Origin of the sequence: Psychroserpens sp. (assembly GCF_036960315.1) — a bacterium.
In the GTDB taxonomy this organism is placed as follows: domain Bacteria; phylum Bacteroidota; class Bacteroidia; order Flavobacteriales; family Flavobacteriaceae; genus Psychroserpens.
This window is the reverse complement of record NZ_JBALVR010000008.1, coordinates 1-101249: the sequence shown is the minus strand read 5'-3', so window position 1 is coordinate 101249 and position 101249 is coordinate 1. Positions and strand designations below refer to the sequence as shown.

The window sequence follows — 101249 nt, the reverse complement described above, 5'->3', positions numbered from 1 at the left end:
AATGTCCAAGTTCTAGTAATTATTGATTCGTTTGCACAAGTACCATCAGCTGTAGCATCAGTAAATGTTGCTTCAAGTCCTGCATTAGAACAAATATCAGTTTCATCAGTTACATCTCCAGTCAGAGATAAATCTAAAGCATCTTGATCACATTCGATAGAAATATCCGAAGGAACAGTAAATGTTGGAGGTGTAGTATCTACGATTGTTAATGTTACTTCCATAGTTGCTGAGTTGCCACATTCATCTGAAATGGTATAAACAACGGAAATTGCACCACTCAACCCACATGATTCAACGAAATTGGTATAGTCATAATTAGAAGTCACAGTTACGGCTAAATCCTCAGCACAAGCTTGAAGAGCTGCTATATTGGTATCATTCCAATCGTTAGCAAAAGTTTCATTTTCATCTCCAACACATTCAATTGTAGTGGCTTCAACGTTACAATTTGATAAATCTGGAATCGTTTCATCACCAAAAGTTAGAATGGCAGTAAGTACAGTTGAATTACCACAATCATCAGTGATCGTATAATTGACGCTTATTGTTCCACAAGGACCACAAGTTGTATTTAAGTTATTAAAGTCATAATCAGAAGTCACTTGACCAGTGAAATCTATATCACAAGAATCTACAGCACAAGTTTCAAGTGCAGCAATATTTGCAGCATTCCAAGCATCGGCCAATAATTCGTTATCTGTATCAGAACATTCTAATACTGTATTTTCTATGGTACAATTAGAAAGGTCTGGAGCAACCGTATCTTCAAGCGTTAATGTTACATTAAGTGTTGACGCATTACCACAATCATCAATAATTGTATAGATGACGGCGATTGTACCACCTAGACCACAAGTTGAAGTCAAATTAGTATATAAATAATCAGAAGTCACTTGACCGTTAAAGTCCGTGTCACAAGTATCAGCAGCACAAGATTCAAGTGCAACGATGTTAGCCGCATTCCAATCGCTAGCTATTTTCTCGTTATCATCACCAGAACATTCGATAGACTGGTCTGTTATAGAACAGTTATCCAAGTTAGGAGGTGTTGTGTCTTCAAGCGTTAATGTTGCACTTAATGTAGTCGCATTGCCACAATCATCAGTAATTGTATAGATAACAGCGATTGTACCACCTTGCCCACAAGTAGATGCTAAATTTGTAAATGTGTAATCAGATGTAACCGTTACACCAAGATCATCAGCACAAGATTCAAGCGCAGCGATGTTAGCTGTATTCCAATCGTTAGCTAATTGTTCGTTATCATCACCAGAACATTCGATAGATTGATCTGTTACAGAACAATTAGATAAATCAGGAATAGTTCCATCATCAAATGTTAATGTAGCAAGTACAGTTGTATCATTACCACAATCATCAGTGATTGTATATGTTACGTTTAATGTTCCACAAGGACCACAAGTTGTATTTAAGTTATTGAAATTATAATCTGACGTTACTGAAAGGTCAGCGTCACAAGCATCAGTTGCACAAGCTTCAAGTGCAGCAATATTTGCAGCATCCCAAGCATCGGCTAATGATTCGTTATCTGTATCAGAACATTCTAATGTTGTATTTCCTACTGAACATGCAGTTACATCTGGAGCAATAGTATCAACCACCGAGATAGTTTGAGTATCTGAACTTATGTTACCACAATCATCAGTAGCAGTCCAAGTTCTAGTAATTGTTTCGGTATTTCCACAAGCAGCAATAGACGTATCAGCAAAAGTTACAGTTGCATTTCCGCAGGTATCAGTAGCTGTCGCATTACCAGTATCAGCTGGATCAGTACTTTCTGTACATTGAACAGTTGCATCTGCAGGAACTGTTAACGTTGGCGCAGTAGTATCTATTACAGAAATAGTTTGTGTATCTGAACTTATGTTACCACAATCATCAGTAGCAGTCCAAGTTCTAGTAATTGTTTCGGTATTTCCACAAGCAGCAATAGACGTATCAGCAAAAGTTACAGTTGCATTTCCACAAATATCAGTGGCTGTTGCATTACCAGTATTAGCTGGATCCATACTTTCTGTACATTGAACAGTTACATCTGAAGGAATATTAAGTGTAGGAACACCTTTGTCATCAACTATAATTGTTTGTATATCAGTAGCTACATTTCCGCAGTCGTCAGTAGCAGTCCATGTTCTAGTAATCGTTTCGGTGTTTCCACATCCTGCAACAGATGTATCTGTATGATTCACAGTTACATTTCCACAGGAATCTGTAGCGGTAGCTGTTCCGGTATTTGACGGATTAGTATCCTCACCACATTCTATAGTTTTATTTGTCGGAATAGTTAGTGTTGGCGCAGCAGTATCTACTACACTAATAGTTTGAGTATCTGAACTTATGTTACCACAATCATCAGTAGCGGTCCAAGTTCTAGTAATTGTTTCAGTATTTCCACAAGCAGCAATAGACGTATCAGCAAATGTTACAGTTGCATTTCCGCAATTATCAGTGGCTGTTGCATTACCAGTATTAGTTGGATCAGTGCTATCTCCACATTCTATAGTTATATCACCAGGAGTTGTTAAAGTTGGGACACCAGAATCAGTTACAGTGATTACTTGCACATCTGAAATTGAATTACCGCACTCATCTATAGCCGTCCAGGTTCTTGTTATTGTCTTTGTATTACTACAGTTATCAACAACAGAATCAGAAAAAGATACAGTTGATGTTCCACAAATATCACTGGCAGTAGCATTTCCTGTATTAGATGGGTCTGTACTCTCTGCACATTCTAAATCCTTATCAGAAGGAAGTGTTAAGTTTGGAGGTGTGCTATCATCAATTGTTATATTTTGTATATCAGAAACAGTGTTACCACACTCGTCCGTAACAGAGAATGTTCTTTGCACTGTTAGTGGGCATGACCCTGAACTCACATCAATATATGTAATTGAGTCAATACCTTGATCATCTGAAGCAGTTCCATTTCCACCTAAAGCGTTTTGTAAGTCAATTAAACTTATTGCTCTTTCCGTTATACTATACTGAAAATCACTTATTGCATTTGTTCCACACCCTTCTATAATATAATCGTCAGGAGCAATAATACTTGGAACTGCATTATCAAGAACAGTTAGTATTACTACAATTGGAGTAGGGTCAGTACAACCATTACTATCTTTAACATAAACGGTATATGTTCCAGCTGGTAAATTATTAAAAACCCCTGTTGTATTATCAAAATTAATATTGTCCAAGCTAAAGCTGTAAGGCGCTATTCCTCCACTTGCAATTATAATAAAACTTCCATCAGAAGAACTTGCACAATTTGAGTCTAAGTGACTATCTATATCTTCAACTGAATCAACATTAACAACATTAACACTAAAATCACATGTTAATACTATTGGGTCACCGAATTCTGGTGTATATGTAGCTGTATATGTCACTGTAGTTTCCCCTGGTATAAATAAATCCCCTGGATTATGTGAAGATGTCACAGCAAAGTTGATTCCACCAGCACAATTTGCCTCAATTAATGTTGCATTATAGTACAGCCTATCTATTTCTATCTTATCTCCACCATTAGCGTCAGAGCTATCAAAATTAAATTTTAATTTATAAGAACCATTTGGCACTGAGCTTGGAATTGTTATCGTTTGTTGGCCATCAGTTGTTATTCCACTAACGGTATCCGAATATACTATTGAATTATCATCAGCATGTAAAACCTCTAGGGTCCAATTTACTGTTGCTGTTACATCTATCAATTCAATATTAATTGGAGTGCCACTGTCATTATTAAAATACTGTAGTGGTGTAATTAAGTATGAATCTTCGTACCTAGTCCCGACGGAACCAGAGGATTGAAACAACCTTAAATTATCTGTTCCAACACGCTGTGCATAATTGAAATCCCAACAATCAGTACCAAATGAACTTTCTGGTAAATCAAATTCCATAAAAAACGAATAATCGTCACCATCAATTGAAGTACAGCATTCATAAGCAAATGATGGAGGTATCCATTCAATATTTGCGCCAGCATCTGAATCGGCACAAGCAATTTCAACAACAGGAGGGCAGTTGAAAATTTGGATTTCACAAGCCTGTAACTCAGGTTCTATTAGTAAAACATTAATAAATGTTGACGTTGACTGACACAAATTAGAATCTGTTACGACTAATGTATATGCTCCTGCATACAAATCGGAAATATCCTCAGTTGTAGCAGAGAATAAGTCTGGACCTGACCAATTATAGGTGTAAGGTGGGATACCACCATTTACAGTCGCATTTATGCTACCTGTATTTTCGCCAAAACACAATATATTATTTTGATTAATATCAATCACTAATGGTGTATATGGAACTCCAACGGTTATTACTTGAACGTATTCTGAAATTGTTACGCCACAGGCATCTGTGAATGTCCATGTATTCGTATAAGTACCTGTACCAGGATTAGCGTTATCTTCATCAAAAGAACCAGATACCTTAGTGAGCACAAAGTCACATTTATCTGTGTCTGGCTCTAAACTTTGTGCAGCATTCAAAGCTGCTGTATCTGCACAATCGATAGCTCTATCTAAATCGCCTGGTGTATTTACCCAAGCAACTACTGGTTGACTTATTTCTATTATTAGAGGTAGTTTGTCTCCAATGTTACAATCGTCAAGTGCAGCAGAACTTAAAGTACTTTGACTATTCGGATTTTGAATACCATTATAACTTGCTGTGAATTGAAGATCAAATGTTAAATCACAATTATCTTCTAGAAAATAACATTCATCTTCAATAACGAGATCAAAATTAACAATTAGTTCTGGATCTCCAACATCAGTATAGCCATCCTCAACGAAAAATTCAAGTAATCTAGTCCCTGTATCAAAATTATAAGTAACACCTGTTGGCAGATTCACCATGTTTACAGCTGCAACTTGCGGAGGTAATGTGGATGATACTACTAAATTCACAGCATTATCATTTCCCTTATTGACCACGTTAAAGTTAAAACCTAACGCAGATCCAGGAGATGTAGGTGTTGAACCAGTATCCATAGTAATTTCGATCGGATCTAAATCTGGTGCCCATACATCAACAGAAAGTCCTATAAGAAATAAACCGTAAGTTTCCTGATTAGATGCGAGTCTTAGGGTCGCAGACGTTTGGTTATTTCCAATTAAACTATTCCCTGTATTATTAAGATTGAAAACAGCTGCGTCAAAGCCAAGTGTATTTTGACTAGCCGGATTTCTATCAAGAAAGTCAGCATTATCAATTGTAATTCTACTATTAAAAAAATTATTGCTCGATCGTTGTGGTGCTGTTATTGGTACAAAGTTACCACTGGTATTTCTTATTTGTAATTGATCTCCACTTAAATCTTGATCACCTTCAAGAGCTCCTATAAGTACAGTAGTGTTAACATTTCCAGTTGAAACAGTTTGAAACCCTCCAAATGTGATATCAAAATCATTTATAGAACTAGTCACATTTGCATAACCATCAAAAAGACTTACGTTTTTAGATGGTAATTTTGGACTTTCATATACAAAAACGATTTGCCATCCACCAGAAGTACCAATATTTCCTCCACCATGACCAGTTAAGGATCCAGTTTTAGCTTCTACGTTAGCAACTTGATAAGTTCCATATGGGCTCCCTAATCCAGAGACTAAGTTTGTAATGTCTTTAAAGCATATGTAAGGATCATTATTAATATGAAAATTTCGACCTCTATAAATGACATCATCAGCCGTGAATGTTGAATACTCAGTTTGCCCTGGCAACATCAACATAATGTCATTATAGTTCCAGTTAGGCTGGTTTTCAGAAGCTGGATCATTAGTTGGTTCTCTATCGGCAGCTGCCCAATAGATATATGCTCTATATGTGTTAAGACATGCTAGTTGCGGTTCAGGGTTTGAATAATTTGCACTACTTGAATTAAACGTATCATCAATATTATCATTATTGGCATCATATAAGCCATCAATGTCAACATAAACATTATCATTAAAATTATGGTTACCTGAGTTTCCATTATAATTTTGAGTTGCAGTTCTTGACAACATATTGTTGGCAATCATCGTGTAATCTCCATTTAGAGTTTGATTAAATCTAGGAGTAAATGCATCTAGAACCTGAGCATTAACAAAGCACCCTACCAAGATAATTAGAACTAGGCAGGCTTTTTTTATGGTATTATGATTATTAGCAGTTTTCATAAGTAACAGTTTGTTAATAAATTAGTCAAAGACTAATTAAAATTTTTGGGATCTGGGATTTGGGACTTTATAACGAGTGTATTACTAATATTGTCATCATTACTCGAAAGAACTTTAATTTCTGTGCAATTCCATTTACCTAAAGGGGTATCGTCATTGCGAGAAATCTTAATATAGAAATCAATTGTACTATTGGCTTTAATAGTTCCAGATTTAAAACCTTTTATTTTTTGACTATTTAGAACTTGTCTTTTCAGTACCACTTGTTTTGATTGCTCAATATTGTTGCAATTCTTATCATTGGTAACAATGGTAAATTCTTCTGAGCTATTTGAATGATTAACTATCTCGATTAAATACAGATGTTCAGTGGCTGTATTAGGCAAATCCGACTGTTTTTTAATCTTGAGCTCTAGCGCTTGCTGTCCATAAGAACATAGAGCTACTAGACAAACTAGCATTACAATAGTAATTTTTTTCATAGTATAATGTTTAACTATAATCTCGCTATGCGATATTTTTAAATAAATTGGCTGATTTGTGCTTGTAGGCCTTTATCAGATTTCAAATTTTTATTGAGGGAAGAACATTGCTTAACAATGTTTGGTAAATGGATATATTAATATATTTTTGATTTGGGTCATTAAAACATTAATTTAACTTAACAAATGAACTGATTACTAATACCTTTGACAAATTTAAATGATGAAAAGACGAAAATACTCGTTAAAACGGAATTATGCAACATTTTATCGATGAAATTTGCATTTAATCGAACAATAATGAAAACACTTATACTAATAAGACACGCAAAATCATCATGGGAACATGATGTCAGTGATAGACAAAGACCATTAAAAAAACGTGGTATCAATGATGCTAAGTTAGTTTCTAACGCATTTATAAATAAAGAGTGCGTTCCAGATTTTGTGTTTTCTAGCCCTGCAAATCGAGCCTTATCAACATGTAAGATTTTTATTAAGAATCTTAAAATTGACAATGAAAAACTAAAAATAATAGAAGATTTATATGATTTTGGTGGAGAAAGTGTAATCCATTTCATGAAAAACATTAGTGAAAATTATAAAAATGTTATGATTTTTGGTCATAATCATGCTTTAACATCTATTTGCAATATATTTGGTGACAAATTGATTGACAACCTACCTACAAGTGGTTTGGTTGTTATAGATTTTGATGTGAATTCTTGGTCAGATATCAATACTGGCAATACAAGACTTATGATTTTCCCTAGAGATTTAAAGTAATGACAAAAGACAAAAATAGTTATATAAATAGAGAGTTAAGCTGGCTTCAATTTAATGAACGTGTATTACAAGAAGCTGCAGATGAAAGTGTTCCATTGATAGAGCGCTTCCGTTTTTTAGGAATATTCTCAAACAATTTAGATGAGTTTTTTAAAGTTCGATATGCTACTGTAAAACGTATTGATGAAGCTGGAAAAGGAGGAAAGAGCGAATTAGGTATAAAAGCTTCCGAATTACTAGACATAATAACGCAAATCGTTATAAAACAGCAAAGTAAGAGTTTAGATATTTTGAGTAATATTCAAAATAAACTAGAAAACGAGAATATTTATTTCATCAATGAAACTGATGTCGATGATGAACAACACGCATTTATAAAGAACTATTTTATTCAGCAAGTAAGTCCTGCTCTGGTTATCATAATCTTAAATGATTCTGTAGACCTTCCACTTTTAAAGGATAGTGCGGCATATTTGGCTGTTAAGATGGAATTAATTAACGAGAAAAAACAATATGCGCTCATTGAGATTCCGAAATCAATTGATCGCTTTGTTGTCCTGCCTTCCAAAGGTGATAAGAGTTATATAATGATTCTAGATGATCTGCTTCGCTATTGTTTAGATGACATTTTTAATATTTTTAGTTATAACAGTATTACTGCTAATATGATTAAAATCACTAGAGATGGTGAGTTAGATTTTGATAGTGATTTGAGTAAAAGTTTTATTAAGAAGATTTCAGATAGTGTAAAAGACCGTGAACTTGGTGATCCTTTACGTTTTGTTTATGATAAAACTATAGATGAAGAAACACTGGAATATTTGATGAGTAAAATGGGAATAGACTCAAAAGATAGCGTTATTCCTGGAGGGAGATATCATAATAGGCGTGATTATATGGGCTTTCCAAGCCTTGGACGCCAGGATTTATTGTATAAAAAAATAAAGCCCTTGCTAGTTAAAGGCTTAAATTTGGAGAGTAGTATTTTTAATACCATTTCAAAGAAGGATTATTTACTTCATACACCTTATCAAACCTTCTCTTATGTTGTTAAGTTTTTACGTGAAGCTGCTTTAGATCCGCAGGTGAAAACCATAAAAATCACAATATATAGACTTGCGCAGATTTCTCATATTGCTAGTTCTTTAATTAATGCTGCAAAAAACGGAAAAAAAGTAACTGTAGTTATAGAGTTAAGAGCTCGTTTTGATGAACAAGCAAATATTAATTATGCTGAGCAAATGCAAAATGAAGGTGTTAATTTGTTATTTGGAGTCACTGGCTTAAAAGTACATAGCAAAATTTGTGTTATCGAGCGTGAAGAAAGCGACTCATTAAAGCGTTACGGATTTATAAGTACAGGTAACTTTAATGAATCTACTGCTAGGATTTATACCGATTTTACCTTATTTACTGCTAATCAGAAACTACTCAAGGATGTTAACAAAGTATTTAGTTTCTTTCATACCAATTATAGAATCCATAGGTATAAACATATCATTACGTCGCCTCATTATACACAATCAAAATTATTCGCGCTTATTGATACAGAAATTGAAAACGTAAAAAAAGGAAGTCCCGCCTTTATTAAACTGAAATTGAATAGTATTTCAAGTTATAAGATGATTGACAAGCTTTATGAAGCCAGTCGCGCAGGTGTTAAAATTCAAATGATCGTAAGAGGTATTTGTTGTTTGGTTCCTGGAGTAAAAGGTATGAGTGAAAACATCGAAGTCATAAGTATAATTGATAAATTCTTAGAGCATACAAGATTGTATGTCTTTTGTAATGATAATAAGCCTAAGGTCTATATTTCCTCTGCAGACTGGATGACACGTAATATTGAAAATAGAGTTGAGGTGAGTTGTCCAATATATCAGGATGATATTAAACAGGAATTGCTGGATATTTTCGATATTTGTTGGAGTGATAATGTTAAGGCTAGAGTTATTGATGATTCAAAAAGCAATAATTATCGAAAAAATAACAATCCGAAAGTAAGAGCACAATTTGCACTTTATGACTATTTCAAAGAAAAACTGAATTCTTAGTATGCTGACTATAAAAAAATACGCAGCAATAGATATTGGTTCCAATGCTGTAAGACTTTTAATTTCTAATATAATTGAACAAAAGGATCAACCTGCGAAGTTTAAAAAAAGCTCACTGGTTCGTGTGCCTATTCGCCTTGGAGCTGATGTGTTTTTGAATGGGGGAATTTCCGAAGAAAACACAAAGCGCATGTTAGATACCATGACAGCCTTTAATTTGCTTATGAAATCACATAAAGTGATCGCTTATAAAGCTTGTGCAACTTCTGCGATGAGAGAAGCTGATAATGGAAAGGAGTTGGTTGAGCTTATTTCTAAAAAAGCACAAATAGATATTGATATTATTGATGGCGAAGAGGAAGCTGCCATTATTGCTGCAACCGATTTACAATCCTATATAAAGGAAGATAAAACCTATTTGTATGTTGATGTTGGAGGTGGAAGCACCGAATTTTCTGTGATTCACCTCGGTGAAACAGTGGCATCAAAATCGTTTAAGATTGGTACAGTACGTTTGTTAAACGACATTGTGAAAAAAGAAACCTGGATAGAATTAGAAACTTGGATAAAAGCAAACACAAGAGGATACGACAAAATGGACTTAATAGGTTCTGGTGGAAACATCAATAAGATATTTAAAGTATCAGGTAAAGCCTTAGGTAAACCACTGACATACTTTTATTTAATATCCTATTATAATAAATTGCAGCAATACTCATACGAAGAGCGTATTACAGAACTTGAACTCAATCAAGATAGAGCAGATGTTATTATCCCTGCCACACGAATTTACCTTTCTGCTATGAAATGGAGTGGAGCAAAAGATATCTATGTGCCTAAAATCGGGTTGTCGGATGGTATCATAAAAAGTGTGTATTACAACACGGTGTCAAGTGTAAACCTCTAATAATTAGTCAGATTAAGCGTGTTTTTAGGCATATTGACTAATATTTACTTTGTATTTTTAAATTTCATCCTATATTAGCCATCTCAAATATTTGCTATATACTAGCTTAATTTTGATGAATATTTAATAATAACTAGAGAACCCAATTAAAAATATTTATACAAATGAAATCAATACTACTTACTTTATTACTATTTACATTTACAACTTTATCTTTTTCACAAGAGGTGAGTTATGGTGTAAGAGGAGGTGTCAATATATCAAACTTAGATTTTGACCCAGATCCAACTTTTACTAATCAACATAGAAACGGATTTGCTTTTGGCGGATTTGTAGATTATGGGATTACCGAGAGTTTTTCAGCGTATGTTGAACTTCAATACTCTGGTGAAGGTGCTAAAGCAGACGAAATTAGAGCAGATTATCTCCAAATGCCAATTTTAGCTCGTTTTTCTTTAGGCGATAAATTCACCTTAGGTGTAGGACCAATGCTAAGTTTAAAAACTTGGAAAAACCAAGATGCATTTTCAACTTTTGCATTCTCGGGAGTTGGCGGAATCGAGTATATGATTAATGACGAATTATTTGTAGACGCTCGTTTACACTATGGTTTTGGTAATATTCTAAATGAGGATACTGCTGGAAATCTTGAAGCACAAAACACGACATTACAATTCGGATTCGGAATTAGAATCTAACCCAATACGATTTAAAATATAAAAGCCCTGACATATACTGTTAGGGCTTTTTTTATGTGTTCTTCGGAAATTTTATTTCTTTATAAATTTCACTGTTTCAAAACGATTCGTATCATTAGAAACCTTCAAGAAATACAATCCGGAAGCTAAAGACTTCACATCAATACTATTGGAGTTCAAATGGCCATCAAGTATCAATTTCCCAGTGATTTCAAAAATCCGATAGTTCGATTCTGATAAATTTTCTTCAGTTGAAAAACTCAGTACATCTGCAACTGGGTTTTCAGATAATGAAATTTTAGAAGAACTAAATTCATTGTCATCTACAGATAAGGCTTGTCTGCCATAAAATGCTTGATTACTATTAGAGAGATTAGTTACAACTAGTGTTGCATCATTTCCAGTACCAGTAATTTCATAGTGTAATTCTGTCGTTCCATCATTACCTGTATTTAGAACTTGTGAAAAATAAAAATTTTCGAATACATTTTCTTCTTGAGTATCACAATCGACAAGTGATGTCCCAAAAGTTCCTGATGTGAAACTTTGTTGCGGATTAAAATAATAAGCACTAGAAAAACCATTACATGCGCCCATTCCTTGAATTAACGGACTAACCGAATTAGGTGTTATTTCAAATGATATAGTAGGTATGGTGTCGACTGGATTGTTTATTTGATTAGAATCGATGACTAAGTAATGCAGCAACCATTCACCTAGAATATTTGCAGGAAGCGGCTGGCTTCCAAAAGTTAACACTTCACCAACAGTATTTGTTAATACAAGTGTCTCACCATCGTCTTGCAGCTCATAACTAAATACGGCATCGACTTCAGTGCTAATCACTGAAAGATACGTAGGTTCATATAGGTTGTCGTTACATACAAGTAAGGTTTGATTAAATAGATAGATCCAAAATTCATTTTCATTTGAAGAATAGATGTTATGAGTAGCATCAAAATTGTTACAGCCACCAGAACCAGTAACTCCCATTCCAAAACTACTATTACTTAAAGGAGATATCGTTAAACTAGGAGACTCAATTAGAGAAGGGTATGCGATACCATTTACTGTTTCTGTACTGTAGGAGTACCAGGTTTTAAATATTGTCGTAGTAGCTTCTTGTCTTCCGTACACCGCTAAATCGCCATTAGGGTTTGTTATAGTTAATACTTGATCTTCACCAGAACCAACAATCGTGTAATTAAATGGAAGTGGCAAGAGTTCACCAGGTAAATATGTAGGAGTAATAACATCTCTGTATTTATAATAATATTTCCCATAGGCATCTCCACCACATGAATTTGAATCGATAAGTTCTAAAATCGAAAGCGTATTTTCATCAATTACTGAATAGTGTCCACTATAAAAACCACAAGCAATTCCTCCGTCGTAATTAAAGTAGTCATTGACAATTTCAGATTCTAAAGGAATATTTGAAAAGCTAATACTCATTGATACGTAACTATCATGTTGTATGCCAGCAGTTGTAATTGAATGAACATACCATTCTCCATTAATGTCATTTTGACAAAAAGATAAATTAAAACAAAGAATAGCAATGAGTAGCCAAACGTATTTCATGTGGTTAAGCACTTAATTTAGAGATAAATATAGCGAATTTAACCGTGAATCGTTTGGCTCTTACTTAGGTTTTTCATGATGTCTGCTTCATAATCTAAAAGCGCTTGCCATTTCTCATCAACGTCTTTGCGTTCACCATATTGTCGAGCAAATCCTAAAAACATGGTATAGTGATTAGCTTCACTCACCATTAGTTTTCTATAAAACTCTGCTAATTCTTGGTCTTTTAACTCTTCTGAAAGTAATCTAAAACGCTCACAGCTTCTGGCTTCAATCAATGCAGCATATAATAAGCGATGTACTAACTGTGTGGTTCTACTGCCACCTTTTGGAAAGAATTTCAATAATTGCAGAACGTAATCATCTTTTCTGTCACGACCCAAAACCCATCCATTTTCTATGATTTTGTCATGTACCATTTTGAAATGACTGATTTCTTCTTTAACGAGAGCCGTCATTTCTTGAACCAAATCTGTGTATTCTGGGAAGCTTACAATGAGTGAAATCGCTGTACTGGTTGCTTTTTGCTCACAATACGCATGATCTGTGAGAATATCCTCAATATTCTTTTCTACAATATTTACCCAACGCGGATCGGTTGGTAATTTTAGTCCTAACATCATTAACTATGGTCTTCAATTAGTGTTAAATGCTCATTTCCGTATTGGTCAATTTGCATTTCATAAAGTTTAAAGGAATCATTCTTCGGATTGATAAATGAAATGCCAAACGATAGCTGTTTTGCAGTAGAATTGTCTTGGTTTACCCAGACGTGTTCTAAGGTCGCATTTTGCCAAAAACCGGAATTTGAAAATGCTTTAAATGTTGCTACAGAAATCTGCTTATCGTATATAATTTTATCTGAAACAGCTACAATAATATCAGAGGTAAAAACCCGATGATACGCTGCTGTTTTTTTAGTGCCTTCAACAGATTCATTGATAAGAATTCCAGAATCCATAAGTGCGTAATTTTTCACGCTCACCTTAAAGGTACTGGCGATTATAGAATCCGTTTTAATTTCTGTGTAATATTCGGGGTAATAGGATTTTAAGACTATTGACTTCTGGTTTTTGTTGAACTCTGAAATAGCCTGTTCTAAACGTTCTTTTTTGCTAGTTCGTTTGTCACATGACATGAAAATGATGAGCAGTATACATGGAATAATATAGCGTAGTATTTTCATGAAAATTATTTTAAATATCTAATCCAAAGGTCTTCCTAAGTACTTCGATATTTGGGTTTTTTTCTTTCAGTTTTTCATACTTATCTTGGGCAGTAAAAACATACTTTTTTGAAATTTCTTCGTTAACTTTTATGTCGAGTTTTAAATCAAAATTCTGAAGTTTTTTTCGAACAAATTCCATCAATGGATATTGAGCGCGTTCCAATTCAATCTTTAAAGTTTCATTTGGAAATTCTAATTGAATAGCTATACCATTTAGTTTTGGCTTGTCCATTTCTAAAATGGAGGCCATAATTTTCTCTCCTTTTTTGTGAAGGTGAGCGATATATGCATTCCAAGTTTTATGAAATTCTTCTTCGGTAAATGCTTCTGTAGGCAAATCGTCAACATCAATAACGACTTCCATTTGTTTGATTTGATGATCCTTTTTTGCTTTAATGCTTTTGAGAGAAAGACCTGATGTGCGTCGATCTTTCTTCAAGTCAATAATTGGCCGAGGTGGTTCAGCTAAAATAGGTTGATCTATAATAGTTTCTTTACTATTCTCTGTGGGTTGTTTGATTTTGGCTTCAACAGTTTCTGTAATTTCCTTTTTCTTCGGAATATCAACAGGAATTGGCGTAATGCCTTTGGTTTTGAAGTAAGATGCTGGAATTATGTAATGTCTGCTATTTTTTTTTTCTCCATCAAAAGTGATAGAGGCAAGCTGCATAAGGCATAATTCAACGAGTAAGCGTTGATTTTTACTACTCTTATACTTTAGGTCTGTGTCGTTGGCTAACCCAATGCCTTTAATAAGGAAATCATGAGGTGATTTTTTAGATTGTTCTAAATACTTAGCCTTGGTGTCATCTCCAACTTCGAGAAGCTCTATTGTTTTTTCGTTTTTAGAAACTAATAGATCTCTAAAGTGAGATGCTAAACCTGTAATGTAATGATGACCATCAAAACCTTTAGATAGCGTCGCATTAAACTGAAGTAGGAGTTCCGGAATTTTATTTTCCAAAATCAAGTCAGTACTAGTGAAATATGTTTCGTAATCCAGTACATTCAGATTTTCGGTTACGGCTTGTCGTGTGAGCTCTTTTCCTGAGAAACTTACCACACGATCAAAAATTGAAAGCGCGTCACGCATGGCACCATCTGCTTTTTGAGCGATAATGTGTAAGGCATCATCTTCAGCATTGATGCTTTGTTCTTTGGCTATATATTTTAAATATTCTTTAGCATCTTTAACCGAAATCCGCTTAAAATCAAAAATTTGACAACGTGATAATATCGTTGGAATGATTTTATGCTTTTCTGTTGTTGCAAGAATAAATATGCAATGTTTTGGTGGTTCTTCTAAGGTTTTTAAAAATGCATTAAAAGCGGCTTGAGATAGCATGTGTACCTCATCAATGATGTAAACTTTGTATTTCCCGACTTGAGGAGGTATACGAACCTGATCTGTTAAACTTCTAATATCATCAACAGAGTTATTTGATGCAGCATCTAATTCGAAGATATTAAAAGCAAAATCCTCGTCTTCGGTTTCGCTACCATCACTATTAATCATTTTCGCTAAAATACGTGCGCATGTTGTTTTTCCAACACCTCTCGGGCCGGTAAATAAAAGGGCTTGAGCTAAATGATTATTTTCAATAGCATTCAGTAAAGTATTCGTAATAGCTTGCTGACCAACAACATCATTGAAGGTTTGTGGTCTATATTTGCGAGCTGATACTACGAAAGGTTCCATCGAAAAAACTTAGATAACAAAGTTAAAAATTCATTATAAAAATAGGAATTATGGGACTCGAAATTAAAAGGAGTTATTAACAATTAATCGTACTTTTGCCAGCAAGTAGATCGCCTTATCGCTGTTCCGATTTATCGGAATGGAGGAAAGTCCGAACACCATAGTGCAATCATAGTGGTTAACAGCCATCCATCGCGAGGTGAGGAAAAGTGCAACAGAAAGAATGTACAGGTCATGCTGTAGTGAAACCAGGTAAACTCTATGTGGTGCAATGTCATGTAAACTAGTGCTTGAGCGTACACGCGCGATGCTAGAGGGTAGGCAGCTAAAGTTTGCTGGTAACAGTAAACGTAGATAAATGATAAGGATACTAACATGATTTATCATTGTTAGTATACAGGATTCGGCTTATAGATTTACTTAAAAACAAAAAACCATCTAGAAATAGATGGTTTTTAATTTGAAAAACAGAACTAGATTAATCTTGTTTTGGTGGTGTAATTTCGTATCCTAGTTCTTCAATAACAGATAAATTATCGAAATAAATTCTACTTGTATCTATTTTACTATCAGCTACAAGAGCTGTAAATTGATAATTTAATTAGTTAGAAGAAGGTGTGTAACTTAAATCTGGTCTAACATCTGCTTCAACCTGATCATATCTAGTTGTTAGTTTAATTACATTAAAAAATATTTCGCCTTTTTCATCACCAAAGATCTTGTCATTTTCTTGGCCTCCCATTGCAATTTCTACATCATCTTTACCAGAGATTGAAACCATGAAATAACTTTCTTCACTCCCAAATCCGCTATGATAGACATCATAACCATTTTTTATTCCTTTTGCTTCAAATAATTCTTTAACCTTTGACATTGCTTCTCGCATAGCTTTACCATTTTTTGGTGCATAATAAAGAAAATGATATTCTCTATGATTTTTACCATCCGTACTATAACCATCTGGTCTGTAAGATAAATTTGTATTATAATGTACTACAGCATTACTATGGGAGTCATAACATTGATTCATGTCGTCAAAAAGTTTGCTTGCTTCAGCTTCTCCCATTTTTTCAAATAGGCCAGCCATTGAGTTTTTGTCTAAGTCTGCCATGTTTTTAATAGGAGATACATATACGTATCTTCCGTCTTCAACACTAATGGCTGTCCAACTAGTTCCTGTAATAGCGTGCTTTACAAGGTTGTCTTTTAAGCTTTTTGCCAATTGTTCATATTGAGGCACCATTTCAAATTTCACATTGTCTGTGTGAACAGAGAACATGGTTGGTGCATCTTGAGCATTTACAAAATTTATTGCAAATACGACTGTAATAAGGAACAGTAATCCTCTTTTTAAAGTTTTCATAAAAATTGATTTAAGTTAATATGTTGATTGCATTAATAGCCTTATGCTTACCATATTAAAAAAAAGGGTAGTACTGTAAATCTGAGGGTAATCTGTGTAGGTTATTGTATGAGTCTAAACTCAGATGAAAGGAAGTGTAAGTTAGTTAAAAAAAATTATTAGGAATTTTACTACAAATAGATACTGGTATACCAATTCATTTTAGAGTATTTTCACAAAATCAAGTTGGTCTACTTGAAAAAGCTAAACATATTACCACCATAACTTTTAGAGTGGGAGTAATGTTCTAGGTGAGATAAATCAGTATGCTTTGAATGTTCAACAATCAGTAATCCTTCATTTTCCAATAATTCATTCTGAAATATTAGTTGTGGAATTTTAGCAAATGTTTCCGAAGGAAAGTCATAAGGCGGATCGGCAAAAATGATGGTATGTTTCTGCTGCGTTTTTTCTAAGAATTTAAATACATCACTTTTGATCGTGGAAATATTCATTTCAAAACTATCGGCGGTTTCATTAATAAATTTAATGCATCCATAATTCTCATCTACAGCAGTAATTTCTTCGGTACCTCGTGAAGCAAACTCATAACTTATATTACCTGTACCAGCAAATAAATCCAAAACCGAAATGTCCTCAAAATAATATTGATTATTTAAGATATTAAATAAAGATTCCTTTGCCATATCCGTTGTTGGTCTAACCGGAAGTTTTTTCGGAGCAGTAATTCGACGACCTTTAAATTGACCTGATATGATGCGCATTAGTTGAAACTATTTAAAATTATAAAATCGCTGTGATTCGCTTTTTTCTTTATTGTATCTTTAAATTTGAAATTGGTAAGAGGTTCTTCAAAAGTAACAAATCTGATGTATTTGTACAGTATTTCAAATAATTCATCATCTTTTTCTATACGACCAGTTAAAACTGTTTTTATGGTTTCTGGATTAGTTTTAAGTTGCTCAACTGTAAATAGAATATAATAGATGAAATCTTCCTTAGTTGTATATTCGAAAGTGTTATAGAAGACTAATTGTCCATCATTAATAGATACAATTTCAAATGTAGAAGTGTTTACATTTATGTACATCTTTTCCTCTTTGTCTTTAGAAGATAATTGTAATAAGGTATCTATAAGAATCGTAGATGAGTGCTTATAATCAAAACTACCGAAGGTGTCAAAGACATGATTATTGATATTTACCAATGGCACATACACATTCATGCAATTGCCAGAGACTATTGTATCGTAGCTTAGATAATCGGTTTTTAAGATTTTGGCATTAAACTTTAGATAGTCGGCCAGATTATTTTCATCAAATAAATCTTTGGGCACAAGACACGATAATTCATTTTGGTAAATGCATACTACCGAATCAAACGACTGTTCAAAGTCTGAATTAGAATCAATAGCTGTTTTTACCTCATTGAGCAATTCAAACGGTGTTGCTTTTTTATCGAGCTGAATGGTATTGAGTAACTCAATAGTATTAGTAGTACGATTTAGAATGCAAAAAGAAAGTCCACTCAAACTAATTTGAATGGACAGTGCTTTTATACTATTATGTTTCACTTTAGTGTTTACTTAAGTTTCCAGGCCAGTTTCCACCAGTTTCAGCTTCTTCCATTGAACCAACTTTTAATTTTGGTCCACGAACGCCATCAACAGACATCACTTCCTTTTCTTTATTAACCAAGTTTTTATCTTGGTCATGTAATATCACATCTTTATCAACCCATGCTTCAAAAACTGAAATACCACTGTCATCTAACTTACCAGCTTTTAACTGAAATTTAGCTCCTGCCGGACCAATACCTTCAGGAAGATTCATTATAGTTTTGTAGCGCGTGTCTGCACCAAAAAGAGAATCCCTAACAGGAACAAATCCTAAAGTATCAATTATAACGATATCTCTTGTTGTTTCAACACCACCAAAACGAGCTGTTAAATCTGCATCAATGACCGTAGAATCTTTACGTTGTGTAATTGTGAATTTTGCTGTATCAATAAACTTTATTAAATCATCAAAGTTTCCAGCAAATTCTTTATTAACAGTTCTATGAGCTAATTGCGCATCTCTAATGTCTTTCAATTTAGTGATTACTATTTTGTAGCGATCTTCTCTAAGTTTATTAAACTGCATTTCACCATAAACAGACATGAACGTTATATATCCTAAAAAGACAATAAGAGCCCATAATAATATGTTTAAAATTGGCTTAGCCTTTTTAGGCACAAATTTATCAATCAACCAAACGATACCAATTGTAAGTAAAATAAGACCTACAATAACAAGGAGTACTTTTAACATAGTTAGTTTTTTTATATTGTTTTTATGGAGTTACGCAAATCTACAATTTTTTTTTGTTCGCTAAAACATTGTAGACAAAAATCAATAACCGGTGAAAGATATAAAATTACTTTCAAATTCTATAACAAAATTTGTCTTCTAAAGACATAAAAAAATTAATGTATTAAATCTTATCTTGCGTTTCTAATTACTTTTTTAACCTTATTAATGACGCCATCTGACTTTTATAAATTGCTCATCTCAAAATTTCCGTTTGCCCCAACGATCAAGCAACTTGTTGCTTTAGAGCAATTAGCGCAATTTGTTTACGATGATTCACCAAATGCATTATACCTTCTTAAAGGGTTTGCTGGGACGGGTAAGACAAGTATTATTGGGACTCTGGTTTCTAATTTAGGGGAAACAAAAAAAAGTGCGGTTTTGATGGCGCCAACTGGTCGAGCGGCTAAAGTAATTTCAAATTACTCCAAGAAAGAGGCGTTCACCATTCATAAAAAGATATATTTTCCGAAGAAAGATAGCGGAGGAGGTGTCAAGTTTGTGATGCAACCTAATAAACATCGTAACACCATTTTTATCGTTGATGAAGCTTCAATGATACCAGATACTCCCGCCGATTCTAAGAATTTTGAAAGTACATCCTTATTAGATGACTTGATGACTTACGTGTATTCTGGTCATAAGTGCAAGCTTTTATTAATTGGAGACCAAGCACAATTGCCTCCCGTGAAATCTGATTTTTCACCAGCTCTAAATTCTGAAAAACTCGATTTAAACTATAATAAGAATGTCATCTCTATTGAACTTGATGAAGTCGTTAGGCAAAATCAAGATTCTGGAATATTGAGTAATGCCACACGAATACGAGATGTTTTGGAAAATGAATTTTATGAATCTTTTAAATTTAATCTCAATGGATTTACAGATATTATAAGATTGATTGATGGTTACGAAATTATGGACGCTATTAATGATTCCTATAGTGAGCATGGAAATGAAGAGACAGCTATAATCGTAAGAAGTAATAAACGTGCTAATCTTTATAACCAACAAATTAGAAATCGTATTTTATTTAATGAAAATGAATTAACTGTTGGTGATTTTTTAATGGTTGTTAAGAATAATTATTTTTGGGTTAAGCCAACATCAGAAGCTGGATTTATTGCCAATGGTGACATTATCCAAGTGTTGGAAATTTTTTCTATTACGACGCTTTATGATTTTCGTTTTGCTGAAGTAAAAGTTCAAATGGTAGATTATCCTAAAATGCAACCCTTCGAAACGGTTTTAATTTTAGATACTATTGAAGCAGAAACACCTTCGCTGACTTATGAGGATAGCAACAGATTGTATCAAGAAGTTCAAAAGGATTATGAAGATGAAACTTCTAAGTATAAAAAGTTTTTAAAGATTAAAGGTAATAAGCACTTTAATGCTTTACAGGTCAAATTTTCTTATGCGATTACTTGCCATAAATCACAAGGCGGACAATGGAATACCATTTTTGTTGAACAGCCTTATTTGCCTAACGGAGTTGACAGGGATTATATGCGTTGGCTGTATACTGCTGCAACAAGAGCTAAAGAAAAATTGTATCTTATTGGTTTTAGGGATGAGTTTTTTGAAGACGAATAAATACATCATAAAATGACAATAGAAACAATCATAAGTATATGTCTTGGAATAGGCTTATCGGCATCGGTAGGTTTTCGTGTATTCGTTCCACTTTTTGCTTTAAGCTTAGCTGCTTATTTTAACCTTTGGGAGCTCAATGACTCTTGGCAATGGATCGGCAGTTTAACTGCTGTTATAACGCTTGGAGTTGCAACGGTAATAGAGATTTTCGCCTATTATATTCCTTATGTTGATAATGTCTTAGATGCTATTGCAATTCCGTTGGCTACAATTGCTGGTATTGCAGTTATGGTTTCTACGGTTGCCGATTTAAGTCCAGTGTTTACTTGGGCTTTAGCCATAATTGCTGGAGGAGGAACAGCTGCTGCTGTTGCAGGAGGCTCTGGAGCTACACGATTAGCGTCTACAGCTACTACAGGAGGAATTGCTAACCCTTTAGTGTCAACAGTAGAAACAGGAACTTCAGTCGTCATGTCAATCGTTTCATTGTTTATACCTGTTTTGGCATTTATTTTGGTGCTTATCATTTTGTATCTCATTTTTCGTGTTTATAAAAAGATTAGGGGTAAACACTCTTAATTTCTATTAAAAGTTTTATTTTTGATACTCTAGCAATTTTCACCAAATGAAGATAATATCAATGATTCCTGCACGTTATAGTGCGTCCCGTTTCCCAGGGAAACTTATGCAAAACCTTGCAGGGAAATCCGTTATTTTGAGAACGTATGAAGCCACAGTAGCGACGAAGCTATTTGATGATGTCTACGTGGTTACAGATAGCACCATTATTTTCGATGAAATTACTTCCAATGGTGGAAAAGCCATAATGAGTAAAATGGAACATGAGTCTGGCAGTGATCGTATTGCAGAAGCTGTTGAAAACCTTGATGTCGATATTGTTGTTAATGTTCAAGGTGATGAACCTTTTACAGAACGTGAAAGCCTAGAAAAAGTATTGGAAGTGTTTAAGGATGATCACGATAAAACGATCGATCTAGCATCACTCATGGTTGAAATTCATGATTGGGATGAAATTAGTAATCCTAATACAGTTAAGGTCATTGTAGACCAAAACAACTTTGCCTTGTATTTTTCTAGAAGTCCGATACCATTCCCTAGAGATAAAGGTCCAGGCACACGGTATTTTAAACACAAAGGGATTTATGCCTTCAGAAAAGAAGCCTTGTTGGATTTTTATAAACTTCCAATGCAATTTATTGAAGCTACTGAAAAGATTGAGTGTATCAGATATTTAGAATACGGAAAGCGTATTAAAATGGTAGAGACAACTGTAGAAGGTGTAGAAATTGATACACCTGAAGATTTGGAACGTGCTAAAAAACTTTGGAAATAATTTGAATACAGATTACCAACATATAAAAGTCATTGGTTTTGATGCAGACGACACGCTATGGGTTAACGAAACCTATTTTCGTGATGCTGAGTTAGAATTTGCCAAATTATTGGCACCATATGAAACAGCCAATAAAATAGATCAGGAACTATTTAAAAAGGAAACAGAAAATTTGCCTTTATATGGTTATGGAATCAAAGGTTTTGTGTTATCAATGGTCGAAATGGCTATCGAAATCTCAAATGGGTCGGTTTCAAATGAAACGATTACTAAGATATTGAATATTGGTAAGGATATGCTAAATAAGCCTGTTGAACTGCTAGATAGCGTTGAAGATACCTTAAAGGGTTTGTCAAAGACCTATCGATTAATCTTGGTAACTAAAGGTGATTTACTAGATCAAGAACGGAAATTGGAGAACTCTAATTTAACGTCTTACTTTCATCATATAGAAGTGCTGAGCGATAAGAAAGAAGTAAATTATTCTAGATTATTAGATCATCTAGATATCAATCCATCTGAGTTTTTAATGGTTGGAAATTCTTTAAAATCTGATATTTTACCATTAGTAAATATTGGAGCAGAAGCGATACATGTTCCTTTTCATACCACTTGGTTGCATGAGCAGGTCAATGAAAATGAATCAAAACAAAAGGAATATAAGACGATAACCAGTTTATCTGACTTAAAAGCAATATTGAATTAGTGGAAGTTATTAATACAAATACATGGAAGCGTAAGCAGCATTATGATCATTTTAGAACTTTAAAAGATCCGTTTTTTGCTGTAACCATTCCATTTGATGTCACAAAAGCATACCAATTTGCTAAGAGTAACCAAGTGTCTTTCTTCGGAAAGTATTTGCACGATTGTATGAAAGCGATTAATGCTATAGATGAACTAAAGATTAGAATTGTTGAGAACGAGGTGATTCGGTATGATATCATACATGCTTCGGCAACATTGATGCGATCTGATAAAACTTTCGGGTTTTCATATATCGAATTTAATGAAGATTTGAAACAGTTTTTAGCCAATATAGATGCAGAGAAAAGCAGAATTGAAACCACGGGAGCATTGTTTCCGTTGCGAAATGATTTAGAATGCATTCATTGTTCAGCAATGCCATGGTTAGATTTTTCTGGACACAAAGAACCAGTTTCTGGAAATTTAGAGTCAGTTCCTAAGCTTGCATTTAGTAAAATGGTTCAAAAAGAAGACAAGCGTATTATAATGAATGTTGCTATAAATGTCAATCATGCATTGGTTGATGGCTATCACATTGGATTATTTTCCGAAAAATTTCAACATTATTTAAATAAGTAAAGATAAATCCAACTATGTTTTTATTTTTGTTACACGAAGACGAATAAATGAGTTATAAAAATTATCCAATGGTGTCCAGAATTGTATTTGGACGAGGCAGTTTTAATCAGTTAGGTGACATTTTGGCACCTAAGCGATTAAATAGAAAAGCACCATTTATATTTTTGGTTGACGATGTTTTTAAAGGTAATTCTGGGTTGACCTCAAGAATACCAATTGCTTACGACGACCAACTTTTGTATGTTTCTGCAGATAATGAACCAAAAACAGATCAAGTTGATGAATTGGTTGAACAGATTATTTTAAACCATAAAGATCGACCTTCTGGTATTATTGGTATAGGAGGAGGAACTATTCTTGACCTAGCCAAAGCGGTAGCAATAATGCTTGCTAATGAGGGCGAAGCTAAAGATTATCAAGGCTGGGACTTAGTGAAAAACCCTGCGATTTATCATGTAGGCATTCCAACAATTTCGGGTACTGGAGCAGAAGTGTCCAGAACGACGGTTCTTACAGGCCCAGAAAAAAAACTTGGAATTAATTCTGATTACACACCTTTTGACCAAGTTATTTTAGATCCAGAACTGACTAAAGGCGTTCCTGAAGATCAATGGTTTTATACTGGTATGGATTGCTATATTCATTGTATTGAATCACTTAACGGAACATTCTTAAATGCATTTAGTCAGAGCTACGGAGAGAAAGCTTACGAACTCTGTAAAGATATTTTCATGAATGGTTCACTTTCCGAAGAAGAAGCACAAGACAAATTGATGATGGCTTCTTGGCATGGTGGAATGAGCATTGCTTACTCTCAAGTTGGTGTTGCGCATGCGATGAGTTACGGACTATCATATCTCCTCGGAACAAAGCATGGTATTGGTAATTGTATCGTTTTTGATCATCTTGAAGAGTTTTATCCAGATGGTGTAAAGCTTTTTAAAACTATGAAAAAGAAGCATAACATCCATTTGCCTCAAGGTATTTGTGCGCATCTACATGACGATGAGTTAGATATAATGATTGACGTAGCCTTGGGCTTGGAACCATTATGGGAAAATGCCATTGGTAAAAACTGGAAACAAGTCATTACAAGAAGTAAACTAAAAACGCTCTATCAAAAAATGTAATATGCGATGGCTAGCTCGATTTATCTACTTTAAAATTTTGGGATGGAAAGTCACTGGAAACACGACTTTTTCAAAAGACTCTATAAAAAAGGCAGTTATTATTGCTGTTCCTCACACGAGTTGGCATGATTTTTTTATAGGTATACTCCTCCGTAAAGTGTCTAATGTGAAAACTAATTTTGTTGGAAAAAAAGAATTGTTCAAATGGCCCTTTGGTTACTATTTTAGGGCAGTTGGAGGGGCAGCTTTAGACAGAACATCTGGTCAAAACAAAGTTGAAGCTATAGCAAACCTATTTGAAGACAAAGATGAATTTAGATTAACTTTAGCTCCAGAAGGTACTCGGAAAAAAGTAAAAGAATGGAAGACAGGTTTCTATTATATTGCGAAAACAGCAAAAGTGCCAATTATCATGTTTACTTTAGATTTTAAAAATAAACAGAATCATATTTCTGAACCTTTTTACCCAACAGATAATTCAGAAGCCGATTTTGAATATATGAAATCATTTTACAAAGGTGTTATAGGTAAAAATCCTGAGAATTCTTAGTATTCATATTATTTATGACTCCATGAACTTTCATCATCTTTATTATTTGGAGATAATCCTAAAGTTTCATTATCATAATTCACACCTAATCCTAACACCGTTCTATTTGCATAATTGAAATAAGCAACTACTTGGTTGATCTCTAAAATTTCGCCATCAGTGACACCTAAGTCTCTTAATTTTTTGATGTTGTCTTCTGTAATACTGTTCGCTTTTAACGTCAAGTTTTTTGTGTAATCAATGATGTTTAGCTCTTTTTCATTTAGAATTTTATCCAATGAATCATTTTCTATATGAAATTTCAAAATATTTGCTTTTTCCGAATCGTTTAAAAAACGCTTCATCCCTTCAAAATGATGCTTGTAACAATAGTCGCAATCATTGATGAAACTTGTATATGTGCCTAAAAATTCTAAAAACCAATTAGGATATGTGTTATTGGAATGATGCAATGTGTTTTTATAAATACTCATATGACCTACAAGTGTATGAGGACGTAAACTATGTATGCTTAATACATTGTCAATTTGATTATTTGGTCCTTTAATTTTATCGTATATCGATTTTAATTTACCTGTTGCTTGATTAAATGGAATGACTTTTATCCAGCTCATAATATTTACTTTTAAGTTTTATCTTTTTATCTGTACACAAATTTTAAAACGCTCCAATCTTAATCTTCTGCTACAACTTTCACGCCGACCACTTCATCTAATTCTTTTAGTGCTTTGCAGAATTCATGGATAAAATTTACCGATTTCTTTTTTAAGCCTGATAACTCTGTGATCCCTTTTGGTAAAAATTCAAACAAACTAAAATAATGTTTTAGAGTATTATAAAATAGAACTGTATAGTCCTGAGTTCATCTAAAAATATTTATCACAAAATGACGATTTTGGCACGCATTTTGAACTATTAAAGGTGTAGTGAGTACTGAAACATAAAGTAAACTATTCGTCCCTAAAAAGAAACAGTATTGACTATTACAAAAGCTACTTGAGACCATCTCAAGTAGCTTTTTGTGTTATAAGGTTTCTTCTGATTTTGTTAAGAGGTAGTTTGTCTGCTTATTTAGTTTTTTCTTAAAGAATCCGGTTCCTCCTAGCAATAGGCCTTTAAAACCAAGGGCTTGTTTTGCCCAGTGATGCAGATTGAAATCATCTGTGTGTTTGCTAATTTTACCATCTTTAAATTCAAAATGCGCAGCAATTTTATTATGTACTTTTCGTCCAGTTTTACTAAATGTATAAAAGGCTTCCCATTTTGCATCCCCAGAGTTTTCATTGGCCTGGATGTCATAAAAAACCACTTTAAAATCTTTGTCTTTTTGTGATCTGCATAACATGCGCCACATATTTTTTACACGTTCTCCTTTTAACACACCAAATGCGGGGTCTTCAAAAACGATATCATCGTGATAGCAGGAGGCCATGGCTTCGGCATCCAATTCGTTAAAGGCTTTGTAAAATTTCCCTAAAAGATCATCCATTTTTTAAAGTTAGTGAATATTCTTCTATAAAACTGTAAAGTATAATAGGCGTAAGTAGAGTTGTAGTGATAAAATTGATTGGAAGATTGCTATGTAAAAGACAAAAGACCATCATTGCTGATGGTCTTTTATTTTAAGTTAGATATGTAATTAATACATACTCTTAATCTTCCTTAATTTTTGTTCCAAAATAGATAAGCCATTTTTCTGTGCTTCAATATTTTTTATCACATCTCTAACCAAAGGATTACTTTCATCTACGTTAGAGAAAAACTGCATGTTATTTTCTAGTTGATTAATCTCTCCTTTTATTTCGGTAATTTTCTTTCTAATAAAATTCTGTTCGTTATCTAATAACCTTGTGTCATTTGGTTGTGATAAGCTTTCTAGTTTGTTTTCAAACTTGATCATTTCTAATTTAGCCTTATCCATATCAAGCTTATCAAATAGAACGTCTAAGGCTTTATTGAATTTCCCATCGATATAACGTTTATTAGATGGTACATGGCCAACGGCTTTCCATGCCGCGATCTTTTCTTTAATCACTTGAATGTCCTTTTCAGGCTCTCCAGATAGTGTCAATGCTTTGACTTCTTCTAACATAGAAGATTTTTGCTCGTAAGCTACCATCAACTCTTTATTAGCTTCGTTACGTTCTGCGTGAAGTCTATCAAAATAGGCATTACAAGCACCTTTAAATTGTTTCCAAATTTTATCGCTATCTTTTCTAGGGACATGACCAATATTTTTCCAATCGTTTTGGATTTTCTTCATCAAAGCTGTCGTCGCTGTTAAATCTTCATTGTCCTTGTTATCAAGTGCAATTTGAATTAAAGCTTTCTTTTTATCCAGATTATCGAATTGGTCTTTTTTGAGGTTTTTATAGAATGCGTTTTTGCTTCTATTAAAATTTCTTACTGCTCCTTTAAATTTTGCCCAAGTAGCTTCATTTACTTTCTGAGGAACTCTACCTGCATTGAAAAATTCCTCTCTTAGAGTTTCAATGGTTTTAATTTTATTTTGCCATGATTGGTGCGAACTAGAAGTGTCTGCAGCAATGTCTTCAATTTTAATTATAATTTCCTCTTTGCGCTCTAAGTTTTTCTCACGCCCTTTGTCAAGACTTACATAGTAAGCTTGGCGCTTGTCATGTATTGTTTTTGTGGCATTGCTAAAACGCTCCCAAATTACTTCTCTGTGTTCTCTTGCAACTGGACCTAAATCTTCCTTCCACAGTTTATGCAATACTTGTAACTCTCTAAACGAACGATTTATATTATCATCTTTTGCCAATTCTTCAGCACGTTCGATGATTTTTGTCTTTTGGTCAAGATTATGCTTAAAATCCATATCGCGTAAATCACGATTGAGATGTAAATAATCGTAGAAAATTTCAACTTGATGATGATAAGAATTCCAAGCGTTATTATAACGATCTCTAGGAATTGGTCCTGCATATCGCCATTGTTCTTGTAAATCCTTAAAATGCTTATAAGTTGTGTTTATGTTCTCTTCTGCATTGATAAGACCTTTTATATCTTCAATAATTTGAATGCGTTTCTCTAGATTACCTTTCAAATTATTTTCACGCTCTTTATAGTAGGCGCTTAAATTATTTCGGTAAGTTTTATATGCACTATTGAATTGTTTTTTGACAGGAGACGAGTAGTAAAAATCTATCTCGCTTCCACCTTCGCTTAAAAACTCTTCCTTTTTCTCTTCAAGTATGGCGTCAAATTTTGAGTTAAACTCAGATTTGATTTCATCAACTTGTGATTTTATATTTTGAATTTTATGATTCTCTAAAAGCTGTTCTAACTCAATAGTTAGTTGCTCCATAGACATTGCATGGTAGTCTTTTGTCTCTAATTCGTGACGCTCAACATTGGTTTCGTCTTCTGCATCTTCGGCATTAGATTCTTCAATTTCTTCAACGTGGGCATCAGCTTTTTTAGTAGATTCTTCAATTGTATCAGTTATGTCGGCTGTTGCTTCAATTGTCTCTTCTTGAATTTCTTCGGAAACAGATTCAGTTTCTTCTGCAGTTTCTTTAACGTTCTCTTGAGTTTCAGCTACTTCTTCAATAACTTTTTCAACGTTCTCTTCAGTTTTTGTTGCTCCTTCAGTAGTTTCAACTGTTTCTTCTTGAATTTCTTCAGAAACTGATTGAGTTTCTTCTACAGTTTCTTCAGTAACTTGCTCAACGTTCTCTTCAACTTCAGATGTTTCTTCAGTAGTTTCAACTGTTTCTTCTTGAGTTTTTTCGGAAACTGATAGAGTCTCTTCTACAGCTTCTTCAGTAACCTCCACAACGTTCTCTTCAACTTCGGATGCTTCTATAACCTCAGTAGCTTCAGGTGCTTTTTGAGTGCTTTCAGTTGCCTCTTCAGAAATTGATTCCGATGATGTGTTTATTTCATCAAGAGTTTGAGGTATTTCATTAGTTTTTAATTCGGTGTTTCCATCTGCTTCTGGCAGGTTTTCCTTCTTAGACATTTTCCAATGTTTTTGTGTTAGGGCGCTAATATACTAACAAGCGACTGATTTACAAAGAAGATATGTTATTTAGAAACTCTAAAAGGTTGAATTCCATATTTTCCAAGCCTTTTCTGCTTGAAAGACTAACATTTGATACCCATTAGTGGTTAGTGCTCCTCGTTGTTTGCCAAGTTGTAAAAACTTGGTTTCCTCTGGGTTATAGATTAAGTCATAGAGTAGGTGCTGGCTTGAGATGCCTTCATATGGAATATCTGGATAAACATTGATATTTGGATGCGTGCCTACTGGCGTGCAATTGATAATAACAGTATACTCTTTTATATCGTCTATTGTCAGACTTTCATATGTGAATTTCACACCATTCTTTAAACTTCTCGAGACATAATCAAACTCTATTTTTAACTTTTTTAGCGTGTAAGCTATGGCTTTAGAAGCGCCACCTGTCCCCAAAACTAAAGCTTTTTTGTGATGCTTTTTAAGTAAGGGTTTGATTGTTTTTTTAAATCCGTAGTAATCCGTATTGTAACCTTTTAATTTTCCGCCAAATGAAACAGTTATGGTATTTACGGCACCTATTATTTTTGCTTTTTTATCCAGTTTATCTAGATACGGAATAATTTGCTCCTTGTAAGGGATAGTCACATTAAAACCAACAATATCAATATTATTTTCTACTAATGGTTTGAATTCTGTAATATCTTCCATATCAAAATTCTCATAGGTAAAAGGACGTTTTTCAGATTTAAATTTCTTAGTGAAATACTCTTTTGAAAACGAGTAAGAAATATTTTTTCCAATTAATCCAAGTCTAATCATGAGATTTTTTTTGTACGTTGACCATACCATTCTAAAGCGAGTACGATTAATATTCCGAAGATAATATATGCAATAGCAATATAAGTTTCAGTTTGCAATTCTGGTAAAAAACGTTCGTAGTTTGAAACTATTTTTTCTCCTCTTGAATCCAATAAAAAACTTCCATCATCTTGTATTTGGTATAGGGTTTCCTTCCATGGCCAAACAACACCTAATGATCCAACAATAAAGCCAATTATAGAGGCTGTCGTGATACTTTTATAATGCTTTAACACATAGCTTAAAAGATGAGAAAACGTTACTAAGCCCGCAAAAGAGCCTAATGTAAACATCCCTAGTACCTTTAAAAGTCTCATGCGAATTTCATTATGTATAAAACTAAAATCGCCTGAAAAAACCTCGGAAAATGTATCGTATAATGCATTTACTGAATCTACTAATAACAGGACGTAATTACCAAGTATAATGAGAATGAATGAACCAGAAAACCCTGGGAGCGTCATTCCGGAAACACTTATGATTCCACAGAAAAATACAAAAATCAAATTGTCATTTTCCTTTGCTGGATCGAGGAAACTAATGGCTATACCAAGAGAAATACCTATAGCAAGTGAAAGAATGCTTTTATAGTTCCAGTCTTTAAAATCCTTGTTGATATAATAAATGGAACCGATGATCATTCCGAAGAACAAACTCCAAACATACAACTCAAAATTTTGAAGAAAATAGTCTAGAATTTTGGAAACACTAAAGTAACTTACAATCATTCCCAAGAACAGCAAGCTTAAAAACTTCCCATTAATATATCTGTAAAAACTTTTAAAGCGACCATTAACAAGTAGTTTTAAGGCGGTTTTATTGATACGTTGTAAGGAATAAATAAACTCTTCGTAAAAGCCGGCAACGAATGCAACAACACCTCCAGAAACACCAGGGACTTTGTTAGCTGCTCCCATGGCAAGACCTTTAATAAGCAAAAATATGCGGTCTTTAAGAGTTCTTGTGCTTTCCATTAGGCTTCAGGCTTTTTGTTTCCGAAATATTCAAGAATTAAAATGGTTGCAAACCCAACGCCTACTACCGCTATGGCAGTTATAATTTGTGGATCACCAATATAAGCGTTAGGTAGAATACTTTTATCTAAAACGGTGACTTCAATCCCTTCAGAATTGATTCGTGTTTTTAGGATTTCTTTCCAAGGCCAAATCTTATTTAGCGATCCAATCATAAATCCGGTTAGTATCGCCAATATTAGATTCTTTTGGTGTTTGAACATCCAATTTAATAGTTTAGAAAAGACTTTTAAACCTATTACTGCTCCAATACCAAGTAGAAAAAACTTGAGTAAGGCATCTTTGAATAAATCAAAATTTCCTGTTGTTAATCCTTCTATGAGGTTATTTACAGTATTAATTGCTGTTTCATAAGCGCCGAGAATCAATAAAATAAATGCTCCAGAAACTCCAGGTAAAATCATAGCGATAATAGCTATAAATCCACAAAACAAAAGATACATTGAGCTATCTGTAGAAGCAAATGGTTCTGCTAGCGTAATAAAATAAGACACTATTGATGTTATAATTATCGCCAAAATAATTTTTGGCGACCAATTTTTAATTTGCTTAGCGATATATAAAACACTCGCTAAAACCAATCCGAAGAAAAATGACCACAATAAAATGGGTTCATTATGTAATAGATGTTTTATAAGTTTTGCTAATGATAAAATACTAATGGCTATTCCTGAGAATAAGGCCAATAGAAAAGTACCGTTTATAGAATTCCAAGCCGTTTTAAAACCTTCTTTCTTCCATGTTTTGAACACGCCAAAGTTTAAATTATCTATGCTTTCAATAAGTTCTTCGTAAATACCAGAAATAAACGCGATTGTACCGCCAGACACACCAGGGACAACATCAGCGGCTCCCATAGCAATTCCTTTTAGTATGATGAAAAAGTAGTCTTTAAAACGTCTGTGCATGTTAATTTTAATAGCTAGCGTAAAGGTATGAAAAGGTATGTGTAATTTTTAACAAAAGAAAAGAATTAATGCACTACTTTTTAGACTCTAAAAGGATTTTTTGAATAGAAGGTTTTTGCAGAACTACTGGAAATAGTTCTTCAAGAATAAACTCATATTCACTATTGAGTAATAATGCATTTTTGAGATGATAATGTCCTTTACTACTTTCGTTTAGCGTAAAATGTAAACCAGCCAAACGGAATTCAATTTCTGCAGTTTCCGGGTGAAATTCAGCAGCTTGAATTAAATTTAAAACAGAAGCTTCATACTCTCCAAGCGCAATAAGAATGTCTGCTCTAGATAACCAGGTTTGTAACTCGTAATTTCCTAAATCCAATGTCTTTTTATAGCCACGCTCAGATTCTTCAAGAAAATTAAGTCTATGATTAATTTGAGCATATAATTTCCAATAGATTACATTTTCAGCATCGATATTAATAGCTTTATTGATATAGAATAAGGCTTTTTGATAGTTCCTCTTTTTATTATAAAATTTCGTGATGGCTATCCAACCTTTATCTAGTAGTGGATCTTCATGTACTGTTTTATAGAAATACTGAACAGCCAAATCGTCTTCACCTAATTTTTCATGACAATAGCCTATTCTCAATAGTGCAAAAGATGTAGGTTCCTCTAAAGCTAGAGTTATTTTATAATTTTCTATGGCTTCTTGATAATGCTTTTTCTTTTCTAATACTTTTCCTTTTTCTAGATAGGCTCCAACAAAACTGTCGTCTGAAATTATAGCAAAGTCGAAAGCTGCTAAGGCTTTATCATAATCCTTTATTGTGAAATACTGACGACCTAATTGGTGCCATGCAACTTCGCAATACGGGTTTTGATCTAAATAGTAGTTGAGGAATGTTATCGCATCTTCATTTTCATTTAAATAGTCATAACAGTAAATGGCATTGTACAAAGCTGAATAATCTTCTAAATCGATTTCAAGGCATCTCTTGAAGTAAATTTTAGCGTTTTCAAATTGATCTAGAAATAGATATTCCATGCCAATCAACGCATATAAATCACTAAGACCTTCATCATCACTAGATAAATCTAAAGCAATTAATAAAGTATTTACAGCCTTTTCATGCATATCTTGTTTAGACAATACATTGGCTTTCTGAATAAATATTTCTTCATTAGTTGGTTCTAGAGTATGAATTTCATCTAATAGCTTATCTGCTTCTTCAAACTTATTTTCTAAAATAAAAAGTTCAGTTTGAAATAATTTTAAGTTAATAGAAGTTGGGTGTTGATCAAGCCCTAATTTGACAGCTTTCTTTGCCAAGGCAATCTTGCCAATTTCGAGATAATGGTGGATGATGTTTTCAAATTCTGCAGAATCAAAAAACAAAACACTATTGGTCTTGAGCATTGACTCGAATTTTGTAAGCGATATTTTGTTGTTCTCTCCAGGTAGACCAAACTCCATAAGCAAGTTGCGTTATTGTTTAATAAAAGTACTCTTATCGATTAAAAATTTTGAATTTCAAGTTTAATGTTTTCAACAAAATAATTAACAGTTAGAGCAAAGATTAAGATGACTGCGCTTTAAGTTTTATAAATCAGTCATTTAATAGATTAGGTAAGTAGCATAAACTATGCCGAAATAGAATCTAAAACTCGAATAATGATGTGACAACCTTTAATGATTTCATCATTTGAAATGGTCAAAGGTGGCGTAATCCTGATGGCTTTTGGTTCAAAAAGCAACCAAAATAGAATTAATCCTTCATCCTGACATCTTAAAACCACTTCATTTGTCACTTCAGCAGAAGGTGTCATGACAGCTAACATTAATCCGCGTCCTCGAATTTCAGTAATCAAAGAATGTTGCAAAAGTTTACGAATCAATTGCTCTTTTGCTAAGGTTTGAGCGATTAAACCGCTTTCTGTTATTTCTTGTACAGTAGCCAATGCAGCAGCTGCAATTACTGGATGGCCACCAAAAGTTGTTATGTGACCTAGCTTAGGATGGTCTTGAAACAGGTCCATATATTCAGTAGAAGATGTAAATGCACCAATTGGCATTCCGCCACCTAAACCTTTTCCTGTGACCAAAATATCTGGTATGCAGTTGTAAAGTTCAAAACCAAAGAGTTGTCCTGTACGACCGAATCCTGATTGTATTTCATCCAGAATCAATAGTGCACCAACCTTATCACATTGTTCACGAACTTTTTCAAGATATCCATCTTTTGGTTCAATAAATCCAGCGCCTCCTTGAATGGTTTCCAGTATTACAGCAGCGGTATGAGTTGTGATTTGTGATAATTCTTCCGGAGCATTAAAATTGATAAACTTTACATCTGGAATTAAAGGTCTAAATGCACGTTTACGTTCTTCATAGCCCATTACACTCATAGAGCCCATTGTATTGCCATGGTAGGCATTATTTGCAGCAATAATTTCACTTCGTCCAGTAACACGTCGTGCTAGTTTGAGTGCACCTTCAATAGCTTCGGTGCCTGAGTTAGTGAGATACGTTTTTTCTAAGCTCTTTGGAAGGTGAGTCGCTAATAGTTTTGCTAATTCTACTGCGGGTTGTTGGATATATTCACCATAAACCATCACATGTAAATAGCGATCCAATTGCGCTTTAATGGCATTAACAACTCTTGGATGTTTATGTCCTAAACTACATGCTGAAACTCCTGCAACAAAGTCTAAATGCGCTTTTTGATTTTCGTCATAAATATAAGAACCTTCAGCATGTGAAATTCTCATAGCTAAGGGATGAGGAGTTGTTTGTGCTTGATATTTGAAGAAATCTTCGGTCATCAATTATCCTTTTTATTCACTAAAGGTATGTTTTGTTTTAGTGGTTTTTTCTTCTTTAAAGGTGTTGCTTTTTTAATAAGTCTTCTGCCAGCTTTATTGACTTCATCTTTATCCTTTTTGCCAGCCTCTTCTACGCGCTTCAATAAGCCTTCGTCAATAAATTCTTCATCTTCGACATAAGGTTCTAAACCTTTTATCTTCGGAAGAACTAAAGGCGGATCATCTTTAAATAAATCTTCAACGCTTTGAGGTTTTTCTTCACCTCTCCAGTCAAATCCTCGAAACTTTCTAGCATTCTTCGGAAATTGTGATTCTGGAAATATATCACCATCAACCTGATTAATTAGAGTGACAATCTTATAGGATCCATCAAACTGAAGATTGATATTTCCCGATTTTGATTTATTGATACCAAACAAGCTATCCTTATCATCCCTAGAATAGAAAATGATTTCAGCATTTTTGATGATGTCTACATTGTAAAGTTCATTATCCTTAAATAAACCGATTAATCTCTGACCCTTAATTTGATTAAAGCCATCGCCGAGCGAGTCTTTACTTATGATAAAGGCATTATTAAAAACTTTTAAGGAATCTAATTCTTCTTTTTCGACATTAGAAATAAGATGAATGGAATCTCCTGTCATTTGATTGCCAAGATTCCAGATTACAGGTCGACGACTAACCGAATAAGTGTCTCCAGTAGCAAATCGCTTGAGATTTATAAATTGCGTTAAACCTGATTTATGGTCGGCATGAATAGAATCTGCTTTTCCACTCATATCACTTTTATACATCTTGGCATTATAATAGGCTCTGGTAGTACGATGCTCAGGTTTTCCAGTAACCATCAAAGTATCTGCATGAATGTATAATGAATCATTTTCTTGAATCGTAATCGCTAAAGCTCGTTTGGTAATAAACACAGAATCTTTGGCTCTAAAAACTTCAGCATAATGACCTTTAACAATGCTTTTATTTATTGTATCAGTTACTTTTATATTATTGGTAGCCGAAACGAAACTTCTATTCCTATCAAAATAAATACTATCGCCTTCGACTTCTCGATTATCATAGTCTACCTTAGAATTCTTTACGAAGTAACCTAAATCTTTTTTGGTATCATAAAAACCGCGTTCAGTATACACTTTACTAGTTTCACCAATAATGGTTGATGGCCCATACATATAAGCATGTCCAGTTTCAGAATAAAAATCAAGTTGATTGGTTTCTAAGGTATATTCAGGATTAACTAGCACCACATCTTTTAGGAATCGGTATTTGCTTTCTTCCATATAGAAACGACCTATCTGACTGGTAATTGTTCCTGAAGAGTCTCGAACTACTTTTCCCTTATTTTCATAATAGGCTTGCTGTTTGGTTCTATCAAAATAAAGCGTATCTGTTGTTAATGTCGATTGTGGTTCTGTTAAAACAACATCACCAGCAGCAAAAGCTAGTTGGGTAATACCACTATACTCAACATACTTAGATGTCATATTAATGGTATCGCCTTGTTTCACTCGAACATTACTAAAGGCTTCAATAAAATCTTCATCCTGATAGTAAATAGCCTTATCACACCACATGTCAACACCTTCATGAACGATGTGAATTTGACCTTGATCACTACGCACAAAAGTAGTAACGTTATCACCTTTAAGCGTATCTCTAACAGTAAAACCAGAATATTCTATAAAGATTCGTTTTGGTTGTTGCGAATAAGCGAGTAGTGTTGAAAAACAACAGACAATAATGAGAAAATATCTAAAACTTAGATTCAAGGTTATATGTTTTGCTCCAAAAATAACTATTATCTCTTCGGAATAGTATCCCTTAACAGATTTTTAATACCTATCTATTGATGGTCTGTGTTCTATCCGGACCTACTGAAACAATAGTAATTGGAATCTCTAATTCTTTTTCAAGAAATTCGATATAGTCATTTAATTCTGAAGGAAACTCAGAGACATTTCGCATTTTGGTTAAATCTTCTTTCCAACCTTTAAAGTCTGTATAAATAGGAGAGACGTTCTCTTCTTCAATATTAAATGGTAAGTGTGTGATAGTTTCACCTTTGTATTTATATGCAGTACATATTTTTAAGGTTTTAAAACCAGAAAGCACATCGCCTTTCATCATACTTAATTGGGTCACACCATTAACTTGACATGCATATTTTAATGCCACAAGATCTAACCATCCGCAACGTCTTGGTCTTCCAGTAACGGCACCAAACTCACGACCAATGCGAGCCATTTCTGCTCCTGTATCATCAAACAACTCGGTAGGAAATGGACCAGAACCAACCCGTGTAGTATACGCCTTGAAAATCCCAAAGACTTCACCAATTTTATTAGGCGCTACTCCTAAACCTGTGCAAGCTCCAGAAGCAGTAGTATTAGAAGATGTTACAAAAGGATACGTTCCGAAGTCGATATCTAATAATGAACCTTGTGCACCTTCAGCTAGAATAGGCTTACCGTTTTTTAAAGCTTGGTTTAAATACTCTTCACTATCTATAAATTGTAGTCCTTTTAGACGTTCAACAGCAGAAAAGAATTCCTCTTCCATTTCTTTTAAATCATACTGAATATCTACATTGTAGAATCCAATCATTGCTTCATGTTTATTCGCTAAAGCTCTGTATTTGTCTTTCCAATTGTCAAGTTCTAAATCACCAATCCTAATTCCGTTACGACCAGTTTTATCCATGTATGTTGGTCCAATACCCTTAAGTGTAGAACCAATTTTTGCTTTCCCTTTAGATATTTCTGAAGCAGCATCCAATAAACGATGTGTTGGAAGAATAACATGCGCTTTTCTAGAAATTATCAAATTTGATTTATAATCTAAATTAAATTGATCTAGTCCATCTAATTCTTGTACAAAAACTACAGGATCTATGACCACACCATTTCCGATGACGTTTATGGATTCCTTGTGAAAGATCCCTGAAGGAATAGTACGCAGCACATGTTTAATTCCGTCAAATTCTAGAGTATGACCAGCATTTGGTCCACCTTGAAAACGCGCAATAATGTTGTAGTTGGAGGTGAGTACATCAACAATTTTTCCTTTGCCTTCGTCGCCCCATTGTAGTCCTAGTAGTAAATCTACTGCCATTGTATGAAATTAGTTAGTTGGTTTATTTTTTGTTCCGTAGAAATAAAGAGAATGATTAGAAATAGTGATATCAAAAACTTCTTCGATGGTCTTTTTTATTGTTTGAATTCTGGGGTCACAAAATTCGATAACTTCGCCAGTATCAGTCATAATCACATGATCATGTTGCTTGTCGAAGTATGATTTTTCATAATGTGCTTGATTTTGACCAAATTGGTGTTTTCTCACCAAGGCACATTCCATTAAGATTTCAATAGTATTGTAGAGCGTCGCACGACTCACGCGATAGTTTTTATTTTTCATTTTGATATATAAAGACTCAATATCAAAATGTTCTTCGCTATCGTAAATCTCTTGCAGAATAGCATAGCGCTCAGGTGTTTTTCTGTGACCTTTATCTTCCAAAAACTTTGTAAAAACGTTTTTTACAATCTCTTGGTTAGTCTGTTCTGTTTTTTTACTCATAATCAAGGCACAAATTTACATAATTTATTTTGTATTAGACTCTCGTCACCTTATCTATTCCATTAATTTTTTTAAGATTGTTTATAAGCTTTTTAAGTATGGTATTATTGGGCACAACTACATTGATTTTGCCGGTAAATACGCCATCATCGGATTCAAAACTGATGCTTTTCATATTCACAAGCATATTAGAAGAAATCACTTGTGTAATATTATTTACTAAGCCTAAATTGTCAATTCCAGAAAGTTTGATTTGAGTTGCAAAATCTTGTTGCGTAGAATCAATCCATTTCGCTTGCATGATACGATAAGCATAATTGGATTGCATACTCAGAGCATTTGGACAATTCTTTTTATGGACTTTAATACCATCATTAATGGTTAAAAATCCAAATACGGAATCTCCAGGAATAGGGTTACAGCATGACGATAATTTATAATCTAATTTTTCTTCTTCTTTTCCAAAGACAAGCTGATCATATTTTGACGTGATCTCATCTTTATCAATGTCTGGTGCAACCGTTGGTTTACGAATTTTATTTTTGATGTAACTCATAAACACATTGCTCCTTGAGGATGCATAATCCTTGAGCATGGGGTTGTCTATGGTACCAATACCAATGCGATAAAACAAATCAAGGCTTGTTTTTAGCTTGAAATGGTGGACCATTTCGTTCACCGATTTCTCATCAAGCGGGATTTTGAGTTGTTTGAGTTTACGTCTCAATATTTCTTTTCCTTCTTCGGCGACACCCTTTTTATCTTCTTTAAGCGAAGATTTAATTTTACTACGTGCTCTAGCTGTGGTCGCATAATCTAGCCAGTTTCGATTTGGTTTTATCGTTTCTGATGTTAATATTTCAACTTGATCACCACTACTAAGTTCATGACTTAAGGGCACTAGTCTACCGTTAACTTTGGCGCCTCTGGTTTTCATTCCAACTTCAGTGTGAATGCTAAACGCAAAGTCTAATGGCGTCGCACCTTTTGGTAAGGACTTTAAATCACCCTTAGGTGAGAATACAAATATTTCTTTTGAATACAGGTTCAGTTTAAACTGCTCGACAAAATCCACAGCATTACTTTCGTTGCTCTCTAGGGCTTCTTGCAATTTATTAATCCATGAATCTAAAGCATCTTCGGTATTTCCTTCTTTATATTTATAGTGTGCTGCGTAACCTTTTTCGGCAATTTCATTCATACGTTCACTACGTACTTGAACTTCAACCCACTTGTTTTTTGGTCCCATAACCGTAATATGAAGGGCTTCATATCCAGTAGATTTAGGCGATGAAATCCAATCACGTAAGCGTGTTGGGTTAGGCGTAAAATGATCGGTGACTATAGAATAAATTTTCCAAGCGAGGAATTTTTCGTTTTTTATATCGGATTTGTAGATAATTCGAACCGCAAATTTATCGTAGACTTCATTAAAATCGACCCCTTGTTTTACGATTTTTTTTCTGATGGAATAAATCGATTTTGGTCGACCTTTAATTTCGTAGTTCAATCCTTCTTTATCCAAAGAATCTACAATCACTTTCGAGAAAGCTTTTATATACTTGTCTTGCTCTGTCTTACTTTCTTCTTGCTTTTCAAGGATATCGTTATAGACTTCAGGTTCGGTATATTTTAGTCCTAAATCTTCAAGTTCGGTTTTGATGTTATACAACCCTATTCTGTGTGCTAAAGGTGCATAAATGTATAAGGTTTCCGAAGCTATTTTTTCTTGCTTATCAGGACGCATAGAGTCCATGGTTTGCATGTTGTGAAGTCTGTCGGCTATTTTAATAATAATCACCCGTACATCATCATTGAGCGTCAATAACATCTTACGGAAATTCTCTGCTTGCGTTGAGACATCTGTCTCCTTGCTTAAGGACGAGATTTTGGTTAGACCATCTACAATACGTGAGACGGTTTCACCGAAGAGCCGTTCGATATCGTCTTTAGTATAATCTGGATTATCTTCTACGACATCATGAAGTAGAGCCGCCGCAATACTAGTTGCATCCATACCAATCTCGCTAGCGACAATTTTTGCCACAGCAATAGGATGGAAGATGTACGCTTCTCCAGATTTTCTACGCTGATCTTTATGCGCGTCTAAAGCCACCTCAAACGCTTGTCTGATGAGTTTTTTATCTTCTTTAGTAAGTGTTTGATAACTTACTTTTAGAAGCTCTTTGTAGGCTTTCGCAATTTCTGCATTTTCTTTTTCGATGGCTTCTTCAGTCATAGAACTAAAGTATGAATAAGATATTTATGTGCAATGGGTTTTTTGTATTTTGTTTGGAAAAGAAAATGAAATTATTTTTGGTGGTTAGCTAACGGTTTTGGGTATGGTATGGTAGTGTTGAGACTTCGAAGCAGAACCCCTTCGCTTCAAGAATCACCAACCTTTCAAGTACTACTTAACCGGCACTGTGTATAGCTTTTGCTGGATGCAGTTATTACGACTTCCTTTCATTGTATAGATGAACTAAAGACATTATAAAAAGGTTGTTTTTAATAAGAACCATAGAGAGGAGAGCGTCTTATAGTTAAATTTAATCTGAGCTAGCTCTGAACATCTCCAATCATTACATCAACACCACCAGTTGCGAAGTTTGGAATATCGTTTACGGTAGCTTGTCCTTCAGGAGAGCCCATTTGCTTTTGCAATTCTTCGATTGAATCAAAATACAATTCGGCCATTCTGTATTGTGAGGGCTTACCTCCATCAGGTGTTCCAATGAATTTTGTGAGTTCAACTCGGCTTACACCTTTTATTTTAGATGCAATAGGAAGGTGTGTTTCAGAATAGTAGGCCTCAAAAGCAGCAGAATCTGCTGGATGACCATACAATGCGATTAATTTTACCATAATTATATAATTTAAATTTTTAGTTTTTCAAATTTACTTCTCACTTAAGTAAAGCCAACTCGAACGCTTGGTTGATGAGTTTTTTTTTCTTTAGTAAGTGTTCGATAACTTACTTTTAGGAGCTTTTTGTCAGCCTTTTGTAATATCGGTACTTTCGGTTTCTATGTTTCTTAAGCCATAGAACTAAGGTACCAATAAGATATTAAATGAGCAATGGGTTTTTTGGCTTTGTTTTTTGGTTTTTTTATCCGTTTTGAGCAAGTTGTTTATGTTATTCCCTTCGCCTTTCAGTTTATTTAATTCCGTTTTTAAATCTGAAAGGGATTTCCCAAGTAGACCAAGAAACAGCAATGAACTATTTAGTTTGTTGGCAGTAGTTCTTATTTTATAACTTTTTTGAATTGTTCTATTAACAAAGGAAAACCTTTTTCCAGCCAAAATTTACCATGAACGGCACCACTTGACATTCCGATAAATTAATATTTTGTACACCATAGGTTTGACCAGAAATTAGTTTTTTACCAGTTACTTTCTCAAAAGTGGGGTAATGGAATTCTTTGAATTCTTTTTCAGTCTTCACATTGGCTACTTCATAAGTAGCTTTTTGTTCTTGTGTTAAAGTCAACATATTCGTTTAGAATTAGTTGCGCTGTTTAAATATCTAGTTTAGCAAATGCAAACCGAATAGATAATCCGCGAGGGTTTTCGTAAGAGGGATAGAACTAGCAATAAATTATATAAGGTGTACTATGCCGTCTTTTTCTTTTTCCAGTCCTTTTGTAGATAGTCCAAAGCTTCTATTAATGCCTCTTTAGATGGTTTCGGATTGAATCCTAATTCTTCCTTTGATTTTGTGATATCATAATCTTGTTTTAAGCCATAAAACATATCTAAGTAATGTCTTTGCAATTGTGGTTCTTTTCCTGATAATTTACTTGCAAACTCCATTAAAGCTGCTACAGAATACAATAAGCATTTGGGTGCTTTTTTTGGTATTTTTAATTTTAATTCAGGAAATTCTTCAGATGCTATTTTTACACTTTCTTGCATTGAAGTATGTTGTTCGTTTGCTAAAATGTAACGTTCTCCGTTTTTACCTTTCTGCATAGCGTTGTAAGATCCTAGGGCTACATCTTTAACATCTACCCAATTTAATGTGACATTTGTATCTACTGGAATTTCTCCATTTAAAATTTGATAAACAAGGTTATTGGAATAACTTAGTTTATAAGCTTCACTACCAATCATGGCTGAAGGTAATATTACTACAGTTCTGATTCCATATTTTTTTCCTAACTCCAAAGCGAGTTTGTCTGAATCATTTTTAGAATTATAATACCAGTTTCTCCTGTCTTTATTATAGCCATTATCAACATTTGCTGGCAATTTTGTAAAGTCCAAAGATGCTACTGAACTTACGTATACAATATTTTTAATACCACATTCCTTTGCGATATCAAACACATTTTGAGTCCCTTGTACATTGTTGTCATAGATTTCAGTTTTAGGGTCTTTAGCCCACATACTAAAGTTTGCACCTACTGCATATAGATTGGTGATGCCTTTAAATGCTTTTTTAAGGGATTCTCTATCGGTAATATCTGCTTGCTCGATTTCACAATCTAATCCTTTAAAAGGTTCTTTTTTATTTACGTTTCTTACCGTTGCTCTTACCTTTTTGTTTTCAGAAAGTAATAATCTAACCAAGTTATTACCTAAATGTCCGTTTGCACCTGTTACTAATGAAATTTCGTTGCTCATAATTATATTTTTTGTTTGAGCAAAGGTCAACAGTAATTAAAGATTTAAAAATAACATTTGTTAGAAAGTGATTTGTTTGCGAATACGACTTAAAGATTGAGGTTCCATTCCTAGAAAAGAAGCGATATTCTCTACAGAAACATTTAAAGCTAATTTTGGATTTTGTTTTAAAAATTTCAGATAACGCTCTTTAGCAGTCAAAACCTGAAAATCTTTAACACGTTCTAACTTGCCACTTAAGTGCTCGTTGGTTACATTCTTTACAAAATCACTCCAATAATTAGTGGTTTCTTGTAAAATTTCAAAGTCTATTTTTGAAATTTTCACAAGTTCACAATCAGTAATGGTTTCGTAATAGTCAGAGGAGGCGGTTTCGCTCATAAAGCTATCTAAAGATGTGAAAAAATTCTGTTCAGATACTAAATGCTGAACGACCAATTTACCATCTATGTTTTGATATCCTTTTACAATTCCTTTGCTTAAAAAATACACGTATCGCTCAACATTTCCAGCCTTTAAAAGGCTTGTATTTGATGGAACATTAATTGAAACAAAATGTTTCTCTATTAGCCTAATTTCATCGGAGGTCAGAGAAATTCTTGATTTAATATAATGCAATAAGTTTTTCATTTGTTTTATTTAATGGCATACGTGTTCGTGTATGATTTGTGCGACTTAGAATCCGAAGGATTTTTAGTTGTAGTAAATCAGTTTATTAAAGATATAAATTTAAATTGAAGTAGGAGTGAAGTATTAATTATACAGGTTGTTAGCTACTGTATTTTTTTTCAAACGGATTCGATTGTTAATCGTTTTTCAATTTACTATAAACTTCTAAATCAGTGAATATGTTTTCAGATAGTAATTCTCCGTCACGTTCAATTCCCTCGAATTTAAACCCAAGTCTTTTGGGAACGTTTGCGCTTGATTTATTCTCTACTGCACATTTTATTTGTATCCTGTTAAACCCTTGTTTTTTGAACGCAAAATCACAAAGTTCCTTCACTGATTTTGTAACAATTCCCTGTTTCTGAAATTTTTCAGACAGCCAATATCCAATTTCTGTTATTCTGTTTATTTTGTCAGAGTCTTTTAATCCAATCAACCCAACAAATTCATTCTGTTTCCTAATTGTAAAAGTGTATTCAAATTTATCTTCGGGTGCATTCACTACCGAGTTAACAAAATTCTCAGTGTCCTTGAGTTCTTGAGTAAATGCCACAAAAGGTAACCATTTTTTTAAATATTCTCGCTGACTACTAATTGCGTTAAAAATATCAATAGCATCTGATAATTTTAATTGCCTTAACTCTAAATTTGAATCTATTTTAATTGTCATCTACTTCACTTTTTTGCGTATTGTAGCTAATGTTTGTCTATGATTAGTTGTGTTGGCTAGTTGCTACCTTAATAAAAGAAAACGAACTATTGGAAAACCCATATGATTTTCCAAATAGAACTGAATCAGGAATTGACTATAGATGTTGGTGTGAGTAGCTCTTTATTCGCTAATCAATTTCTGTTATTAAATCCTCTCTGCTTTTTCTAACTTTTTTGAGATTTACTAACCAGTCTTTTTCAGACTCTCTATATCCTAAGGGAAGCATAACGCAGCTTCGCAATCCCTTTTCTCCTAAACCTAATATTTCATCCAATGCTGCTGGATCAAAACCTTCTAGCGGAGTGCTGTCAACCTCTTCAAATGCCGCAGCAGCTATTGCTTGTGAAAAGGCAATATAGGCTTGTTTAGCTGCATGGTTAAAATTTTCTTCAGCATCTTTTTGGGGATAACTGCTTAATAACATTTGGCGATAGTTTTCCCAACCTTCGTTTTTAAATCCTCTAATAGTATTTGTCAAATCAAACTGTTTGTTAATTCGATCGGCTGTGTAGGTGTCCCAAGCAGCAAATACTAATAAATGGGAACAATCTGTTATGACAGATTGGTTCCAAGCTATCGGTTTAATAGTTTCTTTTAATTCTTGATTAGTAATTACAAAGACTTCAAAGGGTTGTAACCCACTTGAAGTTGGAGCAAGCGATATAGCTTCAATAATATTTTCAATTTTTTCTTGAGGTACTTTTTGACCATTCATGGCCTTTGTAGCATAACGCCAATTTAGTTTATCTAATAATTCCATATTTATTTTTTGGTTTGTATTGATGTTTTTTAAATACTCACAATGTGTTTGTATATGATTTGTGCAGATTTAGACGAAGTAAGATTCAGCTACATATCTTATGCTGGTTCAAAGTTATAAATTTATTTTGTACTTCATGCATCGTTGTGAAGGATGCAAACTATTATATGAATTCAGTTAAGCTACGGTCACTATAAAATTTAAAAGAATAAAAAAGAGCCGCAATTGCGGCTCTTTAAACATTAAAACTATGATCTCAATTAATTGCGAGTTTTTTCTCTAGCCATAATCAATTTATAATTTGCTTTATAAGTTTCTTGTGTCTTTTTAATTATCTCAGATTGGTATGCTTTATCTGTGAAAACTTTCTTGAGAGCTGGATACTTGTTGTAATCAATACCATTTGCTGTATACTGCTCTTTAAGGTAAATTATTGCATCTTCCATAACCTCATCGCTCAATTCAGCTGGCATATTTTCAGCCATAATTTCGGCTCGTGTTTTTTGAGCTTTTACTGGTGCCTTCGGAATATACTCCGTCCCTGTTTCTAAAGCTATTAATCGAGCTTCCAGATCTGTTAATCTCAGCTCTTGTTGTTCTACAACATTTGCAACATCATTAGAATTAAGACCAATTGCCATATTAATTGTTGAGATAACACCTTCAGAATAACTAGAAGACCAAGCTACGCCAACTATGTTTGCAAGTTGATTAGTTTTAATTTCTTTAGGAGAGATGGCAATACCTGTACCATCATTTAAACCTGAAGGCAAGATGTAATCACCTTCAATAACAAAACCCCTAACTCTAACCGGTATTTGACCCATGAAGGCCACTTTTTCATAATTTCCTTCTTGTCCTTCTTCTGGCATATTACCTAACATGGCCGGTTTTGTAGAAATGACCATAAACTGTCTCGCGTCTTTTGTGTATTTGGAGATTTTACCTCCATAAACACCCACTATTTCACCAGCAACTATTTTTTCACTAGGATTTTGACGCTCCAACCATTCCGCATAATCAGCAGACCCTGATTGATAAGTTACTCCATAATTTGCATCTACATGAACATAGAAGTCTGCCAAATTGATTGTGGTTAAAACTAAGTCTGCTGCAGCCATTGCAACACATGGAACACATACAGTTGCAACTGCTACCACTCCAACACCAGGCATTGGAATAAAAGCTAAGGCAACATCTGCTGCGGCCTTTACCTCTTCTGCAATTACCAAACCTTCTTGCCATTGATATTCTGAACTTGCACGAAGTTCTGCTTGTGTTTCTCCTTCTATACGCCCAACGGCTGAACCAGAACTGTTAAAAAATGTAATGAAATTGTTATCATTATTTGGAGTACTTGCATTCAATTTAATTGCCACACCTTGTGCACTTCCTTCAACTCTTAATGGGTAAGCTCCATAAGAAGTTTGTCCACCAGCAACATTAGTATTAATTGTAACCTGCCCATTGGCGGCAAGTGTACTACTTAAAGTTGTTGCTGCTGTAACATTTAATGTACCAGTTAAATTTGTTGAACTCGAGTTATTAACTCTAAACGCACTATTTAAATCTGTTTCTCCATCTACATTCAGTGTTCCTGTTAAATCAGTAGCACTTGCATTATTGACTCTTAATTCACTATTTAAATCTGTTTCTCCATCTACATTCAAGAGTCCAGTTAAATTTGTAGCACTGGCATTATTAACTCTTAATGCACTATTTAAATCTGTTTCTCCATCTACATTCAAGAGTCCAGTTAAATTTGTTGCACTAGCATTATTAACTCTTAATGCACTATTTAAATCTGTTTCTCCATCTACATTTAATATATCATCTAGATCAGTAGCTTTATTAACATTCAAAGTTCCGGTTAGCAACGTAGAGCTCATGTTTCTAACAGTAAAATTTCCATGATTTATTGTTTCACCTCTAGGACTAAATCCTTCATCGAAATTTAAAACCACATCTCTTCCAACAAAAAGATCCTTATTTATGCGCGTACTATCTCCTTGTACTTCTAAATTTCCACCCATTGTGAATTTCCCAGGTCCCGTTATAATTCGACCATCGGCTGTAATTCTTAAACGTTCAATATTATTTGTTACCACTACAAGGTCTGTAGAATCTGTTGTCCCTAATTTATCTATGAGAGCATCTGAATTTAAATTACCAAACAGCGACCAGGTTTGCGATGGTACTCCAATCTTATTTTTTACTCCATTATCTAATTTTGACGCAGTTGCAGCATGAAACGCATAAGGAACGGCTAACAATTTAGTGCTACTCAACGTTTTAAAATCGCCTTCATCCGTTTTAATGGCGATTTCCATCCATATATCTTCGGTACTCCAAGGGATTTTATTAAACTCACCTTTAGATACTTCTCCTTGCCCAATTGTTAGTGAAAAAAGGCCTAACATGTTAGTTGTAGTGTCATGTAATTCGATATAATGCACTGCTTTAGAAGCATCATTGCTTTGAAGAGAAATCATCATTGATATTGGCTTTTCTTTAATTAAGTCGCCATCAGAAGTTCTTGCTATTGCTTGGTATTTCATTCCTTGAGGAATAGTCTGTGCAATAATTGTAGGTATTGAAAATATAGAAATGAGGACAAAAATTAATATGATTTTAAATTTTTCCATTTTGGTTTGGTTTGATTAGTATTTATTATTTTTTTAGAACTCTATAAAGTTCTAATTTGCTAGTGCTTGTGTCAAATATGCTAAGCATATAAATTCCTGAAGCTAAGTTCTTAGTTTCTAAAACATAATTACCCGGTTTAACTGTCATGATTTCCGGATCGAGTGATCGTCCGTTTAAGTCAAACAATTCAATTTCTAAAGAAACATCATTAGTGGTTTTTATGTTTAAATAAGCTTCAAAAGGATTCGGAAATATTGAAACCTGAAACTTGATTTTTTCATCAAAACTTGATGTCCTGAAAATTAATTCTGGTTGTAAAAAACCTTGTGTATATACCATGTCCTTTTGGATGATAGTTTCAACAAATGGGTCTCCTAAGGTCCATTCTAAAGTCATGGACTCCATTTTTTCAACGTTTCCTTGAGATATCAGTACAGTTTTTGACAACTGCTGAGAAAAAAGAAAGACTGGAAACGTGAGATAAAAAATTAATACGGTTGTTTTTTTAATCATAATCGTACTGTTTTAATTAATAACTAATTTGTTTCCATAAGTAACTAGAACATAGAATAAGTAGATTGGGTTGTCTATAAGAAAGACGCTAATACTAAGTAAGAAATGAAGAAAGAAAACACTTACTCTTTTAACAAAAACGAAGTTAGACATTATAAATGGATATACCACTATGCAGAATTTAATTATTTGCATATCCATATAGTCCTTGAAGGGGAATTTATTTATGAAAGCAACCAATACCAAAACATTCAGGTATGTGACGTATGTAATTGAAAATGAAATCGATAGATGTTATCCTGAGACAGTTTAACACCTCTATCTCTCTTTTACATTGTGATGATAGCCATTAGGCAAGCTCATGAAAAAATGGTGAATACTAATACCTTTTGCGGCTTATTCAACTTGAGCTTCCGTAATTTCTGTATGATTCAAAGTGATCGAATACACTAGTACCAACATTATGTCATTTGAGTTCGATAAGGATGGCCTAATAAAGCATATTCGAGGGTGTCATGGTCTATCGTTTACCCAACAGGTTAAGTAATTTGGAAATGTGTTAAAAGCTGATTGTTTAGGCAACAACGCTATAGCATTCCTAACTCATGTGAAGTAGTCTCACTTTTCTTTTTTCTCACAAAGCAATTTGGTATAATGTGTTTGTGTATGTCAGGTTATTTAAGGTTAGCGAAGTAAATCATTTTTCAGTCACTAATCAATATGTAGCTCTACGCAGATTTTGAACACGTTCCAACAAGGTAGGATGCGAATAATGCGCTAACACATAAGAGCTATGAGGCGTTAGATTACTCAAACTGTTTTTAGATAGCTTCTTGAGTGACGTGACTAAAGGCTCTGCCTTGTATGTGTCTTTGGCATAATCATCAGCTTGGTACTCGAACTTTCGTGAAAAGTAATTCATCACCAAACCTGTTACTTCCGAAATAGGCGAGTATAGAAGTCCGAACGCTATCAAGCCCACATGAAAACTTGGGATCTCAACTCCTAAAGCATTTGACAACAGAGGATTTGAAATAAATATTGATAAGATGTATAAAGTCAAACCAGTCAATAGTATGGAGGCAACCAAATTAAAAATGATGTGCTTCTTTTTATAATGACCAACTTCATGAGCAAGTACAGCGACAATTTCTTCATCATCGAGTTCTTTAACCAAAGTATCATAAAGGGTGACACGTTTTTCGCTACCAAAGCCAGAGAAATAAGCATTAGCTTTTGTACTTCGTTTAGAGCCATCGATAATAAATATTTTATCGAGGTTAAAGCCTACGGATTTTGCGTATTCTGAAATTTTATCACGCAAACTTCCGTCTTCTAAAGGGGTTTGTTTATTAAATAATGGCACGATGAGTTTGGAGTAGAACATATTCATAAATAGGGTGAATAGTGATACTATTCCCCAAGTATAGAGCCAAAATAAGTCCTGCGTTTGTTCATAAAACCAAATAATGAGCGCTAAAATGCCACCTCCAACAATGGCCATCATGAGTAGGCCTTTTATTTTATCTAATAGGAATGTCTTTTTTGTGGTTTTATTGAATCCGAATTTCTCTTCAATGACGAAGGTTTTATAATAACTAAATGGTGTTGAGATGAGATCACTTCCTAGCATAATGATTCCGAAGAACAGCAAAGCCACAATAATTGAGCTATCACTATAGTTTCGGGCAATGCTATCTACATATTCAAAGCCGTCAAACCACAAAAACCCAAGCGTTAATGCAATTGAGAATAACGAACTCCAAATTCCAAATTTATAGTTGGTTTTTTTATAGGCTTGAGACTTTTTGTATTCGGCTTCGTCATACACATCATTTAATTCTGATGGTATAGGGTCGTCATAATGTTTGGCATTAAGAGCATCGAGTATTTTATCAATGATAAAGTTGAGGATGATAATCGAAATAATGATATAGAATAGTGCAGTTGAAGTCATATATTATTTAAAATTACGCTGTCTTTTCGCTTCAAAAATAAGAATTCCAGCGGCAACAGAAACATTCATGCTATCAATTTCTCCTTGCATAGGAATTATGACGTTTTGAGTGGAATGATTTAACCACTCATTACTTAGTCCAATTGCCTCAGTGCCAACAACAATGGCAGTTGGTTTAGTAAAGTCTTGGGTATGATAATCTACAGAAGCTTGCAAAGCTGCACAATAAATCGCCACATTATTTTGTTTTAAAAACGCGATGATTTCAGAAGTTTCTCCAACTGCAACCTGATTCGTAAATATACAACCTACACTCGAGCGAATTATGTTTGGATTATATAAATCTCCTTTTGGATTAGCTATAATAACAGCATCTACATTTGCAGCATCTGCTGTACGAAGTAATGCGCCTATATTGCCAGGTTTTTCAGGAGCTTCTGCTATTAGAATTAGTGGGTTTTCTTTCAGAAATTTTAAACCTTCAATCGCATGTGATTTACTTTTTACAATAGCGATAATGCCTTCAGTGGTATCGCGATAGGCTAACTTTTGAAAGACATCTTTTGAAATCTGGATGCGTTCAATTTCTGAAGTATTAAGTGCATTGAGATCACCTTCAGAGCATAATTCAGGATAGAATAGTAGTGTCTCAATACTGTAATTTGCTTTGATCGCTAAAGACAATTCACGCTGACCTTCAATAATAAAGAGACCAGATTTTCGTCGTTCACGAGATTTTTCTTTTAAAACAAGAATCTGTTTAACCAATTGATTTTGTGTGCTTGTAATCTCTTTATGGTGCATTATTTGAATTATTCGATTTATAGTATTGTCGACAAATTTACACTTTTAAACACTAAATCCTTAATGCGAAAGTTGTCATAGCATTCGAAATGTTCCCAAATCCAGCAAAGGATAAGGTCATAATGGAAATGAATGCTTCTAACTTCGGAAATGTAATAGCAACAGTTATTGACATTCAAGGCAAGTTAATCTTAGAAAAACAAATTTCCGAAGGGAATCGAATGCATCTAGATGTTTCTGAATTACAAAACGGAATGTATTTCGTGAAAGTGCACACTAAGGATAGAAGTTTAGTCAAGAAACTCATTATAGAATAGTCCCAATGTATACGATTGAAATGAGCTTAAGATTCTTTTTGAGACTTTTTTTGTAAACTATTCTCACTATCTTCGTCTTAGCACAACAACCAATATAACCATCATATGAATCTTAAAAGTTTAGGATTAATCGCACTAATTGTTTTAGCATCTTGTAAAGACAATAAAACTGCAGAAACAGTGGTGTCTGTGGATTACTCCGAAAAGGAATTGGATGTCACAACGAGTATTTATCCGGAAAATGTTGCTAGCATTTTTGCTGCTCATGGCGGATTGGATACTTGGAGAAGTATGCAAACACTAAAATTCACAATGCCTAGAGCATCTGGTGATGAAACTACAACTACAGATTTGCACAATCGCTATTCTCTAATTGAAATGACAAATCACACGATTGGTTATGATGGTGAAAATGTTTGGTTAAATAGTAAAGAAGATGAGGCGTATAAGGGGAATGCGAAATTCTATTATAACTTAATGTTCTATTTTTATGCCATGCCATTTATCTTAGCTGATGACGGCATTGTTTATCAAGATGTAGACCCATTACTATTTGAAGGGATAAAATATCCTGGAATTAAAATTTCATATGAAAGTGGAGTAGGAGAATCACCTGATGATGAATACATATTATATTACGATTCTAAAACTAATGAAATGGTTTGGTTAGGATATACAGTGACATATTTCTCTAAACAAAAAGAGAAGGAGTTTCACTTTATTAAATACACAGATTGGCAAAAAATAAATGGATTAAAACTTCCAAAACGTTTGACTTGGTATGAGTATAAAGATAATAAGCCAACGACAAAACGAAACGATCTTGACTTTACTAATGTTCTTATAACCGATAGTAAGAATGATGCCTCTACATTCACAAAACCAAAAGGTGCTGAGGTTATAAACTAAAATTGAAATAGTATTATAAAAAAAGACCTGTCAAAGTTTACATTTTGACAGGTCTTTTTTATTAGTTTGAGACAAATTAATCTTGGCTCTTATATTTTTCAGAATAACGTTTCCATAATTTGGTTTGATGCGTTTCTAAACTTATAGCACGACCATCAATAAATGCATGAGTTAAAATGTTAGTTCTCATATCTAAAGCATCACCTTCACTAATAAATAGGGTAGCATTTTTGCCAACTTCTATGGTGCCTAATTGGTCATCAATTCCTAGTATTTTAGCAATGTTAGACGTGATTAGTTTTAATGCATCTTCTTTGTTCATTCCTTGCCCCACAACTTGACCAGCATAAAATGGTAAATTACGTGTTTGAAAATTTGAATTGTGCCCATGAATTCCAACCAAAACTCCAGCATCAGCTAATAATTTTGGATTTTTATATGGTAAGTCATAATCTTGATCTTCATTTGCAGGTGTTGAATGTGTACGATTTATTAATACTGGAATATTGTTGTTTTTTAGCATAGATGCTACTAAATGCGCTTGATAACCGCCAACAACTACCATATTTATACCATTAGACTTTGCAAAGTTTACGGCATCAGTAATACCTTTTTCATCATCTACATGAATATATAGTTTTTGATTACCATTAAATAAACCTTCCATGGCATCATATGGTAAATTCTTTGTTGTGCGGTTTCCACTTAAATAAGCTTTGCTTTCTTTTACAAAATTCGCAATATCATTTATTTGTTTCGAGTAATTTTTATTTGGCTTTAAACCTCTTGGTTCTCCAAGCCACCAACGACCACGACTAAAACTTCTTGGCCAATTTAAATGTACACCATCATCTGCTTTTATTACTGCATCCTCCCAATTCCATGCATCTAACTGCATGATGGATGATGTTCCGGAAATACGTCCTCCATTAGGTTTTACTTGTGCTGTAAGAATACCATTTGGTCGCATAGACTCAACAACTTTAGATTCGGCATTGTATGCTATTAAGGTCCTAATATGCGGAAGCATACTTCCCATTTCCTGTTGATCGTTACTTGCATTTACACTATTAATTTCAACGAGCCCTAAAGTAGTATTTGTAGCTATAAAACCAGGATATAAATGTTTTCCTGATGCATCAATAACTTTGCCCTTTGGATTAATGTTTGAAGTTCGAACATCAGCTACGGTTTGAATTTTACCATTTTCTATAATTACAATTGCTTCTTCTATAACCGTTCCATTACCTACATGAACTGTTGCTCCAGTTATTGTAATTGCTTCAGTCTGTTTATCAGCAGGCGTCTGTTGTGCAAAGGTTAGTGAGCAACCTAACATTAAAATTGAGTATATATATATTATTTTTCTCATGATTTCTTAGTGTTTAGTTTATTGATTCACAATTGATTTCTTCCTTCTCTTTCGCTTTTATAGGCTGTGTTTTTAGTCCTTTATTTTTATCTTGCAGCATCATTAACATTAGATCATTACGTTCTTTTCTGATTTGAGAGCGCATTTGTTTATCCTTTTCAATATCAAAATAAGTTGCACCTTCAATCATCGTTTTTTCTGCTTTAGCATAAACCGATAATGGATGATCACTCCACAATACGACGTCAGCATCTTTACCAACTTTAATACTACCAACTCGATTATCTATATGCAATAACTTTGCAGGATTTAGTGTTACCATTTTCCAAGCTTCCTCTTCACTAACACCTCCATATTTGACTGTTTTAGCAGCTTCTTGATTTAATCGTCTTGACATCTCAGCATCATCACTATTAATTGCAGTTGTAATACCCACCTTATGCATGATAGCTGCTCCATATGGGATGGCGTCATTCACTTCGAATTTATAAGACCACCAGTCGCTAAAAGTTGATGCGCCAACACCATGTGCTTTCATTTTATCTGCTACTTTATAACCTTCTAGGATATGCGTAAATGTGTTCATTTTAAAATTGAATTTCTCTGCTACTTTCATCATCATGTTAATCTCTGTTTGTACATATGAATGGCAAGTAATGAATCGTTCTCCATTTAAGATTTCAACAAGCACTTCCATTTCAATATCTTTTCTATAAGGTTGTCCGCTATTCTTTTTGACTTCATATTCTTTAGCTCTTGTAAAGTAATCCACAAATAGTTGTTCAACTCCCATTCTTGTACGTGGGAAACGTGTTCCATTTTGAGATCTTGATTGTTTTACATTTTCACCTAATGCAAATTTTATAAATTTTGGTGAATTTGTATAAATCAAATTATCAGCTGTTTCTCCCCATTTCAATTTTACTATAGCTGAACGGCCTCCAATTGGATTTGCTGAACCATGTAAAATTTGCATAGAAGTAACGCCACCGGCTAAATTTCTATAGATACCAATATCTTCAGGATTAATAATATCTTCGATATTCACTTCGGCCGAAGAGTTATGACCTCCTTCATTTCCACCTCCAGAAATTCCAATATGAGTATGTTCATCAACAATTCCAGAGGTTAAATGTTTACCAGTTGCATCAATCACCTTTGCATTGCTATCGCTTAAATTAGTACCGATTTTTGCGATTTTCCCATTTTTGACTAATACATCTGTGTTTTTAAGAACACCTTCAGTTTCATTAGTCCACACGGTTGCGTTTTTAAACAAGATGGTTTCTTGCTTAGGTAAATCAGTAACACCATAGGCACCATTAGGATATGTAATAGGCATCATCTTTACATCTTTACTTTTGCCACTACGTTTACTCATGTCGCCTTTTTTGGAATCATCACTTGCAGCTTTTTGAGCATTAACATAAACAACATTTCCATTTGGGTCAATGAGTTTTCCATTTAGGTTGTTTCCTTGACCTACGCGTGATGTAAATCTCATAAATTCTTGTTTGGTAGTGTCAGTACTAGTAAATGTTAAGTTTACCCAATCATCTTTATAAGTTAATTTTGATCCTAAATCCTTTCCACCACTTTTTACTTTTGCTTTTGATTTGCTTCCAGAACCAGAAATTGAAACATCATATTTTTTTCCAGCTAGAGTAAACGAATAATCTCCACTAATATCTTTAATGTTCATGTCATTAATAACATTCTTGCCGCCTTTCACCCAGTTTTCATAAAGTGTTGTGCTTTTTTCAAAAACATCTCCTGAAGTAATTATAAAGTTAGCGTATGCCCCATTAGTTAATGAGCCAATTTTTCCAGTTTGCCCTAAAACTTCTGCAGGAACTGTTGTTAATGCTTCTAATGCTTTGGTTTTATCTAAACCATATTCTATAGCTTTTAATAGATTAACCTTAAGCATATCTGGTGATTTTAGACCGTCGGTTGTAAATGCAAACCTAATGCCATTATCTACAAAAGCTTTTGGGTTGGATGGTCTTTGATTCCATTCACGCATTGCGGATAATTCTAAAACACTGGCAGCAAACCTATCTTCTACATCATATGCTTTAGGAAAATTTAAAGGCAAAATATATGTAGCGTTCGTTGCCTTAATTTCTTTTATGCGTTCATATTCATCGCCACCACCTACAATAATATATTGTGTACCAAATTCATCTCCTACCTTATCAACTCTTAAAGCATTTGCTTTACTTCCAGCAATAATAATTTTGATTAGATTTTTATTGGAGCTAAAAGCTTCTAGAGAACGGTCTTTAGCAGATGCCCCATCTTTTGCATACCAATCAGCATCTAGACTCACTTGTCTAATAAGCGCTAAAGTTCCCATTAAAGATCCTGGATACGATTGTCCAGATTTTAAACTTTTACTAAGTGATAAGTAAGCAGCTGATCTGTCTTCTAAAATACGTTCAGCATCTCCGCCCTCACTTGTAAGTGCAACTAAAGCACCTGTTCCTCTCATAATACCATCTTGTAAATGTGTGTTTACAACACCAAAACCAGCTTTTCGTAAAGCTGATGCCGCTTTTGAATCAAATTTAAAATGGTCAATTGCGTTTTGTTCTGGTCTAATATGGTCATTCCAATAGAATCCTTCCCTATTTGCATCAAATTGTTGCGAAAAACCGCGACCTCCTTGCCGTTTTGGTTTTTCTATACCAAAAGCAGAGTATAAATCAATAAAAGAAGGGTAAATATTTTTCCCAGAGACATCAATAACAACTGCGTTTGCAGGAATACTTACTGAAGTTCCAGAAGCCACAACTTTTCCATCATGGATAAGTAAGGTGCCTTTGTCAATCACTAATGTTGGCGTGACATAAATTTTAGCATTTGTAAATGCTGTGTAATTTGTGTTTTCAGATTTTACGCCATCGTTTTTGGGGAAATAGTCTTGTGCAAATAATGCAAAACTGCAAAAGCATAGCGCGATTGCAAACTTGATTTTATTCATATAAAATGGTTGATTAATTATTCCTTCTAAATATAAAAATTAACAGATTAAGAACGGGAGAAATTTAAACTTTTAACGTTTACTGGTCAGACTTTTCTTTATGAAAGTTAACAATAAGTGCTACAACATAGCTATAGCTTTCCATGCCGCCAGATTGGTTGTTAGATTTGAGAAAGTTGTTGTAAGTCGATTTAAATAAGGGCTCTGTCGGATTTTGATAAGCATCCCAAAAATCTCTTACTTCTCGGTAATTTTTTAAAACCCCTTTATTGACTTTCGAAATTAAGCGTTTATAAGTATCAACATCACGTTTATAAATTTCGCCTAAACAGTGACGCAAAATAAAGGCGTTTCCCGAGTAATTAAAATAAGCATCGGGATGATGCATAGCAGCCATACTACCAATAAAATTAGCTTCGTTTTCTGCAGCATAACCCAATTGATGCGCAACTTCATGACTTCCTGTAGTTGGGAATTTATAGGACGGAATCATACCATCAACTTGTGCTTCATTGGTAAACGGATTTAAATATCCAGAAAACCCCATATAGGTTAATGGTAAACTATATATGGAGCGTTTGACACTTCTAGGTTGATATTCTAAATACGGAAACGTCTTTGATAACTCCTCATACCCATCAGGAATCATTTTCAGTAACTCATTTTTAGAATAGGGCATAACAACCTTAATTGTATCATTATCTGTAAGTCCAAAATGAATAGTATTCACGGTTGTAATAATTTGCTCTGTGAGGTCTACCAATTCTTCCGTAGTATAATCGCTATCAATATTTAATGTTTCATGAAGTGGTAAGCGATAATAATTAAAAGCCCAAAGGATATGAAATGCAAAATAACCAACTGAAATTGCAGACAGAACATCAAAAAGCCAATGTTTCGTGTCTTTGATAATTCGTTTTCGGTTTATATAAAACCAGCGAATCACATATAAACCTAAAAGCGTATATAAAATATCTCCTACTGAAAATGGCAACCAACCAAAAGCATATCGCATAAGTTTTGAAATCCAGATGTAAATACCTTGACTGTAAACTGATTCCACAAAATGCGGATAGTGCGCTAGGATTTTCAACAAGATAATCTGCGGAATAATAGATAATGCTATGATGAGCTTTTTGTATTTCAGCATATTTTAAATTTATTTTCGTTTAATCATATATGAATTAAACGTTTTAACTGAACTCATTTGCTGTTGCCAGATGAGCAAAGGAATAATAGCACTTGCAGTTCCAATGGCACCAAAATATATCCATAAAACAACAGTTGCAATAACACCTAGTGCCAAACTAGCTATTAATAGTCTGTTATCAATTTCAGCTTTCACATCATTAATATGCTTCTTTTCGGTTTTGCCACAGTTTTTACAATTCAATACAAATTCGTCTCCTTTTTCCATTTGCAAATCTGGTCTTGTCGTAGCTTGAGATTTAATTATGAAATCTTTTTTGCAAGAAGTGCAATAAGTGTAACGTAGCATATTAGGCAGATTTAATGATATTGGTGACTTTTCATCTTAAAAATGAAAAGATGGAATTCAAAAATACTAAAAAGAATGTACCTTTGCTAACTAAAAAAAACAGCATGAGCTCAGAAATAAGACAACTAGAACCGAAACAACTTTGGAATAAATTTGCAGACTTAAATGCAGTTCCGAGACCTTCAAAAAAAGAAGAACGCGTAATCAAATTTATGAAAGATTTTGGTGTTGGCTTAGGTTTAGAAACTATAGAAGATGAAGTAGGAAACGTTATTATTAAAAAACCCGCAACGTTAGGAATGGAGGATCGTAAAACCATAGTGATGCAATCGCATTTGGATATGGTTCATCAAAAAAATAATGATACGGTTTTCGATTTTGATACACAAGGTATCGATATGTATGTAGATGGTGATTGGGTAAGAGCTAACGGAACGACGCTTGGAGCAGACAACGGATTAGGTGTTGCAACGATTATGGCGATTTTAGAATGTACCGATATTGTTCATCCAGCAATTGAAGCATTATTTACAATCGATGAGGAAACTGGAATGACAGGAGCCATGGGCTTAAAAGGGGGTTTGCTTAATGGCGAGATCCTTTTAAATCTAGATACTGAAGAAGATGATGAAATTGGTGTCGGTTGTGCTGGAGGCATTGATGTAACGGCTATTAGATCCTATGACCAAGAGGAGACGCCAGAATCTAAAATTGGTTATAAAATTGTAGTTAAAGGTTTGCAAGGTGGTCACTCTGGAATGCAAATTCATGAGGGTTTAGGAAACGCAAATAAAATCATGAACCGTTTATTATTTGATGGTTTTGAAAATTTCGGATTGCGTATTTCTGAAATCGATGGCGGAAGTCTTCGTAATGCGGTTCCTAGAGAGAGTAATGCGATTGTTGCTATAGACGCCATTCAAGAGGAAGCATTTATTTTAGAAATAAATGATTTAGCAAATGATATTAAAACCGAATATAAAACCATGGAACCTGATATGGTGATTGAAGTTTCAGAAACTGAAACACCAGATCAAATCATGGATTTAGGAGTTCAAGAAGGATTGACGAGAGCTATTTATGCGGCTTTGAACGGAGTCTATCGTATGAGTGCTGATATTCCTAATTTGGTAGAAACTTCTAATAATATCGCTCGTGTGATTGTAAAAGATGGACATGTTAAAATTGGATGTTTAACACGTAGTTCGGTGGAAACTTCTAAATGGGATTTGGCGAATATGCTTCGCGCAACATTTGAATTAACAGGCTGTGAGGTTGAGTTTGGTGGTGATTATCCAGGTTGGAAACCTAATATGGATTCTGATATTTTGAAAGTGATGGTACCTTTATATAAAAACTTAAATAATGGGGAAACTCCTCATGTAGCAGCTTGTCACGCTGGATTAGAATGTGGTATTTTAGGAACTAATTATCCAGAAATGGATATGATTAGTTTTGGACCAAATATCAAAGGAGCGCATTCACCTGATGAACGTGCACAAATTTCTTCAGCGCAAAAATATTGGACTTATGTTCTTGAAATACTAAAGAACATTCCGAAGAAATAAGGATACTATAACGCATAAAAAAGCCCTGACAATTCTGTCAGGGCTTTTCTTTTATATGGTAATCTAATTACTTTTTCACAATTTCTAATAACTCAACTATAAATGTTAAATCAGTATTTGCAGGAATTCCTCTGTTTCCACGTTCACCATAGGCTAGGTGAGATGGTAAGTAAAAGAATGTTTTATCACCAACATTAAGTGATGTTAATGCTTCTTTAAAACCAGGAATCATTCGTGCATCAGGGCTTACCAACATTTTCGTTGGACCATATTGATTGGCATCCATACGTTGTTGGTTAAACATGCCATATTTTTTAGCGATTTCAACACGGTCAGTATCAAAAAGACGACCATCTAAAAAATAGCCTTCGTAATATACTTTAACAGAATCACCGGCTTTTGGTTTTGTGCCAGTACCTTCTATGATGACATGTTTTCTAAGTCCAGAAGGTAAAGCCGTTGTTTTAGATGTATACTCATCTAACATGGTCTTAGTTCCAACAGAAGCAGAAGCAATTTTATCTTCACGTTCCTTTTTCTCTTCCTCCAACTTTGATTTTTTATCTTCTTGTATTTGTTTGATTTCAGCTTCGACATTTAGTAATTCTTCTTCAAATACTTTAGCAGCATTAAAAGATTTTGCTGAAGAACCTTTTCTAATGATATTCACTTTTAAGATGTAGACATTTTCTAAAGGTTTATTGCTTCTAGGTTGAACCGGAACATTAGAAATAGCGTCCTGTACTTCAATACCTTTTACTAATTCTCCAAAAATAGAATGACAACTCACACCGCGTTGCTCGCAATTTTTTAGATTTCCTTCATTGTCATAGGCATTTAAACTTGGGTAAGGCACTTCAGTAATAAAAAACTGAGTTCCGTTGGTGTTAAATCCACCACCATTTGCCATAGATAGAAGTCCGCCTCTGTCATGATTTAAAGAAGGATGAAAATCTGCAGTAAATTTGTATCCTGCGTCTCCACCACCAGTTGCTGTGTGATCACCACCTTGAATCATGAATTTATCCATAACACGATGAAACGTTAAACTGTCATAAAAACGTTTTCCTTTAAACTCGTCAGCTACCATCGGATGTGTGCCTTCGGCTAAAGCCACAAAATTCGCTACAGTTACTGGAACTTTATCATAGAATAATTTTGCGATCATCGTATCTTTTGACGTTACGATTTCAGCATAGAGTCCGTCATCCAAATCAGGATATTCTTCTTTACACGATGTTCCTGTTATCAATAAACAGAGCATTAAAAATTGAAGTGTTTTGCTAATCAATTGCATAGGTATATAATTAAAATTTATTGGTTTTGTGTTATCTCATTTACAGTTACTTTGACCATGAGCGGAATGTTTGTTCCAATCTTTTCATTGTCACCATAGTAACCATATGCTTTTTGTGACGGAAATAGAAAGGTTACAGATTCTGTCGGTTTCAATAGTTTTAAACCTTCACGAAGGCCAGTAAATAGCTCTTCTTGATCCATGGCATACTTTCTTGTACCCAATTCTTGTTGTGTGTAAATTGTATTTCCGTTTAAATCTTTGATGTTATAATCAAAATTAACGATGTCCCCAAATGCTGGTCTAATCGTGTCTTTTGCAACTTTAATATGGTAGTAATACCAAAACCCTGTTTCTGATGCTTTATAATCGTACTCCGGGTTTTGAGCAATAATAGTCTCGATACGTTTGCGTTCTCTCTCGTTGAGTTTTTTGTTACGTTCAGCAGATTCTTTTATAAATGAGCCCGATTGAACACGTTCTGGTTGACGTGCTTCAGGCGTTTTGCAGCCAGCGAAGAGTAGGAGTGCTATGACTAATTTATAAATAATTTTCATGTGTATTTTCAATTGTTTCTTAACGGTCACATGGAAAATCAAAATTCACCCAAATATAAGTAGGATTTGATTTTTTTATGCGATGTTTCATTACGCTTTGAGGTCTTGTTTATATTGAGGCAAGATACTAATAAATTTGTCAATGGTATCGCTCAGATTCAAATCACTTTTACCACCAGCAGCATTGGTATGACCGCCACCACTAAAATGTGCTCTAGACAGTTCATTGACCGAAAAATCACCTTTACTACGTAAGGAAATCTTAATGATATTCTCTTGATGGTTTTCTATAAAAATAGCAGCGAAAATAATGCCTTTAAGTGATAAGGCATAGTTAACAATTCCTTCGGTATCTCCTTTTTTGAATTTGAAGGTATTGAGTTCTTCTTGAGATAGTGTGATATAAGCTGTACGATATTCGGGAACAACTTTAAGATTGCTCAAGGCTCTACCTAATAATTGCAAACGTTCGTAACTATTGGTGTCATATAAATTATTATGAATCTCTGAATTACGTGCACCTTTCTCGATCAAGTTTCCAATAATATGGTGTGTAGCACTTGTGGTCGACTGATATCGGAAGGATCCAGTATCTGTCATAATTCCGACATAGAGACAGGATGCTATATCACTATCAATTTTATTGACATCGTTAAGCATCTCAATGAAATTATAAACCATTTCACAAGTGGAAGACATGGTTGCATCTGAATACATGTATTTGGCATAATCATCTGGTTGCTGATGATGGTCGATCATGATTTTGATGCCTTCGGAAGTTGCTACAGCATCTTCCATACCACCAATTCTACCGAGAGAATTAAAGTCTAAGGTAAAAATCACATCAGCAGTTTTCAACAATACATCGCTTTCCTTCTTTTGATGGTCATATTTCAGAATAGACGCTTCTCCAGGCATCCATTTTAAAAAAACGGGATAATCATTAGGCGCAATAATTGTTGCCTTATGATTGTGCTTTTTTAAATAATGGTATAAGCCTAATGTAGAGCCAATGGCGTCTCCATCTGGGTTTTTATGTGGAATGATAACTATTGCTTTCGGTGAACTTAAAAGCGCTTTGATGCTATTAATATCGTCTTTATTCATAGGCAGCGAAGATACAATTTTTTAATATTGGTTTATACTGAATTTTTAAAGAAATGTATTACTTTTGCACCTTAAAATAAAAAATACAAATGGCAACAAATAGAACATTTACAATGCTTAAACCAGATTCTGTTGAAAAAGGGAATATTGGTGCAATTTTAGAGAAAATATCAGGTTCAGGTTTTAGAATCGTAGCAATGAAATTAACGCACATGACAACTCAAGATGCTCAGGCATTTTATGAGGTTCACAGTGAAAGACCTTTTTACGGTGAATTAGTAGAGTATATGACAAGAGGACCTATCGTTGCAGCAATCTTAGAAAAAGATAATGCGGTTGAAGATTTCAGAACCTTAATTGGTGCTACTAATCCTGCTGAAGCAGCTGAAGGAACTATTAGAAAATTATACGCAGCATCTATTGGAGAAAATGCAGTTCACGGAAGTGATAGCGATGAGAATGCAGCTATTGAAGGTGCTTTTCATTTCTCAGGAAGAGATATGTTTTAATAAAGAGTATTTTATAATATATCACAAGCGCAACCATTGGTTGCGCTTTTTTTTTATGGTTTAACGTGTTAGTGCCTGCCTTTCGAAAGGCAGTTATGGTTTGCTTCGGCAGTTCGCTGCGCTCATGTACCAGTACAGACATAACCAGCAAGGAAATATACATGGTGTTGTGCCTATGTTGCTTTTACTAGTTTTATTTTTTGGAAGCTTTGATAAAATACTTTATATTGGGTAAACGCAATAGATAACGTATAATGACAAGAATTGAGCATGTAAATATTACAGTACCGGATATAGATGAGGCGATTCGTTTTCTCAAAATCGTAGCGCCTGATTTTGATGTGCGAAAAGATGAAAAGCCATCAAATAGTTATCGCTGGGCGCATATCGGAAATGAAGAGTATTATTTTGCTTTGCAAGAGCCACACTTAGATGCAGACCCAAAGAAACGGCTTCAAACGTATAAAAACCATGGAATAAATCATGTCGCTCTTGTTGTATCTAACATCCAAGAAATCGAAGAAAAACTGCTTAACAGTGGCTACAATAGAGGTCTTGAAACACCAGTAGAAAAGCACAGAAAGCGGGCGTATTTCTATGACAATGTGGGTTTCGAGTGGGAGCTAGTAGAATACCTTTCTGAGAATCCAAGTGAAAAGTATTTCTACGAGTAAATTACCTAACAAAGCTCAGATTAGTTGCTCACTTCTTTCTATTTTACAAATGAGCGTGACGCATGTTAATTAGGCCATCGTTTTGCTATTTTATTTCACTAAATATGTTTTTAAACCGTTGAGGACATTCATCTTTTATGTGGACGTCTTCATGTGTAAATGGATGCCTGAATTTTAAAGAATAGGCATGTAAATACAAACCTTTACCATTTAAGATTAGAGGTTCAATTCCATAGGTTTTATCTCCCAAAATGGGATTCCCGATAGATAATAGATGATTACGCAGTTGATGTCGTCGCCCTGTTTGAGGTTCTAATTGCACCAAGTTGAGTTTGCCGAATCTTTCGGAAGGGACAGAATCGCAAAGCGCATAATTCGATTTTGATGTCTTGCCATCAATGTCTGAGGTGATTGTTCCTCGAGAGTTCATTTCACCAATAGTGACGGCATAGTAGGTTTTCTTAATTGTTCTATTTTCAAATATTTTATTTAGAGCACGAATACTACTGCTCGTTTTTCCAACCAATAAAACACCTGTGGTAGCAAAATCTAATCTGTGAACCGGTTGTGGTGCTGTTGCATCAGGAAGATCACTACGCTTTGTGTTTTGTGCTAAAGCATTGGCAATGGTTTTAAAACTATTACCGCTCACCAAAATACCAGCAGGTTTATGAATCACGGCTAAGTATTCATCTTCAAATATGACGTCAAGTGGAAAGATCAGTTTTTTCTTCGGACTGACTTCTTCTAAAATGGATAAAATAATGCATTCTCCGCCAGTTATAAAAGTAGCCGAAGTCGCAATAATAGCATTAACCGTTATATACTGTTTCTTTAGTGCTTTTTTTAATGCTGATTTCGTTACAACTGCATTAAAAATACCTACACCATATTCTTGGAGTCGAATAGGAGTAGCTAGTTTGGGAACAATATGTGATTCGGTTGGTTTGATGCTGTTTTTTATAAGATTGTAAACGGTTTTGTGTACTATAAGTGGTACTTACGTCTTGATTCGTACGAATAAAATTTGTTTAGCAAATGTTGGCATCCAGTATGTAAATCAGAGGCACCGGCAGAGCCGTTTGTTCGTTTTTATCAGATCGCAATTTACACAAATTGTATAAGAAATCATTCTTTAACCACCTGTGCAAGCCATTTTCGTTATACGTTATTGCATGCTACTTTATTCTTATTTCAATTTTGTCTCCACGAAGTACATCTCCATTTCGCCTTTGCCTTTGGCTTGAATTTTCCCTCTGGACTCAAAGGTGAATTCTGGATCGTCTTTTAGCAATGCATAGGTACCTTCAGATATATTCACCTTCCCAATTTCACCACTACTTTCCATGCGTGATGCTGTGTTCACTGTATCTCCCCAAATATCATATTGAAATTTCTTTACACCAACGATACCGGCTACTACAGGTCCTGTATGAATCCCCAAGCGCATCTTAAAAGACATTTCATTTAGTTCATCTTTCTCTATGATTCGATTAGAAATAAAAGACTGCATTTCTAATGCCGCCAAAACCGTTTTTTTTATAGAATCCTCAGAAGGTACTGGTAGTCCACCAGCCGCCATAAAAGAATCGCCAATAGTCTTTATCTTTTCGATACCATGTGTTTCACAGATTAGATCGAAGGCTATAAAACAATGATTGATTTCTTCAATGAGTTCTTTAGCCGACAACTTTTCAGAAGCTTGTGTAAACCCTTTAAAGTCTGTAAAGAGAATAGAAACCATATCAAAATCTTTTGCATCAGCGCTTCCCTTTTCTTTGAGTTCTTCAGCTATTTCAGATGGCAGAATATTAAGTAATAAATTTTCAGATCGATCCTTTTCCTTTTCAATAATAGCTTTAGATTTTTTTACATAACGCCATCTGCTATAAAATCCACCCGAAAGTAGTAGAAAAAATATACCAGCACCTAGGGCTAAATTTTTACTTTTATTTTTTCTTTGCACCTCAGTTTGATAAGCCATTTTTTCCTTTAAGTCTATCTCTACTTGAAGCAGACTGTCTGCCAAAACTTGTTTGGAAAATTCCATTTGTTGTAATTTCTTGACAGTTTCTTCAGTTTTTAGACTATCAGCAAACGCTAACATCTGTTCGTGATAAAATAGTGCTTTATCGTTATAACTAAGGTTTTTATAGGCTTCATATAGGCATTCAGATGCTTCTTTTTGAAGATATAATGAGCCCATTTTTTTTGCCATTTTATAGCTTTCTTTGCAATTCTCAATGGCACTAACATATTCAGATAAAGCTGATTTTACACGCCCAATGTTATTTAAAGAATTAATTATGCCATTTTTGTGACCAATTTCTTGGACAATTTTCAAGCATTTTTCATAATGAATTAGTGCATTGTTGTAATCCTTCTGCCTTTCATAAAGAGATCCTAAATTGTTAATGGTCATTGCAACACCCCTATTATCACCTATATCCTCACTTATTCTGAGTACTTTTTGGTAATATTCATGAGCTTTGGGATAATCTTGGAGTTCAGCATAACTTATTCCCAAGTTGTTTAAAGGATTTACTATTCCGTCTTTACTTTCAATTTCTTCATACATCTTTAAACTTCTTTTGTAATACTCCAATGATTGTGGGTCACCTTGATCTCCATAAACATTACCAATATTATTAAGCAATTTAGCTGCTCCAAGTTTATCATCTAATACTTTATAGATTTTTAGACTTTCTTGATAACTATCTAATGTTCTGATGTAATCTCCTTGACGTCGGTAAATTATTCCCATATTATTTAGGCTTTGAGCAATTCCCTTCTTGTCATTAATTTCTTTTCTGGTTGCAAGACTTTTATTGTAATTTTCAAGTGCTTCGACATATTCCCCTTTCATGTAGTAGGCATAACCAATTAAATTTAAAGCCATGGCGTTCCCTTTTATATTTTTCTTTTTTTTAGTAAACTTAAATAAACTATCCGCGAGTACTAATGCAGTATCTGGTTTAGAATAAATATAGCCTTCACTTATATAATCATTGAAAGCTCTAATTCTGATTGAATCCGACTTCGTTTTATCTTTCCAAATACCGTGTAACGAATCTAGATCTGTTTGGGCGTTTAGGCAAAGACTTGAAAACGTAAATAGAATTAATAGGGTTGTTTTTTGCATTTGACTTTTTTTTAATGGCATACAGCTTTTGGTGTATGTTGTTTTTATTCAAATTTATTTCCATATTTGGAAAGTTCAAAAAATGCACTATAATCAGTGATATTAAGAATTTCCTCTATTGCTTTTCTCTTATCTGAAGCATTGGTATAATAGGCCTGAACTATTTTGTAACCCATCCAGTAACCCAAGTTTTGAGGTCGGCTATCAGGCACTTGGCTGTATAACCAAGGAGAAAGTACAGTTGTATACATATTTTTTTTAAATTCATTCCATAATTCTTCTTCATGCAGATTTCCATAGCTATATACATTTGGACCATTACACAACTTTACTTTTTCACCAGAAGTCATCTCCGAGATAAAATCAGCACTCCCTTCTCGAATACAATGCTTTAAAAGTGTTTCATCAGTTATGTTATCTTTTTGGAGAAAATGAATAATTTCATGAGCTACAACAAAAGGTAGAAGATTTAAGTCAAAAGTTGGGCGACCATAATTGGTTACGTAATTATTTTCAGACAGAGTTTCCACAGTTATTACGAGCCCATTTTTGGTATCCATACCAATTCCTGTTGTTCTTCCAATTACTAAATATACTGGAGGAAATACAGCCTCAGGGTACAAGTATTTTAAGGCGTAGTGTGTGGCTCTTATTTGTTTTTCATAATATTTACTTTTATAAGTTGATGCCCTAATATTGTTATAGTAATCTTGCTCGGAGAGAACTAGTTGTTTTAAGGCTTCTGCGCTTTCAATACGATTAGTATTAATTATGTCCTGCAACCCAATACTTCCTTTGTTTAAATATTCCTTTTGAAACGAATTATTTAGCGTGTCTTTCAATAGTTGGTCATAAGCATTCCAGAATAAATCAATGTCAGTGGTTATAATTTGGGCATTCTTAGGATCAGATTCATAAATAGATTTATTGGATTCAATAATTAATTCTGTTTTTTCATTATTCTCCTTACATGCTGATAGAAAAATAGTAAAAAAGAGAATCATTTGAATAAATGAAGTATACTTAATGTTTCTAAAAGACTTCATTTTTAATGTTTTAAATAGCATACAACATGTTTTGCATAGGTTTACTAAGCTGATTATTTCCTCAAGCTTGTATTTGTTTAGTACTATTTTGTTCCAAAATAATGAACAAAAATCAACTCATTTTACGAGTTGTCTTTGCTCATGTGTTTCATAAGTTAGCTCTAAATTAATAAAAGAATATGAACTAGAGGAATATCTTTGGGGTTTTCAGAGTAATTGAGGACCAGTCACTTGACTATAAATGATTGTGGTGTGTAGTTATTTAAAAATCTTAAAGAGCGTTTTGGCATTTTCATATAGAATCATTCTTTTCTCTTTTTCACTTAAAAAGTCAAGGGAATTTAGGAATTCAATTGATTTTGAAATACCGTCTGACCAAACCATTTGATCAGAACCGAACATAACTCTATCACGAACACCAGAATTTTGCGCCAACTTAAGTAATTCCAGAGTGACATAAATGAGATTAGCTTGGTGCTATCTACATTTTTCAGGTACAAAAAAAAGGAATCCCGGCATGGTAATTCCTTTTTCGTAGTATTAAAAAACTAAACAAAGAGAATCTATTCTTTTCCTCTTGCATTTTTATCGGTACCGCCGTTGTCATACAACCCTTGCAAAGCAGTTATTTTATTCCCTTCGGTTAAAAAACGTATTCTAAAGCTATCGAGACCCTTCAGCATAAATTCATGATCACTATACGGAAACAATTCATATTTTGTTCCACTGCCTCGCTGATAGAATAATGTGCCATTTTCCAAGGTCACCATTCGTGGGCCATAATTTCCGGCAAAGGATTTTAAAGCTTTAGTATCTAAGGTCACCGGGTTGGTCTTTATACTTAGTTCAGCTAGTGGCCATTCGTAGAAAGCTTGTAGATTTTCGTCGGTGTTATTTTCCATAAGTAATTCTAGGGCTTTCATATAAGCTATATCGAGTGCATCCTTAGCGGGAACCTTAATATGTGGGCTAACACCAGTGCCTTCCCAATTGGTATTGGTTATTGGGTTAATGGCTCTGCCTGTAGGAACCCAAACCATGAATCGATCTGTGGCCACAACGGAACCACCCGGATGTGCTCCACCGCCTGTAGTTTCACCAACTAGAGTAGCACGTTCCAGATTCTTTAAATTATAGCTGAACTCTTCCGCTGCGGAAAAAGTCCCACCACTAGTTAATACATAAACCGGAGTATCCGGACTGCGCGTACCGCTCACATGCGGTAAGGTCCAGGTTTGAGAATTTGAATCTGATGGGCGCCAATAGAAGTTGTTTAAATGAACCGGTTCGCTTCCAAAGAGGTAACTGGTTATGAGTTGGATCATTGCCGGACTTCCACCGCCGTTATTCCGAAGATCAATAATAATCGCATCGGTATTACTCAAAAAGTTCATGGCGGACACGGCCGTTTCTCCGGCGTATTCCACATTGGAAAAACTTCGAAGATCCAGATAACCAATATTACCGGCCATAATTTTAACTTCCTTAAAACCGAAGTTATTTCGCTTCATGCTACTGACGTAGCGATTCAAAAAAGCGAGGCTATCCTCAGCAGTAACGGTCTGTTGTTGCTCTGCTATTCGGTCAGGAGCAAAGGAAACCCTTAAGTGTTTATCGTTACTAATCGCCCGGAGATCTGCGGTTAAAGTTGTAGCAAATTCTTGAGGATCCAGAATGGATTTATAAACGCCATTCCCAAGTTTCGACTCGATACTTGATACCATCTTCGTGGCAATGTCAGGGAAAACGTAGTTTGCGTTTAGTTTGCTGCCTATGGAATCAACAACAGTTTGCTGTTCTTTAGGTGTTAATAGCGTAACACTTTTTTGAGCGTTCATTTGAGCGGTGAGTAGCATCAAAAAGGCGACTGTGAATACGGTAAGGTTGTTAATTGCTTTCATAATATCATGTTTTTGTACAATTGGTTCTGATTTTACCCAAAATGACTTCCAATTGATTTAGTTCGTTTTTTGTGATTCCTTTTAATGATGAATTTCTATTATAATTAATGATGGAAGGAAGGGTTTCCAATACTTCCTTTCCTTTGTTTGTGATTTCAATTTTGTAACGTCTTCTATCTATAGGATTCATAGAGCGTTTCAGATGTTTCTTCTGAACCATGGTATTGATCATTCGGGTCATCGATGCATTGTCTTTAAATACCAGTTCGGCAATTTCTTTCTGAGTTAGTTCTGGATGGTTATTCAGAAAGAGGAGTACCAAACCTTGATCGATAGTGATGTCATTTATTTTTTCTGAAATGTTTTTTTGTGCAAATTTTCGATATTCCTTGATGGTGCTTTCGATGATGTGAAATATTGTTTCCGACGGAAGGGCCAGGTTCATATGCTATTAATTTGATACAAATATAATTGATATATCAATTATATAGATACGATTTAACTTTTCTTTAATGCCTTCTTAATCACTTCGCTCGTATTTCTATTTGTAGGGGAGGACTGAGCAATGCTATTAAAGGATTAGCTGAACATTATAGAGTTACAGAACACTACAAATTATGAAAAGAGAAAACCCCAACTAAATTGCGCTAGTTGCCTCCAGCAATAATTTCAAGACGGCCTGCACGTCTCTATGATTTTCCTGGGTCACAATGTACAAACTGGTATGTGGATTGTCGACATTCAAATTGGGTGAAGTTTCCGATAGCTCTTTCCATTGTTCCTCGATAATACGGCGGATTAAGGGAATGGAATCCTTATAGCCCATGAATACAATACGGTCAACAGGTACTCTGTCAAACAAAATATTAACCTCGTACGCGCATCCCTTGTTTACTTCGGAGAAGCCACGAAGATCCATTAGGATAACATCAGCAGTTTTGACTAATCCATCCACTGCCTCCTTCCAGGTATTATCGTAGCACATTACCGGCTCTTCCTTGAATGTATTGTCAAACTTTGTAGGTCGTCGATACAACTTTTTCAAACGCATGTTCAAGGCATCAGGACTATGCATGAACTTCTGTTTCATACGGATCATGTCGTAGCTGACCATAAGCACGTTTGCCATGACCAACATAAAGATAAAGAAAACAAAAAGGTAAATTTCGATGTCCTTGTTTGGATCGGTTATTAAGGTGTAGAGGATGAATACTACGAGAATATAGAATGGAAACATATAATTGAAACGTCGTTTCCAAGTCACTTTGTAAAAGGAAGGATCGGCCACAGTGAAATAGGTCCCGAAGTGCCTCCAGAATCTAGCCAGACTCTTGAAAGTAAAGGTCGAGGTCTTTCCAATTAGGAATACACGTAGAATCAGTAATTTCGTATTAATAAGCTTGCGGCCACTGGTCTTAAGTCGGTACCACAGGAACAGGTGTATAACGACAGCGACTAAAAGAAACACTTCCATCCCAATTACTGCATAAAATAGTGTGTGGAGTAGGACCAAAACCGCTATTACTTGAACCCAAAAACTCTGGAAAGGTGTAAAAATGAATGTCAATATAGGTTTAAGAAAACCGAGTGTTCCCTTTCCATAGGTACTGAACTGGTGTCTGTTACCCAAAAATTGCACAATATTCCATATAAGGAATAAGACGACAAAAAACCTGTAGCTCTGGAGAGGTTTGATCAGTGTGACAGCGGTGTCGATATCGATCGTTTTGGTTACTATTGCATCGTACTCAATTTCGATTATACGGAAGTTTCCGTCCAAGATGAAGAAAAAACCAATCGCATACACTACACCGATAATGAGGTGCGTGAGGAACAGCTGGTTAATACTTTTCTTGGCCTGTGCTACCAATTGGTCACGATTGGATTCTGCTTTTGGTAGCTCTGAATCCATATGTACTTCAATCACATTTAGTGTTTGATGAGCTTGTACCTCCCTTATTGGTGTTTCCTCGACGGAAACGTTTACCATTTTTTTAGACTCCGACAGCATTAGTTTATTCAGTCGCCCTAACAGAATACGTCGTGCAATAAGTGCAATAATGGCAGCTATGATAACGATCAAGAGTCTGAAGAATAGACTTAGAAAGGCCTGTTCTGTAGTGACTTCATTTTGCGCGAAAACAGTAGCGCTGCTCATAAAAAATATTAAAAGGGTTATCGTAGATTTTGATACCAAAAATCCCCTTCTTAGATTGCGTATTGTCATAGTCTTTTTAGGATTGAATTAGTTGTTAGCGGTTGGTCTTAATGAAGGCTTATTACTTTTGAAATAAACCATTTTTCATCTTCCTTTTTCCAAACCATAATGAATTTACTCGCTTTTGATTTAGCATTAGGTTCTTGATTGTTATAAAATTTGTGATAACCGATTTCGATAGCACCATAATCTTTTATGGGATAAACTTCAATGCTTCCTTCAATTAAAGTTCTAGTAACTTTTCCACAAATATTTTCTTCAATTGCGGTTAAGACATCTTGTTTTGAAGTGGATAAGCCTCCTTTGTCATGAAAGAATTCAAGATTTTCGGTATATAAGGATGCTTGTGTTTTCATATCACAGGTGTTATAGGCATCAAAATATTCTTTATCCTTAGCGACAATAATGTCATAGACGTCTTTATCAATAGGAATATATGCTGTTTCTAAAATATCCTTATACGTTTCTTGCGAATAACCGAATGAGGTAATGAGCAAGATAATTAAGATAAAAATGGATTTAAATTTTTTTGGGTTCATTTGAGTTCGGATTATCGAATGTTGTTAGGCATTGTTTTAGTTTAATTTTTTCCAAGTTTGATTTTGAAAAGGAATTCTGCCGAATTCACGTGATACTCTTTAATCGCTATCCAGCAATTAATTATCTGGCATTCAAACCAAAATCCTGTTCAACCGACTTGTACCAATCTTCATCATTCGCTGCGTTCCAATCTACCCATTGTTCATCGCTCATAGATGCTCGCCAGGCAATGAATGGTTCTGCATCTGGCCCAACAGGATGTCTTAATTTCCAATTCTTGTTTTCGGCAACTTCCAAAATCTTATCTGCCACAAGTGTTGGTGACGTTGGTGTTTTCAACGATGCCGTAAAAAGACCAGAAAAGCGTTTTGATTGCGGGTAAATTGACTTACCATCTACAGCAATATCCTTTGCCATTTGGGTATTAATTATACCTGGTTCTATAATGGCAACCTTGACATTAAATGGTTTAACTTCCTGCGCCAATGCTTCACTGATGGCTTCGAGAGCATGCTTGCTAGCAGCATAACCACCCAGAGGACTATTGGAAATATGACCAGCAACAGAGGCCACATTTATAATACAACCTCTTTTGTTTTTTCGCATTTGAGATAACAATGCTTTGGTACAACGTAGTACTCCCAAATAATTGGTGTTCATGATTGCTTGAAAATCGTCCATAGGCATTTCTTCAATAGATCCATGGCGTTCAATCCCAGCATTGTTGACAAGAACATCTACGGAACCATGTTTTTGAATGATGTCATCCATACATTGCTTTACTGAAGCATCTGAATCGACATCCATTTTAGAAATAGTGACGTCTAAAGATTCGGTTTCTATTTTTTGCTTAAAAGCGGAAGCCTTTTCGGGATTGCGCATTGTCGCAAACACTTTGTAGCCTGCACGACCAAATTTTAATGCTGTTTCTAGACCAATGCCTTTACTTGTCCCTGTAATAAGTGCTAATTTCATATTCTTAAATGTATTATGATAGTTGGATGATTTTCTTAATCGTGGCTAACGGTCTTGTACATGGTTAGTTACGTTAGCACTAAGATAACAAAAAGATATTGCGTGAAGGAATTACACCTAATTTCCGTGATACTCTTTAAACACTCTCTAGTAATTAATTATACACGTTGTTGGCCTTTCGTTATTTTCCAAAAAAAGCACAAGTCAATTTTATAGTCTTTTATTTTTATTACCTTTAGAATAATCATAATGAGGTAAATAGAAATAATTTATATTTCTTTTAGGCCCATTTCAAATAGATTAGTTATCCTTTTATTTGTGTTTTAAAGTTAATCCTTGATCTCAAAAAATCCTGATTCGTAAGGAATAAATTAAACCTATAAATTAAACTATTAAAAAAATGAAATTTGCGAAAAATTATTTTAGTTTATTCTTTATTGTAATACTATCCGGTATTTCAATGATGACTTGTAAAAATGAAAAAAAAACTGTAGAACCACAGGCTAATATTGACGGTATTATGTTTGCCTTATTGAGGAATGTAAATGAAGGAGTTTCTACTACAGACAAGGCTCATGGTTATGCCATAATGGATTTTAATCCTTATTCGGATAAATTCGGTGATACCATTCAAACTATCACTGGACCATTAGGTCATCATGGGTATATTAGCCCAGTTAATGGTGGTTTATATGTTACTCAAACAGACGATTTGGCCGCTAGAGTAAATGTGGTTATTGAATCCAATGGTTTTCCGAAAATTCAGAGTATCCGCCAGGCTATCGATGACAATGATATGCGCGTTGGTGAAGATATTGTCTGGTTTAAAGAAAATGGACAGGATAGATATGCAATTACATCATTGGATGGCTATGGAAATGAGATTCTCGGAGGCATTTGTATTTATGATGCGAATACAGATAAACTACTGAAAACGATAACGGATGCGAAACAATTAAGATATTCTCACGGAATTTCATTATTTGATGATAAACCCATTGGTCTGGTTGCTTCAGCAGTTCACGAAGATGTTGTCCTTTACGGTACTCCTAGTGTCGATTCATTGGGTTATGAAGTGTCTTTGATTAATTTTTCTACAGGTAAAGTTATCAAGAATTATGATTTAGGTACCACTGAAGCAGGATTTCCCGTTTCCCCTGTTGAATGTGCTATATTTAGAAAGAGTTTTAATGAAGCATTTGATGGTAATGAAAAAGCCTTGGTAGTAGAAATGGTTAGCGGTAATTTGGTTTCTGCCAATTGGAATGAATCAATTCAATTATTTGATGATTTTAAAATAGTTTATTCGCCAAAAGATGAAAAGGAATATTTTCCTTTAGAAATCTATTCAGACAGTTCGAAGATATATGTAACCTATGCAGAGAAAGTAAAAACTTTCGACTTGATTACCTATGCAAATTCAGGCCAGCTTGTAGACGCAGGGGTTGAATATATTACAAAATCTTGTGCACATCATTTGGCCTTTTTTGATGCTAATGACCCTATAACAGGAGAAAAAGTACCTGTTTTGTTAATTCAACAAAACCTATTGAATTTGGGGCAACAGCCATTTAATATTAAATTTGCGCTTCCCTTAGAACTAGGTATGCACGAAGTGACAGCTTATAATCGGGATACTGGTAAAGTTTTAAAATCTGTAAATATCTATGAAAAATTTGGTGTTGGAATTGAATATATAGGGGGTTTTAATGAAAATGCATATGCCCACCACCATTAATAAAAAACCTTTTAGAAAATAAAATCAAGATTGCCTCTAAATCATTTGAGTCTATTCATTGAAATTTATATTTGCTTTTATGAAACCAAGGAGTCTTTTATGTGGATCTCTTCTGTTGATACTTAGTTGTAAAAACTCGGATGAATATGTCAATACTACACCACTAAGTGATTTTAATGCTCCGTTTTATTTTAGTTTATTTGAGTTACCATCTGATAACCCTTTAACAAATGAAGGGGTTGAGCTTGGGCGTATGCTTTTTTATGAAACAAAACTTTCAAAAGATAATAGCATTTCTTGCGCGACATGTCATCAACAATCTAAAGCCTTTACAGATGGCAAAATTGTAGGGATAGGCATAAGAGGGCAAAAAACGGATAGAAATACTATGTCGCTAGTAAATATGCTATGGTCAAGCCCACACAAATTTTGGGATGGAAGAGCTGCAAACCTCGAGGATCAAGCATTGCAACCTATTGAAAATCCGAAAGAAATGGATTTGGAAACAAGTGAATTATTGCTAAAACTAAACGACGACCCTGTATATAAAGCAAAATTCAAATTGGCGTTTAATACAGATAAAATTAGAAAGGATCATATTGCCAAGGCACTCGCCCAATTTCAACGTACACTGATTTCGCAGGATTCTCGTTATGACAAATTTCTCAAAGGGGAATTACAATTATCAAAACACGAACAGCGGGGTTTGCAATTATTTTTTACACATCCTGACCCTTCCATTGGTTTACGTGGTAGTAACTGTGGTGACTGCCATAGAAATTTTTTAACAGACGGTTTTAATGAAGGACTGGATGGTTTTGCTAATAATGGACTTGAGGATGATGAACATCTGGAAAGCGGTCTATTTGTAGTTACAAAAAACCCTTTGGACAAAGGAAAATTCAAAATTCCAAGTTTACGAAATATTGCTCTTACGGCACCATATATGCATGATGGCAGGTTCAACAACTTAGAGGAAGTACTTGACCATTATAATGATCATATTCGTATGAGTTCTACGCTAGATATACTTATTCGGGAAGCGAGTAATGAACTGAGGGACTCCGTCGACCCAATTGCATTAAAACTTACAAAAGAGGACAAAGACGATATAATTGCTTTTTTGAAAACGCTTACAGATTCAACTTTTATCAATAATAAAAAATATGCAAATCCCTTTTCCAATTAAATATATTGATTGCGTCATTATTCTGATGCTCCTGTGCTCCTGCACCTCCGAGAAAACCTTAACGGTTAATTTTAATACATATGTCAATGGAGAGGAATTAGAATATGGAAAAAAATATGCGTCCCCTAACGGAGATGGCACGTTTGCTCTCTATGATTTTAAATTATACGTATCAAATTTGCAATTGATTAGCACTACAAATCCAGAGAAAGATTATTTTGAAAAAGAAAGTTACCACTTACTAAAGTTTCATACAAGCAACAACTATTCCTTTGTCCTCAATAATATTTCTTTGGAATCTTATGACAAAATAGGAATCAGTATAGGAGTTGATGAGGAAGCAAATCTTTCAATAAAAAACCCTGGCGATTTGGATCCTACTAATCAGATGGCTTGGAACTGGACTTCAGGATATAAATTTCTTTTGTTTGAGGGGTTATATTATCCGGAAAGCTCTGAAAATGAAATACCGATAGTGTTTCATATTGGTTTTAGTGAAAATAAGAAGGATCTAGTGTTCGATATAACATCTAAAAATGAAATCCAATTTGATATAGAAATCACTGAACTGTTCAAGAACCCAAACATTATTGATTTTAATGAACTTCCAAAAGTGCTTTTCAATAAGGAACATTCGGCTTTGATAGCTTCAAATTATTTTAATTCCTTTATAAAATTGAAATAAAAAATAGATCCTTGAAAGCATAAATTAAATACTTTTTAAAACCTGCTGGTAATTATGTGCATATTTGGATTCATTGTTTTTCTTTATCATATATTGACCTATTTTTCTAAATGATTTTATCATTGGTTGGTCATAATGAAGGCCAACGTATTTGTAGATTTTTAGTAGCGTCTAACAGGTTGGCTCTGCCGAATCAACCGATAGGTAGACAGAAGTGGTTGGTAAAGGAGCAAGGTTGTCTTGACTAATTTTCCAATAAACTAAAGATAGTAATTTGTAGGAGAACATTCTGGTCTTAACCAACTGTAGCAATTAATTATACATGTTATTGGCAATCCTTTTTTTGTCTTTAAATTATTACCATCCATATTCTGAAAAAGTTGAATGATTTATAAATTCATCTATAGATTTTCTTATGTATGGCACTGTGTTTTCAGGTAACTCTCTAATGTTAAACCATTTCATATCATCACATTTGTCTTTCTCCATGATTTCAATTAATCCATGCCATTTGGATGTGGTAAAGAAAAAATCAATTCTATCTTCGACATTTTCATTTTCCCTTTTTCTATACATAATATGTGAGAAATGCAAATCGGCTAAATTAATATCTATTCCGCTTTCTTCTTTTGCCTCTCTTTGCATGGCTTGTTTGGCCGTTTCATTTTTTTCTATATGTCCAGCAATTAGGCTATATTTTCCATCTTCATAACCTGTATTAAACCTCCTTGACATTAATATGTTATCAAATTTGTCAATCAAGAATAAATGGACTGCAGTTACTACTTTATGTTTTTCCATTTTAATTATGTGAGTAGATTTTTAAATTATTGCTAATGGGTTTGTGAATGGTTTGCTGCATTGACTAGCTCTAAATTAATAAAAGAAAACGAACCAAAGAAATCCCGGGCATCGGGATTCCGAGTAGGCGAGAACTTAGCAATTAATTATACGCGTTGTTGTTGCCAGTTTTTTGATCTCTGTCAATTAGTTAATTCCATAATTAACGATGGCTGATTTTTGTAAGTTCTATTTTAAAATTAGCTTTTTAGTGGCCTTACCTTTATTAGTTATGACCTCAACATAATAAAAGCCTGAGGCAAAGTTGGAGACTTCAATTATTTGCCCATGAAAGGATTGAATAAATTGACCAAGATTAGAATATATGTTTACTCTTTGTAATTCTAAACTACTGTTTAATTCAATAGTGAACTGATCTTGAGCTGGATTAGGATATAGACTAAACTCTGATGATATAAATTCATTTGTAGACAATAATGCGTTTAAATCATAAACACGTGCGTGGCCAGCATCTATACCGTTACCATCATTATCGGGTGCGCCAATAACCAACGTTGTGCCATCACCTGATAGCTCAATACTACTTCCAAATGCATCATCTGAAGCTTCTCCAATAATATCGATACCTAACTGCGTCCAGCTACCAGAACTATTTTCATAAAGACGTGTAACCGAGCCTCCAATGGCCAATATATTTGCATTGTCTGAAAGACTAATTTTAGGCGTATAACTAAAACTTCCTGTTTCAATATCTTCACCTAGTTGTACCCATTCGTTTTCTATGTTTTCATATACTCTAGTATTTGTACCTCCAACTGCTATTTTAGAACCATCATTTGTTATACTAACACCACTTATATAATTCATAAAATAATAATCATTCGAGTTAAATGTGCCAGAAAAAGTACTACCTATTTGAGTCCAAACACCAGATATGTTATTATAAACTTTCACATAGCCAGTTGGACCAAACCAACACGGCCATGGACAATCACCACCACCTGAAATAGCAACTACAGCGCCATGACTAGACAGTGTAATATCATTTAAATAAGATATTCCCGTGTAAATTGGTTCACCTATTAAGGTCCAGCTGCCTGAAATATTCATATATATATGTATATACCCATCATTGCCATAACCAGCTTCCCAAAAAGATCCTTTATCTTCTGCAATAGCGATAATATTACCATCATCAGAAATACTAACAGATCTACCAAAACTAAAATTAGCTTGCCAACCATCACCATCAATATATTCTGCTTGACCAATTATATTATCTCCTATTTGAGTCCAGATACCACCAATATTTTCAAAGATGCGTACATAGCCCTTTAAATCAGCATCTGGACTCCCAATAACAATCATAGAACCATCACTAGATAAACTTACGCTACTTCCAAAATGATCACCAGCGACATCTCCATTAATAGCTTCTCCTATCTGAATCCAATTATCGCTACTATTTTCAAAAACTCGAATTTGTCCTGTTTCATTACCATCATGACCGGGTGATCCAATAGCTACGGTTGAACCATCTGAGGATATTGAAACAGCATATCCAGCGTTATCTCCGGCAATTAATCCATCGATATCGGTTCCTATTTGTGTTTGGCTAAATAAAAAAAAGGGAGTTAGTAAAAAGAGTATAAATAGTCTCATAATGTTTAATTTATTTAAATTTTAATTAATATTAAGCCTTCGTATTATGTACTATTCTATGACTAACTTTTTAGTCGATTTACCTTTATTGGTGATCACTTCAACAAAATATATGCCAGAAGAAAAGCTAGAAGTGTCAACAATTTTTTGAGTAGTAGAAGTAACATATCGACCTAGAATGTCGTAGATATTAATGCCTTCTAATTCTATACCGGAGTTTAATGCAATAGTAAACTGATGTTTAGCGGGGTTTGGATACATCTTAAATTGCCAAGTCTCGATTTCGTTCAATCCAAGGGTCTCTATGTTGGTGAATAAGATATTATCCAAATAGGTATTGTCGCCATCGCTGTCGTATGGAAAGAATGGAGAATTGTCACCCACATCATTTACATAGTTCCTGCTCTGGAAACAGAATTCAAAAGTACTGCCTGCCAAATTCAATTGATCTAGAGAAATAAGATGTGTAAGAAAGGAGTCGTCGACGTAGGTTTCTGGATGAAAGTTTTCTCCAAACTGTGCTCCATTAACCAGCATTCGCATACCAGAGGTTAATTCGGTAGAATTCTCTCCCCAAAAGTGATTGGATAACATGGAGTGGGTTTGCTTCAAATCAAAATTCACGGTTACATAGTCCCATTCTTGTGCATCCACACAAAAGCAAATTTCTGAGATCCGATCTTTTTGAGATTCGAAATTCAAAGTTGCATCTGTTGGGATTGCTCCTGGGCTTGATACTCCCGATGACATGGAAAACCCTTTGGAACCTGTATTAGCAGCAGTCGTTGTGATCTCAGCAAGGGCATTGCCCCCCCTTCGAACGTAATAAAAGGTCTCTGGATCAGAGCCATCCTCAAAAGTGATTTCACTCTCAGTGAGTGCTTGCTTCAATCCAATTTCTATATCGAGCAACTGATCATTAAATGAATTGCCGTCGGCCGCATAATCCATCCACGCTGAGAGATTGATGGTTTCACCCACTGCTGGTAAGTTGATTGGTTCAGCAAAACTGTAGAGATACGTTTCACCTTCCACCAAGGCTTCATCAACAATCCATGTTTCTGAAATGGACGGTTCACTATCAATTTGGTAGGTGAATTCCACTTCAGTCCCCACGTCTATAACACCATTGCAGCCCGTTGCATGGTATTTAAATTCCACTTCAACGATCTCGTTATTTGTAAGTCCGCAATCATTGACAGGAGAAACAATCTGCTCTAGGGATAAATCATTGCTATATGTTTCGGACCCCAATCCAACCGCATACCATGCATTAATGACTTGTACCACCTCATTGGAGCATTCTCCATAAAGATCTATAGCAGCTTGTATAGAGCCCTGGCGGGCGTCTATAAAATTACTGGTGCCTGTCATGTAAAGTGTTAAATTCCGATATACGATGTCAGTAGCTTTGTCTATCCCTATAGACACTACATCATAGACATCCCCATTATCATTAGTCCCACTATCACCTTCAGAAAGCAAATAGTACCAATAGTCCTGTACTGCGCCATTAATGTGAACATCATAACCAGGATCATTAACCTCCACCCAATAGGTCCCTAAATAAGTGTCTGGCTTTTGAAAGGGAGGAGGGGACCCGTTCGGATTGGACATATCATAGGGTACCGTTGCCTTGAATTCCCAAGTTGCAAAATCAGGATCTGCGTAAAATTCTATTGCTGTGCCCATGATATTACTGAACGACTCGTTAAGTTCACCAGCCCGCGCACCGCCTTGTAATGCCGATGTAGTGGCAGTTACTCCGTGGGTATATTCGTGACCTACATGCTCCAGATAATATCCTGGGTTGCCGCATCCCGGACCATCACCAATGGCTATATAGAGTCCACTAAAAAATCCTCCAGGAATGCATGTAGGCTCATTCGTTACAGGATGTTCAATCCCAAAATGCACATACGTAAGCATTTTCGCCCCATTATCATCGAACGAATTTCGATTGTATCTATCCAGATAGAAATCATATGTCATCTCGGTGCACCAATGAGCTGTAGGGCCAGCCTTGTCTGGTGAATTCCAATTATTGTCAGCATCTTCAATTTGGGTTCCCGCTTCATAGCTTGGTGGGGTTAAATTCAAATTTAATGTGCATATACCGCCACCTCTGGTTTCATCTAACAATCGATATTCGTTTGGCCCAATAAAATCCGTAATAATGGTTTGTTCGCCATAGTAGTAAGTATTTGCAGTGCCTTCTGCCGAACTATAGCAAATAGCATCACTCGAATGGCCAATACTACCATCCATCGCATTCACATAAACATATTCCCTTAGTTTTTCGCCATGGGCATAGATATCAAACTTCCAATAGAGTTGGTAATTTTCTCCGTCTTGACTGAACGCCTCATCAGCAAATACGAGCGCACCCGTTGGAAAAAAAGTCGCTTCAGGATCATCTTTGAGCCATTTAATAAAATCCTCTTGTGATTCATCCTCCCAATAGTATTTGGGTGCTCCTAAAAAGACCATAGCATTCTGCAAGGCTTCCTCTTCAGAAATTGAAGGAATTTCACTTGCTGTAATACCATATACTAGTCGACCATTGCCCCAGAGTTTGTCACTTGAGCTGTGCATCATGTATTGACTGCCGTCAACAGCCACGGCATTGTTGGTTTGTGTATAACGGGTGTGTTCGATCATGAGGTTGTCAACTTCTTGAGACTGTAACTCCAGCGCATCCCTCTCACCCAAGCCCAGTTTGGATTTGTCCTCGAAAATTAAACGCTCCGCTGACTCATTTTCGAACGTAATCCAGTTAAAGTGCTTTGCTTCGGTATCTGTACCTTGAGCACAAATGACTCCATGGAGTAGACTCAACATTAATATTAAGTAATTATTTTTCATAATCTGAAGTTTTAATTGGCTTGAATTATATTATTCAACTTAACTATAACACTTCGGTATTGTCTTGTAGAAAAAACTCAAATGCTTGAAAAATTCAATCATTTTATTGAAAAATTCACGCATGGCTTTATTTTGAATGTCAATGTCGTATGGGGATTATGATAAAAAGTGTAGATTTTAGTAAAAATGGAGGCTCAATTGATATACTTTAAAATATAAATAGAGAAGCTCACTATTCCTCTTCAGGAACTGGCAAATAATTCATCCGCAAAAACGCTTTATAACGTTCCTCATTTCTATAAGGGTCAAACTCTCTTCTGCCATTGGCTTCTAATTCATAATCATCAAATCGCGAATTTTCCAAATAATAATACATAGAGTCTCTATCTTTTAAAACCGCATGAAGAATTGCTCTATTAGTACGCCAGATTAACGGATTACCTATACCATTAGGATTTCTTTTATTAATACTATCTACCTTTTTACGATCTCCTAATTGGGCATAAGTAAGTACTTGTAATAAATAATCATTGGTGATTAAGGTATCATTTGATATTTCCAGAGCTTTATTAGAATCACCTTTTAGATAATGATAGTACCATAATTTTTTTAATTTGAACTTTTTATTAAGTGCCGATTTGTAATTTTCAGATGTCATTAATTTATTAGCTTCGTCATACCTTTTATCTTCAACTAACATATTAAAATACGATACAACATTGCGAAAATTTAAAGAATCTATCTTATAAGCTTTTGCTATATATGCTACTGCAAGACTATCATCATTTAAAATGGTATTAGCCATAAATGCTAACTCCCTATAATATAAATCATTGTCTAGGTTATTTTCTAGTTTATCATTTAGAAAAGGTATCACTTTAGACCAATCTTTATTTTTATAGGCAATTATTTTATACGCAAACTGTCTATTGAGATAATCACCTAATTGAAATGCGTTACGTTTTAAAAATTCTTCAGCCTCTGCTATTTTGTTATTAAATATTAGCGCACGCATATAACTCATTGCTTGAAGACGTGAAATAGGATTTAATTGTTGAGATATGGTTAAATGTTCGAGGCATTTTTTTATATCGGGATTTGGCCGCGTTTGAAAGTATAGACCTAATTGTAGATGTGTAAGCGCGTCATTAGAATTTACGGCTAAGGATTTTTCAAAATACTCTAGGGATTTATTCCAATCAATATGCTTATAAAGACCTGCTTTTACGCTTAATGCCCTAAAGGTGTTAGGCTTAATTTTTAATGCTGAATCCGCATATTTATGTGCTAAGTTTATATGTTCAAAAGCATTAATAACTTCAATACCATGAAAATCCACCAATTGCCAATAAGAATGTGCTATTTCGGCATAGGCTTCTGCAAAATTGGGATCTAATGCAATGGCTTCTTTGTTTAGTTCAATGTTGTTCCATAAATCTGTTATTCTTCTGCTATCATTAACCAATCGTCCTTTTAAAAACAAACTATAAGCCTCTATATTCTGAGTAGGATACTTCGTAAGTGTAACTTCTTCTTGAGGGCTTAAAGTAATTTGTAATTGATTCATCACCTCCTGAGCCACATTATTCTGAATACCTATTAGATCATCAAAGTTTTCATTGTATTCCTTAGACCATACATGTTGGTCATTGGAGTCAATGAGCTGCGCAATGATTTTAATTTTATCTTCAAGGAGTGTGACACTTCCTTCTAGAATGTAAGAAACCCCTAACTCCTTAGCTATTTCGGGTATTTGTTTATCAGAATCTCGATAGGTAGATGAAGACGTAAATGATGTAACAGATATATCCTTTATTTGTGCTAAGGAGTGAAGTATATTATCTGAGATTCCATCGGAGAACCATTGGTTGTCGTCGGGACTGAAATCTTTAAACGGAAGAACTGCTATAGAACTTGGTAATTCATTTTTATTTGAAATAAAATTATTGATCAGAAAATAACCAATTACGACTAGTAACACTGCTGTAAGAACATAGATTAACTTTTTTGTTGCAGAACTATTACGAGAACGGACTTCAGCTTTCTGAGCAGCTAATTCACTTAAACTTATACTACGTGTTTTATATTGACCTGGAGCAATGCCAAAATACTTGCTAAAGGTTTTATTAAAATAAGAGGCACTATTAAATCCAACTTGATAGGCAATCTCTGCAGCAGTAAGATCTGTTTCCTTTAGAAGCTTAGCCGCTTTTTCTAAACGTAATTCCCTAATAAATTGATTAACCGATTTACCAGTAGCAGCTTTTACTTTTCGTAAGGTTTGAGAGGAGCTTAAACTGAGTGATGAAGCTAATTCACGTACACCAAAGTTTTCGTTAGATAAATTACTAATAACAATACTTCGTACTTCATCTATAAAACTCTTGCTCATATAATCCTAAATTAAGCTTTTTAAAGGTACTTTTTTTTTATTGTAAAATCAAACTAGAGAAAATGAGCTTGAGAAAATCTTAGGATTTACTGAGTAGGCGAGGATTTAGCAATTAATTATATACGTTGTTAGCCACTGGTTTTATTTCAGTTGAAAATGAATATGTTCATCTTGTCTCACAGCTTGACAACCATGAAATCTTACTTTTTCTTTTCTTTAATTCTCAATTTTAACCATTTAATAGAGTATATCAATATGCTTAACCATGCTATTGAAGTTAGTGTACCTTTTAAAACAGTAAAAGAACTTGATAGAAGTACGAACGATTCAGACATCTCTATTGATTTTGAAATCATTAAAATGATACATGTGTTTTCTAGATAATCAAATCCCATAGCCAAGAAAGGAACAATCAATAAAATCGAATTCGCTTTATTCTTCGTTTTTGTTATGAGGAATAGACGAAATATAAAACTACTTAAGAAAAGAGCTAGTAAGAAAGGATACAATACATCTAACAAAGTTAATTGTGGGAATAGGTAAAGATCAGTAGTTTGAGTATTCAAGTTGTTGACAATTGATTCCGCGGTGGATACTGAATATCCAAAGGATTGCATGTCAAAGGCTTTAGTTCCTATTTGATTATTGATTACCGGAAAAGTAAATAACATCATCGATAAAATAACGAGATGGCTCACAATAAAAAGGATACATACTCTTTTTATTGAAGACGTTTTTTGAAGTAAGGATATAAAAATTGACATAATTCTTGTTTTGATTCAAAGTCAAAGGTTGTCAATTTAAAATATGATTCCATTAACAAATGATAATGGTTAAGATTTTGTTCTTAATCTGCTCAAAGAAATGGTTGTAATGCCTAAATATGATGCTATATCAGCATGCGGTATGCAGTTTTCAATATTGGGGTAATTCTTTCTTAATAGGAGTAATCGATCTTTTCCTTTAAGAGATGCTAAAGCTATTTCCTTTTCTACCTTTGCCATTAGCTCATTTCTTAATACCGAATTTCCGAATTCTCGAATTTCTAGATCTTCAATCATTAATTTTTCGAACTCTGCAGCATCTATAGTTGCAATTTCCCCATCCGTTAATGCCTGGATATTAATTACCGATTTACCCTCGTGAATTCGTGTAGTACAAGGTGATATTATAGAATTAGACATGAATAAAGAAATCGTAACACTTTCTCCGTTGGGAGTGTTTAGAAAACTTTTGCAGATTCCATCAATTATAAAATACTCCAGATTATTCTTTTGTCCAACTGAAGTCATTAATTCTCCCTTTTTGAATTTAATGTAATCAACTAGGTCATTTAATTTCCCTATTGACTTATCAGAAATTGAAGTTACAGAATTAATAATTGGGCTAATCTTATTGTACATTTTCTTATAATAAACTCTAACTTGTGGCTAACGTGTTTGTGTATGATTTTTTGCGTTGTTTAGGTCTAAAATAGCAAAAGAAAACGAACCAGAGGAAAATCCGCAGGATTTTCCGAGTAATACAGGCCCAAGCAATTGATTATACATTATGTTGTGTGGCGTATTATATTATTCAAGGTTTTCCATTGAGATTCAAATGAAATGCGTATTGCTCAACTATAATGAGTTGTTCAAGATCAATTGGAAGAAACACTTATAGTTTTTGATCAACTTTCCATTCAATATCAAATCTTTCTTTTAAATAAACGCTTAAAGGACCTAATCCTATTTCAGACCTTCGCTTATCCACATATTCGGGTTCTTCAATTGGATGAGGCACACGTTTTGAATTTACGAATTTCCATTGTGTACCAAACAGTTGTTCTTTACCCTCTTCCATTAACAGGCGATCCCTCATCTTGGCATATCTCAGCGGTTGTGCTTCTCCTTGTTTAAAAGCCTTCTCTAGCATAGGAAAATACTTAGATCTGATCTCATATGTAGTATGATTAATAATAAGAGCTGCTCCAGCTGCTGCATATTCTGTAACAGAAGAAGCTGTTGGCCATCCGTTTATGTCTAGAAGTTTTACTAGCTGTTCTTTATTTTCTATCATATTTTTTTCTTCCATGGCAAGAATGGGAAAGATTGCGGGAGTGCCGAAATATCCTCCATTTTGCATGTACTTTTTTCTTTCAATATTCCCTACATACATAAAACCTTGGTCTTTGATAATCATTCTAAATAGCTGCAGCGCAAAAGTTTTATTTTCTATAGGTCCGTTTGTGGCCTCATATTTTCTTAACTGAGAATTTTCAATTTTTTTCCATCTTTGATCTTCAATAAGGCTTAAATAAGTTGGATCATAAAGAGCTTTCAATGTTGAATCATTTTTAAGCGCTTGATTCAAATAACTGAATGCTGAGTCTCTTGCTTGAGCAGTCCATAAAAGAGCATAAGCTGAAGCAATCTTATATGATATTTCAGGGAAGGGGTTTTGTGCTAATGCTATGCTATATTTTTCTAACGCAGGCACAAGTAATCCTTTATTCATTAAACTATCTCCCTGGTTAGCAAAATTCTGCCCATTACCAATTCCAAATGCGCACATAAATAAACTGCAAAAAAATATACTTTTCATAATCCTTAATGTTCGATTTAGGGGCTAATCTATAAAGTTTAATTCACCGAAATAAAAAAAATAGACAGATAACCAGTTTTTTATAAGTTTTGACAATTTCTCCTCGTAATGCTGTTTTATGCTTCCTTATTTTAACAAGGGATTGTTATCGTTGTTTTGTGCTAGCTTTTAAAATAGCCTAAGAGCAACAAAATGAACACAACCTGTTCGTGTATGATTTGCGCGGAATGTTCCGAAGCATTATTCCGATGGAAATCATATTTTAATAAAAGAAAGAAATTTTCTTCTGCTTAAGCAACTAAGCATTAATTATAAACGTTATTATGTTTTGTTGTTTTTTTGGAAAACATATTCCGAATTTTTAGCGAATAAAGTAACTGCTTCATCTCGGAATTTAGTAAATTTATTTAGGTGATTGAGCTTCCAATTCTTTTAAATAAACAGGGATTTTAGAATCTGGGTTTGGTTTTTTCTGCAACTCTTTTAAAATGCTAATTTGAGCTACTCTTTTAGCATCAGTAGCAACACAAGGAATGTCTGGATGAACTCCTACTACCTCCCAAGATTCTTTGGTAACAGGGTGATAATAGCGTGTAAAAGGAATAAAAGCTGTAAACCCTTGAGCCATTTCAAAAGGACGGATTCCATGTCCGCCTCCACCAGTGTCCTCTCCAACTGTTTTAGCTCGTTTATGTCCTTGTAAAGAAGAACTAAACATTTCTGCTGCAGAAAACGTGGAATTACTCGTTAAAATATAAAGAGGTACGTTTTTAAGTCTTTCTAAAGAGGTTGTAGACACAATAAAATTATTAGGGTTAGACGAATTAATTCTCACATCTGTCTCAACCGACCAAGCTTCTCGTTTCAAATCTGTAGAACGAGCATCATTAATAGTTAATAACGTAGGCTCATTCAGAAAGAAGCCAGCCAACATAGCAACCGTATCAGGAGAACCCCCTATGTTATCGCGTAAATCAATAATTACAGCGTCTGAATTTGCAGCGAAAAGCATTGCAGAAGTAATTAAACTTCCTGAATATGTAGGAGGAATAAAACGGTTGAACTTTATGTAAGCTATATTACCATTTAGGTGTTCCATTTTTTTAAAAGCATAATTTTCTTTGGCAATGTGGTCGTAAGATGAAGGCATCATAAAGCGTTCTCCTGCAGGTTCTGCTGGCATAACTAAAAAATGTTTGTCATTACTCCAAGTTACTAAAATGTTAGAAAGGTGACGGGCAAGTGCATTTTTCTCTTTAAAACGGTCGAAATTTCCTTTTCTTAATTCTTTTAATAAATTTTTCTTTAACATTGGTGCTTTCTCACTAATAATATAGTTCACAGCAATTGAATCGGCTAAGTCTTTTACCATTTTATGAATTTCGCCCAGTTCAATAGGTTTTGGTTCTATGGGTCCAGATTTCATTCTTATTCTTTGTCCAAAAATTTGACCAATGCAAAGAGTTAATACAATTATTAAATATACTTTTTTCATTTTTTCATTTTTTTTCATAATTCTCAATAGATAGCTATGTCGTTATTTGATGCGAAAGTATGAGTTAGAGGACTATTAAGTGTTAACTAAGGTTAATAAGAGTTAACTTGTTTGAATCTCTACAGATTTAATTTTAAATATGAAATGATAATTCGTTTTTATTCTCTCTTTCCAATAAAATATAACGTTTAGTATAAGAGTAGTAGTAGATTAAAACGTTTTTACTTTTCCGATAGCCAAGATACTTAAATAAACACAAAAACGGTTTGAGTTATTACCCAAACCGCTATTGATTTTATAATTTGTTAGAAACAGTTTTATTTCTTAGATCTTTTATAGTATGTCACTATACTGGCTTTTGCCAAAGTGTTATTCCATAAATAGTAACCAACTACAGCAGCATTGGTATTAGCATCCAGTCCTAGTTTATCTGTTTTTAGAGCATAAACTGTAATTATGTATTGATGTAAACCATGATCTTCTGGTGGGCAAGGTCCACCATATCCATTTGATCCATAATCTGTAATGCTTTGAATTACTCCTTCAGGTGTAAGATTTAATTTTGTATTTCCAGCACCAGATACTAATTCGTTAGCGTTTACTGGAATATCAAATACTACCCAATGCCACCATCCACTTCCAGTAGGTGCGTCTGGGTCGTACATAGTTACTGCAAAGCTTTTAGTTCCTTCAGGTGCATTTTTCCAAGATAATTGCGGAGATTGATTTTCTCCTGTACAGCCAAAGCTGTTAAATTCTTCATTGATAGTAGCTTCTCCACCTAAATCGTTACTAGACAAAGTAAAAGTGTTTTGAGCGAATAAGGTACTTGATACGGTGATTAGTAATCCTAATATAAAATTTGACTTTTTCATAATGTTTGTTTTTAAGTATGGGACAAAATTATGAGAGATAGTAGTAAATCTTGTGTTTGATACAGTTCAAAAAGTATTGATAAAAGTTCAACTTGATTGATATTGTTTTGGGGTGACTCCAAATTTCACCTTAAAAGCCTGAATGAAATTTGATAAATTCTCATATCCAATTTCCTCAAAGATATCTGATGGCCTTTTTGAATTGTTTTTTAGTAAGAAAGCAGAATGCTCAAGTCTTTTCTCTTGAAACCATTTACTTGGTGACTTATGAAAGTGTTTTTCAAATTCTCTTTTGAATGTTGAAACACTCATGTTCGATAAAAAGGAAAGTTCTTTTACGCTCAGTTTATTTAGTTGGTTGCTCTCAATGGTTTGGATAAATTTTTGGCTTTGATTATCACTATTGTTGATTAAGGAATAAAGAAAGTCGACACCTTTAAATTCAATGAGATACAACATTATTTCTTCAAATTTTGCGTCTAAAATATTTTTTTGGATGGATTTTGAAAGTTTAGAGATGTCCAAAATACTGTTCGCAAATCCCTTAATAAATGCATCGTACTTAAATGAGTAAGTGGAGTAGTGAACTTCAGTATTTGTTTGATTAAGTTCGAATTTCCGTATGAATTTTAATACGGCTTCATTAGAGAAAAAGAAAAGAATGCTTTTATATTTTTCCTTTACGTTAGAAAGCTTTTCTGTCATTAGGCAATGGCCAGACTTCATCAATAGAAATTGAGAGTTGTCTATTGAGCATGATGAATTGTCGAAAAACACTTCTTTCGTTCCTTCTTGTAGAAAACTAAAAGTGTTTTTGTTCAGTAAGATTTGTTGCTTAGAGATTTCTTTAGTGCTTTCATAATCATAAACAGAGATAGAGAGAGAAGAATTCAAATTTAGTTCATCTGGTAATGTAATTATCTTCATTGGGTTCTAATTGTCTCTAACGTGTTTGTATAAGATTTTTTGCGCTGATTAAGCACCTAATTTAGCAAATAAAAACCGAATAGAAAATCCGCAAGGATTTTCGTAAGTAGGCGAGAACTAGCCATTAATTATACACGTTGTTGGCTATAGTTTTTTTTGTTTGCATTTTCAATAATTTCCTTATCCTCCTTAAAAATATTTAAAACCCACAGTGGTGGATCTATTTTTTCGGTTGCGCCAACTTCTTTCATAATGTCTGTTAGAGCAGTAGGTGTATCTCTTTTCCAGACAAGTGTACGCGCAATTCCTATTGCTTTTACTTCATTTTCTTGTTCAAAATAGTGTACATAATAAACCCACTTATCATCCATTCCAGCGCTTTCTAAAATTACATCAAATTTAGACCAAATCTTCAAAGGCTTTCTGTATATTATCTTTTGAGAACCTAATGATGGTGCTAATTTTCTTTTAACAATAGCTTTATATAATTTTGATCTTGCAATTAATTCCCAGCGAATGAAATCCATATAAACAGGATATTTTGCAGCTGTCATAACACGTAATCCATCACAATCAAAAGGACCAACTCTAAAAGTTCTTTTTATTGTCTGGTCATAATTTACTTCACTTTGAAAATTTCTCAGAATTAATATTTTTATAATAGAATACCAGTAATATATCATGTTTCTAATTTTGGGGATGAATTTTTAATGTAGCCTAATTATAGTAAACGTGTTTGTGTGTGATTTGCACGGCTGAGAATTCGCAAGATTTTCAGATGTAGCAAATCAGTAGATTAAAGATATAAATTAAAATTGGAGGAGGGAAGTAGTATTAATTATACACGTTGTTGTGCTTTCGTTATTTCTTGTCTAGTTGTTTGAAATATTATTTTTTAAGGGTCCCTATTTATCATACTTTATTTTGTGTTTTAAGCATAAGTTCTTTGTCGTGTTTTATTAATTATCAATTTATTTGTTTAAAGAAAAGTTAAATAAGTTAAACAAAATGAAATATTTTTTATCTTTACAGAGTATTAAAACTTATAAAAACAATAAATTATGAAAAAGTTAGTCCTTATTTTAACAATTACAATGACTTTAGCCTTATCTAAAAATGCTATTGCACAAGAAACAATAGTAGATGTGGCAGTTGGAAATGAAGATTTTTCGACATTAGTAACTGCTTTAAAAGCAGCCGATTTAGTTGGTGCTTTGCAAGGAGATGGACCATTCACCGTTTTTGCTCCAACAAACGATGCTTTCGCAAAAATTGATTCGAAAGCATTAAGTTCTCTATTAGAGGCAAAAAATCAAAAAGCTTTAGCTAATATCTTGACATATCACGTAATATCTGGTAAGATAACTGCAACTGACGTTGTAGCTGCTTTAAAGAAAGGTAATGGAACGGTAGAATTAAAAGCGTTAAATGGTCAAGTCTTAACTGTAATGCAAAAAGATGGAAAAATTTGGTTGAAAGACATAAATGGTAATTATAGTGAAATTATTGCTACAGATGTAATGGGGAGCAATGGTGTGATTCATGTAATAGATACAGTAGTAATGCCTAAATAAGTAGGAATTATTTGTTATGAATATGAAAGCCTCGAATTATCGAGGCTTTTTTTATTTTCACACTATTTTTTCTCGTATTTCAAAATCTTTTCAACTACTAATTTTACTAAAGAATTTAATCATTGATTAATGATTAAGTAATAATGAAGCACATCGTGTTTGTGCATGATTTCGTTGCGTGTTTTAGCCACTAATTTAGCAAATACAAACCGAATAGAAAATCCGTGAGGATGTTCGTAAGTAGGTAAGAAAAAGCCATTAATTATACACGTTGTTGTGTGTAGTTATTTAATTAATTCAAGAATTTCATAATTAATAATATTCTTGTAAGTTACTGTTAAAAAGTTGACAACTTGACTTTGAATATTTTTAGATTATAGAATCACAATTTTTTTAGTTACCCTTCCTTTATTGGTGTTAATTTCAACATAATAAATTCCTGTAGATAGTTTCGATGTATTTATAATACTAGTATTGATAGAGTTAATCAATTCACCTAAACTACTATAAATATTAACGTATTCTAATTCCGTTCCTTCATGTAAATTAATTGTGAATTGTTCTCTTGCTGGATTTGGGAATAAACTTATTTTGGGTTGGACGAAATCATTAATAGACAATAAATCGCTTAAATCATAAATTCTTGCGTGTCCAGAATCAACACCATTCCCATCATTCAATGAAGCTCCAATAGCCAGAGTACTGGCATCTGAAGACAAGCTAACGCTCCATCCAGAGTGATCTTCACTAGCTTCACCAAATATTTCATTTCCGATCTGAAACCATGAGCCACCTTGATTTTCAAATATACGAGCACGTCCTGTATCAGTTGAACCACTTGTACTACCTATTTCTCCAATGGCTAAAACTTGACCATCTGAAGAGATACTAACACTCCATCCAGTCCTATAGTAGGCGACTTCTCCAATTATATCACTTCCAATCTGATCCCAAGATCCAGAAATATAGCTAAAAACTCTTACGCGCCCTCGTTGAATAAAACTATCTGTAAATTCTGGTTCTCCAATGGCTAATATTTCACCATTGAAAGACAAGCTTACCTCATGAATATCAAAACCTGTAATTTCACTTCCTATTTGCGTCCAAGTTTCAGAAATGTTCTCATATATTCTAACAGAATTAGTATTCCCAATTGCTACAATGTTGCCATCTAAGGACATTTTAACGCTTAACCCTGAATGTTCTGCTACCACTAATCCGATAATATTATTTCCAATTTGGCTCCAAGTACCTGTATCATATTTAAATATTTGTGTTTCTCCAACTTCAGGTGGTGGTGGAATCCCAAAGCCAGGTGCGCCAATTACAATTGTATTTCCATCCGAAGATAAGTTAATACTATTACCAAAGGAAGGAACTCCAGTGGTATTAGTAATATCAGTGCCTTTTTGAGTCCATAATCCAGTTCCAAAGTCATAATTAAATACTTTTACTACATTAGACCATCCACCAATAGCTAAAGTATTTCCATCGGCAGATATGCTAATACTAGAACCTCCAATACCTCCAAAATTTTCACCATTTATGTCAATTCCATACAATGTCCAAAATCCAGCAATATTTTTAAATACACGTATATTACCTCCTCCTCCTGCGGGCCCATTACCAAGCAAAGCAACAATATTCCCGTCCGATGATAAGCTTGTTCTATTACCGAATCGATCTCCTGCTAAAAGACCATCAATATCACTTCCTATTTGTATTTGAGCATGAATGGATAACGAGAAGCATATTAAAACTACTATTATGCACTGCTTTTTTATATCTTTCATCTTTTTGTTACTAAATAGTATTCATAAAAATAAAATAACAAATGTTATTTCTGTCTCAATTTTTTAATTACGACAATGTGTTTGTATATGATTTGTGCGACTTAGAATCCGCAGGATTTTCAGTTGTAGTAAATCAGTTGTTTAAATATATAAATTTTAATTGAAGTAGGAGTGAAGCATTAATTATACACGTTGTTAGTAAACGTATTTTATCAGAAGCAAAAACACTCATCTTTGATTAAGTAATGCAAGCCATTTTATTTTACTGCCTAAATTACGAGGTTTTGTAAGACTCTCACTAAATACATATTAACAATCGATATATGTTTAAGCGAACGTAATTATGTCTTCCAATTTATAAAAGAGTATAAATTCAATCAGGTTCATTGTATAGAATTCTATCTTTGCATTATGCTGCAACCGACAATTCTTTTTATTACACCTCCATTTACTCAGTTAAACACAGCTTATCCGGCTTCTGCTTATCTCAAAGGGTTTTTAGAAGGGTATGAGATATCTTTTTCCCATTGCGATTTAAGTATTGAGTTATTTGCCTCTATTTTTACGAGTAATTTTCTTCGTTCTATCTTTAAGGAAGCAAAAGATTTGGATAATTATTATTATCCTAAGGTTAGTGAAATGAAAGAGCTTTACATTTCAAGGGTTGATGTGGTTATAGGATTTCTTCAAAAGCAGGATATTGAAACTGCAAATAAAATATTGGAAACCAATTTTTTGCCCTTAGGACATAGGTTGCTAAATGTTAGCACTGAAATTAAATGGGAAGCTGGGGAAGTAGGAGTCATTGATAAAGCAAAGCATTTCGGAACACTTTTTATAGAAGAAATAGGCGATTTTATTCAAGCGAATGTGGATGAGTTTTTTGCATTTACTAAATATGCCGAGCAAATTGCCACTTCAGCAAGTAGTTTTCATCAATTAGATGAATTATTGAGTTATCAACCTACACTCATCGAAGATGAAATGATGAATATCTTAGAAGAGAAAATTCAAAAGCATACTCCTGATTTAGTTTGCTTTACGATTCCTTTTCCTGGAAATTTGTTTTCAGCCTTACGTTGTTCTCAATTTATTAAACAGTTTTTTCCTGATATTCATATTGCATTTGGCGGAGGATATTGTAATACAGAATTACGTTCGCTTAAAGATCCTAGAATTTTTGAATTTATTGATTTTATTTCATTGGACGATGGAGAAGGGCCATTATTAAAAATTGTTAATTATCTTGAAGGTGCCATTGATATTAATGAACTTGAAAGAACCTTTGTGCTAGAAAACAGTCAAGTAGTTTACAAGAATAAAATTCCAAACACCATTTTTCATCATAGAAACTTGCCTGCACCAAATTATTCTGGATTACCTTTTGATAAATATGTGTCATTTTTGGATGTAGTAAACCCAATGCATCGTATGTGGACAGATGCTAGATGGAATAAATTGACTATTTCTCACGGATGTTATTGGAAACAATGCTCGTTTTGTGATGTGAGTTTGGATTATATAGGCAATTACCAAAACACAACTGCTGAAGATTTAGTAGATAAAATTGAGAAAATAATTAAAGATACAGGCATTACTGGTTTTCATTTTGTTGATGAAGCTGCTCCGCCTAAAATGTTAAGAGCTTTATCAAATAAATTGATAGAAAGAAATGTAAACATCACTTGGTGGACAAACATTCGATTTGAAAAAACATTTAATTTTGAATTATGTCAGTTAATGGAAAAATCAGGTTGTATAGCCGTCACTGGTGGATTGGAAGTAGCCTCAGACAGATTATTGACTAAGATGAAAAAAGGAGTTGATATAGCACAAGTGGCAAGAGTTACTCATAATTTTTCTGAAAATAATATTATGGTTCATGCCTACCTTATGTATGGGTTTCCAACACAAACCGAGCAGGAAACTATTGATTCACTAGAAGTTGTGAAGCAATTATTTGAAAGAAATTGTATTCAGTCTGCATTTTGGCACCTATTCACAACTACTGTTCATAGTCCAATTGGTAAGAATCCTCAGGAATTTGGAATAGAAATAACGGGACCTGTTTTTGAAGGGTTTGCTCAAAACGATTTATACCACAAAGATTCTCAAGGAGCTGATCATCCCAAATTCACTAAGGGATTAAACCTTGCATTAAATAATTATTTAAATGGAGTAGGATTCAAAGGGGAATTACAAAACTGGTTTGACTTTCCTGTTCTACCAACCAGTCACCCAAAGGGCTTAATCGAAAGTTTTTTATCTTAAATCACAGCTAAAAGACATGTCCAAGAGAATATTTCCCGATTAATAGAATGATCTTAATTTAATGCCAATGTTTGCTAACGGTCACGTGTATGAGCAGTAGCAGATTTCTTCTCACGAACCTTTCGGTTTTGCACTGACCTTTGTTTTATGTTTATACTTTCGCTTTATCGCTTAAACCGCTATTACTTATAAACATTGTTAGCAAATGTTTTATTCTATTTTTTCATTGAAGAGTACATCAGCGTTTACCCAATAAACTTCTCCTTTTTCGACTCCTGCCCATCCTTTTTTTTCAGGGTTATTATATCTTCTGGAGTAGATGAAATATTTTCCGTCAGAAGACATATACGGACAATAATAGCGCCAGTTGCTTTCATATTTTAATGGTATTTCTTTCGGTTTTGTCCATTCACCATTATCATTAAACGTTATTTGAAATTTACCTTGTCCATTAGTAATGGCATACCGCTCATCTGGTGAAACATAAGTTATTAGTTCCTTTTTCTCTGTCTTAGTGTTTATGATAACAGGTGTATCAAATTTTTCATTTCCTAAATATTGTGCACGATATGTGTTCATTCCTCCTTCATCACTTGGTCTATTTGAGCGAAAATATAAACTCCCATCCGCTGTAACAACAGGATAGGTTTCTAAATATTCGGTGGAAACCCAAAAATCCACTTTAGAGGCTAATTCCCATTTATCATCCACTTTTTTACTCTTATAAATGTCTGGTGGTATCGTGTAAAGTTCTTCTCGGGTAACATCATTTTTATAAAGCTTAGGGTCTACACCGAGAAAATACATTGTCTTTCCATCTTTAGTAATTGTGGGGTCACAAGCAACTGAAAATAATACATTATCGTCATACATTTTAATGGGTTTAATGTCAGACCACTTGCCATTAATTAATTCAGAATTGTGAATAACAAAGCTGTTGTCCACAATTCTTGAAAAGAACATTTCTGTATTGTCATAATTAAAAACTACATTAAGTTCGATATTGCCAGTATTAACAATTGATGGTGCAAATAATTTAGGAATTGTAGAAGGAGGTTCTTGGTCGAAATATGAAATAGTGTTGTTTTTACAACTAAAAAATGTTACAATGATTAAGAAAATCGATAAAAATTTATTCATTACTGTTAAAATGTTTGCTAACGTGTTCGTGTATGATTTGTGCGACTTAGAATCCGCAGGATTTTCAGTTGTAGCAAATCAGTTGTTTAAATATATAAATTTTAATTGAAGTAGGAGTGTAGCATTAATTATACACGTTATTGTACGTTCGTACTTACATCAGATTACTTATAATAATATTTTTTCATCTGATTTAATAAATTGACTATTCGGCTGGTAAATTTGAATTAAAAATGTCTCTAAATAATCTCCAATTCCCATCAACTTTTTTCCATAGCACAATATATTTTCCTTGATACACAACAGTCTCGTCTACGAATAACGATAATTCACCTTCCTCTGTTATAAGATTTTCAGTTCCCCAGACGTCAATTGTTATCAGGTTAACACTAGTAATTCCTGATTTTATTATTCCTGATAAGGCTGACTGAATATTTTTTCTTCCAATTACAGCAGGCGCTCCATTATTCATAAATTTGGCATCTCGTGTATACAAATTGGCTATACCTATCGAGTCAGCTGCCGCAAAGAACACCTTAAACTCACCGTTAGCAGCTTCAATTTCTGCCTTGGCAGTTGCCAAATTAAATGTAGGCTCAGTAACAGCGTCCTTTGTTTCTTCTGCTTTTTTGTTACAGCTGGAAATAGAAGAAACTAATAATAGCGTAACAGCTATTAGGGTCAAAAATTTTGTTGAGTTTTTCATTTTACTATTTTTTATGGATGCCTACTCTAATCGGTTTTCGGCTTTTCCGTTAATTCAATATTTAATATTTTCAAGTTCAAAAGGTAGTACTTCTATTAGTTTCTGTATGTCTTGTCCTGAAATATGGCTACAGGTTAAAATTGATTTTACGCTGTTAATTTATATACCATATTCGGTGTTTTATAGTCTAAAGATAAGTGTAATCTTATTTCGTTGTATAAATTAATTTCATTTTTTGCAGCTCTTTTCGCGTGCGTTACGTTTGTAAAGGTCTGATCAAGATAAAACTCGTCTTTTAAAATGCCGTTTACACGCTCTGCCATTCCATTTTCGTAACAATGATTTTCTTCTGTCATACTGATTCTAATCTTTTTTCTCTTTAGTATTTGTGTGTATTGATTGCTACAATACTGTATTCCTCTGTCTGAATGATGAATAACTTGTTTAATGTCTTTTTGAAGTGCTTTGATTCTTGTTATTTCATTTTTAGTTTCGACTTTTACTCTGGTGTTCATTAAGTCTTTACGTTCGTACTTTCTAATCCATTCATTAATGGTTGTAGGTGCAATATTGTAGAGTTTCCCGAGTTCACTCTTAGTGTATTTACCAGTACTAAGTTCGGCTAAAATTTTTAATTTGAATGGTTCGCTGTAACGTCCAATTACTTTGTCGTTTTTATACATAACTGTTTAGAATTATGTAGCCTTATTTCAGGACGGGTCAAGCTTGCGCACAACGTTTATGTATAAGAATAGTTGCGGGAATTTCGTTTAGAATATTCCGATTAGTTAAAGATAGTAATTTGTAGGAGAAGTTCCTCTTCCTTAACCAACTGTAGAAATGAATTATACCCGGTGTTGTAAGCCGTTTTTTCTTTAGTTAAAATAGTTTCGGTTTTCTTTTTAGTAATTTTGTTGTTCCAGCCATTTTAAAATCGCTTGATTCGTTTTTTCTGGCTTTTCTTGCTGAATCCAATGACCACAATCCAGACTAACTACGTCCACATTAGGAACTAAGTTTTTAAGGTTTTCAGACTTTGGTATCATATCCCGTTCGCCATATATCATAAGAGTCGGCTGATTAATGATTGGGTTCACGTCTGCTAATAAGTGCCAGTTTCGGTCAAGGTTTCTGTACCAATTTATACTACCTGTGAAACCTGAAGTTTCGAAAGTGGAGACGAAAACAGCCAATTCATTTTCGCTCATTATAGGTTCACCAAGTGATTTTTTTGCCCTTGCAAGATTAATCATTAACATTCCTGGTTCAGGCGCTGTAAGAGGTACATTTTTTCGGAACAAATTTTGAAGGAACTGAGATTTGTTTTCATCTAATATAGCGTCTGCGACTCCTTGTTGTCGATTAAAGTGAACAAAATAGTTATCCTCACCAAATATCTCCTCCATCCATTCAATCCAAGGTTTTTCTCCACGAACTTGATAAGGTAAAGCCAAGTTTATTATTTTATTTACTCGTTTTGGATGTAATAATGCAAGATTCCAAACAACATTTGCTCCCCAATCATGACCAATGAAAGTGGCATCTTTATATCCATAGTAATCGAGTAGTGCAACCAAGTCACTAGTTAAATGTTCAATATCGTACTTTGTTACTTCTGTTGGACGAGATGAATTACCATAACCACGTTGATTAGGAACAATGACATGATAGCCAGCTTTAACAAGTTCGGGTATCTGAAAACGCCAAGAAAATGCGTGCTCAGGAAAACCGTGGCAGAGTACAATTGGTTTACCTTTATTTTGTTGGCCTGCTTCAAATACTTCGAGTTCTATACCATTGACTGAAATTATAGTAGGTTTTGGGAATTCGAACGAATTATTTTTTCTGTTCATTACTGTTGTCATTTTTATTATTGTTTAATAATTATTATGATACAAAAGTAAAGTCGACTGATGACAGCCTTATGGCAAGGGTCAAAATGGATTAATGATATTTATCAAAATATTCTTGTAAAGTCATATTGTGAGGTTCGAAATTTTCTGTTAGAATCTCCATCTTTTGAATTCTGTCTGGTCTAAAAAAACGAAATTCGTTACGCAAACGACACCATGCAACTAAATACCAATTCTCGGAATTTAATATAGCAAATGGTTCTATCAATCTAATGGATGCAGAATTTTCTTTATTAATGTATTCTATTTTAACAAGGTTGTAATTGGTTAAAGCATATTGTAAATCTGATAAATTATTACTGTTCCTTTCTTGATTTATGACTTGATTGTATTGAGTTCTATCTGCAAGTAAATTAGCTTTGTCTTTGGTGGTATATCTTAGAATTGATTTTATTTTATCAATTGCTTCTGAGTAATCCTTTACAAATGATGCATCCTTACTTTTTAATACTAACTGTTCAGCAAGTATTAAGGCATTTGCTTGTTTTTCAGTAAACATTACAGGCGGAATTTTATATCCATCCATTAATGTATAGCCCTTTCCATCTTCTGTTAATACTGGAACACCTGATTGTTCCAATGCTTTTATGTCTCTGTAAATGGTTCTCTTACTAATATCAAATTTACTTGCTAATTCAGAAGCAGTCACAATTCGTTTAGTTTGTAATTGAATTAAGATTGCTGTTAATCTTGATAGTCTATTTGTTTCGGAATAATCCATTTTTCAATGTAGTTATTGGTTTTTTTAAATGGCTTACAACGTTTATGTATAAGAATAGTTGCGGGAATTTCGTTTAGAATATTCCGATTAGTTAAATATAGTAATTTGTAGG

At 34.1% G+C, this 101249-nt stretch carries 86 protein-coding genes, 1 other RNA gene and 1 pseudogene; 23 read left to right on the top strand and 65 right to left on the bottom strand.

What is annotated here, in order from left to right; translation table 11 throughout:
- Nucleotides 1-6197, bottom strand: a pseudogene (locus V7719_RS13690) (hypothetical protein); the annotation flags it as partial.
- A gap of 32 nt (nt 6198-6229) precedes the next feature.
- Entirely contained in the window at nt 6230-6679 is a 450-nt protein-coding gene (locus tag V7719_RS13685) for a hypothetical protein (protein ID WP_335730489.1), read from the bottom strand.
- Between the two features lie 300 nt (nt 6680-6979).
- Between V7719_RS13685 and V7719_RS13680 the strand changes: the two genes are divergently transcribed.
- The 4 genes from V7719_RS13680 (at nt 6980) to V7719_RS13665 (ending at nt 11121) form a co-directional block, all read left to right on the top strand.
- Complete coding sequence (locus V7719_RS13680) at nt 6980-7465, top strand: SixA phosphatase family protein (protein ID WP_335730488.1); 486 nt, start codon at nt 6980-6982, stop codon at nt 7463-7465.
- Complete coding sequence (ppk1, locus tag V7719_RS13675) at nt 7465-9516, top strand: polyphosphate kinase 1 (protein ID WP_335730487.1); 2052 nt, start codon at nt 7465-7467, stop codon at nt 9514-9516. Before V7719_RS13680 ends, ppk1 begins: the two co-directional genes overlap by 1 nt.
- A gap of 1 nt (nt 9517) precedes the next feature.
- Nucleotides 9518-10423 carry a Ppx/GppA phosphatase family protein gene (locus tag V7719_RS13670; RefSeq protein ID WP_335730486.1) on the top strand — a complete coding sequence of 302 codons (906 nt, stop codon included), beginning with the start codon at nt 9518-9520 and terminating at the stop codon, nt 10421-10423.
- A 164-nt stretch (nt 10424-10587) separates the two neighbouring features.
- Nucleotides 10588-11121 carry a porin family protein gene (locus tag V7719_RS13665; RefSeq protein WP_335730485.1) on the top strand — a complete coding sequence of 178 codons (534 nt, stop codon included), beginning with the start codon at nt 10588-10590 and terminating at the stop codon, nt 11119-11121.
- A gap of 72 nt (nt 11122-11193) precedes the next feature.
- Here the strand turns inward: V7719_RS13665 and V7719_RS13660 are convergent, their stop codons facing one another.
- Genes V7719_RS13660 through dnaX form a run of 4 tightly spaced genes read right to left on the bottom strand, consistent with a single transcriptional unit; the run spans nt 11194 to nt 15632 of the window.
- Nucleotides 11194-12705, bottom strand: coding sequence for a T9SS type A sorting domain-containing protein (locus V7719_RS13660; RefSeq protein ID WP_335730484.1), 1512 nt, complete (start codon nt 12703-12705; stop codon nt 11194-11196).
- A gap of 38 nt (nt 12706-12743) precedes the next feature.
- On the bottom strand, nt 12744-13325 hold the full coding sequence (locus V7719_RS13655; protein ID WP_335730602.1) for a tRNA-(ms[2]io[6]A)-hydroxylase: 582 nt from the start codon (nt 13323-13325) through the stop codon (nt 12744-12746).
- Nucleotides 13326-13327: 2 nt separating this feature from the next.
- Nucleotides 13328-13891: a hypothetical protein gene (locus V7719_RS13650; RefSeq protein ID WP_335730483.1), complete on the bottom strand. Its 564-nt coding sequence runs from the start codon at nt 13889-13891 to the stop codon at nt 13328-13330.
- 10 nt (nt 13892-13901) lie between these two features.
- Nucleotides 13902-15632 (bottom strand): DNA polymerase III subunit gamma/tau, encoded by a 1731-nt coding sequence (gene dnaX, locus V7719_RS13645; protein ID WP_335730482.1) that lies wholly within the window; start codon nt 15630-15632, stop codon nt 13902-13904.
- Between the two features lie 102 nt (nt 15633-15734).
- Between dnaX and rnpB the strand changes: the two genes are divergently transcribed.
- Nucleotides 15735-16059, top strand: an RNA gene (rnpB, locus tag V7719_RS13640) — RNase P RNA component class A.
- Nucleotides 16060-16233: 174 nt separating this feature from the next.
- Here rnpB and V7719_RS13635 read toward each other — a convergent pair.
- The 4 genes from V7719_RS13635 to V7719_RS13620 all read right to left on the bottom strand — a co-directional run bounded on the left by V7719_RS13635 (nt 16234) and on the right by V7719_RS13620 (nt 19307).
- Complete coding sequence (locus V7719_RS13635) at nt 16234-16995, bottom strand: hypothetical protein (RefSeq protein ID WP_335730481.1); 762 nt, start codon at nt 16993-16995, stop codon at nt 16234-16236.
- A 230-nt stretch (nt 16996-17225) separates the two neighbouring features.
- Nucleotides 17226-17759, bottom strand: a complete 534-nt coding sequence (gene rsmD / locus V7719_RS13630) for a 16S rRNA (guanine(966)-N(2))-methyltransferase RsmD (protein WP_335730480.1) — start codon at nt 17757-17759, stop codon at nt 17226-17228.
- Complete coding sequence (locus tag V7719_RS13625; RefSeq protein ID WP_335730479.1) at nt 17759-18568, bottom strand: DUF3822 family protein; 810 nt, start codon at nt 18566-18568, stop codon at nt 17759-17761. Before V7719_RS13625 ends, rsmD begins: the two co-directional genes overlap by 1 nt.
- 1 nt (nt 18569) lies before the next feature.
- On the bottom strand, nt 18570-19307 hold the full coding sequence (locus tag V7719_RS13620) for a hypothetical protein (protein ID WP_335730478.1): 738 nt from the start codon (nt 19305-19307) through the stop codon (nt 18570-18572).
- Between the two features lie 207 nt (nt 19308-19514).
- Here V7719_RS13620 and V7719_RS13615 point away from each other — a divergent pair, with 207 nt between their 5' ends.
- Genes V7719_RS13615 through V7719_RS13585 form a run of 7 tightly spaced genes read left to right on the top strand, consistent with a single transcriptional unit; the run spans nt 19515 to nt 25302 of the window.
- Nucleotides 19515-20942: an ATP-dependent DNA helicase gene (locus V7719_RS13615; protein WP_335730477.1), complete on the top strand. Its 1428-nt coding sequence runs from the start codon at nt 19515-19517 to the stop codon at nt 20940-20942.
- Between the two features lie 12 nt (nt 20943-20954).
- The gene (locus tag V7719_RS13610) at nt 20955-21521 is read left to right on the top strand and encodes a DUF4126 domain-containing protein (RefSeq protein WP_335730476.1); all 567 of its coding nucleotides are present in this window, start codon (nt 20955-20957) and stop codon (nt 21519-21521) included.
- A gap of 46 nt (nt 21522-21567) precedes the next feature.
- Nucleotides 21568-22296 (top strand): 3-deoxy-manno-octulosonate cytidylyltransferase, encoded by a 729-nt coding sequence (kdsB, locus tag V7719_RS13605; RefSeq protein WP_335730475.1) that lies wholly within the window; start codon nt 21568-21570, stop codon nt 22294-22296.
- Nucleotide 22297: 1 nt separating this feature from the next.
- Complete coding sequence (locus V7719_RS13600; protein WP_335730474.1) at nt 22298-23002, top strand: HAD family hydrolase; 705 nt, start codon at nt 22298-22300, stop codon at nt 23000-23002.
- The gene (locus V7719_RS13595) at nt 23002-23622 is read left to right on the top strand and encodes a CatA-like O-acetyltransferase (protein ID WP_335730473.1); all 621 of its coding nucleotides are present in this window, start codon (nt 23002-23004) and stop codon (nt 23620-23622) included. Before V7719_RS13600 ends, V7719_RS13595 begins: the two co-directional genes overlap by 1 nt.
- Nucleotides 23623-23669: 47 nt before the next feature.
- Complete coding sequence (locus V7719_RS13590; protein ID WP_335730472.1) at nt 23670-24752, top strand: iron-containing alcohol dehydrogenase family protein; 1083 nt, start codon at nt 23670-23672, stop codon at nt 24750-24752.
- A gap of 1 nt (nt 24753) precedes the next feature.
- Nucleotides 24754-25302, top strand: a complete 549-nt coding sequence (locus tag V7719_RS13585) for a 1-acyl-sn-glycerol-3-phosphate acyltransferase (RefSeq protein WP_335730471.1) — start codon at nt 24754-24756, stop codon at nt 25300-25302.
- An 8-nt stretch (nt 25303-25310) separates the two neighbouring features.
- On the opposite strand, the gene V7719_RS13580 is transcribed toward V7719_RS13585, so the two are convergent.
- From V7719_RS13580 to V7719_RS13475, 22 genes are all read right to left on the bottom strand, one after another.
- A complete protein-coding gene (locus V7719_RS13580; RefSeq protein WP_335730470.1) occupies nt 25311-25916 on the bottom strand; it encodes a peroxidase-related enzyme in 606 nt (201 codons plus the stop codon).
- 410 nt (nt 25917-26326) lie between these two features.
- Entirely contained in the window at nt 26327-26791 is a 465-nt protein-coding gene (locus V7719_RS13575; RefSeq protein WP_335730469.1) for a nuclear transport factor 2 family protein, read from the bottom strand.
- Nucleotides 26792-26941: 150 nt separating this feature from the next.
- Nucleotides 26942-29287, bottom strand: a complete 2346-nt coding sequence (locus V7719_RS13570) for a DUF349 domain-containing protein (RefSeq protein ID WP_335730468.1) — start codon at nt 29285-29287, stop codon at nt 26942-26944.
- Between the two features lie 78 nt (nt 29288-29365).
- A complete protein-coding gene (locus V7719_RS13565) occupies nt 29366-30106 on the bottom strand; it encodes a shikimate dehydrogenase family protein (protein WP_335730467.1) in 741 nt (246 codons plus the stop codon).
- On the bottom strand, nt 30103-31119 hold the full coding sequence (locus V7719_RS13560) for a DUF368 domain-containing protein (RefSeq protein WP_335730466.1): 1017 nt from the start codon (nt 31117-31119) through the stop codon (nt 30103-30105). Before V7719_RS13560 ends, V7719_RS13565 begins: the two co-directional genes overlap by 4 nt.
- The gene (locus tag V7719_RS13555; RefSeq protein WP_335730465.1) at nt 31119-32087 is read right to left on the bottom strand and encodes a DUF368 domain-containing protein; all 969 of its coding nucleotides are present in this window, start codon (nt 32085-32087) and stop codon (nt 31119-31121) included. Before V7719_RS13555 ends, V7719_RS13560 begins: the two co-directional genes overlap by 1 nt.
- Before the next feature lie 73 nt (nt 32088-32160).
- Nucleotides 32161-33507 (bottom strand): tetratricopeptide repeat protein, encoded by a 1347-nt coding sequence (locus V7719_RS13550; RefSeq protein ID WP_335730464.1) that lies wholly within the window; start codon nt 33505-33507, stop codon nt 32161-32163.
- 224 nt (nt 33508-33731) lie between these two features.
- The gene (locus V7719_RS13545) at nt 33732-34913 is read right to left on the bottom strand and encodes an aspartate aminotransferase family protein (protein WP_335730463.1); all 1182 of its coding nucleotides are present in this window, start codon (nt 34911-34913) and stop codon (nt 33732-33734) included.
- Entirely contained in the window at nt 34913-36697 is a 1785-nt protein-coding gene (locus V7719_RS13540) for an OstA-like protein (RefSeq protein WP_335730462.1), read from the bottom strand. The genes V7719_RS13545 and V7719_RS13540 overlap by 1 nt, the downstream gene beginning before the upstream one ends.
- A 70-nt stretch (nt 36698-36767) precedes the next feature.
- A complete protein-coding gene (locus V7719_RS13535) occupies nt 36768-38039 on the bottom strand; it encodes an adenylosuccinate synthase (protein WP_335730461.1) in 1272 nt (423 codons plus the stop codon).
- A gap of 9 nt (nt 38040-38048) precedes the next feature.
- Complete coding sequence (locus V7719_RS13530; RefSeq protein WP_335730460.1) at nt 38049-38504, bottom strand: Fur family transcriptional regulator; 456 nt, start codon at nt 38502-38504, stop codon at nt 38049-38051.
- A 34-nt stretch (nt 38505-38538) separates the two neighbouring features.
- The gene (locus V7719_RS13525; RefSeq protein ID WP_335730459.1) at nt 38539-40743 is read right to left on the bottom strand and encodes a RelA/SpoT family protein; all 2205 of its coding nucleotides are present in this window, start codon (nt 40741-40743) and stop codon (nt 38539-38541) included.
- Between the two features lie 320 nt (nt 40744-41063).
- Nucleotides 41064-41369, bottom strand: coding sequence for an EthD family reductase (locus tag V7719_RS13520; protein WP_335730458.1), 306 nt, complete (start codon nt 41367-41369; stop codon nt 41064-41066).
- Nucleotides 41370-41778: 409 nt separating this feature from the next.
- Nucleotides 41779-41997, bottom strand: coding sequence for a hypothetical protein (locus tag V7719_RS13515; RefSeq protein ID WP_335730457.1), 219 nt, complete (start codon nt 41995-41997; stop codon nt 41779-41781).
- Nucleotides 41998-42116: 119 nt separating this feature from the next.
- Nucleotides 42117-43130 (bottom strand): NAD-dependent epimerase/dehydratase family protein, encoded by a 1014-nt coding sequence (locus V7719_RS13510; RefSeq protein WP_335730456.1) that lies wholly within the window; start codon nt 43128-43130, stop codon nt 42117-42119.
- A gap of 60 nt (nt 43131-43190) precedes the next feature.
- Nucleotides 43191-43760 (bottom strand): Crp/Fnr family transcriptional regulator, encoded by a 570-nt coding sequence (locus V7719_RS13505; protein WP_335730455.1) that lies wholly within the window; start codon nt 43758-43760, stop codon nt 43191-43193.
- A 175-nt stretch (nt 43761-43935) separates the two neighbouring features.
- Nucleotides 43936-44469, bottom strand: a complete 534-nt coding sequence (locus tag V7719_RS13500) for a GNAT family N-acetyltransferase (RefSeq protein WP_335730454.1) — start codon at nt 44467-44469, stop codon at nt 43936-43938.
- 169 nt (nt 44470-44638) lie between these two features.
- Complete coding sequence (locus tag V7719_RS13495) at nt 44639-45271, bottom strand: nitroreductase family protein (protein ID WP_335730453.1); 633 nt, start codon at nt 45269-45271, stop codon at nt 44639-44641.
- Between the two features lie 260 nt (nt 45272-45531).
- Complete coding sequence (locus V7719_RS13490) at nt 45532-47916, bottom strand: hypothetical protein (RefSeq protein WP_335730452.1); 2385 nt, start codon at nt 47914-47916, stop codon at nt 45532-45534.
- 25 nt (nt 47917-47941) lie between these two features.
- Nucleotides 47942-48430, bottom strand: coding sequence for a T9SS type A sorting domain-containing protein (locus V7719_RS13485; RefSeq protein ID WP_335730451.1), 489 nt, complete (start codon nt 48428-48430; stop codon nt 47942-47944).
- 715 nt (nt 48431-49145) lie between these two features.
- Nucleotides 49146-50387, bottom strand: a complete 1242-nt coding sequence (locus V7719_RS13480; protein ID WP_335730450.1) for a M48 family metallopeptidase — start codon at nt 50385-50387, stop codon at nt 49146-49148.
- Between the two features lie 3 nt (nt 50388-50390).
- A complete protein-coding gene (locus V7719_RS13475; RefSeq protein WP_335730449.1) occupies nt 50391-51191 on the bottom strand; it encodes a TrmH family RNA methyltransferase in 801 nt (266 codons plus the stop codon).
- An 89-nt stretch (nt 51192-51280) separates the two neighbouring features.
- Between V7719_RS13475 and V7719_RS13470 the strand changes: the two genes are divergently transcribed.
- Both V7719_RS13470 and V7719_RS13465 read left to right on the top strand, forming a co-directional pair.
- On the top strand, nt 51281-51508 hold the full coding sequence (locus V7719_RS13470; RefSeq protein ID WP_335730448.1) for a T9SS type A sorting domain-containing protein: 228 nt from the start codon (nt 51281-51283) through the stop codon (nt 51506-51508).
- Between the two features lie 105 nt (nt 51509-51613).
- Nucleotides 51614-52417: a hypothetical protein gene (locus V7719_RS13465; protein WP_335730447.1), complete on the top strand. Its 804-nt coding sequence runs from the start codon at nt 51614-51616 to the stop codon at nt 52415-52417.
- A gap of 76 nt (nt 52418-52493) precedes the next feature.
- On the opposite strand, the gene V7719_RS13460 is transcribed toward V7719_RS13465, so the two are convergent.
- The 4 genes from V7719_RS13460 to V7719_RS13445 form a co-directional block, all read right to left on the bottom strand.
- Nucleotides 52494-53789 carry an amidohydrolase family protein gene (locus V7719_RS13460; RefSeq protein ID WP_335730446.1) on the bottom strand — a complete coding sequence of 432 codons (1296 nt, stop codon included), beginning with the start codon at nt 53787-53789 and terminating at the stop codon, nt 52494-52496.
- 13 nt (nt 53790-53802) lie between these two features.
- Complete coding sequence (locus tag V7719_RS13455; protein ID WP_335730445.1) at nt 53803-56775, bottom strand: amidohydrolase family protein; 2973 nt, start codon at nt 56773-56775, stop codon at nt 53803-53805.
- Nucleotides 56776-56854: 79 nt separating this feature from the next.
- A complete protein-coding gene (locus V7719_RS13450; protein WP_335730444.1) occupies nt 56855-57925 on the bottom strand; it encodes a DUF3810 domain-containing protein in 1071 nt (356 codons plus the stop codon).
- Nucleotides 57926-57934: 9 nt separating this feature from the next.
- Nucleotides 57935-58273 carry a hypothetical protein gene (locus V7719_RS13445; RefSeq protein ID WP_335730443.1) on the bottom strand — a complete coding sequence of 113 codons (339 nt, stop codon included), beginning with the start codon at nt 58271-58273 and terminating at the stop codon, nt 57935-57937.
- A 104-nt stretch (nt 58274-58377) separates the two neighbouring features.
- Between V7719_RS13445 and V7719_RS13440 the strand changes: the two genes are divergently transcribed.
- Nucleotides 58378-59841 (top strand): aminoacyl-histidine dipeptidase, encoded by a 1464-nt coding sequence (locus tag V7719_RS13440; RefSeq protein ID WP_335730442.1) that lies wholly within the window; start codon nt 58378-58380, stop codon nt 59839-59841.
- Between the two features lie 67 nt (nt 59842-59908).
- Here the strand turns inward: V7719_RS13440 and V7719_RS13435 are convergent, their stop codons facing one another.
- From V7719_RS13435 to V7719_RS13425, 3 genes are all read right to left on the bottom strand, one after another.
- Nucleotides 59909-61138 carry a peptidylprolyl isomerase gene (locus tag V7719_RS13435; RefSeq protein WP_335730441.1) on the bottom strand — a complete coding sequence of 410 codons (1230 nt, stop codon included), beginning with the start codon at nt 61136-61138 and terminating at the stop codon, nt 59909-59911.
- A 17-nt stretch (nt 61139-61155) separates the two neighbouring features.
- Complete coding sequence (gene gldI / locus V7719_RS13430; protein WP_335730440.1) at nt 61156-61695, bottom strand: gliding motility-associated peptidyl-prolyl isomerase GldI; 540 nt, start codon at nt 61693-61695, stop codon at nt 61156-61158.
- Between the two features lie 90 nt (nt 61696-61785).
- A complete protein-coding gene (locus V7719_RS13425) occupies nt 61786-62802 on the bottom strand; it encodes a DHH family phosphoesterase (RefSeq protein ID WP_335730439.1) in 1017 nt (338 codons plus the stop codon).
- Nucleotides 62803-62891: 89 nt separating this feature from the next.
- On the opposite strand from V7719_RS13425, the gene V7719_RS13420 reads away from it, so the two are divergent.
- On the top strand, nt 62892-63311 hold the full coding sequence (locus V7719_RS13420) for a nucleoside-diphosphate kinase (RefSeq protein ID WP_335730438.1): 420 nt from the start codon (nt 62892-62894) through the stop codon (nt 63309-63311).
- 254 nt (nt 63312-63565) lie between these two features.
- Nucleotides 63566-63985: a VOC family protein gene (locus V7719_RS13415; RefSeq protein ID WP_335730437.1), complete on the top strand. Its 420-nt coding sequence runs from the start codon at nt 63566-63568 to the stop codon at nt 63983-63985.
- An 85-nt stretch (nt 63986-64070) separates the two neighbouring features.
- On the opposite strand, the gene V7719_RS13410 is transcribed toward V7719_RS13415, so the two are convergent.
- Nucleotides 64071-64664, bottom strand: coding sequence for an RluA family pseudouridine synthase (locus V7719_RS13410; protein WP_442969091.1), 594 nt, complete (start codon nt 64662-64664; stop codon nt 64071-64073).
- Nucleotides 64665-64686: 22 nt separating this feature from the next.
- On the opposite strand from V7719_RS13410, the gene V7719_RS18815 reads away from it, so the two are divergent.
- Nucleotides 64687-64959, top strand: a complete 273-nt coding sequence (locus tag V7719_RS18815; RefSeq protein WP_442969090.1) for a hypothetical protein — start codon at nt 64687-64689, stop codon at nt 64957-64959.
- 215 nt (nt 64960-65174) lie between these two features.
- Here V7719_RS18815 and V7719_RS13405 read toward each other — a convergent pair whose 3' ends face one another.
- From V7719_RS13405 to V7719_RS13375, 8 genes are all read right to left on the bottom strand, one after another.
- On the bottom strand, nt 65175-67127 hold the full coding sequence (locus V7719_RS13405; protein ID WP_335730436.1) for an adenylate/guanylate cyclase domain-containing protein: 1953 nt from the start codon (nt 67125-67127) through the stop codon (nt 65175-65177).
- A gap of 44 nt (nt 67128-67171) precedes the next feature.
- Nucleotides 67172-68194 (bottom strand): gliding motility protein GldB-related protein, encoded by a 1023-nt coding sequence (locus V7719_RS13400; RefSeq protein ID WP_335730435.1) that lies wholly within the window; start codon nt 68192-68194, stop codon nt 67172-67174.
- Between the two features lie 237 nt (nt 68195-68431).
- Nucleotides 68432-68575 (bottom strand): hypothetical protein, encoded by a 144-nt coding sequence (locus tag V7719_RS18810; RefSeq protein WP_442969092.1) that lies wholly within the window; start codon nt 68573-68575, stop codon nt 68432-68434.
- Between the two features lie 161 nt (nt 68576-68736).
- Nucleotides 68737-70074: a S41 family peptidase gene (locus tag V7719_RS13395; protein WP_335730434.1), complete on the bottom strand. Its 1338-nt coding sequence runs from the start codon at nt 70072-70074 to the stop codon at nt 68737-68739.
- Nucleotides 70075-70078: 4 nt separating this feature from the next.
- Complete coding sequence (locus tag V7719_RS13390; protein ID WP_335730433.1) at nt 70079-70519, bottom strand: MarR family winged helix-turn-helix transcriptional regulator; 441 nt, start codon at nt 70517-70519, stop codon at nt 70079-70081.
- Between the two features lie 192 nt (nt 70520-70711).
- On the bottom strand, nt 70712-72232 hold the full coding sequence (locus tag V7719_RS13385; protein ID WP_335730432.1) for a hypothetical protein: 1521 nt from the start codon (nt 72230-72232) through the stop codon (nt 70712-70714).
- A gap of 107 nt (nt 72233-72339) precedes the next feature.
- Nucleotides 72340-72831, bottom strand: a complete 492-nt coding sequence (locus tag V7719_RS13380; RefSeq protein ID WP_335730431.1) for a nuclear transport factor 2 family protein — start codon at nt 72829-72831, stop codon at nt 72340-72342.
- A 121-nt stretch (nt 72832-72952) separates the two neighbouring features.
- Nucleotides 72953-73807 (bottom strand): SDR family oxidoreductase, encoded by an 855-nt coding sequence (locus V7719_RS13375; protein WP_335730430.1) that lies wholly within the window; start codon nt 73805-73807, stop codon nt 72953-72955.
- A gap of 400 nt (nt 73808-74207) precedes the next feature.
- Here V7719_RS13375 and V7719_RS13370 point away from each other — a divergent pair, with 400 nt between their 5' ends.
- From V7719_RS13370 to V7719_RS13360, 3 genes are all read left to right on the top strand, one after another.
- Nucleotides 74208-75545, top strand: a complete 1338-nt coding sequence (locus tag V7719_RS13370) for a hypothetical protein (RefSeq protein ID WP_335730429.1) — start codon at nt 74208-74210, stop codon at nt 75543-75545.
- A 79-nt stretch (nt 75546-75624) separates the two neighbouring features.
- Nucleotides 75625-76734, top strand: a complete 1110-nt coding sequence (locus V7719_RS13365) for a cytochrome-c peroxidase (RefSeq protein WP_335730428.1) — start codon at nt 75625-75627, stop codon at nt 76732-76734.
- Complete coding sequence (locus tag V7719_RS13360) at nt 76712-77419, top strand: MbnP family protein (protein WP_335730427.1); 708 nt, start codon at nt 76712-76714, stop codon at nt 77417-77419. The genes V7719_RS13365 and V7719_RS13360 overlap by 23 nt, the downstream gene beginning before the upstream one ends.
- 357 nt (nt 77420-77776) lie before the next feature.
- Here the strand turns inward: V7719_RS13360 and V7719_RS13355 are convergent, their stop codons facing one another.
- The 11 genes from V7719_RS13355 to V7719_RS13305 form a co-directional block, all read right to left on the bottom strand.
- Nucleotides 77777-78220 (bottom strand): NUDIX hydrolase, encoded by a 444-nt coding sequence (locus tag V7719_RS13355; RefSeq protein WP_335730426.1) that lies wholly within the window; start codon nt 78218-78220, stop codon nt 77777-77779.
- A gap of 228 nt (nt 78221-78448) precedes the next feature.
- Nucleotides 78449-79882 (bottom strand): T9SS type A sorting domain-containing protein, encoded by a 1434-nt coding sequence (locus tag V7719_RS13350; RefSeq protein WP_335730425.1) that lies wholly within the window; start codon nt 79880-79882, stop codon nt 78449-78451.
- 51 nt (nt 79883-79933) lie between these two features.
- Nucleotides 79934-82747 carry a M4 family metallopeptidase gene (locus tag V7719_RS13345; protein ID WP_335730424.1) on the bottom strand — a complete coding sequence of 938 codons (2814 nt, stop codon included), beginning with the start codon at nt 82745-82747 and terminating at the stop codon, nt 79934-79936.
- Nucleotides 82748-82979: 232 nt separating this feature from the next.
- Nucleotides 82980-85139, bottom strand: coding sequence for a helix-turn-helix domain-containing protein (locus V7719_RS13340; protein ID WP_335730423.1), 2160 nt, complete (start codon nt 85137-85139; stop codon nt 82980-82982).
- A 200-nt stretch (nt 85140-85339) separates the two neighbouring features.
- A complete protein-coding gene (locus tag V7719_RS13335) occupies nt 85340-85903 on the bottom strand; it encodes a hypothetical protein (protein WP_335730422.1) in 564 nt (187 codons plus the stop codon).
- 69 nt (nt 85904-85972) lie between these two features.
- A complete protein-coding gene (locus tag V7719_RS13330; protein WP_335730421.1) occupies nt 85973-86542 on the bottom strand; it encodes a Crp/Fnr family transcriptional regulator in 570 nt (189 codons plus the stop codon).
- A gap of 253 nt (nt 86543-86795) precedes the next feature.
- Nucleotides 86796-87722, bottom strand: a complete 927-nt coding sequence (locus tag V7719_RS13325; RefSeq protein ID WP_335730420.1) for a DUF6624 domain-containing protein — start codon at nt 87720-87722, stop codon at nt 86796-86798.
- Between the two features lie 403 nt (nt 87723-88125).
- A complete protein-coding gene (locus V7719_RS13320) occupies nt 88126-89217 on the bottom strand; it encodes a S41 family peptidase (protein WP_335730419.1) in 1092 nt (363 codons plus the stop codon).
- 317 nt (nt 89218-89534) lie between these two features.
- Nucleotides 89535-90092 carry a YbhB/YbcL family Raf kinase inhibitor-like protein gene (locus V7719_RS13315; RefSeq protein WP_335730418.1) on the bottom strand — a complete coding sequence of 186 codons (558 nt, stop codon included), beginning with the start codon at nt 90090-90092 and terminating at the stop codon, nt 89535-89537.
- Nucleotides 90093-90179: 87 nt separating this feature from the next.
- Nucleotides 90180-91019: a helix-turn-helix domain-containing protein gene (locus tag V7719_RS13310; RefSeq protein WP_335730417.1), complete on the bottom strand. Its 840-nt coding sequence runs from the start codon at nt 91017-91019 to the stop codon at nt 90180-90182.
- A gap of 128 nt (nt 91020-91147) precedes the next feature.
- The gene (locus V7719_RS13305) at nt 91148-91702 is read right to left on the bottom strand and encodes an acyl-CoA thioesterase (protein WP_335730416.1); all 555 of its coding nucleotides are present in this window, start codon (nt 91700-91702) and stop codon (nt 91148-91150) included.
- Between the two features lie 378 nt (nt 91703-92080).
- Here V7719_RS13305 and V7719_RS13300 point away from each other — a divergent pair, with 378 nt between their 5' ends.
- Nucleotides 92081-92593, top strand: a complete 513-nt coding sequence (locus tag V7719_RS13300; protein ID WP_335730415.1) for a fasciclin domain-containing protein — start codon at nt 92081-92083, stop codon at nt 92591-92593.
- Between the two features lie 374 nt (nt 92594-92967).
- On the opposite strand, the gene V7719_RS13295 is transcribed toward V7719_RS13300, so the two are convergent.
- A complete protein-coding gene (locus V7719_RS13295) occupies nt 92968-94386 on the bottom strand; it encodes a T9SS type A sorting domain-containing protein (protein ID WP_335730414.1) in 1419 nt (472 codons plus the stop codon).
- Nucleotides 94387-94797: 411 nt separating this feature from the next.
- Between V7719_RS13295 and V7719_RS13290 the strand changes: the two genes are divergently transcribed.
- The gene (locus V7719_RS13290) at nt 94798-96657 is read left to right on the top strand and encodes a B12-binding domain-containing radical SAM protein (protein ID WP_335730413.1); all 1860 of its coding nucleotides are present in this window, start codon (nt 94798-94800) and stop codon (nt 96655-96657) included.
- 210 nt (nt 96658-96867) lie between these two features.
- Here V7719_RS13290 and V7719_RS13285 read toward each other — a convergent pair whose 3' ends face one another.
- From V7719_RS13285 to V7719_RS13265, 5 genes are all read right to left on the bottom strand, one after another.
- A complete protein-coding gene (locus tag V7719_RS13285; protein WP_335730412.1) occupies nt 96868-97797 on the bottom strand; it encodes a hypothetical protein in 930 nt (309 codons plus the stop codon).
- 205 nt (nt 97798-98002) lie between these two features.
- On the bottom strand, nt 98003-98503 hold the full coding sequence (locus V7719_RS13280) for a YybH family protein (protein WP_335730411.1): 501 nt from the start codon (nt 98501-98503) through the stop codon (nt 98003-98005).
- Nucleotides 98504-98649: 146 nt separating this feature from the next.
- Entirely contained in the window at nt 98650-99186 is a 537-nt protein-coding gene (locus V7719_RS13275) for an integrase core domain-containing protein (protein ID WP_335730410.1), read from the bottom strand.
- 219 nt (nt 99187-99405) lie between these two features.
- On the bottom strand, nt 99406-100368 hold the full coding sequence (locus V7719_RS13270; RefSeq protein ID WP_335730409.1) for an alpha/beta fold hydrolase: 963 nt from the start codon (nt 100366-100368) through the stop codon (nt 99406-99408).
- A gap of 79 nt (nt 100369-100447) precedes the next feature.
- On the bottom strand, nt 100448-101137 hold the full coding sequence (locus tag V7719_RS13265; protein WP_335730408.1) for a helix-turn-helix transcriptional regulator: 690 nt from the start codon (nt 101135-101137) through the stop codon (nt 100448-100450).
- Nucleotides 101138-101249 lie beyond the last annotated feature (112 nt).

What these genes read in the sequence shown, in the direction of transcription:
- V7719_RS13685 (WP_335730489.1), bottom strand. Translation starts at nt 6,679, where the DNA reads ATGAAAAAAATTACTATTGTAATGCTAGTTTGTCTAGTAGCTCTATGT.
- V7719_RS13680 (WP_335730488.1), top strand. Translation starts at nt 6,980, where the DNA reads ATGAAAACACTTATACTAATAAGACACGCAAAATCATCATGGGAACAT.
- ppk1 (WP_335730487.1), top strand. Translation starts at nt 7,465, where the DNA reads ATGACAAAAGACAAAAATAGTTATATAAATAGAGAGTTAAGCTGGCTT.
- V7719_RS13670 (WP_335730486.1), top strand. Translation starts at nt 9,518, where the DNA reads ATGCTGACTATAAAAAAATACGCAGCAATAGATATTGGTTCCAATGCT.
- V7719_RS13665 (WP_335730485.1), top strand. Translation starts at nt 10,588, where the DNA reads ATGAAATCAATACTACTTACTTTATTACTATTTACATTTACAACTTTA.
- V7719_RS13660 (WP_335730484.1), bottom strand. Translation starts at nt 12,705, where the DNA reads ATGAAATACGTTTGGCTACTCATTGCTATTCTTTGTTTTAATTTATCT.
- V7719_RS13655 (WP_335730602.1), bottom strand. Translation starts at nt 13,325, where the DNA reads ATGTTAGGACTAAAATTACCAACCGATCCGCGTTGGGTAAATATTGTA.
- V7719_RS13650 (WP_335730483.1), bottom strand. Translation starts at nt 13,891, where the DNA reads ATGAAAATACTACGCTATATTATTCCATGTATACTGCTCATCATTTTC.
- dnaX (WP_335730482.1), bottom strand. Translation starts at nt 15,632, where the DNA reads ATGGAACCTTTCGTAGTATCAGCTCGCAAATATAGACCACAAACCTTC.
- V7719_RS13635 (WP_335730481.1), bottom strand. Translation starts at nt 16,995, where the DNA reads ATGAAAACTTTAAAAAGAGGATTACTGTTCCTTATTACAGTCGTATTT.
- rsmD (WP_335730480.1), bottom strand. Translation starts at nt 17,759, where the DNA reads ATGCGCATCATATCAGGTCAATTTAAAGGTCGTCGAATTACTGCTCCG.
- V7719_RS13620 (WP_335730478.1), bottom strand. Translation starts at nt 19,307, where the DNA reads ATGTTAAAAGTACTCCTTGTTATTGTAGGTCTTATTTTACTTACAATT.
- V7719_RS13615 (WP_335730477.1), top strand. Translation starts at nt 19,515, where the DNA reads ATGACGCCATCTGACTTTTATAAATTGCTCATCTCAAAATTTCCGTTT.
- V7719_RS13610 (WP_335730476.1), top strand. Translation starts at nt 20,955, where the DNA reads ATGACAATAGAAACAATCATAAGTATATGTCTTGGAATAGGCTTATCG.
- kdsB (WP_335730475.1), top strand. Translation starts at nt 21,568, where the DNA reads ATGAAGATAATATCAATGATTCCTGCACGTTATAGTGCGTCCCGTTTC.
- V7719_RS13590 (WP_335730472.1), top strand. Translation starts at nt 23,670, where the DNA reads ATGAGTTATAAAAATTATCCAATGGTGTCCAGAATTGTATTTGGACGA.
- V7719_RS13585 (WP_335730471.1), top strand. Translation starts at nt 24,754, where the DNA reads ATGCGATGGCTAGCTCGATTTATCTACTTTAAAATTTTGGGATGGAAA.
- V7719_RS13580 (WP_335730470.1), bottom strand. Translation starts at nt 25,916, where the DNA reads ATGAGCTGGATAAAAGTCATTCCATTTAATCAAGCAACAGGTAAATTA.
- V7719_RS13575 (WP_335730469.1), bottom strand. Translation starts at nt 26,791, where the DNA reads ATGGATGATCTTTTAGGGAAATTTTACAAAGCCTTTAACGAATTGGAT.
- V7719_RS13570 (WP_335730468.1), bottom strand. Translation starts at nt 29,287, where the DNA reads ATGTCTAAGAAGGAAAACCTGCCAGAAGCAGATGGAAACACCGAATTA.
- V7719_RS13565 (WP_335730467.1), bottom strand. Translation starts at nt 30,106, where the DNA reads ATGATTAGACTTGGATTAATTGGAAAAAATATTTCTTACTCGTTTTCA.
- V7719_RS13560 (WP_335730466.1), bottom strand. Translation starts at nt 31,119, where the DNA reads ATGGAAAGCACAAGAACTCTTAAAGACCGCATATTTTTGCTTATTAAA.
- V7719_RS13555 (WP_335730465.1), bottom strand. Translation starts at nt 32,087, where the DNA reads ATGCACAGACGTTTTAAAGACTACTTTTTCATCATACTAAAAGGAATT.
- V7719_RS13550 (WP_335730464.1), bottom strand. Translation starts at nt 33,507, where the DNA reads ATGCTCAAGACCAATAGTGTTTTGTTTTTTGATTCTGCAGAATTTGAA.
- V7719_RS13545 (WP_335730463.1), bottom strand. Translation starts at nt 34,913, where the DNA reads ATGACCGAAGATTTCTTCAAATATCAAGCACAAACAACTCCTCATCCC.
- V7719_RS13535 (WP_335730461.1), bottom strand. Translation starts at nt 38,039, where the DNA reads ATGGCAGTAGATTTACTACTAGGACTACAATGGGGCGACGAAGGCAAA.
- V7719_RS13530 (WP_335730460.1), bottom strand. Translation starts at nt 38,504, where the DNA reads ATGAGTAAAAAAACAGAACAGACTAACCAAGAGATTGTAAAAAACGTT.
- V7719_RS13525 (WP_335730459.1), bottom strand. Translation starts at nt 40,743, where the DNA reads ATGACTGAAGAAGCCATCGAAAAAGAAAATGCAGAAATTGCGAAAGCC.
- V7719_RS13520 (WP_335730458.1), bottom strand. Translation starts at nt 41,369, where the DNA reads ATGGTAAAATTAATCGCATTGTATGGTCATCCAGCAGATTCTGCTGCT.
- V7719_RS13515 (WP_335730457.1), bottom strand. Translation starts at nt 41,997, where the DNA reads ATGTTGACTTTAACACAAGAACAAAAAGCTACTTATGAAGTAGCCAAT.
- V7719_RS13510 (WP_335730456.1), bottom strand. Translation starts at nt 43,130, where the DNA reads ATGAGCAACGAAATTTCATTAGTAACAGGTGCAAACGGACATTTAGGT.
- V7719_RS13505 (WP_335730455.1), bottom strand. Translation starts at nt 43,760, where the DNA reads ATGAAAAACTTATTGCATTATATTAAATCAAGAATTTCTCTGACCTCC.
- V7719_RS13500 (WP_335730454.1), bottom strand. Translation starts at nt 44,469, where the DNA reads ATGACAATTAAAATAGATTCAAATTTAGAGTTAAGGCAATTAAAATTA.
- V7719_RS13495 (WP_335730453.1), bottom strand. Translation starts at nt 45,271, where the DNA reads ATGGAATTATTAGATAAACTAAATTGGCGTTATGCTACAAAGGCCATG.
- V7719_RS13490 (WP_335730452.1), bottom strand. Translation starts at nt 47,916, where the DNA reads ATGGAAAAATTTAAAATCATATTAATTTTTGTCCTCATTTCTATATTT.
- V7719_RS13485 (WP_335730451.1), bottom strand. Translation starts at nt 48,430, where the DNA reads ATGATTAAAAAAACAACCGTATTAATTTTTTATCTCACGTTTCCAGTC.
- V7719_RS13480 (WP_335730450.1), bottom strand. Translation starts at nt 50,387, where the DNA reads ATGACTTCAACTGCACTATTCTATATCATTATTTCGATTATCATCCTC.
- V7719_RS13475 (WP_335730449.1), bottom strand. Translation starts at nt 51,191, where the DNA reads ATGCACCATAAAGAGATTACAAGCACACAAAATCAATTGGTTAAACAG.
- V7719_RS13470 (WP_335730448.1), top strand. Translation starts at nt 51,281, where the DNA reads ATGTTCCCAAATCCAGCAAAGGATAAGGTCATAATGGAAATGAATGCT.
- V7719_RS13465 (WP_335730447.1), top strand. Translation starts at nt 51,614, where the DNA reads ATGAATCTTAAAAGTTTAGGATTAATCGCACTAATTGTTTTAGCATCT.
- V7719_RS13460 (WP_335730446.1), bottom strand. Translation starts at nt 53,789, where the DNA reads ATGAGAAAAATAATATATATATACTCAATTTTAATGTTAGGTTGCTCA.
- V7719_RS13455 (WP_335730445.1), bottom strand. Translation starts at nt 56,775, where the DNA reads ATGAATAAAATCAAGTTTGCAATCGCGCTATGCTTTTGCAGTTTTGCA.
- V7719_RS13450 (WP_335730444.1), bottom strand. Translation starts at nt 57,925, where the DNA reads ATGCTGAAATACAAAAAGCTCATCATAGCATTATCTATTATTCCGCAG.
- V7719_RS13445 (WP_335730443.1), bottom strand. Translation starts at nt 58,273, where the DNA reads ATGCTACGTTACACTTATTGCACTTCTTGCAAAAAAGATTTCATAATT.
- V7719_RS13440 (WP_335730442.1), top strand. Translation starts at nt 58,378, where the DNA reads ATGAGCTCAGAAATAAGACAACTAGAACCGAAACAACTTTGGAATAAA.
- V7719_RS13435 (WP_335730441.1), bottom strand. Translation starts at nt 61,138, where the DNA reads ATGCAATTGATTAGCAAAACACTTCAATTTTTAATGCTCTGTTTATTG.
- gldI (WP_335730440.1), bottom strand. Translation starts at nt 61,695, where the DNA reads ATGAAAATTATTTATAAATTAGTCATAGCACTCCTACTCTTCGCTGGC.
- V7719_RS13425 (WP_335730439.1), bottom strand. Translation starts at nt 62,802, where the DNA reads ATGAATAAAGACGATATTAATAGCATCAAAGCGCTTTTAAGTTCACCG.
- V7719_RS13420 (WP_335730438.1), top strand. Translation starts at nt 62,892, where the DNA reads ATGGCAACAAATAGAACATTTACAATGCTTAAACCAGATTCTGTTGAA.
- V7719_RS13415 (WP_335730437.1), top strand. Translation starts at nt 63,566, where the DNA reads ATGACAAGAATTGAGCATGTAAATATTACAGTACCGGATATAGATGAG.
- V7719_RS18815 (WP_442969090.1), top strand. Translation starts at nt 64,687, where the DNA reads ATGACGTCAAGTGGAAAGATCAGTTTTTTCTTCGGACTGACTTCTTCT.
- V7719_RS13405 (WP_335730436.1), bottom strand. Translation starts at nt 67,127, where the DNA reads ATGCAAAAAACAACCCTATTAATTCTATTTACGTTTTCAAGTCTTTGC.
- V7719_RS13400 (WP_335730435.1), bottom strand. Translation starts at nt 68,194, where the DNA reads ATGCTATTTAAAACATTAAAAATGAAGTCTTTTAGAAACATTAAGTAT.
- V7719_RS18810 (WP_442969092.1), bottom strand. Translation starts at nt 68,575, where the DNA reads ATGTTCGGTTCTGATCAAATGGTTTGGTCAGACGGTATTTCAAAATCA.
- V7719_RS13395 (WP_335730434.1), bottom strand. Translation starts at nt 70,074, where the DNA reads ATGAAAGCAATTAACAACCTTACCGTATTCACAGTCGCCTTTTTGATG.
- V7719_RS13390 (WP_335730433.1), bottom strand. Translation starts at nt 70,519, where the DNA reads ATGAACCTGGCCCTTCCGTCGGAAACAATATTTCACATCATCGAAAGC.
- V7719_RS13385 (WP_335730432.1), bottom strand. Translation starts at nt 72,232, where the DNA reads ATGAGCAGCGCTACTGTTTTCGCGCAAAATGAAGTCACTACAGAACAG.
- V7719_RS13380 (WP_335730431.1), bottom strand. Translation starts at nt 72,831, where the DNA reads ATGAACCCAAAAAAATTTAAATCCATTTTTATCTTAATTATCTTGCTC.
- V7719_RS13375 (WP_335730430.1), bottom strand. Translation starts at nt 73,807, where the DNA reads ATGAAATTAGCACTTATTACAGGGACAAGTAAAGGCATTGGTCTAGAA.
- V7719_RS13370 (WP_335730429.1), top strand. Translation starts at nt 74,208, where the DNA reads ATGAAATTTGCGAAAAATTATTTTAGTTTATTCTTTATTGTAATACTA.
- V7719_RS13365 (WP_335730428.1), top strand. Translation starts at nt 75,625, where the DNA reads ATGAAACCAAGGAGTCTTTTATGTGGATCTCTTCTGTTGATACTTAGT.
- V7719_RS13360 (WP_335730427.1), top strand. Translation starts at nt 76,712, where the DNA reads ATGCAAATCCCTTTTCCAATTAAATATATTGATTGCGTCATTATTCTG.
- V7719_RS13355 (WP_335730426.1), bottom strand. Translation starts at nt 78,220, where the DNA reads ATGGAAAAACATAAAGTAGTAACTGCAGTCCATTTATTCTTGATTGAC.
- V7719_RS13350 (WP_335730425.1), bottom strand. Translation starts at nt 79,882, where the DNA reads ATGAGACTATTTATACTCTTTTTACTAACTCCCTTTTTTTTATTTAGC.
- V7719_RS13345 (WP_335730424.1), bottom strand. Translation starts at nt 82,747, where the DNA reads ATGAAAAATAATTACTTAATATTAATGTTGAGTCTACTCCATGGAGTC.
- V7719_RS13340 (WP_335730423.1), bottom strand. Translation starts at nt 85,139, where the DNA reads ATGAGCAAGAGTTTTATAGATGAAGTACGAAGTATTGTTATTAGTAAT.
- V7719_RS13335 (WP_335730422.1), bottom strand. Translation starts at nt 85,903, where the DNA reads ATGTCAATTTTTATATCCTTACTTCAAAAAACGTCTTCAATAAAAAGA.
- V7719_RS13330 (WP_335730421.1), bottom strand. Translation starts at nt 86,542, where the DNA reads ATGTACAATAAGATTAGCCCAATTATTAATTCTGTAACTTCAATTTCT.
- V7719_RS13325 (WP_335730420.1), bottom strand. Translation starts at nt 87,722, where the DNA reads ATGAAAAGTATATTTTTTTGCAGTTTATTTATGTGCGCATTTGGAATT.
- V7719_RS13320 (WP_335730419.1), bottom strand. Translation starts at nt 89,217, where the DNA reads ATGAAAAAAGTATATTTAATAATTGTATTAACTCTTTGCATTGGTCAA.
- V7719_RS13315 (WP_335730418.1), bottom strand. Translation starts at nt 90,092, where the DNA reads ATGAAAAAGTCAAATTTTATATTAGGATTACTAATCACCGTATCAAGT.
- V7719_RS13310 (WP_335730417.1), bottom strand. Translation starts at nt 91,019, where the DNA reads ATGAAGATAATTACATTACCAGATGAACTAAATTTGAATTCTTCTCTC.
- V7719_RS13305 (WP_335730416.1), bottom strand. Translation starts at nt 91,702, where the DNA reads ATGATATATTACTGGTATTCTATTATAAAAATATTAATTCTGAGAAAT.
- V7719_RS13300 (WP_335730415.1), top strand. Translation starts at nt 92,081, where the DNA reads ATGAAAAAGTTAGTCCTTATTTTAACAATTACAATGACTTTAGCCTTA.
- V7719_RS13295 (WP_335730414.1), bottom strand. Translation starts at nt 94,386, where the DNA reads ATGAAAGATATAAAAAAGCAGTGCATAATAGTAGTTTTAATATGCTTC.
- V7719_RS13290 (WP_335730413.1), top strand. Translation starts at nt 94,798, where the DNA reads ATGCTGCAACCGACAATTCTTTTTATTACACCTCCATTTACTCAGTTA.
- V7719_RS13285 (WP_335730412.1), bottom strand. Translation starts at nt 97,797, where the DNA reads ATGAATAAATTTTTATCGATTTTCTTAATCATTGTAACATTTTTTAGT.
- V7719_RS13280 (WP_335730411.1), bottom strand. Translation starts at nt 98,503, where the DNA reads ATGAAAAACTCAACAAAATTTTTGACCCTAATAGCTGTTACGCTATTA.
- V7719_RS13275 (WP_335730410.1), bottom strand. Translation starts at nt 99,186, where the DNA reads ATGTATAAAAACGACAAAGTAATTGGACGTTACAGCGAACCATTCAAA.
- V7719_RS13270 (WP_335730409.1), bottom strand. Translation starts at nt 100,368, where the DNA reads ATGACAACAGTAATGAACAGAAAAAATAATTCGTTCGAATTCCCAAAA.
- V7719_RS13265 (WP_335730408.1), bottom strand. Translation starts at nt 101,137, where the DNA reads ATGGATTATTCCGAAACAAATAGACTATCAAGATTAACAGCAATCTTA.